Below are 107,328 nucleotides of genomic sequence, written 5' to 3' on the forward strand. Positions count from 1 at the left end.
GGTGCCGCTCGTCGGCTGTGCCGGCGAGGACGGCGGGCCGGACCTGGTGACCGCGGCGGGCGTCGACCGGGTCGACCCGCCGGCCGACGCCCCGGTCGCCACTTCGGTGGACGGCCTCGCCGACTTCGGTCACCGCCTGCTTGCCGCGGCGGCCGGACCCGGGGCGAACTTCGTCGCCTCGCCGTTGAGCATGGCGCTCGCGTTCTCGATGGTGCGGGCCGGTGCGGGCGGCACGACCGCGAAGGAACTGGACGCCGTCTTCGGCTTCCCGGCGAGCGGACGCGACCAGGCGTACAACGCCATCAGCGGGCAGCTCGCCACCGTCGACGTCCCGCCGAAGCCGAAGGGCGGTCCGCGCGACGGGAGCGCGAAGCGCAACCCGCCGGTGGTGAGCATCGGCAACGCCCTGTTCCCGCAGCACGGCCTCACGATCGGCGAGAGCTTCCTGCGTACGCTGGCCGAGCAGTACGCGGCAGGGGTCCGCCCGGTCGACTTCGCCGGCGACGCGCTGGACCAGATCAACGCGTGGGTGGACCGCCAGACCGCGGGCCGGATCAAGAAGGTGTTCGACAGTCTCGACCCGGGCACGAGCCTGGTGCTGGCCAACACCGTCTACTTCAAGGCGGACTGGCGCAGTTACTTCCTCGACGTCGCCGACGCCGCCTTCACCAAGGCCGACGGCACGGTCATCCGCACGCCGACGATGCGCAACGGCCTGCGCCTCCGGTATGCCGAGACCGCCGGCATCACCGCGATCGAACTCCCCTACGCCGAGGGTCCGTACGCGATGTGGCTGATGCTCCCGCCGCCCGGCGGAAAGCCCGAGGAGGCGCTCGCGCACCAGGTGCTGGCCCGGCTGCGCGACTCGTTCACCGAACTCCAGGTCGAGGTCGCCGTCCCCAAGTGGGACTTCGACTCCTCGATCGACCTCAAGGCGGTGCTCGCCAAGCTGGGCGTCACCGCCGCCTTCCACGCCGGCGCCGACTTCAGCGGCATCGCTCCCGGGCTGTTCATCTCGGCGGCGGTGCACAAGGCGAACATCACCGTGGACGAGTGGGGCTCCGAGGCCGCCGCCGTCACGGGCATCGCCATGGCGCTCAGCGGCCCGCCGCCCACCCAGGCGAGGTTCACCGCCGACCGTCCTTTCGCGTTCGCCATCGTCGGCGGCAAGGACCGCATCCCGCTGTTCATCGGCCGGGTCAGCGACCCGTCGGCGGCCCGATCGAGCTGACGGCCGAACGCGGCCTTTCTAGAGCGTTCGGACCTCGTCGAGGGCGACCCGACCGCCGACCTCGATCCAGCCGTCAGGCCGTGGGCGCGACAGGATCTGCGAACCGACGCCCTGCCTGATGTCCACGGACCTGCCCAGGGTGTGCGCGAGCAGCAGCGCGGCGGCACCGGTGGCCTCGTCTTCGACGACGGCGTCACCGCGCCGGGGAAACGCGCGGGCCCGGATCACGCCCTCGGCCTCGTCCTGCCAGGCCCAGGCGTAGAGGAAACCGGTCCCCTGCGGCGGCGTAGGCAGGGCGTCGACCTCGGCGGCGGATCCGTGCTGTCGCAGCTGCCGGCCCGCGGCCCAGTCGGCTCGGCCGGCGATCCAGGTGAAGTCGCCGTCCGGCCAGGTCGCGACGTCACCGGCGGGCGGGCGCAGCACGTCCACGCCGTGCCCCAGGTGTCGCAGCAGCCAGGACGTGCCGACCAGCGGATGCCCGGCGAAGGGCAGGCGCACGCTGGGCGTGTAGATGTCGACCACGCCGTGCGCCGGGTCGTCGACGAAGACCGTCTCGCTGAACCCGAGCTTCGCGGCGACAGCCAGCCGCTGCCGGTCTCCGATCACCATGGCGCCGTGGCTCACCACACCGAGCCGGTTGCCGCCGCGCCCGCCCGGTCCGCAGAACACCCGCAACACATGAAGGTCGACCACAGCTGCCATCCCAGCACAGGTATCCCGCCCAGATCCCGCACCGTCGCCACAACACCCCCGTTCGGGCACGTCAGGCACCCTAGGATCGACACCGTGACGCATGGCGAACGGCTGACCGGATGAGGTTCAGCGACGAGGTGCGCGCGGCCTTCCGGCGCGGTGAGACCGAGGCCGTGGTGCGGATGAGCCGGGCCGAGATCGACCGGGCGCAGGCGGTCGGGGACCTGGCCGGCGAGGTGGAGGCCAGGTATGCCCTGGCCCGGGTGGCCATCCGCGGCGGTGACCTGCCGGGTGGAGAGGTCCGGGCACAGGAGGCGCTCGCGGTCGCGCTGCGTTCCGGCGACCGCGCGCTGGAGGAGCGGCCCAGGCATGTGCTGGCGGCCGTGGCGCGGATGTCGGGCGACCTGGGCCGGGCCCGGGAGCTGTACCGGGAGAACATCGCGCTCAACGAGGCGCTCGACCGGCCCGAGACCGTCAACTCGGAGTATCACAACCTCGCGTGCTGCGAGCTGGGGCTCGGCAATCTGGATACGGCGAGAGAGCTGTTCAAGGCAGGTCGAGAGCGCGTGTTCGAGCACGGCTGGACCGATTTCGTGCCGTACGTCTGCGTGGCAGGCGTCGCGCTCGCCTCGGCCGAGGGTGATCATGCGCGGGCGGCGCGCATGGTCGGCGTCACGGATGCGGCGTTCGCCGCGCTCGGGCAGGTGCCCGACCCTGACGACGCGGCCGATCTGGCCATCGCGCGGACGGCCGCGATCGAGGCGCTGGGCCTGGCCGCGTTCGCCGAGCAGTACGCGCAGGGGCAGGCGCTCGATCCGCGCGAGGCGTTCGACGACGATCACGGCTGAGGCGGGACCGCCCAGGTCGAGAACATCGCGAGGCAGCCGCGCGGTCGGCACACGCCTCGTGTACCGGCCGGACCGCACTCGACGACCGGCGTCATGCCCAGGCCGGCCGTATCGGATCGCCTCGACCCGCACAGATGTGGGCGCCGCTGCGCATGTTGGCAATCCGTGGATTGAGTACTTCGACGCGGCATTGCCGCGTAAGTCCATTGTCGTCGCGGCGAAACACCGTGGTTCCACGGTGCCTCGACACCAGACCCGGGCGACACTGCGCATCCTGCGAGGACTCCGTCGTGCCAGCTGGATGCCATTTGTGTTCATCGATATATGAGCGGTATGCGCTCCTGTGGAATCGTATCGACGTCACTCGACGACGAGTGGCGGTGCGACATCCGAACCGACGCCGCACCCTTTCCCTTGCACGAACATCGGAGGTCATCGTGACGACTACGAAACGTGTAGCCCGCCGTGCCGCCGCGCTGGCGGCCGGCGTGATCGCCGTCGCCGGCGTGAGCCTGGTCAATGCCCAGCCCGCAGCCGCCCTGCCGAACCTCACCATCAACCTCAGCGGCAGTGGGATCGTGGTCGGCACGGAGTGGGCGAACCAGAACTACGGCGGTGCCTACCTCCAGTACGAGGCGAACCGCAACTGCACCCTGATGGTGACCGACTCGGACTTCGCGGACCACATCCTGCCGAACGGCTTCGACGGCCTCCCTTACGACTGGGACAACGACATCTCGTCGTTCAAGAACTGGGCCAATTGCCTGACGAACCACTTCGACGCCGACGGCCTGACCGGAGGTCAGACCGGCCTCCTGAACGACGGCAACGTGCCCGCCGGATACAACGATCGCACCGAGTCGATCCGCTGGAGCTGACCGCCGGATAGCCGGTATGCGCTCCCGAGACATCGCATCGATGTCGCCCGACGAGGGGTGGCGGTGCAACGACATCCGAACCTGCGCCGCACTCCTGCCCTTACATCAACATCGGAGGTCATCGTGACGACTACGAAACGAGTAGCCCGCCGTGCCGCCGCACTGGCGGCCGGCGTGATCGCCGTCGCCGGCGTGAGCCTGGTCAATGCTCAGCCCGCGGCCGCCCTGCCGAACCTCACCACCTACCTCAGCGGTAGCGGGACCTTGGTCGGCACCGAGTTCGAGCACCGGAACTACAGCGGCGCCTACCTCTCCTACGAGGCGAACCGCAACTGCACCCTGACGCTGGCCGACTCCGACTTCGAGGACGACAGCCTGCCGTCAGGCCTCGGCTACGACTGGGACAACGACATCTCGTCGGTCAAGAACTGGGCGGGCTGCGTGACGAACCACTTCGAGAACGACAACCAGTCCGGGGCTTCGACCGGCTACCTGCTCGACGGCGCCCTCCCCAGCTCGATGGACGATCGCACCGAGTCGATCCGCTGGACCTGACCGCCAGGCTGCGCCCCGAGCCCTGCTCGGGGCGCAGCCCTGTCATGAATGGAGAAACGTATGAACGGACGGCGCTCGCTGTCGGCGTTGGCCGTGGCTGCCGCGCTGACGTTGCCCTTGACGTTGATCGGATGCTCCGGCGCGGGGGAGGAACAGCGTGAACCCGCGATTGGTGAGATCAAACAGGTCAACAGCTACAAGGACATCGTCATGCCGTTGGACGTGTACATACTCACCCGGGAGCAGCGGATCTCGATCAACAACGCCCGGGAGTTGCTGATCCGTGATTGCGTGAACAAGCACGGCCTGCAGGTGACCGGCCGGGTCGCCAGCGGTGACCAGCCCTCACGTCAGGTGATGGTCGGCCGCAGGTACGGGATCATCGATGCCGACGCGGCGGCCCGTACGGGATACCGTGCGGACGCCGAGGTCGCAGCCGACGCGGGCAAGGCCGGCGGCGGGTGGAACCCCACCCCCGAGGAGTTCCGGGTGGTGAGTGGCAAGGACCAGGTCACCGGCGAGAACACCGTCGGGCAGCTCGTCGGTGGCACGGCGATCGCTGAGGGAGGCTGCGCCAGCGAAGCAGGTCGTCAGCTCAGTGCGGACGGCGGCGAGCTGGCGTCGAACTACGGCGACACCCTCCAGGTGGAGACGTACGCCATGGCGGAGAGGGACAGCCGCGTGGTGGCCGCCGTGGCCGAGTGGAGCAAATGCATGGCCGAGGCGGGCTACAAATACAGCAGCCCCTGGGAACCGAACAACCGCGACTGGGGACCCAAGCCGACCAACGAGGAGATCGCGACCGCGGTGGCGGACGTGGCGTGCCGGCGGAAGGTGGATCTCGTCGGTATCTGGCTGGCCGTCGAATCGGCTTATCAGCAGCGCGTGATCGACGAAAATCACCAGCGCCTGGAGCAGTCCCGGCAGGCCTACGAGGTGCAGTTGCGCAACGCTTCGAAAATCGTCGCGGGTTAGGTGGCCACAGCTGTGTCGATCATGAAACGGCCGCGCGCGCAGGGCTCGATGTCACGTCGCCGCGTGCTCGTCTGGGGTCTGGCAGGCGCGGGTGCGATCTCCATCGGCGGCATCGGTGCGGGCGGTTTCATCAAGTCCCCCCAGCAGGCGGCCGCCGATGCCGCTCCGCCCGCGCCGGCGACTCTCACTGCGGAGGTCGAGCGAAGGGTGCTGGTGGACACGGTCGTGCTGAGGGGGACGGTCGCGGCCGGTGGCACATTCGAAGTGACGCCGACCTCACGCGAGGGCCGTGAGGCGGTGGTGACCAGGGTCCAGGTGACAGTGGGCTCGACCGTCAAGGCGGCATCCACTCTGCTCGAGGTGGGTGGCAGACCGCTCTTCGCGCTCCCCGGCAGCATTCCCGTCTACCGGGATCTCCGGCCCGGCATGTCGGGCAAGGACGTCAAGCAGCTGCAGTCGGCGCTGAGGTCGGTCGGCGTCGATCCCGGAGAGTCGAACGGCGTCTTCGGGCCCGGGACCAAGCGCGCGGTGACCAAGCTCTATCAGAGGCTCAGCTACGAACCGATGGTCGAGGGCGACCCGCAGACACTGGTTGCCTCGGCAGAGCAGGTGCGGCAGGCCAAGCGGGCGCTGGTGGCCGCCCAGGAGCAGCTTGGCCGGCTGCTCTCGGCGCAACCAGCGCCGGCGAACGACGCCGCCGACGTGGTCCAGGCCCGACGGACCGTCACCTACGCCGAGGAGGACCTGGCAACAGCGAAAAAGGCCGACGCCGAGGTGCAGGCGCGGAGCGGGCCGATGCTGCCTGCCGCGGAAGTGGTGTTCCTGCCGAAGTTCCCTGCTCGGGTCGACGCGCTCAAGGCGCGGGTCGGGTCGGCTGTCGTGGCTCCGCTGATCACGATGTCCAGCGGGGCCCTCGTCGTGCGCGCCAAAATCAACCCTGCTCAGCGCGCCCTCCTCCGGGAGGGGATGCCCGTGGAGATCACGGCCGAGCTCCTCGGCGTCACCGGCGACGGACGGATCGAAAGCATTGGCGACCTGGAAGCCGACGAGACCGGGACGCGGGCCCACGAGCTGGTCGTCGTTTCGGCGGGCGATCCACTCGATCCCCGGCTCGCGGCCCAGGACGTGCGGTTGACCGTCCGTGCCGCGTCGACCGACGGTGAGGTGCTGGTAGTGCCGCTGTCCGGGGTCTTCTCCGGCGCGGACGGCAAGCTGTCGGTGCAGTTGCTGGAACAGGGCGGCCGGCTCAGCCGCGTGACCGTGACGACAGGGGTGAGCGGCGATGGCTATGTGGCGGTGACACCGGTTGACGGGTCCATCGACCCCGGTGATCGGGTGGTGGTCGGTGTCACCGGTCGTTGAACTGCGGGCCGCGGGAGTCACCTTTCCCGGTTCGCCGCCGGTCACCGCCTTGTGTCCGACGGATCTGGTCGTTCGCGGCGGTGAGTACGTGACGATCGTCGGACCGTCCGGATCCGGCAAGTCCACGCTGATGAATCTGCTGGGCCTGCTGGATCGGCCCAGCGAGGGAACCTACCTTCTCGACGGCATGGACACGTCCGCCCTCGACGAGATCGAGCGCACGGCCCTGCGTGCGCGCCGCATCGGCTTCGTGTTCCAGACATTTCACCTCCTGGCACACCGCACCGCTGTGGAGAACGTGGCCATGGGCATGCTCTACACCGGGATGAGACGAGCCGAGCGCGCGGAGCGCGCCGCAGCCGCGGTGGCGCAGGTCGGCCTGTCCCACCGGCAGGATGCCCTGCCCGGCACCCTCTCCGGCGGTGAGCGGCAGCGGGTCGCCATCGCCCGGGCGCTGGTTGCCCGCCCGAGCCTGTTGCTCTGCGACGAGCCGACCGGCAACCTCGATTCCGTCGCCACTCGTGCGGTCCTGGAACTCGTCGATGAACTCCGAGTCGACGGGCTCACCGTCGTGCTCATCACGCATGATCCCGCCGTCGCGGCTCGCGGCGACCGGACGCTCACCATGAACGACGGGAAGCTGAGGTAGCCGTGCGCCGTACGCGGCAGGTGGAACCATCGCATCTGGGCCTGTCGGACCTGATCGGCGAGGCGACCGCATCGCTCGCTGCGGGACCGGGAAGGGCAATGCTGACAGCGCTGGGCACCGTTCTCGGCCTGGGCGCCTTCGTCGCCGTCCTCGGCATCACCGCCACTGCCAGCGGTCAGATCAGTACCCGGTTCACCGCCCTCGCGGCGACGGAAGTGACCGTCGCGGACGTGGGCGTCAGCGACGGCGGCGGTGACCCCGCACTCACCGGTCTCTCCTTCCCCCCGGACGCGGACGAGCGAGTCGTCGCGCTACCGGGGGTCAACGCCGCCGGGGTCTGGTGGCCGATCCGGCCCGGCCGAGACCTCTCCGTCAGCACGACCTTCCTGCCCGAGCGGGATGAAGCGATCGCGACCCCGGTGGCAGCGGCCTCGCCGGGCCTGCTGAAGGCGCTGCGGCCCACGATCGCCGCGGGCAGACTCTACGACGCCGGGCATGAAGCCCGAGCCGACCACGTGGTGGTGGTGGGCGCCGCGGTCGCGCGCCGCATCGGGCTCGCGGATGTCGCACTGCAACCAGCGATCTTCATCGATAATGTGCCCTTCACCGTGATCGGCGTCATCGGCGATGTGGAGCGCCAGGCTGATGTGCTCTTCTCCGTCCTCGTGCCACGACAGACCGCCGTGTCCCTCTGGGGCGGGCCTGTCGGTGGCGGGGCCCGGGCGGCGATGGTAATCGACACCAGCCTCGGTGCGGCGCAGGTCGTCTCGTCGCAGGTGGCGCTCGCCCTGCGGCCAGACGCTCCGGATGCCTTCAAAGTGACCGCACCGCCCGACCCGCAAGCACTGCGTGAGGCGGTCTCCACGGACCTCGATGTGGTCTTCCTCGCCCTGGCGAGCGTCAGTCTGGTGATCGGCGCCGTCGGCATCGCCAACACCACCATGGTCTCGGTGCTCGAACGTGTGGGGGAGATCGGTCTGCGCCGAGCGCTCGGGGCACGCCCGCGCCACATCGCGGCTCAGTTCCTGACCGAGTCGGCCTTTCTGGGCATCATCGGCGGCGTCATCGGGACAAGCCTCGGGGTCATCACCGTCGTCGCCGTCGCACTGGTTCAGCGCTGGACACCGATCTTGGAACCGTTGGCGGTTCTGCCGGCACCGCTCGCCGGGATGCTCATCGGAGCCTGCGCCGGGGCCTATCCCGCCATGCGCGCCGCACGCATCGAGCCGGTCGAGGCGCTGCGCCGTTGATGGAGCACCAGCCACCGCCGAGGCACAGAGATCACCTGGTAGCCCCACAGCATCCGACCAAGCGTGCGGCAGAACGCCGCCCGATCCGTTTGATCAAGGCGGCGCCGCCCGCTCGCCGGCCAGTGTCGCGTAGGCCCGCTGGTCACCAGGTAATTACAGCCGGTTCGTCGTGTCGCAATATGGCCCGATACAGCCGATGCAGGTTGGGCGATAGCTCCACGCCCAGATCGCGATCGAAGCAGTGCCGGGCAGAATGGAAGGTGTCCAGCGCCGCCGCCGGATCTCTGTCCAGGTAGAGGCCCTGCATCAGCTGGCCCCATGCGCGTTCGCGATGAGGATACGCGGCGACGTGGCCGCGCAACTCCCACATGAGCAAGGGGGCATCCCCGAGCATCAGCCGAGCCGCTCGCAAGTTCTCCGCCGCCTGCAACCGGGCCTCGTCGAGGTCGGCCAGCCGTATGCCCAGCCAGCTGTCAGCCGGCGCGGTCACGGACAGCTGTGCGGACTGCGGCCAGATCTCCATCGCCTGGTGCAGCACGTTCGCAGCGCTCCTGACATCGTTGGCCCGCAACGCCGCACCGCCTTCCTCTGCGGCGAGTCGGAAGGCCAGGACGTCGCACCGGGCCGTCTCGACGGGCAACCGGTACCCGCCACCGCCGCCGCCGTCCCGCCGCCTGGTCTGCAACCGGTCACCAAGACCGCTCAGAGCCAGCCAGCATCGCAGTCGATTGACGTAGGTGCGCATGTTCGCCACCGCCGATGCGGGTGGACGTTCCCACATCGCCCTGATGAGCTTGTCATGACTAACGAAACGGCTCTCCTCGAGCAAGAGCGCCGTCAACAGAGCACGTGTGAGCGCGGACTGCGCGCCGGGCTCCGGCACCGCGCCCAATTCAACGACTCCAAGTAGTCGATAGTCGAATACCGTCCCTCTTGTACGAACCCCCGTGTGAGACATGAAAAGATCCTAAAGCCAGCCGCACCCGCCGTGCATGGGTCCAAATCGGACGCCGAAGTTGAATTGAAGATCAAAGTCCCTGGTGCTTGTGGATTATGCTGCGCACCGCGGTGTGGGACCGTGCCGGCCGGCCGGAATTCGCGGGCCGCCTCCGGTCACACGGTTTTGACGGGTTGCCTGAGGATCGTCTTGAGCTTGGCCGCCTCTGTGCGCCGCACATCGCTGAGGTAGATCTCGTGATGGTCGCCGTTGAAGGTCAGCCCGTGGTCGGGCAGGTAGCGGTGGTGCAGGCGGTCCAGGGTCGGCGCTTCGTCGTCGTAGGAGCCGATGTGCAGGATCTGCACGCACCTGCCTTCGGCGAGCCTGATCAGCCGGACGGCGGCCAGCGCGGGGTTGTCCTTCTTCTTGGCGGCCTCGGCGACGGCGGCCCGGACCATGTCCTCGGTGATCCAGTCCGGCTGGCTGATCATCATGGTCCACGCCCAGGCCTGCTTGTCGCGTGTCACGAACGCCTGGGGATCGTCCGCGCGCCACAGCCCTTCCAGCGGCCCGACCACGAAGTCCCGGTCGAGGGCCTTCTTGCTGGCGAACTTCAGGGTGTATGCCGTCGTGAAGAGGGCCTCGACGGCCGCGGCGTACGCCGCGGACGTGTTGGGATCGCCGCGGCCGTCGACGACGATGTATCGCATCTCGGGGACATCGACCACGACGAAGTCCTTCGCTGAGGGCGCATACAGCTCGCGACGTGCCTTCTTGATGTCGTACTTGTCCACCGCGGCCTCCTTGGTCAGTGTTCCCAGCGTGGCTTCGGTCCAGCCGGCGTCGGCCCGGAGCATCGCCTCGCTGTAGTCGAAGATCGCCGAAGCGGCGGCGGGCAGCGGCTCCTGCCGCATCCTGGCCGCCCGGACCTCGGCCAGCTGCTCGCGCAGCGCCCCCAGGCGCCGGGTCAGCCCGGCGACCACGTCCCCCTCCGGCAGGCCGGGGCTGTTCGCCATCCCGATCAGGACCCGGGAGCGCACCGGCGTCAGTGCCGTCAGCGCGTCCCTGGTGGCGGCGGCGCACTGGTCGCGGCCCGCCGCCGTCACCTGGTACGTGGCGCGCGACTTCGCCGACCGCTTCTCGGCTGACGGCGTGGCGGTCGCCTCGATCAGGCCCCGGGCGGCGAGCTTGTCGAGCAGGTAGTAGATCGACGAGAACCCCAGCGCCGTCCAGGCGCGCACGCCCCGTTCCTCGATGACCCGTTCCAGCTCGTACCCATGGCGCGGCTGCTCGCCGAGCAGCCCGAGCACGGTCAGCTCGGCATCGGTCAGCGTCGGCTCCATCCAACTATTCTAGCGCTAGAATAGGTGGGCGCGACGGCGGCCCCGGCGCCGCGCGGCGGCTAGCATTGCCGGGGTGTCCGATCTCGATGCACGGCCTGCCCTGCCCCATGACCACCTGGCCGGCTCCGCACCGGACGGCTGGGTCGACGGCGCGTTCGCCAACCCGGTGCTCGCCGGATTCCACCCCGATCCGAGCGTCTGCCGGGTGGGCGATGACTACTACCTGGCCTGCTCCAGCTTCGAGTACTTCCCCGGGGTGCCGATCTTCCACAGCCGGGACCTGGTGCACTGGGAACAGCTCGGCAACGCGCTGGACCGGCCTAGCCAGCTGGCCCTGCCGCCCGAAATGCCGTCGTCGGCGGGCGTCTACGCCCCCACGCTGCGCCACCACGACGGCCGCTTCTGGCTGATCACCACCAACGTCGCCCCCGGCGGCGGCAACATGCTGCTCACCGCCACGGACCCAGCGGGGCCGTGGTCCGATCCCGTCCGGCTGCCCGGCGTCGGCGGCATCGACCCGGATCTCGCCTGGGACGAGCAGGGCCGCTGCTGGTGCACGGTCGCCGGGATCCAGCAGGTGCAGATCGACCCCGACACCGGCCAGACCATCGGCGAACCGCGGCGGCTGTGGTCCGGCAAACCCGGCGCGCAGGCCCCGGAGGCCCCGCACCTGTACCGGATCGGCCCGTTCTGGTACCTGATGATCGCCGACGGCGGGACCGAACGCGGACACGCGGTGTCCATCGCCCGCGGGCCGGCCCCCGACGGGCCGTTCGAGCCGTGCCCGGACAACCCGATCCTGACCCACCGTGGCACCAGCCGTCCGATCCAGAACACCGGGCACGCCGACCTCGTGCAGGCGCCCGACGGATCGTGGTGGATGGTGCTGCTGGCCGTCCGGCCGCAGGGCGGCACCCCCGGCTGGCACGTGCTCGGGCGGGAGACCTTCCTGGCACCGGTGAGCTGGGTCGACGGCTGGCCCGTCGTCGGCGGGCTCGCCCCGGTCATGGCCGCCCCACCGTGGCCCGCGCACCCGGTGGCCGCCCCGCCGGTCCGGGACGACTTCGACGGCGACCGGCTGCACCCTCGGTGGATCTGGGTGCGGTCCCGACCGGACGACCTCCGGTCGGCCGAGCGCCCCGGCTGGCTCACCCTGCGAGCGCGCGGCGCCGGTCTCGACGCGCCCGACGTGACATTCGTGGGCCGCCGCCAGCAGCACCAGTCCTGCCGGGCGCGGACGCTGGTCGACGCCGCCGGCGGGCGCGGCGGGCTCGCGGTGCGGGTCGACGAGGCACACCACTACGAGATCGAGGCGGGCGACGGCCAGGTGCGGGTGCTGGCACGCACGTCGACGCTGCGGTCGACGGTCGCGACCCGGGCCGTGCCGGACGGTCCGGTCCGGCTCCGGATCGACATCGTCGCCTGCTCACCCGAGCACTGGCATCCCCGCCAGGAGCCGGACACGCTGCGCCTCGGGATCGAGGACGCCGACGGCACGTTCGACGTGCTCGCCGACCTCGACGGCCGCTACCTGTCCACCGAGGTGGCGGGCGGCTTCACCGGCCGGGTCCTCGGCATGTACGCCGCCTCCGGCGAGGTCGCGTTCGACTGGTTCGACTACGAACCCATCTGACCAGGCGCGGGGTCACGGCCGCGGGGCGCGGCGATCGCGCCGGCGCTCCAGCTCTTCATCGTCGACGTAGCTCAGCATCGGCTGGCCGGGCACGCAGTGCATGACGACGACGAAGCGGCTGGTCGCGTCGGGCAGGTTGTTGCCGTCCTGGTAGTGGATGACGTCACCGCCCGGCTCGAAGAACGCCTCACCCGCCCGGATGACCCGCTCGGGCTCGCCTTCGAGTTCGAAGAGCATCTCGCCTTCGATCATGTATCCGAAGATCGGGCCGGAGTGCTTGTGCGGCGGCAGGCCCTTGCCGCCGGGCGGGATCTCGACCAGCAGGGTCATCACGTCGACGGGCTGTGGCACTGCCGACAGCTGCCGCTCGTTGAGCATGGTGAGCACGGAGGTGCTCCGGTTGTCTGCGACGTCCACGTCGGTACGCCTCCTCGCGCGGTGCGGCGATGGCCGCCGGTCCGGCCCGTTGCCTGTCCCAGCCGGAAACACGGCCAGACCCATCGTCGCAAAGGGCGGCGCGTCCCGTGCCCGAACCGGTCACTCGGCCGTGGCGGCAGCCGGCCCGCCGTGGCGCGGCCCGGGATGACGCTTCATCCTGATGGGATGACCACGCAGACGCTCCCCCGCCCGCGCCTGCTCGTGCTGCGCGCGCGGCACCTGTTCGACGGCGGGGGTGGTCCCCTGCTCGACGACCCGGCGGTGGTCGTCGACGGTGGCCGGATCGTGTCGGTCGCGCAGGGCCCGGCGGGCGTGCCCGACGGCGCGGACGTCGTCGACCTGCCCGGGGCGACGCTGCTGCCCGGGCTCGTCGACTCCCACGTGCACCTGGCGTTCGACGCCTCCGCCAGGCCGGTCACCCGGCTCGGCGAGCGTGACGACGCGGCGGCGTACGAGGCGATGTGCGCAGCGGCCCGCGCGGCCGCGGCCGGCGGCGTCACCACCGTGCGCGACCTCGGCGACCGTGGCTACCTGGCCCTGCGGGTGCGCGCGGCGGCCCGCGCCGGCGACCATACGCTGCCGGACGTCGTCGCCGCGGGCGTCCCGATCACGACGCCGGGCGGGCACTGCCACTTCCTCGGCGAGACCGCCGCCGGAGCCGCCGAGCTGCGCGCCGCGGTGCGGGCGCGCGCCGAGCGCGGGGTCGACGTCATCAAGGTCATGGCCAGCGGCGGCCACCTGACCGCGGGCAGCCGCCCGGAGCTGGCGCAGTACACCGTGGAGGAGTTGCGGGCGGTGGTCGAGCATGCGCACGGGCTCGGGCTGCGGGTCACCGCGCACGCCCACGGCACGTCGGCGATCGTCGCGGCGGCGGAGGCGGGCGTCGACAGCCTCGAACACGCCACCTTCATGACCGCGGAGTCCGTCGACGACATCCCCGACGGCCTGCTGGACACGATCGTGTCGCGCGGCATCGCGCTGAGCCTGACCTTCGGCACCCTGCCGGTGGACGGGCACGCGGTGCCGCCGAGCATCGCCACCCGGATGCCGCGGTTCATCGCCAACGCGGCACGGATGCGCGCCGCGGGCGCGCGGATCGTGATCGGCACCGACGCGGGCATCGCCCCCGTGAAGCCGCACTTCGTGCTGCGCCACGCGGTGCCGCAGCTCGCACCGCTGGGCATGGGCGGCGCGGAGGCGCTGCATGCCGTGACGGCCCGCGCTGCCGAGGTGATCGGGCTGGGCCACCGCAAAGGGCGGATCGCGGCGGGCTACGACGCCGACATCCTGGCCGTCGCGGGAGACCCGGTCGCCGAACCGGCCGCGATCCACCGCCTGCTCGCCGTGTACGTCCGGGGAGTCCGGCTCGCCGCCCGCACCGGAACAGTCGGCCAAGCATAATCTTGGAGGGGACTTCGTTCCGATAGATCTGGTTTATGATGCTTTGCTAGGCTTAGCCGGACTAGGCTGGTCGAAGACTGCTCAGACCTGATTACGCGCTATTCCAGAGGTGCGCCCGGACATGAGCATGCATCGATCGATCGTGAAGGCGCTCCAACGACTGACCGGGACAGCCGCGACGCCGACGGGACCGGCTCGCCCGGAGCCTGCACGGACGGGCACACCGGAGCACACCGGCCGGCCGCTCGGCCCGCCCGCCGCCGCCGAGATCACGTCCGGCAGTGACCTCAGCGAACTCGCCGCGTCGCTCAACGCCGTGACGCAACACGTGCGGGCCAGGGCACAGGAGCAGCGACGCGTCCGCGACATGATCGCCGCCGAGCGCGATCTGGTGGACTCGGTCCTGGAGATCGCCGGCAGCCACATCCTCGTCGTCATCCTCGACCAGGAGGGACGCGTCATCCAGTTCAACCAGGCCTGCGAATCGACGACCGGCTTCAGCCGCGCCGAGGTCGCGGGTCGGCGGATCTCGGAGCTGTTCCTGCTCCCGGCGGAGACAGGTTCGGTGGCTGCGGCATTCGGCGAACCCGGGGTGTCCCCGCCGGAATCCGTCCTGCCGAGAAGCTTCGTGTGCACGTGGCTCGACCGTGCCGGCAGGCATCACCACATCGCGTGGTCGAATGCCACCGTCATCGACCGGCCGACGGGAAACACCTACGTCATCGCCACCGGGCAGGACATCACCGACCGCCTGATCGCGGAGGCCGAATTGCACGAGGCGCGAGAGCGGTTCCGGCTCGCCTTCGACAACGCGCCGATCGGCATGTGCCTGCTCGGCCTGGAGGGCCGGTTCCTTCAGGTGAACCGGGCGCTGGAAGGGTCCCTGGGCCGGCCGGAGGCGCAGCTGCTGAACCTGAACGTCGCGGACGTCGCCCACCCCAGCGACGTCCAGGCGATCCGCCACACGATCTCCACCATGCGCGGGGGTCAGCGTTACGCCAGCCATGACGAGGTCCGCTTCCTGGGAGCGGACGATCGCGTCGCATGGGCGCAGATGTCCGTTTCCGCGGTCCTCCGGGACAACGGCGATCTACTCTACTACCTGGCCCAGGTCCACGACATCACCGCGCGCCGGGCGGCCGAGGAGCGGCTCGCCCAGCAGGCACTTCACGACCCGCTCACGGGCTTGCCGAATCGGGCTGCGCTGATGGCCCGCCTGCAGCAGGAACTGGGCCGCGAACACCGCCCGGGCAGCCAGACCGGGTTGCTGTACGCCGACCTCGACGGCTTCACGATGGTCAACGACAGTCTGGGCCAGACCGTCGGTGACGAGGTGCTTCGCGAGGTCGCCCGCCGCCTCCAGGCGAGCATCGGCCCGTCGGACACGGTGGCTCGCGTGGGAAGCGACGAGTTCGTGGTTCTCTGCCGGGAGGTGCCCGGCCAGTCTCATCTGCTCGACCTGGCCAGACGAGTCGCGGACACCGTGTCGGCGCCGATCATCGCCGGCGGGCAGCGCGAGTCGGTGACCTCCATCAGTATCGGGATCGCCTTCGGCCCGTCCGACGACCTGGACGCGGACCGCCTGGTCCGGAACGCCAACATCGCCCTGTGCCAGGCCAAAGCGGGCGGAAGAGGCGGATGCCGGCTCTACGACGAGTCGCTGGGCCAGTACGTCATCGACCGCGCGCGCATCGAACAGGCGCTTCGACAGGGGCTGCGCGACGGCCATTTCGTGCTCCGGTTCGAGCCCATCGTCGACGTGACGACCCACCAGGTCGTGGCCGTGGAGGCGCTGGTGCGCCTGAACCACCCGCAGCTGGGCCTGCTGATGCCCGGCGCGTTCATCGAGATCGCCGAGGACAGCGGCCTGATCGCCCCCATCGGCGCCTGGGTGCTGCAGGAGGCGTGCCGCCTGCTCGCCGACTGGCGGGGCGCCGACGTGGGCTGCGGACGGCTCGGCATCACCGTCAACGTGTCGGCTCGGCAGGTGGCCCGGCCGGACCTGGCCGACACCGTGGCACAGGCCCTGGCGCAGTCCGGCATCCCGCCCCAGTGCCTGTCGCTGGAGCTGACGGAGAGCGCGCTGATGGAGGCCGACGTGAGCGCGCTGCGCATGTTGGAGCGCATTCGCGACATGGGGGTCAGGCTCGGGATCGACGACTTCGGCACGGGCTACTCGTCGTTGCTGTACCTCAAGCGCCTTCCGGTGAGCTTCATCAAGATCGATCGCTCCTTCGTGTCCGGATTGGTGCCCGATCCCACCGACCGCGAGATCGTCACCGCGGTGATCAGGTTGGGCCGGGCACTGGGCCTGGTCACCATCGCCGAAGGGGTCGAAACTCCCGAACAGCTCGACATCCTGAAGGATCTTGATTGCGAACTGGCCCAGGGCTACCTGTTCGGACCGTCGACCAGTGGCGCGCCGAATGTCGCGCAGCCGTGGAAGATCCTGCTCGACCATGGTCGGCGCGCACCCGGCGCGGACTCGGCCGTCGCGCCCGGCGGCGGCCTCGGCGGCCAGCCCGGCCGCTGATCCGGAACACGCCGGCGGGTCAATCGAGTTCGGTCGCCACGTCGGACAGCTGCCGGGTCGCCCGCTCCAGGAGCCGAAAGGCCTGATTGCGTTCCGTGGTGAGCGCTGCGAGCAGCAGCCCGGTCAACGCCGCCGAGCCGTTGAACGCCTGCAAAGTGATCATTTTGACGAGCAGGTCCTGACCGGCGAACGGTCCCGCCCCGACCGCCGCCGCGTGAATCGCCAGCCCCGTCACGCCCAGCACGCACCACGCGGCCCCGCCCAGCTGGAAGCGCACCGCGGCCCAGATCACGAACGGGAACACCAGGAACAGCAGGTTGATCGGAATGCGGGTGACCGTCACCGTCACGGCCAGCGCGCTGATCAGCAGCGCTCCGGCCTCGACGTGGCGCCGCACCGGGACGGCGCGTGGCCGCCGAGCCGTACGCAGGACGAGCAGCAGCGGCGCGATGACGAGCACGCCCATCGCGTCCCCGGTCCACCACACCGACCACACCGTCCAGAAGCCGCCCGGCTCGATCGCGCCGGCCGCCCACAGCGCGGCACTGCCGACGGTCGCGCTGACCAGCATCCCCGCCAGGGCGCCGAGCAGCACCAGCGCCAGCCCGTCGCGCAGCCGGTCCAGCTCGACCCGGAAACCCACGCGGCGCAGCATCCAGTAAGCGCAGAGCGGGGCCAGCGTGTTGCCCGTCGCGATCGCGACGATGGCGACCGCCGACGGGCCGATCGGCGCGTTGACGAGGAACGCCCCCAGCGCGATGCCCGGCCACACCCGGCCGCCCCACAGGAGCAGGCAGACCAGTGCGACGCCGGTCGGCGGCCACAGCGGCGTGACCTGTCCGCGGACCAGTTCCTGCAGCAGGCCGATCCGGGCGGCGACGTAGTAGGCGGCCGCGACGCCCAGGATCTGCAGACCCGCCGCCACGCTCCGCGGCAGACCTCGGCGTCTGCCCTGGTCACGTGCCATCGCCGTCATCGGATCCCCATGGCTGATTGTAAGCGCGCGGAAAGTCTCCACGGCCCGGGTGACCGGCTAATGAGGCGATGTCAGCAGCCGGTAGCCCACGTCGGCCGTGCCGCCCGCGCCCGGCCGGCCGTGGCGCGCCTGCCAGCCGCCGCCGGCCAGGTCGGCCCGCAGCCGCTGGACCGCCTGCTCGACCCGGGCCGGGTCGAGCCTGGCCAGCGAGGAGACCGAGGCCCGCACCGCCGGGTCGAGGTAGGCGTGGGGCCTGTCCCAGTACGCGGCCAGGAAACCGTCGCTGCAGTCGTGCGGCACCGGCACCTCCATCACCTGCGCCGGGGCCAGGTGCCGTGCGATGACGTCACAGTCGGGCAGCTCCCGCTCCGCCTCGGCGATCTCCGGCAGGTAATCGGCGATCAGCCAGAACCGGGACATCACCGCGTGATCCCAGGTCAGCACCACCTGGCGGCGCGCGACGCGGCGCAGCTCGGCGAGTCCGCGGGCGGGATCGGTCCAGTGGTGCACAGTGAGCACGGCCAGCCCGACGTCGAAGCTCTGGTCGGCGAAGGGCAGCCGCTCGGCGACGGCCCGCACCACGGGCGCGCTGCCCGGCGGCCGTTGCGCGATCATCACCGGGGACGGCTCCACGGCCAGCACGCTCCGGTCGGCCGGCTCGTAGGAACCTGCCCCCGCCCCGACGTTGACGACCGTGCGGGCCTCGCCGAGCGCGCCTTCGATGATCGCGGCCAGGCGTGGATCCGGGCGTCGACGCTCGGCGTAGCCGGCGCCCAGCGTCTGGTATGGATCTTTCATGCCTGCCTGTTTACCAGCATCGCCGGGGCTGCCGGAAGTGCCCGGCGCCGATCCACGGCGGTGTTCTGTTCAGCGCGGCGGGTCGGACGGGTTCGCTCACGCGGACCGGCGCGAACAGGGTCTCACTGCGGTAGCGGTGCGCCGGACGCCTCGGCCACCATGTACGCGGCGTACCAGTCGGGCCAGTCGGGGTCGGCCGCACCGATGCGCTTCTCGTGCTCCCCGTGGGCCAGCGAAGCCCGGCGCATCGCGGTCGCCAGGTCGGTCGCTGAGTTGAACGCCGTCGCGCCGGGGTCGACGCGGCCGGGCAGCCGATCGGTGATCTCCTGCAGCACCCAGGTGTTGCCGTCGGGGTCGGCGAATTCGGCCCGCGACCGGTACGTGCCCCGGTCGGGGTCCGGGCCCTTGACCGGGCCGTCCGGGCCGAGGTGGAAGACGTCGCTGACCTGGACACCGGCGGCGACCAGCGCGTCGTGGACCTGCTCGATGTCGGAGACGATCAGGAACGACCTGGCCGAGCCGGGCGCGGCGGTGGTGAGGTTCGTGCCGAAGTGAACCGAGCATGCCGAGCCGTGCGGCGTCAGCTGGACGACGCCCGAGCCGGGTGGCGTCTGATCCGAGCGCCAGCCCAGCCGGCCGTAGAACTCCTCGGCCCGGGCGACGTCCGAGACCGGGATCACCACGACTTCGAGCTTCATGTCGATGTCGGCGACACCAGGCGTCGTGCCCATCGCTTCCTCCCAAAACCGGTTCGATTTCTCGTTCTCGACGATACCGATGAATCGCCTTCGCCATTCCTTATAGTGTCAATTCCACCTCAAGGAGGCTGTGCCATGACCACCTACAAGGTCGGATACTTCATCGGGAGCTTGTCGTCGACGTCGGTCAACCGGGAACTGTCCCGGGTGCTGATCCGGCTCGCGCCCGAGGAGCTGGAGTTCACCGAGATCCCGATCGGCAACCTGCCGCTGTACAGTCCGGACCACGACGCGAACTACCCGCCCGAGGCGGTCGCGCTCAAGGACGCCATCCATCGCTCACAGGCGATCCTGTTCGTCACGCCCGAGTACAACCGGTCGATCCCGGGCGCGCTGAAGAACGCCATCGACTGGGCGTCGCGGCCGTGGGGCAAGAACGCCTTCGACCACATCCCCGCGGCGGTCATCGGGGCTTCCGTCGGCCAGATCGGCACCGCGCTGGCCCAGCAGGCGCTGCGGGGCGTGCTCAGCTTCTGCAACGCCCGGCAGATGACCGCGCCCGAGGCGTACATCCAGTTCAACAAGACGCTCTTCCCGGGCGACGGCGAGGTCGTCGACGACGCCGTGCGGACGTTCCTGGCGGACTTCATGGACGAGTTCCGCGACCACATCGTGCGCGTCCTGTCGGTCCTGCCCCGCCAGGGCCACGGCGCGCAGTGACGTGCCTCAGAGCCAGTCGTTGCGTTTGAACACGGTGTAAAGCAGGACGGACAGCACCGCGATGAGGCCTGTCGACACGAACATGCCCGAGGTGCTGCCGTATCCGGGATACGGCAGGTTCTGCCCGTAGAAGCCGGTGATCGCCGTCGGCACCGCGATGATGGCCGCCCAGCTGGTCACCTTCTTCATGATCGTGTTAAGGCGGTTCGCCTGGGTGATCAGATTGGTCTGCACGGTCGTGGCAGCGAGGTCGTGCAGGGCGTCGGTCCAGTCGGCCGCTCGCATCGCATGGTCGTAGAGCTTCTGGTAGTACGGCGCCATGGCACCGCCCACGGCAAGCACGTCCTGGCTCAGCAGTGACTCCACGACCTCCTCCATCGGCTTCACCACCCGCCGCAACGCGATCAGGTCGCGGCGCAGCTGGAACAGCCGCTGCTGCACGGGCTGGGCGTTGGACCTGCGGGCGTCGAACAGCTGCTCCTCCAGGTCGTCGACGGCCTCGTCGAGCTGCCGGACCGCCTGGAACTGGCCGTTGACGATGTGGTCGAGCAGCCCGTAGAGCAGGAAGGCGACGCCGTTGCGGGTCTGCTCGGGTGAGGCGTCCCAACCGGCGACGACCGGCTCCAGATCGAGGCCGCAGTCCTTGCGGACCGTGATCAGCACCCGGTCGTTGCAGAAGACGGCGATCTCGAACAGCATCAGCGCCGAGGTCTCCGGGTCGAGGGCGGCCCCGTACGCATCGAGGGACAGGTGCTCGGGGTAGCGGTTGAGGCTCGGGCGCTGCCCCTTGTCCAGGCACTCCCCGATCGCCAGCTCGTGCAGGCCGACATCGGTGGCGAGCATGCCCATGTCCCCGGCGCTCGGCCGGTACAGGTCCAGCCAGATCACCGTCGCCGGGTCGGCCAGATGCCCGGCGACGTCGTCGACCGGGAAGTCTTCGAGCTCGCACACGCCGTCGCGGTACAGCCGGGTCCTGGCCCGCCGGAGCGACTCCGGTGGATCACGATCGCCGTCGCGGCCCTCGACGACCCCGCCGTCCCCGCCCACGCTTCCAGCGTAGGCGGGCGCGGGCCGTCAGATGACGGCCAGGGCGATGATGAGCCCGGCGAGGGCGAGCAGGAAGAGCTGGACGATCAGCGTCACGCGGGTGTCGACCGGGTCGGCGGGTCGGGGGTCGGCGTCCATCGCCCGGCTGAACACGTAGGAGTCGGAGTAGCGGGTGCTCATGCCGACCACGCTGCTACGTGCGCGGGCGCACCGCAACGATCTTGATGCGTTCGCTACGGCCCCGGCCGTGATCCTGACGCCGAACCGACGCCCGCGGCCGGCCTCACTTCTGGTAGCCGAGGTTGTCGCAGGTCCGGCGCTGCTGGACGCAGTTCTTGGTGCGCTTGTTCATGGCGTCGACGTCCCACATCACGAACGCGTCGCCGTGCATCGACGAGGCGCTCTTGCCGTCCTTGTCGGAGGCGAGGTAGAAACCCGCCGCGCTGCCCTGGGATCCGTACGCGATGTCGAAGGTGATCGCCGGGATCTTCACGGGATGGGTGCGCGGGCAGGCGTTGCCGCGGCCGAACGAGACGTGCGCCTTGTGGTCGGGGCTGTCCAGGTTCTTGCCGTCCCAGCAGTCCGGGAACTGCATGATGTAGTGCAGCGTCGCCTTGCCGTCGCAGATCGGCCAGTTGCCGTTGCCGCTGCGGGCCACGCCGTCGACGTCGCCGGGGCCGTAGTAGGCGCAGAAGAACTGGCCGCCCGCACCGCGCGGGGTCGGTTTGCTCTTCTTGGCGTCGCCGACGATCATGCGCAGGCCGTTGGGCATCGGCAGCTGGTTCGCCGAGGTGCTCATCAGCGAGCGGTAGTAGACCCGGAAGCCCGTGGTCTCGACCGGCTTGCCGGTCGCGTTGTCGTAGAGCGTCGGCACCCAGTACGACGAGTGGTCCTCGACCGGCTTGCAGGTGGTGGCCGTGAACTTCATCAGGTCCGCGGCCTTGGTCTGCGCGTCTACGGCCTTGTTGCCGACGAACGAGTGCATGTGCGAGGCGCCCGGCAGTCCCGGGGCGACGATCGGGTCGTCGGGCAGCGAGTGGCTGTACTGGCAGTCGGCGCGGAACTCCGGCAGGTTGCCCACTCCGGCCGGGACCGGATCGATCTTCCTGGCCTGGTACGCGTCGACCTGCGCCCGCCATGCGGCCTGGTCGACGGGCACCCAGCCGGGCTTCGGCGCCTTCGCCGCCACAGCACTCGATGACGGCGACGCCGCCGCCGATGCCGATGCTGCCGGCGCGACCGCCGGCGCGGTGCGTTCGGGGCCGCCCGCGGCGTTCGACGGTTCCGGTGCGCCGGCCGCGAACACCGCTCCTGCCGCCACCGCCGTCACGACGGCCAGGCCCAGCCCGATGACGAGCACGTTGCGCCGGTTGCGGGCCAGCCGGCCCGCCGACCCGGGACGCGGCTGCGGGTCCGTGCCGGACCCGTCGATCATCTGGTACGACACGGCTGACTCCCGGAAGATGCGGCGACACGGCCGGACTCGCACGGCCGCCAGCATGTTATCCGCTCGCGCTGCGGTGCTTGCACCGCGCAGCACAAAGGACGGTCGGCCAGGGTGTTCTCGGCAGACCCTTCCCCGCCCTTCCCGGCCGCGCGGCGGCAGTGCAAGATGACCTCCGTGAACGCCCTGACGCCCAGCCACCCGGCGACCGGCGAGCAGCCGGCGGTCCGCGGCCGCCACCGGCCCGGCCTGCGAGCCAGGCTGACCGGCTCGGCCGCGCCGTCGCCGGGCCTGGTCGCCGTCGTGATCATCGTGACGTGGCTGGCGGTGCTCGCGGAGTCGACCCTCGTGCCGGCGAACCCGGCGCTGCACCGGGTGGCGCTGTTCGTGCACCTGGCGTGCCTGGTCGTCGGCTTCGGCGCGGTGGTCGCCGTCGACTGGTTCGCCCTGAAGTGGCTGCTGCGGCGCTGCCAGCTGCGGCAGGTCCTGGCTGTCGCCGACCAGGTGCACCTGCTGATCTGGCTGGGCCTGGCCGGCATGGCGGCCAGCGGCGGCCTGCTGCGGCCCGACCTGGGCGCCACACTCACCCAGATCAAACTGCTGCTGGTGCTGCTCGTGGCGCTCAACGGAGTTCAGGCCACCGCACTGCACCGCAGGATCGCCGCGTTCACCGGGCCCGTTCCCCGGTTGCTGCTGCTGCGCTCGGTGCTGGCGGCCCTGGTGTCCCAGGGCGGCTGGTGGGGCGCGATGACGATCGGATTCCTCAGCAGCCATCCGGCATGAGCCCGGTGGCCCACACGACGCGGGAGAAGCCTTGCGCACCGAACACTCGGCACTGACCCCCCGTGACCGCGGCTGGGCGGCCCGGCTCGGCCGCCTCGGCCCGGTCCTGATCGCGGCACCGGTCGTGCTGGCGATCGCGGTGGTCTCGTTCATCGTCACCGACGCCGGTGAGGCGTCCACACCCGAAGCGGCGGCCACCGGGTCGGCCGCGGCGGCGACACCCTCCGCGCCGCCGCCCGCGGCCTCCCCCGCGGCGAAACCGTCACCGGTCCCGGCCAAGCCGGGCTGGGTCGCCGTCGACCCCGGCGAGCAGCAGGCCCGTGCCGCGGCGTTCTTCGCCCGCACGCCGCGCAAGGTGACCGGCAAGCCGGTGCAGGTCCCCGAGTTCCACGCGACCTGCACCGTCAGCCACCACGGCGACGACGACCCGATCGTGTTCCCCGGCCTGCCCGGCGCGTCGCACAACCACACCTTCTGGGGCAACAAGAGCACCGACAGCCGCACCACCGCCGTTTCGCTGCGCGCCGGCGCGACCAGCTGCAACCCGCAGCAGGACAGGTCCGGGTACTGGATCCCGACGCTGTACCAGAACGGCCGCGTGATCGACCCCGACGAGATCACCGTCTACTACGGTTCGCGGCTCAAGGACCCTGCCAAGACCCAGCCGTTCCCGTACGGGCTGCGCATGATCGAAGGCGACGCGAAGAAGAAGTCGGACCCGAACGGCAACCGGTTCTGGTGCGCCGGGATCGGCGGCGAGGTGGGGCGGTCCGCCGACGGCGTCTTCCCCGTCTGCGCGTCCACCGCGCACATCGTCCGGCAGATCACGTTCCCGGACTGCTGGGACGGCAAGCACCTGGACAGCCCTGACCACAAGGCGCACATGTCCGGCGCGCTGCACACGGGGGTCTGCCCGCGCAGCCACCCGATCCCGATCCCGTCGGTGTCGTTCGTCATCTCGTACCAGGACCTCAGCGCGAAGACCGACGGCATCACGCTGTCGTCGGGCAACTCGTTCTCCATGCACGCCGACTTCTTCAACGGCTGGGACGAGGAGGCACTCGCCGCCCGGGTCCGCAACTGCCTCAACCAGGGCGTCAAGTGCAACGCCGCCGGCGGTTTCTGATCCGCCTCGCGAAATCGCGTGCCCGGCCGCCCTCGCCGGCGGCCGGGCACGAAACGTCCGGCTACACGGGCGCCTTGTCGGGCTGGGCACCGGTGACCTCGGCGGCCGGCTTGCCGGTGAGGCGGTAGAACTGGCGGTCGTCGTTCTGCCGGACGATCACGCCGAGCTTGGCCAGGTCGGCGCGCAGCTCGGCCGCGTCCTCGGCGGCGTTGTCCGCCAGCGCCTTCTGGCGCGCCTTGAGCAGGGCGTTGGCCGTGGCGGACAGTTCGGGCAGGTCCTCGACCCAGCGCAGGTACTGCTCCAGGTGCGGATCGGCGTCGAAGAACGGGTAGCCGTGGCGCAGGAACGCCTCCTTGACCGCGTCCTCGTTCAGGTTGTTGTTCGCCCTGGCCAGCTCCCCGGTGTCGATGCCGAGGAACACCAGGTCGTCGAAGCCGTCGAGGTAGACGGCCGAGATCTCGGCACGGGCGATCCGCCGGGTCTTCCGGCCGGCCCGCCAGATCACCCGGTCCTGCTGCACGGACACCGCGACCGAGTCCTTCAGCGTGCGCCGGGCCACCTCCGCGCCGAAGCCCACGCCGAGCAGCAGGCAGAGCACTGTCCCGTACGGGTCGGGCACCTTGGCGAGCACCGAGATCCAGTCACGCAGCGGCATGCCGTCGACGGACGCCGCCCATTCCGACACGGCGCGCAGCGCCCAGCCGAGCCCGGCTCCGATGACGACACACATGGCCCACATGGCCGCGACTCTCCTGGTCGACACCCTGAGCCGTGACGGCTTACCCGCTTCGGTCTTGTTCGGACCCATACGCCAACTCCCTGAAGGTCATCAAAGCCAGCATTGTCGCGGACCCGTCTGCCACCTCCGCGCCGGGGCCCCGGTCGGCACCGCAGTTAATGCGAATGGCTTTCAGATCTGTCGGACAAGGCGCTTGCCAATGCGACGCACGTCACCCGATCATGATGCATTGATATTCGCCCGCCGGCGCCGATCAGGCTATTCATGAAGCTCGTTGTAGCAGGTAGCAACCATGCGGAAACCATTTACCCGCCGTTAATCCGCGCACCGGACAGCCCCTATAGGGACAGCGGACGCATTTCTCACCGCGTGTATCCTTCCGCAGTGCACGACTCATCCAAGAAGTTACTGGCCTATCGATATCAGCTTCTCGACGTCATCGGCCAGGGCGGGCAGGGCCGCGTCTGGCGGGCCCGGGACGAGTACCTCCAGCGGTTCGTGGCGATCAAGGAACTGCTCGCGCCGGCCCACCTGACCGAGGAGGAGCGCAAGGCCACCCGCGATCGCAGCCTGCGCGAAGCCCGGGCCGTGGCGCAACTGAGCCACCCCAACGTGATCCAGGTGTACGACGTGATCCCGCACCAGGGCGAGCCGTGGATCGTGATGGAACTGGTCCGCGCGAGATCACTGCACCAGGTGCTCGCGGCCGACGGGCCGATCTCCGTCCAGCGGGCCGCCGACATCGGACTCGCCCTGCTCGGCGCGCTCAGCGCGGCACACCGGGCGGGCATCCTGCACCGCGACGTCAAGCCCGCCAACGTGCTGCTGGCCGACGACGGACGGGTGCTGCTGACCGACTTCGGCCTGGCCACGCACCAGTCGGCGGACTCCAGCGTGACCCGCACCGGCATGGTCGTGGGATCGCCCGCCTATCTCGCCCCCGAGCGCGTCGGCGGCGACCGCGGCGGACCCGCCGCCGACCTGTGGGCGTTGGGCGCGACCCTGTTCACCGCCGTCGAAGGAAGGCTGGTCTTCGACCGGCCGTCGCCCGCGGCGACGATCGCCGCACTGGTGACCGAACAACCGCCGCGCCCCGCGCGAGCCGGAGCCCTGGCACCAGTGCTGGAAGGCCTGCTGCAGAAGGATCCCGACCGGCGCATCGACGCCGAGCAGGCCGAGGCGCTGCTGCGCACCGCGCTCGACGAGATCCGCCACGACTCCCCACCTGCCGCACAGCCCCGCAGCGGTGAAACGACCGACGCGAACCCGGCGCCCCCGCCCACACCGCCGGACTCCCGCACGCCCGACCGCGTCAACTCCGAAGCCGCCGTGCCCGACGTGCCGTCGTGGGCCGCGCCCACCCCACCACCCGCACCGCGCCCTTCCCTTGCCGGCGAACCGCCCACCGCAGACAGCACCGGCGAGGTCACGCCGATGCCGGCCGGCAACGGCACCGGGCCCGCCCGTCGCCGTCTGCCGCGAGTGGCACTGCCTGCGGCCGCCGCGCTGATCCTGCTGCTCGGCGTGGGCGTCGGCGCGATGACCTGGCGCAGCCCCGACCGGCCGGACACCCGGTTCGCCGACGCCACCGGCTTCTCACCGGCCGCCGCCCCGCCGGCCGGTTCCCAGCAGTCCTCGCCGAAGGCCCGCCCGGCCCCGTCCACGTCCCCGTCACCAGCCGCGACCACGACACCCGGCACGTCGGGGCAGCCCTCGGGCGCGCCCTCGCGCTCGCCGCTACCGAGCCCTTCGCCCACCACGAACACCAGCCCGCCGGCCCCACCTCCAGTGGTGAGCCACGTCGGTGAGATCACCGGCATCGGCGGCAAGTGCGTCGACGTCTCCGGTGCGCGCCGCGCCGACGGCACGCCGATCGTGATCTTCACCTGCAACGGCTCCGCCGCCCAGACCTGGACGATGAAGGCCGACGGCACCGTGCGGGCGCTCGGGAAGTGCCTCGACGTGCAGGACGACGGCGACTACGACGGCGCGGCGGTGCAACTCTGGACCTGCGGCTCCGGCCAGGCGAACCAGCGCTGGGTGTACGACAGCGCGACCCGCCACCTGGTCAATCCTGGCTCCGGCACGTGCCTGGACGCCAGGGACCAGTCCAGCGCCGACGGCACCCCGCTGCAGATCTGGACCTGCAACCCGAACTACCAGGCGAACCAGCGCTGGAGCCCGCCCTGAGCCGCGGACTCCCGCCGGCTCGCTCCGGCGAACCGGCTGCCACGGACGCCTCGGTCTGCCGGCTTCGTCCCCGGTAGCGGGCCACCACCGTGAGCAGGCCGTACGCGAGGAGGCCGCCCAGCAGCAGCGGACCGAGCACGGAGAGTCCCCCGTCGCGGTGGTCTCCGGACGGGGTCGGGCCGACGACGGCAGCCGCCAGGATCGCCGCCGCGACCGTGCTCACCGTCAGCAGTCCCGCGACGACCAGCGTCGCTGTCGGCTCCCGGCGGACGAACAGGCAGACCAGCGCCGCGCCCGCGACGGCACCCGATGCCGGCACCCGGGCAGCTGCGGCGAGCCTGCTGACGACAAGGCTGCCGACCACGCCGATCGCCACACCCACGACCGCCGCCGCGGCGATCGAAGCCGACGCGGAGTCGACCAGGTAGAGGTGCTGTGCCCGGCCGGCCTGTGCCATGAGATAGGGCACGGCGGTGCCTACGCCCAGCGCCGCCGCCACGACGGCCGCCGACACCGGGCTGTCGAGCAACGCCCGCGTCAGCAGCACGGCGACGACGACCGCGGTAGCGCAGAACCACACCGTGCCGCGATAGTTCAGCAGCCAGTCGTTGTCGCTGCCCGCGTCGAACCGGCGGTCGAAGTTCAGCGCCCCGACGGCGATGGAGGAGACTCCCCTGGCCCTCGCCGCGGTGCTCGAGAAGTTCCTCAGGTCGTGACCGCCTCACCCGGTGAACATGTCGCCGACGCCGTAGTTGTCCCACCACGACGCCCGGTGCCGGACGAGCGTGCCGCCAGCGCGGTGCAGTAGCAGCCAGTCGCCGTTCACGACCAGCGTCGCGTCCTCGGGGCCGGTGTGCAGCACCCGGTGCACGATCGTGAGCATCCCGCCGACCGCCCAGACCGGGTCGGCCTGCTTGTCCATATGGAAGGCCAGCGAGACGTACTGCTTCGGCTTCCACAGCCACTCACCGTGGTCGGCCGTGACCTCGACGTAGCCGTCGCGGCCGGCGCGGACGCTCACCGCGAACCCGCGTCCGGCATCCAGGTCGACGCCGAGCAGCGGCGGCGTGCCGGCCGGGCGTTCGGCCGGGTCCGGCAGCGCCCGCTGCGCGACCTGCTCGACGGGCAGGTCACCCGCGAGCGTCAGCCTGTAGTCGATACCCATGGCGAACCTCCCGGAGTCGTCACGTGCAGAGTCTGTCCCACCGCGGTTCGGCCGGCTGTCCCCGGCACGGGCCGCCTCGCAGATCTCGGCGGTCGAGCTCCGGGTTCGACCTGGAGGGGTCCGCCCGCTGTCCGGTAGGGTCGTCCGCGTGGATCTGGACCGCACCGCCGCCCTGCTCGGGGTGCCCGTCACGGAGGTCGAACGCGTGCACCGGCTCGCCGGCGACCTGCCGTCGGCCCCGCTGCCCGCCAAGACCGATGCGCCCGAGATCCTCGATCGGCTCGCGGTGCGGCCGGACGACGCCGCCGAGATCATGGCGGGCTGGCCCGACCCCGACTCGCCACTGTGGACTCCTGAGCTGCGCTGGCTGCTCGACCGCTCGATCGCCCTGGTCCGCGCCGATCTCGGCGGCCACGACTGGCTGCCGCCCGGTCCGGAGCTGCCGCGCGACCGGGGCCTCGCCTGGCGGCATCTCTATGTGTACGCGTACCTGGCGCTGGTCGACGTCGTCCTGGGCTACCACCGCGACCATGGCATCGCCGAGGCCGTCACGTGGGCGTCTCTCGCGGACCTGGGCCGCAACCTCGCGATCGACCGGCGGATGCACCGTGAGGGCTGGCCGGTCATGCAGAGCTGGCTGTCGCTGCACGCGCGCGGCAGCATCTACGAGCTCGGCCGGCTGCAGTACCACCCTGGCGACACCACCATCGGCCTGCACATCGCCGAGTCGGGGCCACTGACCCCGCAGGCGGTCTCGGCGTCGCTCGACGAGGCCCGCGCGTTCTTCCCGCGTCACTTTCCCGACCAGCACTACACGGCGTTCACCTGCGGCTCGTGGCTGCTCGACCCGCAGTTGCTGGACTACCTGCCCGAGGACTCCAACATCATCCGGTTCCAGCAGAGGTTCGAGCTGGAGCCCTACGAGGAGCCGGAGGGGCTGGACGCCGACGTGGAGGTGCTGCGGTTCGTGTTCCGGTCCCTGACCACGCCGCTCGACCAGCTGCCGCGCGACACCGTGCTCCAGCGCGCGGCCGCCGACCACCTGCGGGCAGGCCGCCACTGGCGCTGGCGCCGCGGCAGCTTCCCGATCTGATCAGGAGGTCGGCATGTCGATGCACGACATCGAGGATCTGGTGTCCGCATCGGTCGTGGTGCTCGACGCCCGGCACGCCGAGCACGACGACCGGCTGCGGGACTGGTTCACCGCGCTGTACGCGTTCCAGGCCGGGTTCGACTGCTCGTACACCCACGGGCGGGTGCTGGAGATCCTGCTGCGCCGACGGCACACCTACCGGTTCCCGCTGCCCGAGCACCCGGACTACGCGCAGCGCCGCGAGTTCTTCGACGGGCTGACCGCGTTCCAGGCGCTGCGCGAGTTCGACGAGGACGCCGACGACTTCGCCGGTTACGACGACTGGCTGCAGGACGGTTACGTCGACCCGCCGTGGCTGTACTGCGAGGCGGGCACGGCCCTGTGGCGCCGGCTGGTCGACGCGGGACGGCTGCACGGCCGGGACGCGGTCGCGCCCGCCCACGTCGCGCTGCTCGACGTCGTCACGGCGGTCGCCGAGGCGGCCGAACAACACGGCGACCCGGGGCTCGTCGCGGCGTGGTACGCCCTCGGCCCCGGACCGCTCGTCGACGGCGCGCTGCTGGATGTCGAGGACCTGCGCGCCGATCCCGGCGTCACCCGGCTGCGGGAGATCGTGCAGCGCTGCGGTGCCGCGTCGGCGGAGCTGCCGGACGGCTACCGCCCCACCGACGAGCAGCTCGACATGCTGGGCGACGAGCGCGAGACCTGGTGGTACGGCATTCTCGCGCAGGCGGGGACGCGCTGACGGACCGGCGGGTCAGCCCGCGGACGCGTCGGGCAGCTGGGGCGGGCAGGGGCGGCCGGCCTCGGTCGTCAGCTCGAAGTGCCAGATCTCGTTGGCGTACACCTGGCAGAGGCCGTAGGCGGCGCCGTTTCGCTGCAGCCAGCGGTCGGCCTCGGGTGGTCCGGCGTCGATCGCGTCACCCGTCACGTGGGTGGACCGGTCGGGTGTGTTGACGCGCCTCCTCGCCTTCTCCAGCCCGTCGGTCGCCACGGCCTCGTCGAGCAGGTGCTGCTGGTGGCGGCGACTGCGCCAGCCTGAGTTGATCAGCACCTCGACGCCGTCGCGGCGGGCGTCGGCGGCAGCCTGCCGAATGGCGGTACGCAGCTCGGGGCGGAGGTTGTCGACGGCGGGGTGGCCGTCGGCGAACGGCGACACCGGCTCGTCCAGCGCGCCGTCGGCCGAGGTGACGCCGCTGTCAGCCGAGGCGATCTCGGCGTATGTGGGGACCGCGATCAGCAGCGCGGCGGCGATGCCGACGCCGGCCTTCAGGCCCAGCGAGCGGCGCGGGGGTGGGCACGACATGTGAACTCCTTCTGGCACCGAAGTAGGGGTCCGGTGACTTACGGAAGATCACTTCAACACGCTGCGTGTTATGGCAACGTGAACCGATCACCACACATGCTCTTAACATCGTCGATAAGCACGCACGGACAGTTCATGCCGCCTTTAAGGTGTGAATCGGTCATCAGGCATGCGGCCGTAGACCGTGTTCCAGGCCGTCGACAGGAGCGCGCCCGCCGCACTGTCCAGCAGGTCCGGGGCGCCGCAGGCCAGCGCCGCCTCGCGCAGCGCGCTGTGGGCCGACGCCCACGGCTCGGTGGCGTCCTCCTCGCCGTCGCCGTCGACGGTCCAGGCCCCCGGTCCCCCACGGGCGTGGGCACTGTCCTTCGCCAGCCGGTGCAGTAGCCCGAACCCGGACCCGATCGGCGACCCCACGCCGGACGGCCGAGGTTCGGCGAGCCAGCGCTGCCATGCGGCTCGGCAGGCGTCCTCCGCGTCGCGGTGCCTGGCCCGGGCGAGCCGGTGCGCCGTCGGCTCGTCCAGGGCCCGCGCGGCATCGAGGACCCGCGTCACCGCCGCGCCGTGTCTCCCGAACGGCAGCGCCGGGCTCAGCTCCGCGACGACGTCGACGGCCATCGCGTTGGTGTAGCCGGCGCCGGGCAGGATCCGGACGCCGACCTCGGCCAGGGTCGCCCGCTCCGCCGCCGTCGCCGGGGGCAGCGCCCGCACCGAGAACAGCCGTCCCGGCCACCGGTTCACCACGATCCGGTCCGGCGACTCGTACACCACCAGCCACGGCGGCCGCGGCGCGGGCAGCCGCACCCGGCCGCCGACCTCGGCGGCACGCTCGTGTTCGGGGGCCGCGTGGTCGACCCACAGGTATCCCGGTGCCATCGATCCCTCCCGAGCCTCTCGCTGCCCGCCGAGCCTAGACGCGACGGACGACGCGTCCGGGGCGGGCGTGTCGCGCCGGAGGACGTACCTTTGCGGCATGGGTTTGGCTGATCGGTTGAAGCAGAAGCTGCGCACGTTCATGGAGCGCCCCGGAACGACGGTCAGTCTGGACCGTTATGAGGCGATGCTGCCGAAGATCCGGGACCTGGAGGACGAGCTCACCGCGTTGACCGACGCGCAATTCACCGAGCGTGCGGTGGCGCTGCGCGACCTCGTCAGCGAGGCCGAGGACGGGCAGCCGTTCGTCACGCTGGCCGAGCCGCTGCCCATCGACGAGCATGATCTGGCCGAGATCTGCGCGCTGGGCCGCGAGGCCGGCCGCCGCGCGCTCGGCGAGCGCGCGTTCGACGTGCAGCTGCTCGGGGCGATGGCGATGCTGCAGGGCAACGTCGTGGAGATGGCCACCGGTGAGGGCAAGACGCTGGCCGCGGTCATCGCCGCCTTCGGCTACGTCGCGCGCGGCTCCCGGGTGCAGGTGCTGACCGTCAACGACTACCTCGCCGACCGGGACGCCCGCTGGATGGGTCCCGCGTACCGGCTGCTCGGTCTGACCGTCGGCGCCGTCGGCGAGGGCGCCGCCCACGACGAGCGCGCCGCCGCGTACCGCTGCGACGTCACCTACGTGTCGGTGAGCGAGGCGGGCTTCGACTTCCTGCGCGACCAGATGGTGCTGCGCGCCGAGGACGCGGTCATGCCCGGCCTCTACACGGTGATCGTCGACGAGGCGGACTCGATCCTGATCGACGAGGCCCGGGTGCCGCTGGTGGTGGCCGGCAGCCTCACCGACGCCGCATCGGACGCGAAGGCGGCGGCGACGCTGGTGGCGGCGATGCGGCCGGGCCGCGACTACGAGGTCGTCGACGACGGCCGCAACGTGCAGCTCACCGACACCGGGGTGGCGCTGGTCGAGCGCGCCTCCGGCGGCATCCACCTCTACGCCCAGGAGAACCTGCCCAAGCTCACCGCCGTCAACCAGGCCCTGCACGCGCGGGCGCTGCTGGCCGTGGACGTGGACTACATCGTCAAGGACGGCCGGATCGCGCTGGTCGACGAGTTCCGGGGCCGGGTCGCCCGACGCCGCCGCTGGCCCGACGGGCTGCAGGCGGCGGTCGAGGCCAAGGAGGGACTCACCGCGACCGACGAGGGCGAGATCCTGGCCACGATCACCGTGCAGGGCTTCATCGCGCTCTACCCCACGGTCGCCGGGATGACCGGCACCGCCTCCACCATCGGCGACGAGCTGCGCGAGTTCTACCGGCTCGAAGTCGCGGTCATCCCGCCGAACACGGCCAACATCCGGGTCGACGAACCGGACCGGGTCTACGCGACGATCGAGGAGAAGGAAGAGGCGCTGATGGCCGAGGTGGCCGCGGCGCACGAGACGGGCCGGCCGGTGCTGGTCGGCACGCTGGACGTGGCCGAGTCGGAGCGGCTCGCCACGGCCCTGCAGGCCCACGGCATCGCATGCACGGTGCTCAACGCCAAGAACGACGCGCACGAGGCCGCGGTCATCGCCGAGGCGGGCGGGCGCGGCGCGGTCACGGTGTCCACGCAGATGGCCGGCCGGGGCACCGACATCCGGCTGGGCGGCAGCGACGGGCAGGACCGGGCGGCGGTGGCCGAGCTCGGCGGCCTCTACGTCCTCGGGGCGGGCCGCCACAACAGCCGCCGGGTCGACGACCAGTTGCGCGGCCGGGCGGGACGGCAGGGCGACCCGGGCGGCTCGATGTTCTTCGTCAGCCGCGAGGACGAGCTGATCGTGCGGCACGGCGACGGGATCGGCGGCACGACCGCCGGCGACGGGCGGGTGACCGGCCCGGCCGTGCACTGGGCGGTGGGGCACGCCCAGCGCGTCGCCGAGGGGGTCGACTTCGAGATCCACCGCAACACGTGGCGCTACGGCGTGCTGGTCGAGAAGCAGCGCCAGGTGCTCGCACAGCGCCGCAAGGCACTGCTGACCACCGACGCCGCCGCGGAACTGCTGCGCGAGGGCAGCACGCGGTTCCCGGCCGACCCCGACGTGGTCGCGGCCGGGCTGTGGGAAGTCGACACCGACGACCTGGCCGACGGCGAGCTGGACATGGTCGCGGTCGCGGAGCGGTACGCCGAGGTCGTGGCCGCCATCGGCGAGCAGGCGGCCGAGGAGGTCGCGCGGCAGATCGCGCTGTACCACCTGGACCGCGGCTGGGCCGACCACCTCGGCATGCTGGCCGACGTGCGCGACGGCGTGCACCTGCGCGCGCTGGGCCGGCAGGACCCGCTGGACGAGTTCCACCGGGTGGCGGTGCCCGCGTTCAGCCGGCTGCTGACCGGCATCGACGCCGACACGGCGGAGACGTTCATGGCGGCGCGGATCGAGAGCCCCGACTGGACGCCCGCCGAGGCGGGTCTCGAACGTCCGAGCGCCACGTGGACCTACATGGTGCACGACAACCCGTTCGGCTCGGAGATCGAACGGCTGATCTCCGGCATGGCCAAGGCACTCCTGGGCCGCTGACAGGTCCGTCCCGGCCGGATCGCGCCGCCGCTCGGTGGCGACGCGATCCGGCCGGGTGACCGTCACCCGCTCACGGCGAGGTCGGCGGTCGGCTGTTGAGGATGCGCTCGAAGAGGAAGCTGTCCTGCCATTCGCCGTTGATGTAGATGTAGTCGCGGGCCGTCCCGTACTGCTCGAACCCGTTCTTCGTCAGCACCCGCTGCGAGGCGACGTTCGCCCGGCTCGTGGTGGCCTGGACCCGGTGCAGGCCCAGGTCCCGGTCGGCGATGCCGCAGAGCACGTCGACCGCGGCACTGGCGAGTCCCCGCCCGGCCTCGGCGACATCGACCCAGTAGCCCAGATTGGCGCTGCACAGCGGGCCGAACGCGATCGTGTTGAGCGAAGCGCCGCCCACCACCAGGTCGTCCCGCTGCATCGCATAGGCCAGCAGCGTGCCCTCCTCCTGCTGCCGCAACAGCGAGTCCAGCCGGGTGCGCTGGCCGTCGAGGGTCCAGAAGGACTCGGGTCGTTCCGGATCGAAGGGACGGAAGTGCTCGCGATTGCGCACGTACGCGTCCAGTAACGCGGATGCGTCGCCGCTGTCGAGTGGACGCAGTCGGACACCGCCGGGAAGCACCGCGCTGGTGATCATCCCGGCAGCGTAGAGGAGGCGGGCGCCGGCGGGCGAGCCGTCACCAGGGCCGGTGCCGGTCGCCGGCGCGAGCGGCGGATGAACCATTCGGCCACCGCCAGGTTGATGAGCCATCCCGCGGCCATCGCGACGAAGCGGCCCCGCTCGTCGGGCACGTTCCCGGACACGAGCCAGGGCAGGTGGGTGAAAGCCTGGGTGCCCGCGCCCAGCCCGATCGCGTAGGCGCGCATCATCCAGGCCCGGTGCGCGGTGAAGTCCCGCCGTCGTACACAGGCGAAGCCCCACACGATGGCCAGTGCCATCGTGCCGCCGAACACCAGCCGCAGCACCATCACCCCGAGGCCGTCGACGGGCGGCAGGTCGTAGAAGACCGCCATCCAGATCCCGGTCAGCGCGACGGCCAGCCCGCACGGGATCAGCACCCGGCCCGCAAGGCGATGCCGGCGCGGCCGCCGCCGGCGCAGCACGGCATCGAACTGAAACGCGCCCAGCAGGCAGTACACGGTGGCGCCGATGATGTGCAGCACCACCGGCAGCGGCTGCGCGAAGAACCTGGCGTTGGCGTCGTCGACCGGTGCACCGGAGGCCAGTTCGGTCACCCGGAAGGCGCCGGCCACGACCGGCACGAAACTCAATGCGATCAGTCCGTACGGGACGAGGCGAGAACGATTCATCACGTGATTGATGGTGCGACCGAGCCCGGCGGCGTTCATCGGTCTTCAGGCTCGCAGCGGCACCACCGGCTCATCCTTTGGTACTACGACCTGCCCGGCCTGTTTCGTATGCCCAGATCGCGGCCTCGACCCGGTTGCGGACCCCCAGCTTCGCCATCAGGCTGCCCACGTGGGTCTTCACCGTGCTCAGGCTGATGAACAGGTCGGCGGCGATCTCGGTGTTGGTGCGCCCCGCGGCCAGCGCGCCCAGCACCTGCTCCTCCCGCTCGGTCAGCGGCTCGACCGGCTGTCGGGGTGTCACCTGCTGATCCTGCCGGGCGAAGGCGTGCAGCAGCCGCGTCGTGACGCTGGGCGCGATCAACGCGTCCCCCTTGGCGGCGGCGTGGATCGCCTGGCTGAGCAGCGCCGGACCGGCATCCTTGAGCAGGAACCCGCGGGCGCCGGCGCGCAGCGCACCGTAGACGTACTCGTCCAGGTCGAACGTGGTGATGACGACGACGGCGAGCGGCCGGTCGACGCCCGGGCCGGCCAGCCGCCGGGTCGCGGCGATCCCGTCCAGCACCGGCATCCGCACGTCGAGCAGGCACACGTCGGGTCGCAGCCGTTCGGCCAGCCGCACCGCCTCCAGGCCGTCGGCGGCGGTGGCGACCACCTCCAGGTCGGGCTGCGCGTCGAGGATCATCGCGAGCCCGGTGCGCACGATCTCCTGGTCGTCGGCGACCAGCACTCGGATGCTCACCGGGCCGGCCCGGCAAGCGGCAGCTCCACCGCCACGCTCCAGCCGCCGGCCGGGGCGGGACCGGCCCGGAACACCCCGTCCAGTAGCCGTGCGCGCTCACCCATCCCGGTCAACCCGAACCCCCCGCCCGTGTCCTTCGCCGGCGTGCCGTCGTCGTCGACCCGCAGCCGCACCACGTCGTCACCCACACTGACCCGCACCTCCACTCGTGTCGCCTGCCGCGCGTGCCGCAGCGCGTTGGTCACCGACTCCTGTGCCATCCGGAACAGCGCGCCGACCAGCGGCGCGGGCAGCGATGCCAGGTCTCCGTCGACGTGCACGTCGACCGGCAGGCCCGGGCCCGTGGGGCGGGCCAGCCCGCGCAGGTCGGCGACGGTCGGGCTCGGGGCGTACGCGGCGGGTTCGTCCTGCCGCAGCACCCGCACCATGGCCCGCATCTCGGCCAGCGCCCGCGACGCTTCGGCCTCGATCACCCGCAGCGCCTCCGTCGCCGCCTCCGGCCTGGCCGGTGCCGCCGCCAGGCCGGCCTGGGCCCGGACGGCGATCGCCGACACGTGGTGGGCGACGGTGTCGTGCAGGTCCCGGGCCAGCCGCTCGCGTTCCATCAGGCGCACCTGCTCCAGCTCTCGCGTTCGGGCTCGCACGCGGTAGCGCCGCGCCAGGCCGGTCGCGGCGACCGCCGACACCACCGCGACGGCCCCCACCGAGTCCGCGGCGCCGGTGGTGCCGGTCAGCGCCGACAGCGCCATGCACCCGAGCATCACGGCTGCGGCGATCGTGATCTCGCGGCCCGAACCCCACCGCGTCAGCGCGTACGGCAGCAGCAGCAGGTAGACCATCGTGTAGGTGTCGGGCACCGTGTCCTGGGTGAGCAGCGGGATCAGCGCGCCGGTCCCGAAGGACAGCGCCACCATCAGCAGCGGGCGCTCGCGCCGCCACCGCAGGGTCGCCGCGAAACCGGCACTGAGCAGCAGCGAAGCCGCCGGCAGCGCGGGGCGGATCAGGCCCTCCACCACGGTCAGCGCGAGGACCGCGCCGACGAGCAGGTAGTCACGCCGGCCCCGGCGCGGGATCGGCGCCGGAGGCGGCTCACGCCAGAAGGACGGTCCACGCACGACCCGATGGTACGAGCCCGCGCGACTCGGCAGATCAACCCAAAGTACCGTCCCCGAGTCGGCCGCCGTAGCGCTCGCCGGGGCACGCTCACGCTGCTCTAGGCGACGCCTCTCGGGCAACTTGATCGCAGGTGAGCAGCACGTGAACCCGTGACGACAGCCTATAACGAATCTAAATCAATCACTAGAGATTAGTTGCACGATACTTCGCTCGCCCGGAAACTTCCTTCATCAGTGCGATGTGGACGGATCCCGTTGCCTCGCCGTGCCGCGGTCCTGCTCCACAGACCGAGGAAGGAAGGAATGAATGAGGATCATCAAGACCAGCCGCGTTCTCGGCACGGTCCTCGCCGTGCTCATGGCGACGGTCTTACCGGGCCCTGCCGCACCGGCGCAGGAACTGGCCGCGGAGACCTTCACCATCGTGATGCTGCCCGACACCCAGTACGCCTCCGAGTACTGGCCCGAGGTGTTCCGGGCGCAGATGCAGTGGGTGGACGACCAGCGGACCGCCCGGAACATCAAGTACGTGCTGCACGTCGGTGACGTCGTCGACAACTCCGACCAGCTCGCCCAGTGGAACAACAGCAAGAGCGCGATGGGCCTGCCCACCGACGACGTGCCCTACATCATCGGACCGGGCAACCACGACCTCGACTCGACCACCACCCGCGCGGCGACGAGGTACAACACCCACTACCCGCGGTCCACCTTCACCGGTCTGCCGTCGTTCGGCGGGACCTACCCCGCCAACCAGAACGACAACACCTACCACACCTTCACCGCGGGCGGCGTGGACTGGCTGGTGGTGGCGATGAAGTACGCGCCCAGCGCCGCGGAGATCACGTGGGCGAACTCGGTGGTGTCCGCGCACCCCCACCACAACGCCATCCTGGTCACCCACGCCTACCAGAACGGCGTCACCAAGGACACCAACGGCACCAACCTGTGGACCAACCTGGTCAGCAAGCAGGCCAACTTCCGGTTCACGTTCTCCGGCCACTACGTCAACGCCGGGGTGATCACCCAGCAGGGCACGAACGGCAACACCGTCCACCAGATCCAGGCCGACTACCAGAACGCCTCCCAGCGCGACCCCAACAGCTTCCTGCGCATCATGACGGTCGACCCGAACAACAAGACCCTGGACGTCAAGACCTACTCCCCCTTCCTCAACACGTACAAGACCGACGCGGCGAACCAGTTCGTGCTCAGCAACATCGACCTGATCCCGCCGGCGTGGAGCACCATCGTCGACAACACGACGGCGGACCGGTTCACCGCGAGCGCGAACTGGGGCACCTCTACCTACTCGACCCAGCGCTACGGCGCGGACTACCGCTTCGCCGACCCGCTGTCCGTCAGCGATCCGGCCTGGTACAAGGTGAACATCCCGGCGACGGGCACCTATCAGGTCGCCGTGTGGTACTCGGCCAACGCCGGATACAACGACGCGACGCCTTACATCGTCGTGACGCCGAGCGGCAACCAGGTGGTGAACGTCAATCAGCGGGCCAACGGCGGCAAGTGGGTCTCCCTCGGCAACTTCACGCTGGCCGCCGGTGACGACAACAAGGTGGGCGTCAGTCGCTGGACCGCCGGCACCGGATACGTCATCGCCGACGCCGTGAAGGTCACCCGTATCAGCTGACCCGGCACCATCCGTACGTGCAAGTGCACCGCCCGGGTGTGGGGGTGCGGCGGGACCGACGCGCCTCCACACCTGGCCGCAGCATCCGCCGGAACGCGCGACGGCAGATCCGCCCGCCGCCGACCGCGTGAGCCAACAACCGCCACGGAGTGTGTCCCGTGATCCTCACGATCCTGCTCGGTGCGGCCATCGCCGCCCACCCGCTGACCCCGTTCTCGGTCGACCAGCTGGTCGAGGTGACGCTGCACCCCGACCGCGTCGACGTGGTCGCCGTGCTCGACGTCGGCGAGGTGGCCGCCAAGCAGCTCACGCCCGACTGCGCCGCCTTCGCCGGCAAGCTGGACGCCCGCATCGGGCAGACACCGCTGCAGTGGACCGTCCAGTCACAGGAGTTGAAACGGCAGGGCAACCCGGGCCTGGAGACCAGCCGGCTCACCTGCAGGCTGTCCGCCCCGGCCGAGCCGGACGCGGCGGCGACCGTCTCGGTGGCGAACGGATACCTGACGGATCGGGTCGGCGCCAACCAGATCGTGCTGGCCGGCGTCGGCGTCCCGCCCCCGGCGGACCTGCCGCCGTACGAGCGGTCGGCGCAGCTGACCCTCCACTCCGGAGCCGACGCCGCCGCCGACCCCACCCCTGCCCCGCCGCAACGAAGCTGGCTGGAGCGCGGTGAGGCTTGGCTCACCGGCGCCATCGGAGATCCGTCACCGCGGGTCCTGCTGCTCGCCGTGCTGTTCGCGGCCTTGCTGGGCGCGGCGCACGCGGCACTGCCGGGCCATGGCAAGACCGTGATGGCCCTGTACCTGGCCGGACGGCAGGGGCGGCGGCGCGACGCGGTCATCGTCGGCGGCACCGTCACGCTCACCCACACCGCCGGCGTGCTGATCCTCGGCCTCGCCACCACCGCGTTCGCGGGCCTGGCCGCCGAATCCGTGCTCAGATGGCTCGGCGTGGCCAGCGGCGTCCTGATCACCGTCGTGGGAGTCGGCATCCTCGTCAGCGGCCTGCGCCACCGGCACGCCCACCACCACGCCCACGCCCACGGCACGCCGCACGACCACCACCATCACCACCACCATCACGACGGCCGCCGGGGCAGCCTGGCCGCCCTCGGCGTCGCCGGTGGCCTGGTGCCCAGCCCCACGGCACTGGTCGTGCTGCTCGGCGCGGCAGCGCTGGGCCGCCTCTGGTTCGGCATCGTCCTGATCATCGTGTACGGCCTGGGCATGGCGGCCATGCTCACCGCCGCCGGACTGCTGCTGCTGCGGGCACGCGACCGCTGGGCGTGGCTCGGCCGGCTCACCGTGCCGGCGGAGGCGACCGCGTCGGTCATCATCGTGGTCGGCTTCGGCCTGGCCGCCCGCGCCGCGTTCGCCAGCTGACCCGAGCCGTCCCCACCATGTCCCGCCCGGTCAGCGGAGCGGGCAGAAGGGAAGTTCCGTGCGACCTGACCTACGCCGTCTTCTCGGCACTGTTCTTGCCGGTCTCACGCTTGCGGGAGCGGCCGCGTGCGGCGAGGGCACGCCGGCCGCCTCCCCCGGCCTGACCATGCCTGCCGGACCGGCCACCACCGCCGGCCCCACCGCGACCACCGGGGCGGGCGTGCTCTCCGCCTCAGCCGTGCCCGCGGGCACGCCCGGTCAGCAGACCGTCCCCGCGTGCGATGCGGTGGCGGGTGCTCGCAGGAGCGCCATGGACGCGCTCGCGCCCGTGGCGACGGCACTCGGCCGCAGCGGGCTGTCACGGGAGGACCTGGCCAAGGCCACCAACGACCTGAACACGGCCTTCACCGCCATGCACACGGGCGTGGCCGCCGCCGCCGAACTCACCGCCGACCCGCGGCTCAAGGCGAAGCTCTCCGCGTACCAGTTGGCGGTCGAGCAGGCGATCGTCGCGGTCGAAGGGTCCGACGGCGAGCAGGCGAAGCTCAAGGCCGTGATCGACTCGCCCGCGATGCGGTCCGCCGGGAATGCCGTCACGGCCGCCTGTGCCTGACGGTTCGCGACCTGTCGACGGCGAACCGGCCCACCGGCACGCCGCGTGCGGCGATGATGGTGCTCAAGGAGGTTTCCGTGTCGATCGGCCAGGGGATGCTGCGGGTGACGCTGGCGCACCCGTCGTTGACCCGGCTGTACCGGACGAGCACGCCCCAGCTGACCGTCGACGGGGTGGACCAGCTGGTCCGGACCTGGGGCACGCACTCCGTGGCCGTCGCCGCCGGGCCGCACCGGGTCGCGGTGCGGGTCGTCCCGAACAGAGGCGAGCCCTTCGGCCAAGCCGAGGCGAGCGCCGTCGTCGAGCTGGGCGCGCAGACGGTCGTGGAGTACCGCGCACCGCGCTTCCACCGCCGCGGAAAGCTCACCATCGCCAGAACGTTGTAGCTCAGGTCTGCGAGAGGCGGACGAACTCGTCCATCACGTGGGGCCTGGCCACGTCGATCCGGGTGCGGGCACCGGTGGTCAGCCCGCCGGTGTCACACGTGGAAACCAGGGCCACGGGCGGCCGGTCCGCGTATCGCAGCAGGTAGGTGAAGTCGTACTCGTAGCCGATCGCCGGGCACACGGTCACCCGGGAGGATGCCGAATCCGGCCACAGTCCACTGTGGCGTCGCTGCCAGTCGCGCCAGGCGGCGTTGCGGTCGGGCAGCCGGTTCAGGATCGCCGCGAATTCGGCCGCTCCGGCAGTGAGCACCCGCTTCAGCGGGACGCTCGGCACTGCGCTCGGCGGGAGGAGCTCCGTCGGCAGGGAGCAGAGCACCACCTCCACCGGATCCGGCGGCACCAGCTCACCCGGCGCGTCCACGAAACGCGGGCGCTCCGGAATCATCGGGCAGCCGTTCGCGTCCAACGCGATGGTGTACGGCTCACCGGTCACGGTCTCGTAAGGCGGAGCGATCCGCCGCCGGTACGCGACCACCAACCCCGCCGCGACAAGGGCCACCGCCACCAGGCCGACCCACCAGCGCCTTCTCATCCACCCTCCCCAGCCGTGCGGCGCGACCATACCTGACGGGACAGCTCGCCGCGGCCCCTCGAAGAGCACGGCCGCGTCGGGGCTAAGGTCGAGCCTCCGGGCCCGGCCGCGGATGGATCACCGAATACGGCATCGGCTGCGACGGCATGGTGATCACGTTCCAGTGCTCGGCGATCATGGCGTGTTCGAGGCGGTACAGGTCGTAGAAGGCGGTCGGTGTGTCGTTGACGGAGCCGGTGCAGGCGGTCAGTGCGAACTCTCCGTCGGCGACGGTCACCGTATGGCGCGTGTAGCGGACGTCCGCCTCGGTCAGGGCCGCCCACATGGGACCTATGCCGTTGCCGAGGGCCGGGTCGTGCTGGACGAGGTCGGTGACGACGAACCGGCACAGCAGGTCGTGGTCGCGGGCGAGCAGGACGCGGTCGACGTAGTAGTCGACGACCTTGCGGGTCGTCGCGACCTGACCCGGATACAGCACCTGCGCCGGTCCGTCGAACTGGCTGTGGCCGTTGGCGCTGTGGGCCGCGAGGGGCTGTGCCGCGCGCCAGTGCTCGGCCGGGGAGCCGTCCTGCATACGGAAGATGTCGAAGCCCACGAAGCCGTCCGGCCCGAGCGAGGGATAGACGGTGTGCGCGGCCACCATGTCAGCACCGGCCAGCACCCGCACGATGTCACCCTGGACGTGGCTGCCGTCGGCGCCGACGCTCCCGTCCGGGCTCGCGCCGGACCGGACCGCTTCGGTGTCCTTACCGTTCATGAACCCCTCCTGGCGCAGACGGCAGAGCACGCCCAGCCAGACGTATGGGCGCCCTCACGTTCCCCGGCGAAGCCTTCCTCAAACGTGAACGTCGGCGGCGGTGGTGACGACGCCGAGGCCCGGCGCCGTCCGCGTCGCGGTCCGCCCACATTCACCTGGCCATCGTCGGTGGGTAGCCGAAGCGTTGCGATCAGCAACGCCGCGCGGCGCGGCATTTGGGTTGATATTCCAACCTTTCGTCCACAATTCGCCGCTTTTCGGACCAGCTCGTGCCGACCCTGCCCAGCACATCCAGGCGGGGAAGGTGCGGCGATCCACCGGCTCCGATACCCGCCCGTCCCGGCAGGTGTACGCGCGAGGATGGAGCCATGGCGTTCGAGGGCACCCGCGTCCTGCTGGTCGGTGGCACTTCGGGCCTGGGCCTGGCGGTCGCGCGGGCCGTCGCCGAGCGGGGCGCCACCCCGATCGTCGCGTCCCGGACCCGGGCGAGCGTCGACCGGGCACTCGCCCTGCTGCCCGCGAGCGCCGAGGGCGGCACCGTCGACCTCGCCGACCCCGACTCGATCGACCAGCTCGTCGAGCGGGCCGGCACGATCGACCACCTGGTCTACACGGCAGGCGAGCCGCTGCGGCTCACCATGCTGGCCGACCTGACCCCGGAGATCGCCCACGACTTCTGGCGGACCCGCTACTTCGGCGCCCTCGCCGTCCTCCGCGCGGTGACCGCCGCCCACGCCCTGCGGCCGTCCGGCTCGGTCGTGCTGACCGGAGGCAACGCCGGTCAGCGTCCGGGGCCGGGCTGGTCACTCGGGGCGAGCATCTGCGGCGCCATGGAGGCACTGACCCGCGAGCTGGCCCTGGAACTCGCCCCGATCCGGGTCAACCTGGTCGCGCCCGGAGTCACCCGCAGCCCGTTGTGGACGAGCATGTCGGCCGAGGAGCAGCAGGCCATGTACGACGGCATCGCCGCGACGCTGCCCGTGGGCCGGGTCGGCGAGCCGTCCGAGGTGGCCCTGGCCTACCTTTACGCGATGGAGCAGCCGATGGCGACCGGCACGTCGATCCTCGTCGACGGCGGCGCGGTTCTCGTCTAGGGCCTGACCGGCCCGAACGTCGCCGGACCCGGCACAGGTTCAGAGGTCCAGGACGCCGACGGTCTGGCCACCGCTCTGCTCGCCGGTCGGCCGGAAGCCCAGCTTCAGGTAGAACTCCTCGGGACCTCCGGCGCGGGGCGCCCAGCTGACGTAGGTGCGGGTGCCGCCACGGGCGCGAATCTCGCCGGACACGGCTTCGACAGCGAAACGGCCGTAGCCGTTGCCCTGGGCGTCGGCCGCGATGTTCAGCCGCCAGAGGCCCGAGCGCAGGTCGTCGGGATTGCCGGCCCAGGCGTAGTCGAGGAAGGCCATCACGAAGCCGACCAAGCGGTCGCCGTCGTAGATCAGCCTCGGCCAGGCCATGCCGGCGAAGACATAGGCCTCGGCCAGCGACTTGACCACCGGCGCGACCAGATCCTGCTGATCGGGGCGAACGGCCAGCTCAAGGGCCGCCGCATAGTTGTCCGGGGTGATCTGTTCCAGTCGCATGCGGCGGACGATAGCGGCCGCATGCGGGCCCGGCGACCTGATTTCCGGCGTCAGACTTCGGTGAGGGCTTTCAGCGCGCCCGGTGACAACGGCTGGTCGCTGTAGAGCAGCCGGATCGCCGCCGCGTCGGGATTGCCCGCGTCCGGTCCTCGCCAGACACGGCTCAGGCCGGTCCGCTCGACCGCTCGCAGCGACTGATCGTTGCCTTCGAGCAGGTACGCGGTGATGGGAAGCTCGGCGCGTCGCCGGTGTGCGGCAGAGATCGCCGCCGCGCTGACCTCCTGCGCGTAGCCGCGACCCCAGTATGCCGGGCGCAGGCGGAAGCCGAGATTCCAGGCGACGCCGCAGCGTACGAAGCAGCCGCCGATCCCCACGAACTCGTCACCGGCCCAGGCGGTCCACATGCCCAGACCATCGCGCTCCCATGCCGCCCGCCAGTTCCCGATCATCCGTTCGGTCTGGCCCGGGTCGTCGTGGCGGCTCAGCGGGTCCGGACCCCAGACTCGCGGATCCGCGTAGAGGTCGAACAACCGCTCCAGATCGGCGGGCACAGGCACCCGCAGCGCCAGTCGGCTCGTACTCGTCATGTGCGCCTCGGCATCAACCACGAGACGATGATGAACGATGCCGTCCGCGCGAGCACGTCGTTTCCGTCGAAGCCGCCGTGTACGCCTCGTCGGCACGACGGGTCAGTCCGGACGGCCCGGGGCCGGTGGGACGGCCGACCTGTCGGCCAGGACGGCGCCGAACGCGGTGCGCCAGTAGAGCACCTCACGTCCGGACCGCTGCTTGGTCACCGCCCCAGCGTCGAGCAGCACCCGGAGGTGGTCGCTGACCGACCCGAGGGACAGCCCGGTGAGCGCGGCAAGGTGCGAGGTGCTCACCGGTGTGCCCAGCCGCCGGAGGATGGCCGCCCGGTTCGGGCCGATGAGCCGATCCAGCCCGTCCGGCGCGGGCGGGACGGTGTCGGCGAGAACGCCACGGACCGGGTAGACCATGCCGAAGCGCGTGGGCTGGTCCCACAGCACCCAGCCGTGGCCGCAGTGCGCCGGGACGAAGCTCAACTGCTCGGCCTGGTCGAGCGGGAGCGGCGGGTCGGGCAGGTCGTTGACGCGCAGCCGGCCGTCGCCGAGCCACTGCATGGTGTCCGCCAGGTCGGGGAAGACGCCTGCCCAGCCCTCGGTGCTGAGCCGGGCGGTACGTGCCACGACATCGGCCCGCAGCCGCTGCTCGCGCACCGCCCACTCCGGACGGACGGTGTGCGTCCAGACCCAGTCCAGCACGAACGCCGCCTCCCGCGTCAGCCCGTCGACCGACAGCACGCCGTCGAGCGGCCCCGGCCGGGTCGCCCGCAGGTCGGCACGAATCTGCTCGTCAGGGCGTGCCATGACGGCCGCGAGTTCCTCGGCGAACGTCGGGGTCGCCGACGCGGGCGCCAGGGTGAGGAAGTCGGCCATGTACCGGCGCCCGAACGCCGCCACCACCAGCGCCCGCACCACCGGCCGCCGGGCCAGCATCTGCTCGTAGGCGGCTGCGTACGGCCGCCGCCAGGCGTGCTGCCACGGACGGCGCGGCCGGTGCAGCGACAGCAGCGCCGCGACGGTGTCGGTCATCGGCGAGATGGTGAAGCGGCTGCGTGCGAGCAGATCCACCGGTACTTGCCAGACACCCACGTTTCGCCTCCAGCCGTAACTCTAACGGACCCGTTCCGGGGCACCCGAGCATCAGGAAGGTGAGAACATATTCGGAGCTGTTCGCCATCCGCGAGTTCCGCAGCCTCTTCCTGGCCAACTGCGCCGGCATCGCCGCGCACACCAGCTCCGCGCTGGCCCTCGGCTCGCTGACCTACGCCGTGACCGGTTCGGCGGCGCTGACCGCGCTGAGCATGTTCGGGGCGCCGCTGGCCGGCGTGCTCGGCAGCCTGACCCTGCTCTCGGCGGCGGACAGCCTGCCGCCGCGCCGGGCGTTGACCCTCGCCGCGCTGGTCGCGCTCGCCGGCACCGCGGTCCAGGCCGTCCCGGAACTGCCGATCGGGCTGCGGCTCGCCGTCATCCTGCTCGTCGCGTACCTCGGGTCGATCACCGGTGGCGCGCGCTGGTCGCTGCTCAACGACATCATGCCGCCCGGCGGGTACGTGCTGGCCCGCTCGACGATGAACGCCAGCGTCGGCGTGATGCAGATCGCCGGCTTCGGGGCGGGCGGGCTGCTGCTGGTCTGGCTCACCCCGTACCAGGTGTTCCTGATAGCGACCGCGCTGCGGGCGCTGGCGGCGGCGATGACGTGGTTCGGCCTGCGGGAACGGCCGGCCAGGGCCGGCGAGCGGGCCTCGCTCGGCCGGACCATGCGGATCAACCGGGAACTGTGGGCCGACCGGGGACGCCGGGCGCTCTACCTCAACCTGTGGCTGCCCGGCGGCCTGGTCGTCGGCTGCGAGGCCCTGTTCCTGCCGTACGCCGGTGACCGGGCCGGTTTCCTGTTCGCCGCCGGTGCGCTCGGCATGCTCACCGGCGACATCGTGGTGGGCCGGTTCCTGTCCCCGGCCGCCCGCCGCCGCTGTGTCCAGCCGCTGCGGTTCCTGCTTCCCCTGCCCTACCTCGCGTTCCTGCTGCACCCGGACCTGCCGCCGGCGATGCTGCTCGCGCTGGTCGCCTCGGTCGGCTTCGCGGCCTCGCTGCCGATGCAGGAGTGGCTGATCGACCGCTCCCCGCCGGAGGCCCGCGGACAGACGCTCGGCCTGCAGCAGAACGGGATGATGACCGGGCAGGCGGTCTTCGCGGCCATGGCGGGAGCGCTCGCCGACGTGATGCCGACGCACCGGGCGGTGGCACTGCTGGCCGGCCTGTCGCTGGCCGTGACGCTGCTGCTCACGCGGAGCCTGCGGCACGCCCGGCCGGTCACGGTGCCGGCGGTCGCGGCCGGGCAGGCGGCGCCGGTCGGCACGTGACCTGCCGCCGGCACCCTCGCCGGGGGGCGTGCTGTGCCGGACGGATGCCCCCGTCCGGCACAGCATGCGGGGTCGCGCCGCGGGTCAGGGGTGACCGGCGAGGTTGAACCGCTGGTTGGTCCCGCTGCCGCAGGTGTACTGGATCAGGGTGGCGCCGTCGGCGGTGGACGCGCTCGTCACGTCGACGCACTTGCCGCTGCTGACGGAGACGAGCCGGTAGACCTTGGCGGAGACCAGGCTCAGCTGGAACGTCTGGTTGGCGGCTCCGTTGCAGGTCCACTGGATGATCTTCGCGTTGTTGGCGGTGGAGCCGCCGTCCACGTCGACGCACAGGCCGCTGCCCGCGTTGATGATCGTGTAGGTGTCCACGCCCACGGGCTCGAACCGCCACGACTGCGGCGACGCGCCGGTGCAGGTGTTCTGCCGCAGCTGGTTGGCGGCGGTCGTGTCGACCGCGTCGACACACTTGCCGCTGTGCTGCGCCACCGCGGTGGAGGTGAAGGCCGGTCCGGTCGACAGCGACTCGGTCCGCACCACGGTGCCGTGCCGGCAGCCGGCGCACGCGACCGCGCTCAGACCGGTCCAGCTGTTGAGGTTCGAGCTGGTCGCGGTCCAGATCCCGCCGTTGGTGTACTTGTCGACGTAGATGCGCCAGGTGCCGTCGGTCATCTGCGCCAGGGACGGCCCCTCGTATCCCGAAGTCCACAGCGTGCCCTGGTTGGTCCAGCCGCTGGTGACGCTGGTCGTGCTGGTCCAGTGCTCGATGAACTTGGACGTCTCGTTCTTGACGAACGCGTGGTAGGTGCTGCCGGACTTCGCCACGAACGTGTCGATGTGGTTGAAGCCCAGCCCGTCCATCTGCACCGGCCCGCCCCACGAGGTGAGGGCGGCGTTCTGCGCCGTGTAGACGTAGGGCCGGAAGCACGCGGAGCAGGTCGTCTGCGCCACGCTCGCGATGATGCGGACGGTGCTGCCCTCCACGTAGAACTCGGGTGCCCAGACGAACTTCGTGCTGGTGATGCCCGAGTTGACGGTGGCCACGTGCGTCCATGTCAGCAGATCGGTGCTGGAGGCGATGTTGAACGACGTCGAGTTCGTGGTCCAGGACTGGACGGTGTAGGCCACGTAGTACTTGCCGTTGTAGTTGATGATGCTCGGGTCGCGCAGCACACCGGACGGGCCGCGGTAGTTCGTGTCGGCCAGGACGCCGAAGCTGGTGCCGTTCGTCGACGAGTACAGCCACAGCTCCTCGTCGGCGACGGCGTCGCCCTTGAACGTGGCGTACACGAACGACGTCGCGGCGGACGCCGGGGCCGCTGTCACGACGGTGCCGGCGACGATGCCGAGCAGCGCTGCGGCCAGCACCCGCGCAAGCCGGTGCGGTGCGGTGATTCTCACGTGTACTCCGATCTCGTCAGGTCAGCCCGCGGCTCGGCTGACCTGCGGTCCTAAATGTTTACGTAAACATTGGTGCTCGACGTGCGGCCCGACGGAAGAAACATGGGTTTCGAGGATGTTACGGCGAGTCGAGTGTGACCGATAACATCCAAGACCGTCAAGGACTCGCACCATGCGCACGGTGTCGCGACATTCCCAGTTCGCATCGTCCATATTCGACCTGCCGGTCGCACCTTGCCGCGAGGGAGCGCTCACAGGTCGCGATCGTTCGACGAACCCTTGACGCGACTGGACCCCGATGGCATCATCTGTCCACGCCAATGTTTGCGTAAACATTGCCGACATGTGACGGCCGGGCACGTCGCTCCCCCACGCATCGCTGTTCCGCGCCCGTCGACGACTTTCCCATCACCCGGACGGCACGCCGGCGGAAGGAAGGCACACCCGAATCCGCCTGCTGAAACGATTCACCACACGTGATTCGGGCAGGCCACAGCTCTCCCCCACATGGAAGGGTGAAGCAGAGTGCACCCCTCGATCCGTCCCCGAAGCCGACGGCGCGCCATTGTCCGGGCCGTCACCATCCTGCTGGCGCCCGCGCTGGCCGGGCTCGTCGCCCTCGCCGGCCCGGCCGACGCCGCGCCGGTGACCATCACCAACGGCGTCCAGTTCACCGCCACCAACGGCAACATCGTGCACGCCCACGGCGGCGGCATCCTCAAGGACGGCGGCTACTACTACTGGTTCGGCGAGAACCGGACCGCCGACAACCACTTCTACGCCGTCTCCGTGTACCGCTCGACGGACCTGAAGAACTGGGAGTTCCGCAACAACGTGCTGACCCAGTCCTCGGCGTCCGAGCTCGCCTCGGCCAACATCGAGCGGCCGAAGGTCATGTACAACGCCGCCACCGGCAAGTACGTGATGTGGATGCACAAGGAGAACGGCGCCGACTACGGCGAGGCCCGCGCGGCGGTCGCGGTCTCCAGCACCGTCGACGGCAACTACACCTACCAGGGCAGTTTCCGCCCACAGGGCACGTACATGTCGCGCGACATCACGATCTACAACGACAACGGCGTCGGCTACATGATCTCCGCCGCCGACGAGAACTACGACCTCATGATCTACCGCCTCACCCCGGACTTCCTGGGCATCGCGTCGGTGGTCGGCAACTTCTGGAACGACGCCCACCGCGAGGCGCCGGCGCTGTTCAAGCGCGGCAGCACCTACTTCATGCTGACCTCGGCCGCGACGGGCTGGAGCCCCAACCAGGCGAAGTACGCCACCGCGTCGAGCATCTCCGGCCCGTGGTCGGGCTGGACCAACGTCGGCAACTCCACCACCTACAGCTCCCAGCCGACATTCGTGCTGCCGATCACGGGCACCGCGGGCACCAGCTATCTCTATCTGGGCGACCGGTGGGCCGGCGCGTGGGGCGGGCCGGTCAACGACTCGCAGTACGTCTGGCTGCCGCTCACGTTCCCCAGCAGCACCACCATGAGCATGAACTGGCATCCGCAGATCACCGTCGACGCCGCCGCGGGCACCGTCACCGGGCTCTCGCCCACCTACTACCGCGTGACCAACCGCAACAGCGGCAAGGTCATGGACGTCGTCAGCAACTCGACCGCGAACAACGCCGAGGTGAAGCAGTACACCTGGAACGGCGGCGGCAACCAGCGGTGGCAGTTCGAGGACGCCGGCGGCGGCTACTTCCGGATCGTCAACCAGAACAGCGGCAAGTGCCTCGACGTGGCGGGCGCCTCGTCCGCCGACGGCGCGAACGTCATCCAGTACACCTGCGGCGCCGGCACCAACCAGCAGTGGCAGTGGGCCGCGCTCGGCAGCTACTTCCAGATCAAGGCGCGGCACAGCGGCAAGTGCCTCGACGTCGTGAACTCCGGAACCGGCGACGGCGCCGACATCCAGCAGTACACCTGCGGCAGCGGTAACAACCAGCAGTGGTCGCGGACCACGGCCTGACCCGTGCCGTCGGCACACCATGTGGAGGACTCCTTGAACACCAAACGCATGCTCGCGGCCGGCAGCGCCGTACTGCTGGCCGCCGTCACCGCGGTCCTGGCCGTCGCCGTCGCCGCTTCCCCGGCCTCGGCCGCCACCAACGACTTCCGCGGCTTCAACTGGGCCGACCAACGGGACAACTTCGTCGACGACACGTTGGTGCTGGGCGGACTGTCCACCGCCGACAGCTACGCCACAACGGTGGCCAAGGCGACCAGCGTGCTCAACAGCGCCACCGCCAACTTCAACACCAACACGGTGCGCATCCCCGTGAACTACGCGACCGTCTCGGGAAGCTACTGGAACTCCTACCGCGGCATCATCGACGCCGCCGGCCAGGTCGGCTACAAGATCATCCTCAGCTACTGGGAGGCCGCCAGCGACCGCGACGGGACCGTGGACAACGACACCCAGTTCTGGTCGATGTGGCAGACCATCGTCAACGCCTACGGCAGCGCCGGGCACGTCTACTTCGAGCCCTTCAACGAGCCGTACGGCTACAGCGCCGACGCCTGGAAGAACCTCGCGGCGCAGTGGCTGTCGACGTACGCCGCCGTGCCGAAGGGCCGCATCATCATCAGCGGGTCCGGCTACAACACGGGCCTCATCACGATCGGCAGCGACAGCCGCTTCAACGGCACCTACATCTCGCGCCACACGTACAAGTTCTTCAACAACGACTACACCACCGAGGCGCAGTTCTACAACGGCCTGGTGTCCAGCGTCGGCAGTTACGCCGACCGGGTCATCATCACCGAGTGGGGCGCTGAGATGACCAACGGCAAGAACTACGAATCCCCCAGCAGCGACCTGTTCATCTCGTTCATCCGCGGCACGTCGGCAGCGGCGCGCCAGCTCGGCCTGGGCAGCGTGTACTGGCCGGGCGTACGCATCAACGACACCTACAGCATGTTCGGCCTGGGCGGCAGCGGCACCAACCTGTCGGTGAGCATCACCAACCAGTCCGGCAAGAAGTTGGTCCAGCACTCGTGGGGCATGAACGTCAGCATCGCCACGCCTCCGGCCGTCCCCGCTCCGGCGACCTACTACCGGGTCACCAACGTCAACAGCGGCAAGGTGATGGACGTCATCGGCCAGTCGACGGCCGACAGCGCCGAGGTGAAGCAGTACACCTGGAACAGCGGCGCGAACCAGAAGTGGGCGTTCGAGGACGCCGGCGGCGGCTACTACCGGCTCCGGAACATGCACAGCGGCAAGTGCCTCGACGTGGCCAGCGGCTCGACCGCCAACGGCGCCAACATCATCCAGTACGCCTGCGGGACCGGAACCAACCAGCAGTGGCAGTGGGTCGCCAGTGGCAGCGGCTTCCAGCTCAGGGCACGGCACAGTGGCAAGTGCCTCGACGTGGTGAGCTCGGGGACCGGTGACGGCGCCGACATCCAGCAGTACACCTGCGCGAGCGCGGCCAACCAGCAGTGGACGCGTACGCAGGTCTGACCCACTCGGGACGCAGGGCGGCGGCCGGTGCCACGGCCGCCGCCTTCGCGGTAAGGCGAGAAGCCATGTCGAGCACGCATGGCGTTCACCCTGACGTGTCCCGGAAGTCCAGGCGCATGCCTACGTTTCATTGTCGGCTGTCTAAATAAACAGCCATCACTCTCCCAGAAGGGACCACGTGATGGGCATCCGACGCATCCGCGCCGCCACGATCACGGGCACGGCGCTCGTGCTGGTCGCCGCCACGGCCGCGATCGCGCTGACCACCTCCGCGAGCACCGCCGCACCGGCCGCGGCCGCCGCCGACCCGGTGCTGGTCGGGGCCGGCGACATCGCGACCTCGGGCTCGGGCGACACCGCCACCGCGGCACTGCTCGACGGCATCTCGGGCACCGTGTTCACCACCGGCGACAACGTCTACAACAACGGCACGAGCTCGGAGTTCAACTCCTACTACAACCCGACGTGGGGCCGGCACAAGGCGCGCACCCGCCCGGCACCGGGCAACCACGACTACAACACCTCCGGCGCCAGCGGCTACTACGGCTACTTCGGCTCGGTCGCCGGCCCGTCCGGTCGCGGGTACTACTCCTACGACCTGGGCAACTGGCACATCGTGTCGCTGAACTCGAACATCAGCATGACGTCGGGTTCGGCTCAGGTGACCTGGCTGCGCAACGACCTCGCGGCCAGCACCAAGCCGTGCACCCTCGCCTACTGGCACCACCCGCTGTTCACCTCGGGCGCCAACCACGCGCCGTCCACCTCCACCCGGCCGCTGTACCAGGCGCTGTACGACTACAACGCCGACGTCGTGGTGTGGGGCCACAACCACCAGTACGAGCGCTTCGCGCCGATGAACCCCAGCGGCGCGGCGGACAGCGCCCGCGGGCTGCGCTCGTTCGTGGCGGGCATGGGCGGCGCGGGCGCGTACGGCTTCGGCACGATCCAGCCCAACAGCCAGGCCCGCAACACCGGCACCCTGGGCGTGCTCAAGTTCACCCTGCACGCCGACAGCTACGACTGGCAGTTCGTCCCCCAGGCCGGCAAGACCTACACCGACAGCGGCACCGGCACCTGCCACTGAGCCACTGTCGTACCTGCCTCGCGGGCCCGTGCTCGGCGCGGGCCCGCCCCCTGCGCGTCCTGACCGTCGACGCCCGAATCCTGGTCAGACCGCTGGAACCTGTGCCGTCAGGTCCTGGCGGCGAGCCAGGCGTCTTCAGGGGCGTAGTCGAACGCCTTCTCGCCGCAGGCGCGGAGGAAGACCGGGAAGGCGTCGCGCCAGTCGACCCGCCGCGTGGTTTCGGTGATCCACTCGACGAGAGCGGGCAGTGCGGCCAGGTAGTCGGTCACCGGCCGGTAGCCCAACAGCCGCTCGGCAGCGGTCATGTCCATGACATAGGGATACGGCACCGACCATGGTGTGTCGCCGATACCCGTGGTGTCGCGTCCCGGGATCAGGATCTCCTCGGGATGGTGGTCGAGCAGGCCGTTGATGGTCGAGGCGATCTCGCGGACGGTGACGGCCCGCGGGTCCGCGGCATTGAGGACCCGGCGGCCGGGTCGGTGCGCGGCCAGACGGATCAGTTCGGCGAGGTTGGCCGTGCTGGTCGTGTGAAACCGGCTCTGCCCGTCGTGGCTGAGCACCTGGACAGGACGGGAGTCCAGCGCGCGTTTGACGAACCACCACTCGCGGGGGAACACGCTGCCGGGTCCGGCGATCGCGCCCGGCCGCAGCACGGTCACCGGCAGGGCGCTGTCGAGCAGCACGTTCTCCAGCGCGACCTTGCTGGTCGAGTACGTCGACGGCCCTGCCGGCACCGTGGCCTGGTCCTCCGGGACCGGTAGGGGCAGCACCGGGAAGTCGTCAGGGCCGGTCGCCTCGTCGAGGGAGTGGCCACGGGCGTCGGCGTACACCGAGAAGCTCGACAGGACGACGGCCGTGCCGAGCCTGTCGGCGAGACCCGCCAGCTGCCGGCCATGGGCCTCGGTGTAGGCCACGCAGTCCACGAGCACGTCGAAGCCGCCGCCGACCGCCGCGGCGAGGGACTCGTCATCGTCGCGGTCCACCTGCACGCCGCGGACACCGTCGGGCCAGACGGCCGCCCGACGGGCGCCCGCGGACACCTGCCAGCCGTCGTTCGCCAACGCTGCCACGACCGCGGTCCCGACCTGTCCGGAAGCTCCAAGCACCAACGCTGTCCCTGTCACGGCCGGAACAGTAGCCCGGACCCCGCGCTGTGCTCGTATGCGTTCGCGCACGGCGTATGCGCGGTGACGGCCCGGCGAGGTGCGAGACGGATCGGCCTCAGCGCAGGGCCGGCGACGCCGTCTCCGCGGTGCCGGCGGCGTCCCGCGCGGATGAGGTGTTCCTTCGCGCGGCGGTGACCACCACCATGACTGCCACCAGAACGGCCACCGCCACCCCCGCGAAGGCCAGCACCGTTGCCGCGTCGGGGTGGATCACCGACTGGCCGCGCCTGGCCTGCCACGTGAGCACCGCGAACACACCGGTGTAGCCGCACGCGGCGACACCCACCAGCCGGGCACGGACCCGTTCGTCGCGCAGCAGGCCGCGCCTTGCCGCCAGGATGCTCAGGACGGCCGTGACGAGCAGTAACACCTGGATGCCGTTCGCCATGAGCCTCGCGCGGCGGGCCGCGCCGGACCATGCGGCCGACCCCCGGGTATGACCGGGGGCTACCCCCCGGCCGGCCGCTTCGCCGCCTCCGACGCACCGCGCGGGCGAGCTGGAGATCGCGTCGTTTCCCAAGGTCGACTTGCTCGTTCCTCCTGGCAGGCGCCGTCCGCGGGGTGGTGGCCAAGCGGGGTGGGGACTGCTCCGCAACAGGTTCGGGAGCGCCGCGGAAGCGGTGGAGGGTGTGCGACATGGTCGACCGCAGGCGGATTCTTCAGGCGACGGCGGCCATGGGCGCCGCCGCCGCGCTCTCCCAGCAGGCGGGCTGGGCCTGGGCGGCGGGTCAGGGCCGAAAAAGCACGTTGAACCCGAACAAGATCCGCAAGTACGTCACGCCGCTGGCGGTGCTGCCGGTGCTGGCGCCGGCGCGCCGCGAGGCGGGCGGGCCGGACCACTACCTGGTCGGCGTGCGCCAGTTCCGCCAGCAGATCCTGCCGCGGGGCATGCCGCGGACCACCGTGTGGGGCTACGGCGACGGGTCGAATCCGCGCAGCTTCCGCACGCCGTCGGCCACCATCGAGGCGAGGGTGGACCGTCCCGTGCGGGTCACCTGGGCCAATGAGCTCGTCGACGCCGACGGCGGCTACCGCCCGCACCTGCTGGCGGTGGACCCGACGCTGCACTGGGCCAACCCGCCGGGCGGCAGCACCGGCCGGGACACCCGGCCCGCGTTCACCGCGACGCCGGGTCCGTACCGGGGGCCGGTGCCGATCGTCACGCACCTGCACGGGGGGCGTTCGCTGCAGGACAGCTGCGGGTATCCGGAGGCGTGGTACCTGCCGGAGGCGCGCGACATCCCGCGCGGCCACGCCACCGCGGGCAGCTTCTACGACGAGTTCGGCGACGAGTTCGCGCAGCGCCACGGCGCGGCCTGGAAGCCGGGCACCGCGACGTTCCACTACGGCAACGACCAGCGCGCGGCGACGCTGTGGTATCACGACCACACCCTCGGCATGACCCGCGTCAACGTGTACGCCGGCCTGTCCGGGTTCTTCCTGCTGCGCGGCGGCTCCGGGGATCTCGCGCCCGGCGTGCTCCCGGGGCCCGCGCCGGGGCCGAACGACCGGCCCGGCACCCGCTACTACGAGATCCCCCTGATGGTGCAGGACCGCTCCTTCAACGCCGACGGCTCGCTGTTCTACCCCGCCAGCCGCGCCTTCACCGACGATGCGGGACCGTACGTCCCGAACGGCCCGTTCCCTCCGATCTGGAACCCGGCGTTCCTCGCGAACACCATGACGGTCAACGGCAGCACCTGGCCGGTGCTGGAGGTCGAACCGCGCCGCTACCGGCTGCGTCTGCTCAACGGCTGCAACAGCCGCGTGCTGATCATGAAGCTCGTGACGGAACGGCTGGCGCCGCGCCCGGCGCCCGCGGCCCTGCCGATCTGGCAGATCGGCAACGACGGCGGGTTCCTGCCCGAGCCGGTGTCACTACGGCAGCTGCTGCTCGGCCCGGCCGAGCGCGCCGACGTCATCGTGGACTTCACCGGCCTGCGTGAGGGCACTGAGCTGTACCTCGTCAACGAAGGCCCGGACGAGCTCTGCGGCGACAACTTCGACCCGTCGGATCCGGCCACCACCGGCCAGGTCATGAAGTTCACGGTCGGCCGACTGACCGGCAAAGACCGCAGCGTCCCGCCGGAGCATCTGGAACTGCCCCGGATCCGGCCGCTGGGCCGTGCGTCCCGGACCCGGAAGCTGGCCCTGGACGAGCAGCTGGGAGACGACCAGTCGATCAAGATGATGCTGTGCACGATCGACGCGGACGGGCACGCCAAGCCGCAGCACTGGCACGACCCGATCACCGAGCGGCCGGCGCTGCACGCCACCGAGATCTGGGAGCTGCACAACTGGAGCGCCCACGCCCACCCGATCCACCTCCACGTGGTGCAGTTCGAGGTGCTCGGCCGCGGCAAGGACGGCACGCAGCCGCCGCGGCCGGGCGACCGTGGCACGAAGGACACCGTCCTGACCTTCCCGGGCGAGATCACGCGGGTGAAGGCGACCTTCGACCTGGCCGGGCGCTACGTGTGGCACTGTCACCTGCTCGAGCACGAGGACAACGACATGATGCGGCCGTTCCGGGTGGGCTGACCGGGTGCGGTGGTCTTCGGGCGCACCCGGGCGGCTCGGGTTCCGAGCCGCCCGGGTGCGCCACGCCGAACGCGCTGCGCGCGTGTCCGGCCGGGTCCGGCTAGCGCAGCGAGCGCAGGCCGGTGCGGACCTCGTCGACGAGCGAGGCCGGCTGCTCCCAGGCGGCGAAATGGCCGCCCTTGGGGAGCTTGTTGTAGTGGATCAGGTTCGGGTAGGCCTTCTCCGCCCAGCTCCGGGGTGCCTGGTAGAGCTCGTCGGGGAAGACGCTCACCGCGACCGGCAGCTTGACTCCCTTGACGCCGAAGAACGAGAACGTGTTCTCCGCGTACAGCCGACCCGCCGAGACGCCCGTGTTCGTCAGCCAGAAGTGCGTGACGTTGTCGAGCACGTCGTCACGGGTCATGCCCTCGGGCACGCCCGCGAAGGACCGCGAGATCATCGCCATGCTCCGCGGGTCGTGGTCGAGCAGCCACGACGCCAGGAAGATCGGCGAGTCCGCCAGACCGGTCAGCGTCTGCGGTCGCGACGCCATCTGCAGCGCGTACGCCACGTGCTTCCAGGTGAAGTCGAGCTGCTCGCAGGTGGCCCGCTCCTCGTCGGACAGCCCGGCGGGCAGGTTGTCCAGGGCGTTGGCCGCACCGATGACGTTCTTCTGGAACAGGTTGTCGATCTCGGCGGGCACCACGCCGGCCATGTTGGTGTGCAGGCCGACCAGCCCCGGGACCTCCTGCGCCGCCATCAGGTCGACGACGATGGCGCCCCAGTCGCCGCCCTGGGCGACGTAGCGGTCGTAGCCCAGGCGCTTCATCAGCTCGCCGTAGGCACGGGCGATGCGGTCGGGTCCCCAGCCCTTCTCGGTCGGCTTGCCCGAGTACCCGTAACCGGGCATCGACGGGATGACGACGTGGAACGCGTCGTCGGCGGTGCCGCCGTGGGCGGTGGGGTCGGTCAGCGGCTCGATGAGCTTGAGCTGCTCGAGGACCGAGCCGGGCCAGCCGTGCGCGATGACGATCGGCAGGGCGTTCTCGTGCTTGGAGCGCACGTGGAGGAAGTGGATGTCCAGGCCGTCGATCTCGGTGAGGAAGTTCGGGTACGAGTTCAGCTTCGCCTGGCACCGGTACCAGTCGTAGTCGTGCGTCCAGTACTGGGCCAGCGCCTGCATCGTGGCGAGGGTCGGACCCTGCGAGTCGTCGGAGACGGTCTCCTTCTCGGGCCAGCGCGTGTGCATGATGCGCGCGTGCAGGTCCTTGAGATCGGCCTCGGAGACCTCGACCTTGAACGGCCGGATCGCGGCGGCGTCGGATGTGACAGACATGATGAGCTTCCTTGCTGTGCTGATGGGAGCTTCGGAAGGCGTCGGGCCTTCCGGCGGTGAGCGCCGGCGGTAGCCGGCTGCTTACGGCGAGCACCTGTCGGAAGGTGGTCGCCCGGACCTGCGCTAATCAGGCAAGTTGTGCCCCTATCTTGGGTGGATTCTAGTGGAATTCGGCGTTCCGAAGCCGCTGCGGCGGCAGTTCCGTCCCACCGCGGGCCGGGCATCACCGGCCCGTCCACGATCGCAGCCGGAATGGCAGACCGCCCCCGTGCCGACCCCCGGCCGACCCCCCGGTCCAGCCCCCGGGCCCCAGGGGAGAACCCACAAACAGGCATGAACTGCGCATCGTGCGCTTATCTTCCGGACGTGCCCGCGGCGCGGTCCTCCACGGTCGGCGACCCTGTGGGAGGTGGTCGCCGCCACCGTCCCGACCTGGGAGGATTCGAGCTATGGGGGCGTTGGCGGTAGGCACCCGGGCCGGACTTCGCGGGCGAGACCACGAGCTGGCCAGGCTCGACCAGGCGCTCGCCGACGCGCGAGCGGGGGTGAGCGCCGTGCTCGTGCTGCGGGGCGAGCCGGGTATCGGCAAGACCGCGCTGCTCGAATACGTGGCAGCACACGCGGCCGGCTTCCGCACGACCGGCGTCATGGGAGTCGAGTCGGAGATGGCGCTGCCCTATGCCAGCCTCCACCAGCTCTGCGCACCACTGCTCGGCAACCTGCCGCTGCTGCCCGAGCCGCAGCGCGATGCGCTCTCGGCCGCCCTGGGTCTGCGCCAGGGCCCGACGCCGAACCGCTTCCTGGTCGGCCTGGCCGCGCTCAGCCTGCTGACCCGGGCCGCCGAGGAACGGCCGCTCGCCTGCCTCGTCGACGACGTCCAATGCTTCGACGAGGAGTCACTGCAGGCGATCGCCTTCGTCGCCCGGCGGCTGACCGCCGAGCCCATCGCGATGATCTTCACGCTGCGCTCCCCCGGCGGTGACGAGCTGACTGATCTGCCCGGCATGACACTCGGCGGCCTGAACGACACCGACGCCCGCGCCCTGCTCGCCTCGGCCGTGCCCGTCGCCCTGGACCCCCGCATATCTGATCGCATCGTCGCCGAAGCACACGGCAATCCCATGGCGCTGCTCCTGCTGCCGCGCCTGTTCTCACCCGCCGACCTGGCAGGACTCTGGCCGCCCGGCCGACGCCCCGTGACCGACACCATCGAAGGCGCCTTCCATCTGCGCTTTCAACAACTCCCGCCGGACAGCAGACGCCTGTTGCTGACCGCCGCGGCCGACCCCACCGCCGACGCGGACCTGCTGTGGCGCGCTGCCGAACGGCAACACATCCCGGCCGGGGCGGCCGCGCCCGCCGAAGCCGCCGGGCTCGTCGAGTTCGACCACACCGTGCGGTTCCAGCACCCGCTGGCACGCTCGGCCATCTACCAGAAGGCGCCGGCACCGGACCGCCGCGCCGCGCACCAGGCGCTCGCCGAAGCCACCGACCAGCACACCGACCCCGACCGCAAGGCGTGGCACCGCGCCCAGGCCGCAGCCCGCCCCGACGAAAACCTGGCGGCGACGCTCGAAGACTGTGCCGTCCGGGCCCAGGGCAGAGGAGGAGCCGCCGCGGCCGCGGCGTTCCTGCGCCGATCCGCGCAGCTGACCCCCGACCCGGCCCGGCGTGCCGACAGGGCGCTGGCCGCAGCCCTGGCCGGCATCGACTCCGGCGGCCTCAGCCACGCCCACGACATGCTGGCCGCAGCCGCCGCCGGCCCCCCGGACGAGACACGACAGGCCCGGCTCGACCGATTGCGTGCCCGGCTGGCCTTCACGCAACGACGCGGCACCGACGCACCCCGGCTGCTGCTCGACGCCGCCCGCCGACTCGCCCCGGTCGACGCCCTGCTCGCCCGCGACACGCTGCTGGAGGCCTACGGCGCGGCGCTGTACGCCGGACGGCTGCACACCGGCCCCGACCGGCCGGAGATCGCCCGCGCCGTACGATCCGCGCCACAGGCCCCGGCGCCGCCGCGCTCGGTCGACGTCCTGCTCGGCGCCCTCACCGACCTGACCCTTGACGGCTATCCCGCCGCCGCCGACCGGCTGCGTCAGGCGCTGCACACCGTTCAGCGCGAGCAGCGATCCGCGACGCCCGGGGCCGACCAGCGATGGATGTGGCTGGCCTGCCCGGTCACGCCCGAGCCGCTGGCGCCGGAGCTGTGGGACGACGAGGCCTGGCACGAACTCGCCACCGGCGCGGTCACCCTCGCCCGCGACGCGGGTGCGCTCGGCGTCCTGCCGATGGCGCTGAGTTACGAGGCCTGCTACCGCATCCACGCCGGCGACCTCGCGACCGCGGCATCCCTGTCCGAGGAGGCGGCCGCGATCTCGACCGCCATCGGCAGCGCACCGATGGTGTACGCGTCGCTGCTGCTCGCCGCCTGGCAGGGCCGGGAATCCCAGGCCCTCCGGCTCATCGACGCCGCCCGCACCGAAGCCCTCACCCGCGGTGAGGGGCGCGCGCTGTCCATCGCCGACTACTCCACCGCCGTGCTCTACAACGGCCTCGGCCGATACGACGCGGCACTCGCCGCCGCGACCCAGGCCTGCCAGTACGAAGACCTGGGACTGCTCGGCTGGGCGCTGCTCGAACTGATCGAGGCCGCCACCCGCAGCGGGCAGCCCCGGGCGGCCGCTGCCGCGCTCGACAGGCTCACCGAACGGACCCAGGCCGCCGCGACCCCCTGGGCCCTCGGCGTCGAGGCCCGCTCACGGGCGCTGATGAGCACCGGGGACGAGGCCGACGGCCACTACCGACAATCGATCAAGCACCTGAGCCGGTGCCGGATCACCGTCGACCTCGCCCGCGCCCGCCTGCTGTACGGCGAGTGGCTGCGTCGCCGGCAACGCCGGGGACAGAGCCGCGAGCAGCTGCGCTCCGCCCACGAAGCGCTCAGCCGGATCGGCGCCGACGCCTTCGCCGAACGCGCGCGCAACGAGCTGCTGGCGACCGGCGAGACCGTACGCAAGCGCGACACCTCCGCCATCAGCGAACTCACCGGCCAGGAGGCACAGATCGCCCGGCTGGCCCGGGAAGGGCGCACCAACCTGGAGATAGCGGCACACCTGTTCATCAGCCCCCGGACCGTCGAGTGGCACCTGAGCAAGGTCTTCACCAAACTCGGCATCACCTCGCGCAGGCAACTGCGCGCGGCGTTCTCTTCGTCGGCACCGCCGCTGTCGACGATGTGATCCGCTTCGGCCCGATCTGGCCCATTTTCCGTGATGCGCTTGACCATGCGGCCTGGCCGCTCGCCGGTTCATGTCCCGACAGGCTCGCCCCGCTGTGCTGTACTCCACGCCATGGATCGCCGCCGGAAAGTCATCGCCACCGTGCTGGCCATAGCCGTCGCTGGTGCCGTGGGCGTCCTGCTCAAAGTCCAGCGCGATCGGGAGTGGGCGCACGGGGGCGATGATGTCGACGTCGTCGTCGACCTCCGCTTGGCCGGTAATGAAACCTTCGACGCGACCGTCGTCATGCTCGGTGGCCCGAGCCGGCACCAGACCGGTGCGCCGCTGGGCACGCAGGCGCTGGTGGTGCGGGCGAGCTGGAGCGAAGCTCCGAGCGACAACGGCCATCACTACGCCTTGATCGCGCTGGACAAGCGAGTGTCCCCGCCGCGGCTGCTGGGCGCCAATGGGGCATGGGTGGTAGGAGGCGCACCGGAGGGCACGGGCTCCCACTGGTCCAGCGCCTACACCGAGCTTGCCGAGCACTACGACTGGCTGGCCAGGACCGCAATGGTCACCGACGAGCGCGGCGTCAGCTTCCCCGGATCGGCGATAATCGCGCCGGCCCTGTCATCTGCAGCCCTTGTCGCAACCTGGTTCACGGACACGGCAGACGGGCGGCCGCCTCTGGCTGACCCGCAGGCCGAAGTCCTCATCGCGCTGGTGTATGTCGATGATGACGGCGAAGTTCGCTGGGCGAAGCGAATCTTCGGCTAAGGCCGGCCGACGGAACCCGCGGCGGCTCGACTCACGTCAACATTGATCGGGCTGTGCCGCCTACCGCATCCGGCCAAGGTCCAGCATTAGGGCGTCGTGGGTAGGCGCATCGTCGAAGGGCTTCAACTGGCCGATCCGATACCAGCCCCAAGTGGCGTATGCGGCGGACGCCGGGACGTTCTCGGGCTGCACCAGTAGTGTTGCGCGCGACTCGGTTCGGGACGCCATCAGCGCGTCATGCAGGGCTTTGGCGATGCCGCGCCTGCGCGTGGCCTGGCGGACCATGATGTAGTTCAGCGCGAAGGTACGACGACTGGGCGCTGCTGGCAGTCACCAGCGGACCGCACCTGGACGTCGTCCTCGACGTCATCGCGCACGCGATGTCGAGGAGCCCTGAAGCCTTGCGGGCCGCGTGCGAGCTTCGCGATGCGGCCTTCATCGTCGACGACATCCGGCCTGCGTTGCAACATCGCTCGGTCTCCGCCGCGACGGAGCAACGGGGCCGTGACCTCGAAGGCCTCGTCGACGGGCGCCGCTGGTGGCAGCAGCGCAGCTGACCTGGCCGGTCGGTGCTCACCAGCCGGCGGAGAACTCGTCGATGAGCCCGACACGATCCTCGAGCCCACGACGTCGGCTGGTCTGCCGTTGCAGCGACAACGGCGGCACCCGAAGCTCCCACTCCCGCCACTCGACCCACTCCAGGCGAGAGGCGGCGACCAGGCCGAAGTCCGTCGGCTCCGGCTCGTCGGCAGTGGGACCGACACCGCCGACCCACTCCACTCTGGCGCCCAGCACGGCCCGCCCCCACCAGGCGCAGAACCAGTTCGCAGGCGCCACCGGGTCCACCAGGCCGTCGAGCAGCAGTTCGCCGACGAGGAGCGCATGCGCGTCGGAGACGACGAGGTCCAGGTCACGCGGCTGGATCGGGACGCCCCGCACGGCGAGTGCGGCGCTGCCGGTCAGCCACCAGTCCACATCCGCGCCGCTCAGCCGCTGACCCTGGTCCCCAACAGCTCCGGAGCGGGCACGTTCGCGTTCGGCGCCAGCGTCCGGATCCATAGCGGCGTCGTGAACCCCGACGCCGGCATGAACGTCTTCCAGTACGGCTTCTTCGGCGCCGGCGCGTCCCAGTGGAAGGTGCAGGTCGACAAGCTCACGCCGAGCTGCCGCTGGGCCGACGGGACCAACGAGGTGCTGCTGAAGGCCACGGGGTACACGCTGCCCGACAACACCTGGGTGAAGATGAAGTGCTCGCGCCTGTCCGCGACCAGCTTCGAGCTCCGGGTGACCGACCCGGCGACCGGCTCGCTCCTGACGCCCGCGGTCACCACCACGGCCACCATGGGCGCGATCGTGCCGACCGGTGCCGCGACGATCGGCGCCAAGAGCATCAACGCCGCCAAGGACGACAGTGTCACCGACCAGTTCCGCGGCGACATGGACGACATCTTCTTCCACCGCGACTGAGCGATGAACCGATCGCTGCCCGCCGCACCGGCGGGCAGCGATCGGCCCCGGTGAAGTGGATATCGACGGGTGTCTTGACAACCGCGGAGCGGTTGCCTGATCATCGAGAGAGCGCTCCCTCGAAGATCACCAAGTATCCCCACGCCCGGGGCAGGACTCGTGACAACGACAGCTGGACACCTCGACCGTGTTGTCGCACGGGCCGCTGTCGCGCGGGCGGTGCTGCTCGGGCGAGCGGCGGCGACCCTCGCCATCGCGGGCGGTGGCCTGCGCCTTCGCGTACAGCCCGGACCGCTGGTCACCGTGCTGGTGCTCATCCTGCTGTCAGCGGCCGTCGCGCTGGTGGCGCTGTCCCGCGATCCCCACGTGGTCGCCCATCCCCTGCCGGTGCTGGCTCTGGACGCGACGATCGTCATGGTCGTCCTCGGGATCGACGGTGGTGACGTCGCCTTCTTCTGCTGCGCCGCGGGGGCGAGCGCGCTGGCCGGGGTGCTCGTCGGTTTCCGGGCGCTACTGCCGGCCGCGGGCTATGCCGGGCTCGGCTACCTGGTGGCGGCACACATGCTCGGCGCGGCACCGGGCGCGGCGAGCCTGGCCGGATTCGTCCTGGCCTTCCCCATCGTCAACGTACTGGCCGCCGTCGGCGCCGCCGTGGCGACCGCAGCGCTGGCCGCCCACGTCGAGCTTTCGGTCAGGCTGGTGGCGTCGGCGCAGCGTACGGCCGCTGCGGCAGAGCGGTCCCGGCTCGCTCGCGAGCTGCACGACTCGGTCGCCAAGACGTTGCGCGGGGTGTCGTTCGCGGCCCTGGCGCTGCCGACGTCGCTGCGGCGACAGCCCGCGCTGGCCGAGCAGCTGGCGGCGACGGTGTCGGCCGGGGCCACCGCGGCGGTACGCCAGGCGCAGGAGGTTCTCGAAGGGCTCCGCCTCGACGATCCGGATCACGAGTTCGCCGCGACGGTGGACAGGATCTGCCGCCGGTGGGCCGATCGCACCGGCGTCCCGGTGCGTTGTTCGGTGGCGACCGGGGATCTCCCGTTGGATCTGCGCTACGAGATGGCGCAGATCCTGCACGAGTCGCTGGAGAACATCGCCCGGCACGCCCGGGCGGGTTCGGTGGCGGTGGAACTCGCCTACACCGGTGACGGTGTCCGGCTGCGGGTCACCGACGACGGGGTCGGATTTCGCGTACCGGCCGAGTGGCGCGGCTGCTTCGGCCTGATCGGGATGGCTGAGCGGGCCGCCGCGATCCGCGGCACGCTGCGGGTGGTGTCCGCGCCGGGCGCGGGTACGACCGTCGTCGCGGACGCCGCGCTGCAGGCGGTCGCAGCCGCGGGAGCGCTGTCGTGATCTCGGTGATGGTCGTGGACGACAATCCCATCGTCCGCGCGGCGCTGTCCGGGTTCCTCGCACTCTGCCCCGAGGTACGCGTCTGCGCCCAGGCCGCGGACGGGCGCGAAGCCGTCGCGCTGGCCCGCCGGGACCGGCCCGCGGTGACCCTGCTCGACCACCGCATGCCGGTGGCGGACGGCCTGTCGGTGCTCGGGGAGCTGGTCGCGCACACCCGCGTGCTGGTGCTCACCAGTGACCCGAGCCCGCAGCTCATCGCGGGGATGCTGCGCGGCGGCGCACGCGGCTACCTGGTCCACGGCGCGTTCGATCCGGCGGAGCTGCACCGCGCGGTGCTGGCCGTGGTGGCCGGGCAGGGCTGGCTGTCGCCGGTGGCGGCCGCGGTCGCGGCAGCGGCTGTACGCGAACAGGCCGAACACGAGCGGACCCGGCGCGACCTCGCCGAGCGGCGGCGGCTGGCCAGGTCCCGGTTCGGGCTGACCCGGCGGGAGCAGGAGGTGCTGGCGCAGCTCGCGCAGGGCCTGTCGAACGCGGCCATCGCCCACCGGTTGATGCTGGCCGAGAAGACCGTCAAGAACCACCTGCAGCACATCTTCGCCAAGCTGGGCGTGGCCAGCCGCACCGAGGCGGTCGTCGTGTGGACCGGGCGGCGGTAGCGGCGTGCCCGTGATGTCCAGGCGGGTGCTGGGCTGGGCAGCCCTGGTGCTGGCCGTCGCCGCGACCATCGCCGTCGTACCGCCGCTGATCATGCCCGCGCCGCAGCCGGACCGCACGCCCGCGGCCGGCGGACCTCCTGGCTCGCCGACCGTGCCGCCGTCAAGCGTTCCGCTGCCGTCCGCCCCGTCGCCTCCCGCCCCGTCGCGAACGCCGGCGGCCCGCTCGCATGCGGCTGTGCCGCCGGCGAGGACGATCGCACCGGCGGCGTTCGGGCCGGTCACCGTGCATGCCGCCGACCCGGCCAACATCCGGGTGGGCGCCCGCGTCATCGAGTGCCCCACCTGCGTGGACGGCAGCCGGGTCGGCTACATCGGCGGTCCGAACACCCTCGCGGTACGCATCGCGGGGGTGCCGCGGGCCGGGGAGTGGACGCTGACCGTCGTCTACGAGACCGAGCAGCCGCGCACCCTCAAACTCGCCGTCGACGGCGGCCCGGTCCGTGAGCTGACCCTGGCCGGTGCCCGGAGCTGGCTGATCCCGGTGCGAGTGTCGGTGCGCCTGCGGCTGCCGAAGGGCGACTGCTGGATCAGGTTCTTCAACGACACCGGGTCGGCCCCCGACATCAACACGATCACGGTCAGCTGACCCGGCGCCGGGCAGCCGCCCCGGGCGGGCGCCTCGCACGCCGCCCGCCCGGGTAGCCGGTCAGAACTGCCCGGCGCTGTTGCACTTGGCGGACTGGACGATGCAGTTCTTCACCCGGTGTCCCTGCGCGTCGTTGTCCCAGACGTTGACGAAGTCGCCGTGCATGGACGAGGCCATGCCCGACGCCAGCGTGAACCCGTCGGCGCTGCCGACGGTCGGGTACGCGATGACGAACGAGACCGACGGGATCGCCACCGGGAACGCGCTCGGGCACGTTCCGTTCGGGGTGAACGCCACGTGCGACTTGTGGTCGGGGCTGTCCAGGTGCACGCCGTCCCAGCAGTCGGGGAAGACCAGCTGGAACATCAGCGTGCCGCCCGGCGAGCAGATCGGCCAGTTGCCGTCGGTGCTGCGGCCGATCTCGCCGCCGGTGGTCCCGCCGACGCAGTAGAACTGGTTGACCGCGCCGGCCGGCGTGGGCACCTGGCGGCTCGCGCTGCCCGCGATCATCTCGAAGCCCAGCGGGAAGGGCACGGTCTGGCTGGGGTCGGCCAGCCGCGAGCCGTAATACACCACGATGCCCTTCGGCTCGACCACCGCGCCGCGGTGGTACAGGGTCGGCACCCAGTACGCCGACAGGTCGGCCGGGGCCGGGGTGCACGTGGTCGTGGTGTTGGCGCGCAGGCTGTCCAGAGTGGAGTTGGCGTTGGTGCTGCGGTTGCCGAAGAAGCTGTGCATGTGGGACGCGCCCGGCAGCCCGGGGAACACGATCGGGTCGTCCTTGTAGGAGTGACTGTAGGTGCAGGTCGCGTTGAACTCCGGGACGCGTACGGCGTTGGGGGGTGCGGGCGCCACGGCCATCGCCCGGAAGGCGGCCAGTTGCGCGTTCCACTTCACCGGGTCGACGTCGACCCAGCCGGTGCCGGTTCCGGTGCCGCCCGAGCTGAACGAGAGCCAGTTGAGGTTGACGAAGTCGGCGCCGCTGCCGGTGTTGGCCATGACGGCGTACACCGACTGGACGCCGGCCGGGTGGCTGGTGAGGTTCACCGTCTGGGTGACCCAGGCCTGCCAGCCGCCCGTCGCCGTGACGGTGAACCGGGCCAGCACGGGCCCGGTCAGCGAGCCGGTACGCAGCTCGACGGTGCCCGGGCCGCCGACGGCCGAGGCGACGCGGACGGAGACGGCCATGGTGCCCGAGGCGCCCAGGTCGACACCGTCGTAGCGCAGCCAGTCCCCCCTGGCGAGGTAGCCCACGGCGGAGCCGCCGCCCGTGTCGACGGTCGGCTCGACGACGCCGCCGGACTGCGCCGAGTACGCCTCGGCCTGCACCACCAGCTCGGCCGCGGCACCTGCCGACGGCGTCAACGCGACCACGGCCGCCGCGAGCACCATGGCCGCGGCACCGGCACCGAGCGAGAGCACCCGCACCCGCCGCCTGATCCAGTCCCTTGTCATGCGCGACCTCCTACGTCGAAAGAGCGAGATCTTTTCAACGTAGTTACGGACGTGAGTCGCGTCCTGAGGCGAAAGCCTCAGGAGCCGCCGATTCCGGGGCCCACTTTCGACCTCCGCGCGGTGCTCTGGCGCACGATGAGTTCAGCCGGGAACAGTTCGCGGTGCCCGGGTGAGATGTCACCGGACACCAGCAGCCGCACCGCCGCGGCGGCCATCTCCTCCACCGGCAGCCGCATCGTGGTCAGCGGCGGGTTCGTGCAGATCGCGGCCACGCTGTCGTCGAATCCGATGACGCTGACGTCCTCGGGCACCCGCCGGCCGCCGGCCGTGAGCGCCTGGACCACGCCTGCCGCCATCAGATCGCAGGCCACGAAGACCGCGTCGAGGTCCGGGTGCTGCTCCAGCAGGCGCTGCGCGGCGTCGTAGCCGCCTTCGCGCGTGAACGCGGCGTCGGCGCTGATGTCGGCCAGCCCCAACCGCTGGATGGCACGCAGGTGCCCGATGCGCCGATCGGCGGCGCAGGTGCTGATCGCCGGGCCGTGAATCGCGGCGATCCGGCGGCGACCGAGGCGGTGCAGCTGCGTGACCGCCGCGCACGCCCCGCCGATGTTGTCGGCGACCATCGCCGGGACCGTGGCCGCGGTCGGCACCAGCGAGACCACGCGGCGGCACCGGCGGTGGAACCGCGCGGCCAACGCCGGGGTGATGTCGGACAGCACCGCGCCGAGCGTGACACCGGCAGCGATCTCGTCCAACGCCTCGGCTGCCGACTCGTGGCTCAGGGCGTGCACCCGCAGTTGCGCGCCCATGCCTTCCAGCAGCGGCATCATCCCGGCCAGGATGCGGCTGTAGTAAGGGTTCGAGCCCAGCCAGCCGCCGGGCAGGTTGCAGCTCACGGCGATCACGTCGACCACCCGCGGGCGGCCGGAGGCAAGCGCACGAGCCGCCTCGTTGGGCCGGTAGCCGAGTCTGGCCACCGCCTCGTGGACCCGCACCCGCAACGGCCCGGACGCACCGGGCGCATTGTTGATCACGCGCGACGCCGTGGCCCGGGACACGCCCGCCATCCGCGCGACGTCATCGATCGTCGGCTTGGACCTGTTCATGTGGCACCTGCACCCTCCGCCGCGTTCGGGGATAGCGGTATTCCGACGATACGGGCGAGAGCGCTCTCACAGGTAGCATCTGTCGGGCGCTGCGTACACTCTCGACGATGAGCGATGGCCCGCTGGCCGGTCTCGACGCGGTGCCGTGGCATCTGCTGCACCACGCCTACGGCCCGGCGACGGACGTGCCGGGCCAGCTTCGCGCGCTGCGCAGCCCCGACCCGGCGCGGCGTGCCGATGCGCTGTCGCAGCTGTCCGGCAACGTCTACCACCAGGGCACCAGGTGGCAGGCGAGCCGGGCGGTCGTGCCGTTCCTGGTCGCCCTGACCGACGACCCCGAGACCCCTGACCGGGCCGCTGTCGTCCAACTGCTGCGCCGGATAGCGGTCGGCGACCGACGCGACGACGGGCTGCCCTTCGACCCACAGCGCACCTTCGCGGCAGGCGACGCTTTCGACGGCGCAGACCACGACGACATCGTCCAGCGGTTCTACGCCGAGGAGGAACTGGCGGAGGACGAGATCGACGTGCTGGACGCGGCGGCGGTGCGCTGGGCAGCCGACTGCTACTTCAGCGCCGCCGCGTGCCTGTCCACGATCACCGTCTGGGTTTCTGACTCCGACGACCAGGTGGCAGCCCATGCCGCGGCCCTGGCGGCCTGGTTCGAACCCACGGCCGCAGTGGTGTCAGCTCTGCTCGCGGTGCCCGAGCACCGGCCACGACCCAGGGCCAGCGCGAACCTGGCCCTGGCGCACTCACCCACCACGGACGTGCGTGTCGACCGGAGACTACGCGAGTTGACCGGTTCGGGCCTCGCGACGGTCGCCCTCACCGCGGCCGTCGCCTCGGCGCACCGGGTCGGCGGCGCGCTTTCCGAGCAGGCGCTGTCGATCCTCGTCGAGGCCTCGGAGCGGGACGACCTCGAAGCAGTCGTCGGCTGGGACCGTCACCCGCGCGGCTTCGTGATGCTGGCCCTGCGACGCCTCGGCCTCGGCTGAACCACACCTACCCGGCGTACGGCCTGGGCGACTCGCACTCCAGCCGGGCTGCGTGAGCAGCACCGCCACCCACGGCGGTGCCCGGTGGTGGTAGAAACACGGTCTGTGCTCGTCTGGATTTCGTGCCCACTCAAGGAGTTCACGTGACGGCGGTGGCGGAGGACGCGACGACCGGCACGGCGGATGCACCGCGCGACAGAACGCTGCTGCTGTCGGCGCTCGGCGTGCCGTTGGGCACGCTCGCGTTCCTCGGTGACGAGCTGCCGGAAACGGCCGGCCGGATCGTGCTGACGCTGACCAGCAACGGATTCGCCTGGGGCACGGCCGCGCTGGTCGCCGGGTACCTGGTGCGCCGCGCACGCCGAGCCCCCCTGGTGGCGACTGCGCTGCTGCTCGTCGCCACCACGGTGTACTACGGACTCATCCTGGTCGTCTCCCGCCGGTGGAGCGGGGCGACGCTGGAAGACGGCTCGTCCGCGGACGTCCACGGGTTGCTGTCGATCGCTCGGGCGGCGGGTTTCTGGCTGCTGCTCTCCGTGGGCGCCGGGCTGATGTTCGGCAGCCTCGGCCACTTCATCAGAAACGGACCACGCCACCGCTCCTCGGCGGCCGCGGGCCTCGCCTTCGGCATGCTCGCTGCGGAAGGGCTGTACCAGCTCAGCCACGACTACTACTGGCCTGTCACCAACGACTTCGTCCGGGCGATCGTCGTGTCGAACGCGGTGACCGTGGTGCTGTCGCTGGTCGTCACCGTCGTGTTGGCAGCGTCCCGGAGGGCGCGCGGGTCGTGGTGGGCCTACCTGGGCTCTGCCGTGGCCGCAGGAGGACTCGGCACCGTGCTGTGGGGCCTGGTCGACGCCGTCAGAGGCACCGGCTTCGGCGGGTAGCACCGGATCCACGCGGGGATCCGACGGTGGAGCGCCCGCCGGTATGCCGTGTCACCAGCCGATTCCGGCCGCGACCGGCAGGTGGTCACTGCCGGTGGCGGGCAGCACCCACGATTTCACCGGCCGCACTCCTCTGACCAGGATGTGGTCGATGCGCACCAGCGGGAACGCGGCCGGCCAGCTGAAGCCGAAGCCGTCGCCGGCCGCGTCCTGGACCGAGACCAGCCGCGAGGTGGGGTCGGCCAGCGCGCGGTCGTCCGTGGCGCCGTTCAGGTCCTGCCCGGTCTCCGCCGTGCCCACCTGTGTCATCGTCTGTCCTCGCTCGCTGCCGGTCACAGCTGGCCACTCCACCACGCAGCGTGTTACCGGACCGTGAGCCGCTCACCGGACATGGTCTTCGCCACCGTCCCCGCACGCAGAGCGACACCGTTCCTGGCAAACCACATCGTCGTCCCGGCCGGGGGGCTCCGGTTGCCGCGGTGTGCTCCTAGCCACCGCAGTCGGCGGCAGCTGCCTGCCGGAACTCCTGCGCCCCGGCGAACGAGCTCTCATACCGGCCGCCGCCCGCGTACCGCTTCGTCAGGATGGGCCGCGCCGGATCCACCGTGCGCAGTTCGGCGATGGTGAACGGAAAGCTGGCGAGCCGCCGCTCACCCGTGCCATCCCACACCCGCACCTCGTAACTCTGCCCGTCCTCGAGGGCGGGCAGAGCGCGGTCGGACTGCCACGTCGGACCAGGTTCGGCGAGCGGAACCTCGGCATGGTTCGCGTCCGGCGCAGCGCCGGTCCGCGTGAGCCGCAGCAGCGGATCGCCGACGCTGCCGTCGGAGCGCGCCGGATACAGCACCAGCGTCGCGGGCGCACCGAAGCTCTCACACCAGGCGAGCACGGCTACCAGCCGGCCGGCATCGTCGAGGACGACACCACCGGTGCCGGCGACTTCCGGACCGCAGCCCGCCGCCGCCAGCATCGCGAGCACGGCCGGCGTGATCGACATCCATCGCCGCCTCATGGGCCGATCGTAAGCAGCCGGCACCACCGGCGTCGACGTGCGCACCAGGATCGCTGGTCGCGTCGCGCGCTGGCAGAATGACGCCCGTGTCGATCGCCTATGTTCTGCTGCACAGCCCGCTGGTGGGACCGTCGACCTGGGCCCCGGTGGCACAGCGCCTGCCGAACGCGGTGGTGCCGTCGTTCCTGCATCTCGCCGAGGCGGAGCCGCCGTTCTGGCCGCGGGTCGCCGAGACCGTGGCCGCCGCGGTCGCCCCGTTGCCGCCCGAGACCGAGGTGGTGCTGGTCGGGCACAGCAACGCGGGCCGCTTCATGCCGGTCGTCGTGGACGCGCTCGACCATACGGTGCGGAGTTGCATTTTCGTCGACGCATCGCTGCCCGCCCGCGCAGGTCTGACCGACGCCGTGGCGCCCGCACTGCTCGAGGTCGTCCGCCGCAAGGCGGAGGGTGGACTGCTGCCGCCCTGGTCGCAGTGGTGGGACGGGATCGACCTCGCCCCGCTCTTCCCGGACGCGGAGACCATGCGGGCGATCAGCGACGAAGAGCCACGGCTGCCGCTCTCCTTCTTCGAGCAGCCCATCCCGGTCGTGGCCGGGTGGGACGACCGGCCATGCCACTATCTGATGTTCGGACCGGACGGCGCGCAGGCGCAGGGCGACGACCACAAGGCGGCGGACGCGCGCGAGCGGGGCTGGCGGGTCGAACACATGCGAGGGCTGCACCTGCACCAACTCGTCGACCCGGACGGGGTCGCCGACATGATCCGAACAATGGGTTAGGCGGCCGCACCTGGGTGTGGCCGCCTAACCGCTCTCCCGGCGCCGGCAGCGCTGCTCGTGACAGCCGGGTCGAGCGACGACGTCGTGCCCGACGGTCAGGTGATGGGCTCGCCGGTCGGCGCGACCAGCCACCACAGCGCACCGAAACCGTTCACGCCCTGGCCGTTGGTCTGGCCCGGCGCCGTGTCCTTGACGAAGTAGTAAAGCGGGTGATCGTTGTAGAGGACCTGCATCGAACCGTCGTCGCGAGCGACCGTGCTCAGCTTGTCCGCGGTCACCCCGGCGCCGGCCTTCGGCGCACCCGTCGTCACCAGTGGCGGCCAGGCGACCGCGCACTCGCCGGTGCAGGTGGACTTGGCGCTGGTGTCCGCCACGAACAGATACAGCGCCCTGCCCTGGCCATCGGTGAGATACGTGCCCATCGGCCCGGTGCTCGTCTGCACCGTGACCTCTTCCGCCGTCGTCGCGCGGAGCGGGTTCTCGGCGACCGCGGTCGTCGCGGCCCCCAGCACGGCCGCCGCGGCGAACGCGAGCGCGACCGTCACCCTGCCCAGCCCGTGTGCTGCCTTCGGGCCCATGTCGGAGTCCTTCCGCAAGATCTTCCTGACGTGACAACCCTACGCCCGCAATGACCTGGATGAAGACGGTTCGCGCTCACCCGCAATGAGGCCGGGGCCCGCGTCCGGGCGAGCCGCATTCTCCACGCCTCCCGCTGGCAGGGTCACCTGATCCGCTGATCGCGTAACAACCGGGTTGCAGCCCATGCCCGGGGCGACATCGCGTCCAGGGCCGGCAGTGCCAGAATCGGTTCGTGCGCAACGAGCAACGCCTACCAACGAGGACGCCCGAATCGCGCGCATTCGCGGAACGCGTACAGACCGTCATGGGCCTGACCGCGCGCCTGAATGCGCTTCCTTTCGATCACCTGGACGCGCGCAGGGCGGTGCTCACCGAGATCTTCGGCAGGCCCGTTCCGGATTCTCTGTCCATCCTGCCCCCGTTCTATTGCGACTTCGGGCTCGGCGCGTCGTTCGGAGAGCGCGTGTTCATCAATCAGGGATGCTTCTTCCTGGACTACGGGGGCATCACCGTCGGCGACCGCGTCCTGATCGGTCCCGGAGTGACGCTGAGCACGGCGGGCCACCCGGTCGAGCTCGACGAACGCTACGACTTCATCACGCACGCACCCATCGTCATCGAGGACGACGTATGGATCGGCGCCGCGGCCACGGTCACTCCCGGCGTGACGATCGGCCGGGGCTCGGTCGTCGGCGCGGGTGCCGTTGTCGCGAAGGACGTGCCACCGCTCAGTGTGGTGACGGCGACGAGCGTCGTGGAGCGCAAGCGCCTGAAGCCGGCGCCCACCGCAACCTCCTGAGGCGCGTCTGCCCACCTGCGCTCATCGACAGGAGCGCGCCGATCGGGTCCGGCCCGAACCGGCGACCGCCGACCCAGCTGTCGCCGGGCCGAGCACGCGTCCGGTGTCCGGTACACCGGCGTTCAGGGACCCCCGGGACCAGCCTCGATGGCTGCCGTGTCCGGTGTTTGTCGGCGTCTGACACTCCACACCCGACCATCGGATCCACTGGGCGGCACCGGACGAGAGGAGCCGCGAATGACCGGACTCGATGCCGTCGAAGCCCACCTGGTGGCACGATGTCGATCAACGGTCTGATCCTGCTCATCGCACCACCGGTGCTGGGCGTCGTCATCGGCTATGCCTGCGGGGGTCGCCTCGCCGAACTGCGCGGCATCCGGCTGTCGGCCCTGTGGCTGCTGTGGCTGGCCGCCGCCGTCCAGGCGGCGCAGTACTACGTGACTCCCCTGCGGCATCCCGCCCTGCTGATCGTGGTGTTCGGCCTGGTCCTGTGGTGGCTGGCCAGGAACCTTCCGGCCTGGCCGCTCGCGATCCGCGTCGCCGGCGTCGCCATCACGGTGGGTGCGCTCGCCAACGGACTGACCATCGCCCTCAACGGCCGTATGCCGTACGAGCCGGCCGCGGCCGCGGCAGTCGGCCTGCGACCGGATCTCACCACGCCCAAGAACGAACCCGCCGACGAGGCGACCCGACTCGCCTTCCTCGGCGACACCATCCCGGTGTCGCCGCTGAACAAGGTCGTCAGTGCCGGTGACGTGCTCATCGGCACTGGGACCGTCGCACTGACGGCGCTCGCGATGCGCCGCCGCCGCGACCAACCCGATCCAATACCCCAGCTCATGACGGGAGGTGAAACATGACCCTGACCATCGTCCGGCACCGGGCCGTCTACGCGCTGCTCACGTTGGCATCGCTGGCCCTGCTGCTCTACACGATCGGCGCGCCGATGACCGAAGGAAGCTAGGAGCGCATGCGAATCCGCATCATCATCGCGCTCGCCTCGCTGGCGACGCTGCTCTACACGGTCGGCGCACCGCACGAACACGGAGGCTGATCCGGGCTTGCCCGACATGCGGTGCGGTCGGCGTCTCGCCGCCCGCACCGCCCCTGCCAGCCCCTCCGCGTCACCAGCTGCCCTGCCCAGCTGACGGGGCCACAGCTGGTGTGTCATCGGTCTCGGACGAGTCGGACGAGCATCTCAGTGTCCTGATTGTTGCCCACGAACTCCGAGAACTCGCCGGCCGCAAAGGTCCAGCCGCCCTCGGCGACGATCGCGCGGAGCCTGTCCAGGGGCACTCGAACGGCCGCCGCGGGCATCTTCCACTCTCCGACGACGACCTGCTCGGCCCGTTCGGCGAGGGCGTCGAGCGTGTCGAAGGTTTCCGGCTCGACGTCGTCGACCTCGAACCAGTCGCCCTCGGCGGCCACTCGCAGCAGGGTCGCCTCGGCCGCCTCCGGTCCGTCGATGTCCTCCTCGATCCAGTCGTGTTCGAAGTAGGAGAAGCGGAGTAGAAGGCTCTGCGCGGGCATCCGCGCATCGTACGACTGCCGGCGCCCCGGCGGCACGCTGCCGCCGGGGCGCCTTGCCTGTCGTTACGCGATGTCGCGGCGGCGGTTGAGCACGATGCCGATCGTGGCGGCGACCAGCGACCAGCCGGCCATGACCAGCACACCGACCCACCACTGCGCGGCCTGCGGATACAGCTTCTCCGGCGACACCATGACCTGCGATGCGATGGACGGCATGACGACCGCGGAGGTCAGCACCCAGTCGCCGTGGATGAGAAGGTTCCGGATGAGCGTGAACACGCCCATCCCGCCCACGAACCCGCCGAGATAGATGATCATCGCCGTGACGACCGCGCCGATCTGGCTGTTGATCAGCGTGCCGAGCCCGAAGCCGAGCAGCGCCCACAGCAGGTACGCGACCAGATTGAAGATGATCGCCCGCTGGACCGGCCACTCGCCCAGGGAGTTCGTCAGGCCGATGTTGTCGAAGAACACCAGCCCGGCCACCACCGACACGGTCCGCGACACGAGCCAGAACAGGAACCCGAGGCCGAGTACGGCAAGGAGCTTGCCGAACACCACGCGGGTGCGCTGCGGTGTGGTCAGGAACGTGGCCGTCGCCGTCTGGTACTGGAATTCGTTGGTGATGACGAGGGCGCCCAGCAGCATCACCAGCAGCAGGCCGAAGAACTGGCCGCTGGTGAAGATGTTGCCGGCCGCGTTGACCGCCTGCAGGTGCAGGTCGTGCAGCTGCGCGAACTCCGCCTTGGCCGCGGCGGCCTCCGCGGCGCTCATGCCGCGGCCCGGCCGGAACACCGCCGCGGTGTCTCGCGCACGTTCGATGTGCTGCGCCGCCTCGGACATGTTGATGAACAGGGCGAGCCCGGTGAAGACCAGCGACGCGATGCCGAACAGCCACCAGGCGTTGGTGGTGGTGATCTTCCGGATCTCGCTGCGGACGAGCCGGAGCCCCGGGATGCCGACGTGGGCGATCACCGGGCGGGGCGCGGCCGGGGGCGCCTGGAGTGTCGCGGTCATCGAATGTCTGCCTTTCCGGCCGTCAGCTGGAGGAACACGTTCTCGAGGTCGCGCCGCTCGACGGTCAGCTCATGGATCTCGGCGCCGACCCGCATCGCCGCCGCACCGATCGTCGGCCCGTCCGCGCCCACGATCCGCAGCGCTCCGTCCTCGACGGGAGTGGCGGTGACCCCGGCGCCCAGCTCGGCGACCAGCGCCTCCGGGCGGGGCGTGCGCACGAGCATCTGGGCGCCACCGGCGGAGTCGATGACCTCGGCCAGCGGACCCTGCTGGACCAGCTTGCCCGCCGCGATGATCACGACGTCGTCGGCGAGGAGCTCCATCTCCGACATCAGGTGGCTCGACACGAGGACCGTGCGGCCCTCGTCGGCGAGCGACTTGAGCAGGTCGCGCATCCACCGGATGCCCTCCGGGTCCAGCCCGTTGGCGGGCTCGTCCAGGATGAGCACGTCCGGGTCGCCCAGTAGCGCCGCGGCGATGCCCAGGCGCTGGCGCATGCCCAGCGAGTACCCCTTGAACTTGCGGTCCGCGGCCGGCGTCAGCCCGACCGTGTCCAGCACGTCGTCGGCCCGGCTGACGGGGATCCCGGCCGCGTCGCACAGCACGCGCAGGTGGTTGCGGCCGGTGCGGCCGCGGTGCGCGCCCGACGCCTCCAGGAGCGCGCCGACCTTGCGGATGGGATCGGTGAGGTCGGCGTAGCGCCGTCCGCCGATGGTCGTGGTTCCCGCCGTGGGACGGACCAGGTTCAGCACCATGCGCAGCGTGGTCGTCTTCCCCGCGCCGTTGGGCCCCAGGAAGCCGGTGACCCGGCCCGGGCTGACGGTGAACGACAGGTCATCGACCGCGCGCACGTTCTTGTACAGCTTGGTCAGCCCATTGACAGCGATGCCATCGTCGGCCATCGACCAGCTCCCTTCCGTCCGATACATAGAAGCGTGATGCATAGTAGTTCTAGGTATCGGGAGCACGCAAGAACCGGGCGGTACGGCCTCGCGTCAAGCGCGCCGGGCCAGGTCGGCCCATCGCACAGGCACACAAAGCAGGCGAAATGGATCCGGCCGAGCGCGTGTCCGGCGTCGTCCGGCACGGCGGAAGTTCCGCATGCACCGCACCAGCGTCGACCGCTTCCGTGTCCGGTGTCTGCCGGGATCCGATGACCCCATCTCGGTGATCGGGTTCCCTGAGGAGGAGAACCGACACCCCGGCTCATCACCCGAGGAGGTGAACCATGACCCTGACCATCATCCGCCACCGGGCCGTCTACGCACTGCTCACGCTCGCATCGCTGGCCCTGCTGCTCTACACCATCGGCGCACCGGCGACCGAAGGAAGCTAGGTGCAGGCATGCGGATCCGCGTCATCATGGCGCTCGCCTCGCTGGCGACGCTGCTCTACACCGTCGGCGCACCGTACGAACACGGAGGCTGAGGCATGCGATTCCGCATCGCCCTCACCCTCGTCTCACTGACCACGCTGCTCTACACCGTCGGCGCGCCATTCAACCACGGTGGCTGATCCCTGCCTCGCCCGGCATCTTGCCTGCATCGAGCCGCCGAAAGACGCCGTCGGGCCCAGAGCCGTCGACGCCGATCTGGTCCCCGAGCGGCAGCGCAGGCTGACGGTGGGTCGGCCACGGCGCAACCACGCCGTGGCCGACTCACCGCTCAACTCACAGCGCCGGAGACACGGTGGTGATGTCGCCCGGCACCTCGGCGGCGTTCGCCGCCGTGATGAGCTGGTCGATGTCCATCCGGTGGTGGGTGTCGTCCCAGGGGTCCCAGACGGTGAAGTTGCTCGTGTACTGGCCGGTCTCACCAGCGGTGCTGTCGCTGGAACCGTAGCCGTAGATGACGACCCAGTGGCGCAGCAGGCCGCTGCCCCCGGAGGCGCCCCACGGCAGCAGCTGCGGCTTGACCAGCAGGATGCTGGGCTGGCCGTTGTCGATGCCGCGGCGGACCCGGTCCAGTCCGTACTCCAGCGGCAGGTTGCCGTCGCCGAACGAGTACCAGCCGTAGGTCTTCAGCCCGGTCCCCACGATGGGCGTGAACGCGGACATGGTCGAGGCCATGCTGCCCGGCAGGGTGCCGGTCGAGGTGGAGCCGGAGTGGCTGGCCAGGCTGGACTGGCTGGGCAGCGGGCTGGCGTCCATCGCCTCCAGCGCCGCCTGCATCGCGGCCGGGCCGCACCAGGTGCCGTTCTCCTGCGCCGACCCGTACAGGCCCACGTTGCCCACATGCAGTTCAGGACGTTCGCTGCCGCCGACGGTGACCTCGGCGTCGGCCGTGGAGGGACGCCACTTGCTCGCCGTCTCGTAGCCGCTCTGGCATCTTCGCCAGACCCCTGCCCTCATGTAGTTGGTCTGGCAGGTCAGCACACCGCCGTTGTGGACGACCATCGCCCGCACCGGCATGTCGCTGGACGGCCGCACCGCGAGCACGGCTCGCGTGGACGCGCCCGTGCCCTCCAGGCACAGCAGGTAGGTCACGCCGAGGTGGGTCTTGCTCTCGGTGCAGGTCGCGTCCGCGGGGATGGCCGGGCTGTTCTGCCACACCTGTGAGCCGTCGTTGACCGGGGCGACCACGGCGTAGATGTTCTCGTGGGTCGGGCCGGGGCTGACCGGATCGTACGGACCGACGAGCCGGACCTCGTTGTTCCAGTTGCCCTCGATCGTGGTGATGCGGCCGTCGGGGTCGACGCCCACCACCACCCCGATGTGGTTGCTCGCTCCGGAGCTGGCGCCGAACATCACCACGTCACCGGGCCGGATGTTGTTCTTGGACCGCAGCAGGCCGCGAGCCTGGCCCCAGCCGTAGAAGCTGCCGCTGTACGGGAAGAAGACGTCGATGCCGCCCTGGCGCCAGGTCCAGCTGGCGAACATGGAGCACCACGCCCACCCGCACTTGACGCCGCTCTGGCCGTAGGGATTGCAGTTGTCTCCCCACTCGTGCGTGCCGAGCTGGCTCTTGGCCGCGTTGACGATCTTGTCGCGAACCTCCCAGTCGATGAAGCTGCCCGGCGCCGGGGTGCCCGGCACGGTGGGGTTGCCCGGCCCGCCGGTCGGCTTCGGGGTGCTGTCGCACCGGCTCATGACGATGTCGTCGCTGCCGGTGGAGATGTAGTAGTCGGCGACCCACAGTCCGTCGCTGGTCTTGTCCCACACCGCCGAGCCGCCGTAGTTGAACTCGCCGTAGGCCTGGCAGACGATGGTGACGTAGCTGCCGCCGGGGTACTTGTCCACGGTCGCGGTCGAGTTCAGGCTCTTGCCCGAGTAGCCGTTGAGGGTGGTCTTGGCGAGGTAGCGGTTGCCGCTGCCGGACGGTCCGTCGCTGTCGCACCTGCTCATCACGATCCCCGACGAGCCGGTGCGCACGTAGAAGTCCGCCACCCACAGCCCGTCGCTGGTCTTGTCCCAGATCGTCGAGCCGCCGTAGTTCGCCTCGCCGTACGCCTGGCACATCACCGTGATGAACGTGCCCTCGGCGTACCTGTCCACGACCTTGGTCGCGGACAGGCTCTTGGCGTGGTAACCGTTGAGCGTGGTGCGCACCTGGAACTGCCGGCCGCCGTTGGGATTGGTGGTGACCCCGGGCGAGATACCGAGCGAGGTGCAGGTCGGCACCCCGGGGATCCGGCCCGACGTGCCGGTCTGGACGTAGACGTCCGGCACCCAGTAGCCGTCGTAGGTGTAGTCCCAGAGTGTGCTGCCCTCCACCGCGATGCCGTAGTCCTGGCACTTGAGGTAGAGCAGGCTGCCGGCCAGGTAGGCGTCGACCCGCACCGTGTCGGTCGGGTTGGCACTGCCGCGCCCGTTGACGTCGACCTTGGCGGCGTATGGGCCGTGCGGCGAGCCGGCCGAGGCGTGGCCGTCGATGCCCAGCGAGAGGCAGCGCGGCACGCCGCTGACAAAGCCGCTGGTGCCGGTCTTGACGTAGGCGTCGGGAATCCAGTAGCCCTCGCGGGTGTAGTCCCAGATCCCGCTGCCGCCGACCGACGGGCCCGAGTCCTGGCACCTGAGGTAGATCTGGGTGCCCGTCAGATACGCGTCGATCCTGGTGCGGTCTTCGGGATTCATGCTGCCGCGGCCGTCGATGGCGGTGGCGGCCGGATAGGGCCCGTACAGCGGGAAGGTGGGGTCCGCGCTGGCCGGCGTGGGTGAGGCCAGGACGGTGATGCCGGTCAACAACAACATCAACGCGGCACCCCCCAGCATGCTCTTTTGCAGGCGCAAGTGAAGTGCTCCTTGCCGAAGGGGATGAGTGGGGATCACCGCAACGTCGCAAGATGATCACCGATGGGCCACCCTAGCAGTGTCCGATCGGCCGAGACGATGGGTTATCACCCCGCAGGCAGGCCGCGCACGGCTTCGATCAGGCAGCTGATCCACATTGGAACCAGTGACATCAATCTTGTGTGATATATCGCATTATCGGGAAAGATAGAGCGACGCCGGGAATTGACGGCTGCCGACTCGCGGCGGATCATCATCGCGCACGAGAGTGGGGAGCCGATGTGGACCGCTGGGAGCGTCTCCTGACGCCGGTGTTCGACAGATACGACCGGGGGCGCGACCGGGCCCAGCACTGGATCGACGAGACGGCGGGCAAACCGATCAGGGCGTGGGTCGCCCCGATCCTGCTCGCGTTCGCCGCCACCGCCGCTTTCGTCGGCCTGTTCCGGCTCCTGCTGGCCGCGGCGGGCGGGTTCGGCCCCGCCGGCCGCTGGACGGTCGCCGCGATCATCGGCACGGTGGCCGTGATCGTGCTGGTCATCGTCACCCGCAACGTGGTCGTCTCGCTGGCCGACCCGAGCCAGCGACGCCTGCTGCTGATCGCGCTCATCACCTCGGGAGCCGGCATCCTGTCCAGCGTCCAGGCCGTGGTCGCACTGACGATCGCACTGTCGGACGACCCGCCGTCGCTGTGGACCATCGAGCGGTTCTACCTGTGGCGGCTGGTCGGCTCCGTGCCGCTGCTCGACATCCCCGCCCGGCTGGAGTGGACCGAGCCGCCGGTCCTGCCGGGGGTCAGCGGCCACGTGCTCGAACTGGCGTTCGCCCTCGTGGTCATCCCGCCGTTGGTGCGCGTCGGCATCGCCTTGTACGGCCATGCCGAGGACCGGGCCCGGGAGCGCAACTACTCGGAGGCCCTGGCCCACCGGTTCCAGGCCCGCAGCTCGTGGTCCAGCCTGGCCGACCCGCGCCTGACCACCATCGCGGCCGCGGCCGGCGTCACGTGGACCCTGGTGGAGCTCTACCGTCACACGCCGACCCGAATCCTGTCCCTGACGACGCTGGCAGGTGTCGTGACGGCGGCGGCCCTGGCCGTAGCGGCCCGGGCGGCCGTGCGCCGGATGTACGACCACCTGAGCGAACAGGCCGTCCTCATCACCCTGGCCTGCGCCGGCTTGCTCGTCTGGTTCGACAGCCCGGTCCGGGAGCTGCTGCTGCCGTCGGCCGCCTCGCTCGGCCTGTGGGCGAAGCTCGGCGTGACCCTGGCCGCGTGGCTGGTGCTGCTGCTGGTCGTGCTGGTCTTCGTGTGGTCGGACCCGGAGTTCCTGGAGGCCCTGCTCGCGCTCACGCTGGTGATCGGCTTTCTGGGCGCCGACGCCCCGGCCGCCGGATGGCTGCGCGAGCACGTCACGTGGCGGCCGTGGGAGCTGCCGCTGGGCCAGGCGCTCGCCACCGCGGGCGGCTGGTTCACCGTCGCGTTCCTGGTGCACCTGGTCTGGGCGGTCGCCCGGCGGCAGCAGATCCTGGGCCGGGCCGATCACGGCGACACGGCCAGTGGGCTGCGTCAGGATCTGCGGGCGTACGCGCTGCGGGCGGTGCACCTCGTGATCGCGGCCGGTGCGGCGCTGACGCTGCTGCGTTCCGCGCACGCGGCCACCGTGTCCCGCCCGACGGCGGGCCCGTGGACGGAGGCCTCGCAGTCGCTGACCGCCGCGGTATGGCATGTCGTCGACTCGCTGCCCGGCCCGGACGTCACGGACATCCTCGACTGGCGGCTGACCGCCGACGTCACCGGCCGCTGGGCGGGCCTGGTCATCATCCTGGCCGTGGGCGCGACCGTGCTGCTGGTGGCGCTGCCACTGATCCGTACGGTCGCGTTGTGGGCCCGGCTGACGGCCGGCCGACCACGCAGCAGCGACGCGCTGGCCTCGGTTCCCGGCGCGATCGCCGACGACCTCACCGCCGTCGTCGCCTTCATGGAAGACGTCGCCGCCAACGGCCGGCCGGAAATGACGTTCGTCCCCCGCGACCGGCCGAGGCCGTTCGGCAGCCGGGTCCGGCTGGTCATCCCGACCGACGCGCCGGCGCGGCGGCTGGTGCAGGCCGAGCTGAACATGGCCGCGCTGGTCCGACTGTTCGGCCACGAGTCCGCCTGGTACCAGGCGGCGGACCGGGCGTTCACGGCCACCGCCCGCGCGTTCGGTGTCAACGGCCTGCCTGCGGCGCCGCATCCCGGCGCGGGTCGCCGGCAGGACACCGTCGCCGCCGCCCGAGCCGCCGTGGACGAGTACACCGCGCTGATCGCGGGATGGCGAGCCGCCTGGCAGGCAGGCGCGCCGGTCGGCGAACCCGCGGCCGCTCCCGCCGCCACCGAGTGAGGCCGGGTCGGAACGACTGGCGAACCGCGCGGCGGCTCGTTGCGCCGATCGTCTCAGACCCGGCCCCTATCCTCGGGACATGGCCGTTCAACGCATGGACAACGTCGGCATCGTGGTCGACGACCTCGACACCGCCGTCGCCTTCTTCACCGAACTCGGCATGGAGCTCGAAGGCCGGATGCCGATCGAAGGAAGCTGGGCGGGGAAGGTCGTCGGGATGGACGGCACACGCACCGAAATCGCCATGATGCGTGTCCCGAACGCCGCCGGCCGGCTGGAACTCGTGACATACCACCACCCGAAGGCGGTCACCCCCGAGCCGAAGGTCACCCCGGCGAACACCCTGGGCCTGCACCGCGTCATGTTCGCCGTCGACGACCTCGAGGACACCCTCGCCCGCCTCCGCCCGCACGGCGCCGAACTCGTCGGTGAGGTGACGCGCTACGAGGACAGCTACCTGCTCTGCTACCTGCGCGGGCCGAGCGGCGTCATCCTCGCGCTGGCCGAGCAGCTGAGCTGAGCCGAACGTTCCGGAGCTCTGCGGGCAACCCGATCGACGCCCGGGCAGCGATGTCCGACAATGCAGTGGTGCTCGGGACGTCAGCGACAGGGTTCGATCCCGTGGACGCAGCGGGACTCATGGTGCTGATCGGGGTCTGCCTGCTGTTCGCGGTCGGCGTGGGCTACGCCTACGCCAAGGTCTGGCTGCGGCGGCTGCGCGGCGTCAGCGGCTGGGCCACGGTCGTCCGCCGCTCCGACCGCCATGAGGACGACCTCGTCACCCATCACGCCGAGGTGCGCATCGACGGCGGGCCGACCGTGCACCTGCGGCTCGATGACCGGCCCGCGGTCCCCGTCGTCGGCGATCGCATCAGGGTCCGCTACGACCGGCACCGTCCGTCCAACATCGACGAGATCCGCCGTACGCCGGGCGCCTATCTCACTGCCGCCGTCGCAGAGGTGATCATGATCTTCTTCGCGGTGGGTTCGCTCGCCACCGTCGTGGTCCTGATCGCGGCGATGCTCGACCCCTGACCGACCACCCCGTGTCGTGGGCGTCGGGTGAGGACACCCCGGGTCGGCGTGTCACCGGAGTTCGCCGGGTTCGGCGGCGAGCTCCTCGTCGGGCGCGAGGTCCAACTGCAGCCAGGTGACGTCGTGCCAAGCGCCCAGCTTCCAGCCGACTCTGCGGTAGGTTCCGACGTCGGAGAAGCCGAAGGATCGGTGCAGCCCCATGCTGGCCTCGTTGGGCTGGGTCACGCCGCCCATCACCCGCCGGTATCCGCGGGCGGCGAGAATGGCCAGCAAGGCGGTGTAGAGCGCCCGCCCGCCACCGGTGCGCCGGCGGTCCATCTGCAGGTAGACGCTGGCGTCGCAGGCCCAGCGGTACGCGGCGCGGGTCCGGTGCTCCGTGCCGTACGCGTAGCCCACGACCGCGCCGTCGACCTCCAGCACGAGCCACGCGTGGCGCAGGTTGGCGGCCTCGATGCGCCGAGCCATCTCCTCCGCGGTGGGCGGCTCGGTCTCGAACGTGATCGCGGTGTCGGTGACGTACGGCGCGTAGATCGCGGCGCAGGCTGCGGCATCATCCGCGGTCGCGCGGCGGATGTTCCCATCCCATGTCATGTCCTTTATAGTAGTCACAGCGTTTACTATAGTGTCAATGGGAGTCCGATCGTGACCGATGACCTCACCGCAGCCCTCGCCGCGACCGTGCGCGCCACCAGGGAACAGCAAGGGCTCACGGTCGCGGCGGTGGCCGAGGTGTCCGGCGTGTCCCGCGCGATGATCTCGAAGGTCGAGCGCGGCGAGGCCCAGCCGACCGCGGCGCTGCTGGGCAGGTTGTCCGGTGCCCTCGGGCTCACCCTGTCGGAACTGATCGCGCGTGCCGAAGGCGACGCCGTGCGCCTGTCACGGCACGATGAGCAGCCCGTGTGGACCGACCCCGATACCGGCTACACGCGCCGCGCGGTCTCGCCACCGGGCAGCACCGCCCTGGAACTGGTCGAGGTGGAACTCCCGCCCGGCGCCGAGGTCGCCTATCCGGCACAGGCCTACCGCTTCATCGACCAGCAGATCTGGATGCTGTCCGGGCACCTGCGCTTCGTGGAGGGCGAGCAGGTGCACGAGCTCGACGCCGGGGACTGCCTGCAGCTCGGCGCACCGGCCGACTGCGTGTTCGTCAACACGACCGCGGCCCCGTGCCGCTACCTGATCGTGCTCGACAAACTCGCCGCTCCGAGGCGATCGCCGTAGCTGCGCCTACGCGACGTCGGGCCGTGTCATCAGCGGTGCCCGCAGATGCAACGCCAGACTGGGGCCGGTCAGGGGCACGGTGCTCCACGTCGCGACCGCCGTCCCCGAGCCGACGTCGACCAGCAGCCGAACCCGGTGCGGGGTGGTGATGACGCAGAGGTCGGCGACGAACGTGTCGCCCTGCCAGGCGCCGGCCGCGACGACCGGGCGGCCGAGCGGTGCGCTCTCCCGCCATTCGCCGTGGCCGACCTCGACGTCGAGAGACGGCCCGAGTCGCACGAGCCACCCCCGGTCCACGGGATCGACGATCACCGTGGTGCCGTCGGGCAGAGCCGAGTCCTCGGCGGAGGCGTCGAGTCTCGCCTTGATGGCACGCTCCGGGGCGGCCACGCCCGTGACGGGCGCGAGTGACAGCTGGCGCAGCCGCGCGGCGAGGATCTCGTCGTCCGAGGCGCTTCCCGTGTCGTCCAAGCCGGGCAACAGGCACTCCCAGAGTGCGTCGAGCACCATCTGGGCCTCTCCTTGGGCGGTCACGGCGACCACGAGATCGTGCGACGGCACCACCACGCACTGCTGACCGAAGGCGCCGTGACCGTGGTAGCCGTGCCGCGACATCCAGAACTGGTAGCCGTAACCGCAGCTGAAGTCGCTGTCGTCGGACCCGTCGTCCTTGAACGGCCCGCTGTCGATGTGCCGGCTGGTCGCGAGTTCCACCCATTCGCGCGGGACGAGCTGCCGGCCGTCCCAGAGGCCGCCACGCAGCAGCAGTTCACCGAAGGCGGCGACAGCCTCGGTCGTGAGGTGCAGTCCGTGGAATCCGAACGCGGCGCCGCTCGCCACCCGATCCCACTCGGCGTGGTCGACGCCCATCGGCTCGAAGAGGTGGTCGTCGAGCAGTTCCGGCAGGCCGCGGCCGGTGACCCGCTCCACCATCCGGGCCAGGACGTAGGTGGTCGCGTTGTCGTAGGCGTGCCGTGTCCCCTCGGCTTCGGCGAACGGCACCCGCAGGAAGCCCCTGACCAGGTCGTCCGGTTCCAGTCGCCAGGCCTCGGCGAGGCTGTCCGTGCCGTGTCCGGTCGTCATGGACAGCAGGTGGTGCACGGTGAGGCGGCGGCCCTGCGCCGAGACGTCGGACGGAACGTGGTCGGGCAACACGTCCACCACCCGGTCGTCCAGCGAGAGCAGCCCGTCGGCGATCGCGAGCCCCACGGCTATCGAGGTGAACGACTTGGTCAGCGAGTAGAGAAGGTGTGGGCGGTCGGCCGAGTAGGGCGCCCACCAGCCTTCGGCGACGACGTGACCGTGGCGCACGACCATGATGGAGTGGCACTCGACGGGCTGCGCTTCGAGCCGGTCCAGCAGCGCGGCGACCGCGCGGGAGGACACCCCCGCGGCAGCCGGTGCCGACCGCGGCAGCAGGAAGCGTGGAGAAGACATCCAGGCACGCTAACAAAACCGCCCCGATGAGGTACGACCATTACGGCGAGCGGTGCGGTCCCTGTTCTGCGGTGCGGCCTCGGGTCGGCCGCCCCCTGATACCGTACGCAGATGATCACGGGGCAGACGGTGCTGGGCGCCTACTTCCACGGGACCGACGAGAACACGGACGCGATCGATGCGCTGCCCGCCGGCCTGCTGACCCACATCTTCTACGCGTTCGCCACGATCGAGGACGGGCGCCTGACGCTGCCGCCGCAGGCGCCCGCGCACCTCGCGGCCCTCGCCGCGCGCAGGCGGGCCGAGCCCGGTCTGCGGATCGTGCTGTCGATCGGCGGCTGGGGGGCCGGCGGGTTCTCCGACGCGGCCCGCACACCCCGGTCGCGGGCCGTGTTCGTCGAGCAGAGCCTGGAGCTGGCCGCCGACTTCGACGGTCTGGACCTCGACTGGGAGTTCCCCGTCTCGGGCGGTCCCGTCGAGCTGGTCCACCGGCCCGAGGACCGGCACAACGCCACGCTGCTGGCCGAGCAGCTACGCCACGGGCTCGGGCCGTCCCGGCTGCTGGCGGCAGCGCTGCCGGCCGGCCGGTTGCAGTCGGCGGGCCCGTACGACCCGGCGGACAGTTACGAGCTGGCTGCCTTCACCGAGCTGCTGGACTTCGCCAACCTGATGACCTACGACTTCGGCACGGGTTTCTCGCCGATCGCCACGTTCAACGCGCCGCTGGCCGAGGTGGCCCAGGACCCGCTGGACGCCGGCCCGCGCCGGTGGAACAACGTCACCGGCGCCGTCGACTACTACGAGCGCCACGGCGTGCCGCGGGACAAGCTCGTGCTCGGCGTGCCCTTCTACGGCCGCGGCTTCCGCGTCGCCTCCGCCGGTGAGCAGGCGGGGCTGTACCAACCCCAGGTCGGCACCGTGGAAGTCGGCGACTGGCGGGACATCGCGCGTGACCTGCTGGCTGATCCGGCCTGGCAGCGCCACCGCCACCCGGTGGCCCGCTCGCCATGGCTGTACCACCCGAGCGACCGGACGTTCGTGAGCTACGAAGACGCCAAGTCCATCGAGGACCGGGCCGCGTTCGCGGCGCGGCACGGGCTGCGGGGTGCGTTCACCTGGCATCTCGGCGGAGACGACGACGAACACACGTTGCTGGCCGCGATGACCCGCCCGTTCCGCGCCGAGGCGGGGTGACGGCGCGGGAGTTCCGCGCCGTCACCCCGCCTCGACCGGCGGAGATCAGCCAGAGGTCACGGTGAATCCGTCGAGCACCGCGTAGCTGCCGGACAGTTTGGTGACCACGATCGTGTGCGTGCCCGCGCTGAGCCCGGTCCTGCTGAACACCGACACGTTCGCGTGGCGCACCCCGTCGGCCGGCAGCGTACTGACCACCTGCTGCGCGCCTCCGTCGATGCTGATCCCGACATTGCCCTGGTCGGTGTTCTGCTCGCCGTAGACCGCGACACCGGTGCCGGTGAACGTGAGCGTCGCGGTCGACCCGTTGGCGGTCGCGAAGTGCACGTCGCCGTTGAGGTCACCGAACGTCCGGCCCGACTGCAGGGTGAAGCCGCTGTAGCCGATCCGGCTGTCGGTGTCGTCGAGACGCGTCGTCGTCGGGCCGGTGTTCGTGACCGAGAACCCGTCGAGCACCGCGTAGGAGCCCGACAGTTTGGTGACCACGATCGTGTGCGTGCCCGCGCTGAGCCCGGTCCTGCTGAACACCGACACGTTCGCGTGGCGCACCCCGTCGGCCGGCAGCGTACTGACCACCTGCTGCGCGCCTCCGTCGATGCTGATCCCGACATTGCCCTGGTCGGTGTTCTGCTCGCCGTAGACCGCGACACCGGTGCCGGTGAACGTGAGCGTCGCGGTCGACCCGTTGGCGGTCGCGAAGTGCACGTCGCCGTTGAGGTCACCGAACGTCCGGCCCGACTGCAGGGTGAAGCCGCTGTAGCCGATCCGGCTGTCGGTGTCGTCGATGCGGCCCGAGGTCACCGGACCACCGCCGTCGCCGACGCGGATGTCGCCTGCCGTGGTGCCGGACGGGATGGGCACGATCAGGAATCCGCCGGAGACGAACTGGACGCCGGTGGCGCGCACGTTCTTGACGTAGACCGGTGTCGTCGCGGTGAAGCCGTGCCCGCCGATGAGCACCTGGGCGGTGTTCGTCGGGGAGATGTAGCGGACCTCCGGCGTGCCCGCGACGGGCTGGGCGACGTATGCGGAGGTGAGCCCGGCGGCGGCGAGGACGGCCGACGGTATGTGGCCGGGTCCGGGTGTCGCCGGGATCGACACGTTGCCGGAGGCGTTCGAGTCGATCGGCGGGTTGCAGGCGTACGACTGGTGCGGGGCCGAGAAGTAGTTGTTCCGGATCCAGAAGTGGCCGGTGGCACTGCACCCGCCCTGGGCGGCGCCGCCCGCGCTGAAGGCCACGTTGCCCTCCCAGTTGATCCATTCGGAGCCCGCGTCGTCGTAGTAGGTGAAGTTGGTGGACCGGCCGTTGAACGCGACGTTGCCCTTGACCTGCAGACCCTTCGCCAGCGTCGCGACGGGGTCGAGGGAGCCGTCGGTCCGGTAGACGTAGCCCGCCTGGTGGCCCTCGGCGTAGATCGCGCCGCCGTCGTGGCGTACCGACATGTAGTCGTGGAAGAGGTTGTTGCTGATGGTGTTGTTCTCGTTGATGTTGGTGGAGTTCTGCGGCGTGCTCGCCTGATCCACGTGGCCCTGGATGACGCCGGCGGTGATCGCGGTGTACGGCAGGTCGTAGAGCACGTTGTTCGTGATCTTCGTGCCACGGGAGAACAGCAGCGTGATGCCGCAGGCGGAGGAGTAGTCGGTGCCGATGTGGTGGATCACGTTGTCGGACACCGTGGTGTTGGTGAGGATCTCGTTCAGGCCGATGCTGTCGCCGCTGACCGCCGCGGGGTCGGGCGCGCAGTGGTCCTTGATGCCCTGCGCCTCGGACGCGTTCGCCGGCGTCGGGTCGTAGGTGCAGCCCAGCAGCAGCGCCGTCGAGGAGATGTCGGTGAACTCGTTGCCCCGGATGACGGTGTCGCGGGCGCCGTACATGACGCTCAGGCCCGCTCCGCCGAGGTTGACGAAGCGGTTGCCGGCCAGGGTCAGGTTGGTCGTGGCGGTGAACGCGACGTTGCCCAGCGGCTGGGTCAGCGCGCCCCACGGGCAGCTGCCAGCCGGGTTCGCGAATGTGCACATACCCTGGTTGCGGCCCTCGGTGATGCGCAGGTTGCTCTGCACGTCGGAGAAGCCGTGCGAGCGGGAGGGGTCGTTCCAGGTGGCGTAGGAGAACTGCAGCCCGGTGAACGTGATGTCGTGCAGCGGGTTGGCGAGCGTGCCTGCGCCCTGCAGCAGCGTCTCCAGGCGCGGCAGTTCCACGGCGAGGTTCAGCATCTGCTGCCAGGACTCCGGCTGGTAGTACAGCCTGGACGCGCCCGAGTCCAGGAACCACTCCCCCGGGCTGAGCAGCGCCCGGGCGTTGTCGACCCGGGTCGGCTTGGTGCTCACCGACATCGAGGGCAGCCCGCCGCTGCCCTGGCTGAACGCGGCCCGGTTGGTCACGTTCGTCCAGCACGGCTGCGCCATCGCCAAGGTCGCCGTCGCCGCCGAGTAGCTCGCGACCCGGCAGCGTGACTGCGTCCACGGGCCGTTGCCACCCGGGTAGTCGAACTCCACCTTCGCGACCTCGGCTGCCGAGCGCGCCCCGAACCATGCCTTCGCGGCGGCGTCGCCGTTGATGTTGTAGCCCGAGGACGACCCGGCCCAGCCTCCGTTCCAGCCGAGGTCCGCCAGCGCGGCGCCGGCCACCGGGACCTTCTCCCCGTCGACGTACACCTGCCGGGTGTCGCTGCCCGCGGGCACCGGCGCGGACCACAGGCCGCTCGTGCCCTCCTGCGCCCAGCCCGTCACCCGGGTCGCGCCGGAGATCACCGGAGCCGCGCCGGGCGCGGCGCGCCACACCACGGGATGTCCGGCGCTGCCCGAGTCGGCGGCGGTGAACTTCCACGTGCTCGACAACCGGTAGGTGCCGTCGGCGAGCTGCACCTGCACGTCGGCGCTGGGATCAGCGGCTCGTGCGGCGCGCACCGCGCCTTGCGCGCCCGTCAGGGAACACGGTGCTGCCGGTGTGCACGACGATCCGGAACCGGCCGGGGACGCGTAGAGGGTCACCGCTGCGGCGGCGGCGGCTGGTGCATCGGGCATGACCAGCAAGCCGGTCAGCGCAGCTCCGGCGGCGAGCGCCGTCATGCCGGCGAGTAGGTGTGTGGAGCGGGACGACACGACCGCCTCCTGTAAATCGTAGATCCCATAGGATATATGACCTTCGATAGTCCCCTCGTCTCCTTCGGGTGTCAAGACACCGCCACCGGTGGTGTTCCCGGCGCGAGATACCCGCGGCACCACCGGTCGGGCACGGCTGCGGCCCGCCTGCCGGGTGGAGCTGGGCAGGCGGGCGGCAGCGGAGGGCCGGGCTACGGGCGGGTGCCGGTGACCTCCATCTCGTAGATGGAGTAGCCCCACTGTCCGGACAGCTGGGTGCCCTGCATCCGCAGGTAGCGGGTGTCGACGTTCAGGGCGATGTCGTCCCGGCCGCCGTCGCCGGCGGTCTGGGTGTGCACATCGGTCCAGGCCTGGCCGTCCGGTGAGGTCTGGATCCGGTAGCCCCGGGCGTACGAGGCCTCCCACTGGATGCCGACGCCGGTCACGTGGCAGGTGCTACCGAGGTCGACCTGAAGCCAGTTGTTGGCGTTCTGATTGGCGGCCCAGCGGCTGGCCGGGTCGCCGTCGAACGCCATGGCCGCGCTCTGGGTGGCGCCGGAATCGGAGGATGCCGACGCCGGCCGGTTCAGCGCCAGGTTGCCGCTGGTGCCGCCGAAGACGAGGTCGACGGTGACCTGCTGGTTGGCGCGCAGCGGCAGGACCCGGGCGATGTTGCCCAGCGGCGAGCCCTGGATCGCGATGCTGCTACTGGAGATCGACTGGATGCCGCCGCGCTGGATCAGCGTGAGGTTCTGGTCGACGGCGGAGGTCAGCGTCACCCGCGCGGTGCGGTTGTCGGTGTTCCAGTCCAGCTTGTCGATGGTGAACCGGCTCTTGCCGCGGATGCCGGACACCGAGCCGCGGTTGAGCCCGTTCGGCACCGCGGGCAGCAGTTCCAGGGTGCCGGGGCTCGTCGTGGCCAGCATCTCCATCATGATCGTGGGTACCGAGTTGACGACGTCGGTGGCGAACACCCCGTGGTTGTTGTAGTGCGAGGTCGCCAGGCTGGTGTAGTAGTAGTCGTCCTTGGCGAAGCGCAGCAGCTTGGCCCCGACCGACGCCGCGTTGTTCAGGTTCGCCGCGATCAGCGCGCCGTGCAGCAGGCCGTGGCCCGCGTTCTCGTAGCTGCCGCCGTCCTTGCGCTGCAGGAACACCTTCGCCGCGTTGAACTGCGCGGCGTTCTTCTCCGGGGTGATCTCCCGGTACGGCCACACCGGCATCAGGCCGCTGGAGTGGCGGTGCTGGTACTGGCTCTTGTTGGCCAGGTCGGGCCACGCCCACTCGGCCAGCGCGCCGTCGCTGTTGATGAGGTACGGCGGCAGGTTGTCCAGCCGCTCCTGCCAGACGGGGATCTTGGCCTGGTCACGGCCGAGGGTCCGGCTCGTCTCGATCAGCGTCGACAGGGCGAACCGGGCGCCGGAGATGTCGTAGACGGAGTTGACCGACAGCGGCACTCCCCCGGCGGGGCGGTTCTCCGGCGAGATCGACCCGGCGAAGACGTACTTGCCGTTGCCGTCCTTGCGGACGAGGAAGTCCTCGTAGAAGTCGCCCATGTCGCGGATCAGCGGGTAGTACTGCTGCTCCAGGAAGGTCCGGTCGCCGGTGGTCTGGTAGTACTCCCAGAACGGGTAGAGCAGCCAGGACTCGCCACCGGTGACGTACTGGTAGGGGTAGTCGAAGTTGATGTTCGAGATGAGGCCCTCACCGTTGGGGGTGTTGCCGCCGGTCAGCATGCCCCGGGTGCCGAGCAGCTTCTGGGCGTTGGTGCGGAAGTCGTTCTGCCACTGCTTGTTCAGGGAGAAGTAGCCGGCCATCGCCTCGGGCATGTTGCCGATGTTGCCGCCGGAGATCTGCAGGTTGAGGTTGGCGTCGAGGTGGTAGTAGCCGTCCCAGCCGACGTTGCTGTCACCGGTCCAGTTGCCGAGCAGGTCGGGCGCGGCGGTCTCGTTGCTGGAGGCCAGCAGGTGGTAGCGGCCGGAGTAGAACAGCCGCTCGTACAGTGCCGCCGACGGCGTCGTCGCGTTCTTCTGCTCGGCGAGCAGCTGCTCGTTGGACTTGGCCCGGTCCGCGGCGCTGGCGCCGTAGTCGATCGAGACCCGGTCGAAGATGCCCCGGTGGACGTTGGCATGCCGGTTGAGCAGCGTGTTGTAGTCGGTGGTCAGACCCGACAGCCTGGTCTGCAGCGTCTGGCGGTTCCACTCGGTCTCGGCGGTGACGCCGCCGTTGAACGTGCCGTCGTAGCGCTGCGTCTGGGACAGCAGCAGCACGTAGGTGGCGTTGGTGACCGACACGTTGGTGCCGCTCATCGCCTTGGTGCCGTCGGTCACGATCCTGGCGACGCCCTCGTAGCCGGCGTTGTAGGTGCCGCTCGCGTACTTGGCGCGCAGGTTCAGGAAGGTGGTGTTGGAGTTGTTGGTGTAGGTCACGCCCTTGTTGAGCAGGTTCATACCCGCGTCGATGGACACGCCGAGGGTGACGTTCATCCGCTGGCCGGCGGGCGCCGGCAGGTACTGCACGGTCACGCCGTCGGGCCGGGACACGAACGTGTCGCGCTTCCAGGCGCCCTTGTCGTCGGTCCAGTTGACCGACACCACGCCGGAGGCGTAGTCGGTGGCACGGGAGTAGTCGCGGACCGTGCCGCTGTCGGGCAGCTGGATCGTCATCTTGAAGCCCGGGTGCTTGCTGCCCTCGCCGCCGCCGGAGTATCCCTGCACGTCCGCGGCGAGCTGGTTGGCGGCCTGGTAGTTGCCGGCCAGCAGCAGGTCCCGAATCCGGTTGAGGTTGTCCTGGCTGACGGTGTTGAAAGTGCGGTGCGGGCGGGCCTCGCTGCGGGCCATGAAGAAGTCGCGGTCGTTGAACACGACGGTGTCGTTGCGCGGGTTGCCGAAGACGATGACGCCCTGCTTGCCGTTGCCGGCCAGCAGGCCGTTCTCCCAGTCGTCGTAGACCTGCGGGTAGCTGGTCGACCGGGCCACGGTCGGCGCGCCGGTGCCGCCGCCGGTGCTGTTGGTGATGCGCAGCGCGGAGATGGCGTCATTGTTGCCGGTCCCGGCGAGGTTGGCGTTGTCGGCGGTGAAGGTCCACGCGGTGCCGGAGAAACCACCGTCGGCGTACGCGGTGACGGTGAACCCGGCCGGCACCCGGATCGACGAGACGCTGTCGTTGGTGATGCCCGCCGCCTGCAACTGCGCCAGGTCGTAGCTGCCGACGCCCAGGCCGACGCCGGTGCCGCCGTAGCTGGGGTCGGGGTAGAACGTGGGCGTGGTGACGCCGCCGGCGGTGTCACCGTAGACCTCGAACTCGTACAGCGAGTAGCCGTACTGCGTGTTGGGCGTGACGCCCTGCATCCGCACGTAGCGCGTGGTCCGGTTGACGGTGACGGTCTCCGTGCCGCCGACGCCCGTGGTGGTCGAGACGACGTCCTGCCACTGCGTCGCGTTGTCCGACACCTGGATCTTGTAGGCGCGCGCGTAGGCGGCCTCCCACCGCAGCACGACGCGGGTGACCGCGTACGTGCCGCCGAGGTCGACGTGGATCCAGGCGTTGTTGTCGTTGCTGTGGTCGCTGGACCAGCGCGACGTGGTGTTGCCGTCGATGGCCTTGTCGGCGGTCAGCGTGCCGTCCTGGTAGGAGGCGGCCGCTCGCGCGCCCGTGCCCCGCGACAGGTTCGTCTCGGCGGCCTGCGCGCCGGTGACGAACGTGGTCGAGGCGAGCACGAGGACCGCGCCCAGGGCTACGCCGAGCATCCGCCGGCCGGTGGCCGACCTTGATCTGATCAGGGTGCTGCGCATGGGGTTCCCTTTCTCGAAGCGAACCTTCGGGGCGCGGTCGGGCCGCGCCACGGCCCGACCGCGCGGTGGTCAGGCGGTGGCGAAGTCGAACTGCTCGGCGGTGCCGACGGTATCGCTGCTCGCGATCAGCGGCTGCGCGCCGCCGCCCGGCGCGGTCACGTACTTGTTGTTGATCGTGGCGCGCAGGCTCACCGTCCCGTTGGCGTTGGTGATCCGCTGGAACGTCTCCCACGGGCCGGCCGAGGCGCGGTTGGCGACCAGGGCGGCCGCGCCGGAGTTCTCGGCGCAGACGTACATGCCGTTGGCCTTGGCGCGCAGGGCGACGTTGCCCCCGCCGAGGTCGACGACGTCGAAGCGCTGCGCCGTGCCGGCGGTGCCCGCGTTCGCGGTCAGCGGTGCGGACCCGGCGGTGACGTAGAGGTTGTTCGCGCGCGAGCGCAGGGTGGTGCCGGTGCCGCCGCCCGTGGCGGTGACCCGCAGCGAGGAGATGGCGTCGTTGTTGCCGGTCGCGACGAGGTTGGGGTTGTCGGCGGTGAAGGTCCAGGCCGTGCCCGCGAAGCCCGCGTCGGCGTACCCCGTGACGGTGTACCCGGACGGCACGCGCAGCGACGAGATGGTGTCGTTGGCGATGCCCGCCGCCTGCAGCTGCGCCAGGTCGTAGTTGCCCACGGCGAGGGTCGCCGCGGTGCCCTGGTAGTCGGCGGCGGCGTAGACCGTCGGTCCGGTCACCCCTGAGGCGGACTGGCCGTACAGCTCGAACTCGTAGAGCGAGTAGCCCCACGCGGTGTTCGGGGTGACGCCCTGCATCCGCACGTAGCGGGCGGTCCGGTTGACCGTCACCGTCTCGGTGCCGCCGACGCCCGTGGTGGTCGAGTACGCGTCCTGCCACTGCGTCGCGTTGTCCGACACCTGCACCTTGTAGGCGCGTGCGTGGGCGGCCTCCCACTTCAGCACCGCCCGGCTCACGTTGAACGAGCTGCCGAGGTCGACCTGGATCCAGGCGCTGTTGTCGTTGCTGTGGTCGCTGGACCAGCGTGACGTCGCGTTGCCGTCGATGGCCTTGTCCGCGGTCAGCGTCCCGTCCTGGTACGACGCGAGCGCCCGCGCGCCGAGCGACAGGTTCGCCTCCCCGGCCGGCGGCGCGGGCGGGTTCGGCACGGTCTGACCGGCCGGCGGCCACAGGGTGAAGGAGTTCGCGCCGTTGCGTGCCCCGGCGAACGGCCCGGCCATCACGTTGCCGGTGTTGATCGCGCCGCCGAAGTAGTCGGTGGTGACGTCGGCGGCGATGCTCTCCCCGGCCAGCGGGATGGTCCCGACGCGGGCGCGGGTCACCGGGGTGAGGCCGCTGATGCCGGCCGTGTTGAGGTCGAAGGTGAGCTGCAGCTGCGTGTTCGTGGCCGTGTAGCGCACGTTGGACACGGCGTTGCTGACGTTGCCCTCTTTGACGTGGGTCTTGCCGGTCGCGTTGTTGGGCAGGGTCGAGCCCTGGACCAGGTTGTTGTACCAGTGGAAGCGCTGCGTGCTGGTGGTGGCCGTCGACTCGTTCATCGTGCCGGGCTGGAAGTAGTACGCCTCCCGGCCGCCGCCGTCGATGTTGACGTTGCCGTTGTCGACGAACAGGTTGTTGGCGAACACGATGCCGGTGGCGTCCAGCGTGCGGATGTCGTGGTTGCCGATGAAGACGTTGTTGTCGACCAGGATCGGCCCGAACACGGCCTCTGCGTAGTAGCCCCACGGGGCGTTGATGACGATGTTGCCGGTGACGCGGACGTTCTGGTTGCCCCAGTCGGTCCAGATGCCGGCCGAGTTGCCGCCCTGGGAGTTGCGGATGTAGTTGCCCTTGATCAGGCCCTCGTTCATGTAGTGGACCTTGATCGGGGCGGTCTCCGCGCCGCTGAACTCGTTGCGGTAGTTGGTGTCCTCGATCCGGTTGTAGAGCAGGTCGGAGTTCCACGAGAACACGCCCGCGATGCCGGACTGGCCGGACCGGGCGATGTAGTTGTTGCGCACGATGTGCGAGCCGTACAGGCCGGTGTTGTGGAAGTGGGTGCGGATGTTGCCGGGGCGGTTGCCGGCCCATTCGTCGTTGCCCAGGCCGATGTCGATGCCGATGGTGCGGGCGTTGACCACGATGTTGTTCTCGATGATCCAGCGCAGGCCGCCGTTCACACTGATCGCGCCCGCCTGGCTGCGGGTCGGGCTGCTGGGGAAGTCGGAGTAGATGTTGGCGGCGTGCTTGACGGTGAAGCCGCGCACCGTGACGTAGCCCAGGCCCCAGGCGTCGGGGGCGAACACCTGGCGGCGCACGTTGACCTCGGCGAGCCGCGCGTTGGGGTCGGCGCTGCCGAAGTTGGCCTGGATCGTCGTGTTGCCGCCCGACACCTCGGCATACCAGGTCTCGGGGCCGGACTGCACCTCGGCCAGGGTGCCCTTCTGCCGGTAGGCCAGCTCGTCGAGGTAGACGTCACCGGCGGTGTACACGGGGAAGAAGTCCCCGCCGCCGCCGTTGGGCTGGCGGGTGGCGAACGGGTTGTACGCGCCGAAGAAGTTGCTGGGCAGGGTCACCCGCCAGACGTTGCCGCCGGCGCGGGTCCAGCCGTCGACCTCCTCCGAGCCCTTGATGACGACCTCGCCGTCGCCGGCGTTGGTGTAGGTGATGCGGTTGGCCTCGTCGGAGCCGCCGCGGGCCGGTTTGACCGTCTCGCGGTAGAGGCCGGCGTGCACGATGACCGTGTCGGCGGGCAACGCCTCCTGCGCCGCGCGGTTGATCGTCAGGTACGGCTGAGCCGCGGTGCCCGGGCCGGAGTCGTTGCCGTTCTTGGCGACGTGGATGGCGCGTCCGGCCGCGGCGGCGGGCGTGGCGAGCTGGGGAACGGCCCCGATGGTGAGGGCCAGCGCCGCCACGGCCGCGCCGAGCAGGCGTCTGCCTGCGGCGCGGGTGAACGGGCGGGAGGATCGGTGGTGCATGGGCACTCCTCTTATGTGGATGCGGTTGGCCGGCCACAACGTCCGGTCGGACGGCGTCGCGGTCGGCCCCACTCGCCCGGGCGCGGACACGTTGGGGCGCAGGATGTGCGGACGCCGACCCGGCGGTGGAGGCGCCAGGTCGGCGTGTTTCGAAAGCGGCGGGTCCGGCCCCGGGCGCAAGGGTTTCTGCGGGGTTACATTATTAATCTATGATTCGTCGAAGCGTCAAGTACCACATCGGAGCAGCGGGAGGCGGGGTCCGGACACGGCGCAGCGGCGCTCGTGACCAGTACAGACAGGACGCCGGCCTACTCCGGTGCGGCGACCTTGGGGCCGTGGCCCGGCGCGACCGCGCCCTGCAGCACCAGGGCCGCACCGCCGATCGCCGCGGCGTCGCGCGGGTTGCTCGACAGGTCGACCTGCACGGCGTGGATCTGGCGGGAGTAGGCGCGCTCGGCGAGGTGGTGGCGGATCTGGGTGACGTAGATCGATCCGGCGACGGCGAACCCGGGTCCGGCGAGCACGAGCGTGTCGAGATCCCACAGGTTGGCCAGGGTCACCGCGCCCTCGGCCAGCAGCCGGGCCGAGGCGTCGAGCAGGGCATGCGCCTGGACGTCGCCGTAGATCGCGGCGCGGGCCAGGATGTCGAACGCCCGCGCGGCCGGATCCTCGGGGCGGATGTCGAGCCGAGCGGCCAGGCCCGGCGTGGACCGCGCCTGTTCGGCCAGGACCCGGGGCGCGGCGTACTCCTCCAGGCAGCCGCGGTTGCCGCAGTGGCACGGCCTGCCGTCGCGGACCACCGCGACGTGGCCGATCTTGCCCGCGTTGGAGCCGGCCCCGCGGTGCAGCGCGCCGTCGAGCACGACGCCCGAGCCGATCGCGGAGTTCATGTACAGGCAGCCGAAGGTCCGCTCGCGCGAGACCTGCCGCCCCCAGAACTCGCCGACCGTCGCCGCGGCGGCGTCGCTGTCGATGAGCACGGGCACGCCGAGCTGCTCGGCCAGCGCCGCGCCGAGGTCGATCCCGGCCCAGTCCTCCAGGCCGGGCAGCGCGAGGAACCTGCCCTGGGCGACGTCGACGGGTCCCGGGCCGACGACGGCGAGCCCGGCCACGCTCTGCGGGAGCAGGCCGAGGCCCCCGGTGACGTCGCGGTACAGGGCGGCCAGGCGGTCGACGGCGGCGTCGGGTTTCTCGCCGGCGGGCCGGGCCACGAGCTGGCGGCCGACCGTGCCGCCGCGGGTGTCGGTCACCACGCAGGTGAACGCGTCGGCCGCGACGTGGATGCCGACGCCGTACGCGGCGTGGGAGTTGATGACCAGCAGGATCCGCGGCTTGCCGCCGGTGGACACGGTGGCCCCGGTCTCGCGGACGACGCCGTCGTCGATGAGGCGGCGGACGATGATGGAGATCGTCGGCTGGGTCAGGCCGGTGGCCGTGACGAGCTCGGCGCGGCTGATCGGCCCGGCGGAGCGGATGAGGTCGACGATGAGCGCCCGGCTGCCGGGCCCCGCGGCCGCGGACTCCCTGCGCGCCACTCGCGACCACCTTCCGCCTGCATCGATGTCCGACCCCACTACGTTACGGGGAACGAGACTGGGTACGCGAACGAGACTAGTAGACACGAGAGGACCGCCATGGCACCGACCAAGACGATCACGCGCCCGCTGTCCGGCGTACCGGTGGGCCTGGCCCTGGTGCGTGACGCCGAGGTGCTGGGGGCCGAACCGTTCTTCCACGAGTTCATCGCCGGCATCGAGCGGGTGCTCGTGCCGCGGGGCGTGCCCGTGCTGCTGCAGGTGGTCGCCACGGTCGAGCAGGCCGGCGAGCGCATCCGCGCCTGGGCGGCCCAGGGCCAGGTGCAGGGCACGATCCTGATCGACCTGCTGCCCGGCGACGAGCGGGTGGCCCTGGTCAAGGAGCTGGGCATGCCCACGGTCGTGGTCGGCGACCCGGTCACCGCGGGCGGGCTGCCGACGGTGTGGACCCAGGACGAGGTCGCCATGCACGACGTGGTCGTCTCGCTGGTCGAGGCGGGGCACACCCACCTGGGCCACGTCGCCGGTCCGGCGCACATGGCGCACACGATCATCCGCAGCCGTACCTTCGACGCCGTGGCCGCCGAGCACGGCGCGCGCGCCACCACGTTCGAGGGCGACTACTCGGAGGCGGCGGGGGTGCGGGCGGTGGCGGCGCTGTCCGGTGACGACGACCGGCCGACCGCGCTGGTCTTCGACAACGACGTCATGGCGCTGGGCGCGCTGCACGAGGCCCGCCGCCTCGACCTGGCCGTGCCGGGCGATCTGTGCCTGGTGGCCTGGGACGACTCGGCACTGTGCCAGCTGGCCGACCCGCCGCTGAGCGCGGTCAGCCACGACGTGCAGGCGCTGGGCGAACTGGTGGGTGACGTATTGGCCGAAGTACTTCTCGGCCGAACGCCCGAGCCGGTGCTGGCCCCGCCCGCGACGCTCGTTCCACGGGGCTCCGGACTTTAATAGATTAAAAATATTACTCGTTGACTTTTGGAGTTTCGATGCTGCACGCTGTGGTCCGGCACCGCCCAGCGCAACATCCCGGCAACGCCTCAGCAACCCCCGGACCCACCGTCCGGGGCGACCGCGCGTCGATCGGCGGCGGTCTCAGGCGTGGCCTGGATTCCCTTACCGACAAGCAAAGGAAGCTCCATGGACCATCGCTCCACCTCCAGGGCGACCCGGGCCGCAGCCGCGGCCGCCCTGGGCGCGCTCCTCCTGACCCCGGCCCTGGTCGCCTGCGGCTCCGACGAACCCGAGGCCGCCGCCACCTCGATCGAGGTCGTCACCCGCTGGACGGCTGGCAACTCCGCGGCCGCCGCGCAGAAGCGCGTCCTGGACGCGTACGCCGCCGAGACCGGTGTCACCGTCAACCTCACCGAAGGCCTGGAGACCATCGACGACCAGGTCGAGAACGCCGTAGCAGCGGGCAAGTCGCCGGACCTGGTCATCGTCAACCTGTTCGACAAGACCCTGGGCTGGCTCGACGCGGGCGTCACCGTCCCCGTCGACGACTACCTCAAGGAATGGGGCCTGGCCGACAAGGTCAAGCCCACCGCGCTCAACGAGTGGCGGGTCGGCGGCACCGCCGACGGCAAGCTGCAGGGCCTGCCGTTCTCCGGCTTCAGCTGGCCGCTGTGGTACAACACCGACCTGCTCAAGAAGGCGGGTGTGGACCAGGTCCCCGCCACCACCGACGAGCTGATCGCCGCCGCGGGCAAGCTGCGCGCGGCCGGCATCGGGCCGGTCATCGTGGGCGGCAACGACTGGACCGGGCAGAAGCTGTTCTACCAGATCGCACAGTCCTACGCCGACGCCGCGACCATGAAGACCGTCATGCAGAAGGGCGGCTACTGCAGCACCGCGCCCGTCATGAGCGGCATCAAGCTGTTCACCCAGCTGCGCGACGCGGGCGTGTTCGTCGACAACGCCGCCGGCCTCAAGGCCGACGACATGTACGCCACGTACTACTCCGGCAAGGCCGCGATCATGCCGGCCGGCTCCTGGGCGTACACCGAGTCGGCCGCGTCCGGCACCGGCATCGAGAAGCGCACCACGCTGGGCGGCTTCCCCATCCCGAGCGGGGCTTCCTTCACCAAGCCCACGGCCTTCCAGGGCTTCACCGGCGTCGGCTTCATGATCACCAAGCGGGGCGCCGAGCCCGGCCGCATCGACAACGTCCGCAAGCTGATCACGAAGTTCTACCAGGACGCGGCCGTCGGCGACTTCGTCAAGGACGCCAGCATCCTGCCGCCGACCACCGGCGACTTCGCGTCGTACGCCACCGATCCGCTGCTGGCGCAGTCGGTCGGCCTCGACGCCAAGGCCGACTACGCGGTGCTGCCCGACGTCTGGATCGGGGCCGCCTCCGACCCGATCATCACGGTGCTGACCGGTGCCTACGGCAAGTCGACCCCGGAGCAGATCTGCGCCGACCTCGACAAGGCCACGAAGGGCTGACACCCGCCGACCGAGTGGGGGCCGCCCGAGGCGGCCCCCACTCCTGTCTTAAGGAACCGCACGACATGCCATCGACCAGCACGCTCGCCAGGCCCGCCGGGCCGGGCGACACCGCCGTCGCGCACCCGCCCCGCGTCAACCGGCGCCGGCGCGCCAACAGCCTGCAGTCCGCCCGCGTCCTCTGGCTGACCGTCCCGTCCCTGCTCTGGTTCGCCGCGTTCTCCATCGGCCCGCTCGCCGCGATGTTCGTCATCGCCACCATGCGCTGGAAAGGCCTGCTGTACGAGCCGGCCTACGTCGGCGCCGAGAACATCGGGCGCGTCCTCACCGACCCGACGTTCCACGCCGCCGTCCGCAACAGCCTGATCCAGGTGGCCGTCGCCGTCCCGGTCATGATCCCGCTGGCCTTCATGCTCGGATACCACCTCAACACCAAGCCCCGCGGCTACCGCCTGCTGTCGGTGCTCTACTTCTCCCCCGGCCTCATCTCGATCTCCATCACCGGAATGATCTTCTACGGCGTGCTGTCGCCCAACGGCGGCGTCAACGGCCTGCTGCGCAGCATCGGCGCGGAGTCCTGGGCCACCCCGTGGCTGGCCGACCCCGGCACCGCGCTGGCCGCCCTGATCGCCATCGACCTGTGGCGCGGCATCGGCTGGACCGCCGTCCTGTTCGCCGCCCGCCTGGCCAGCCTGCCCGCCGACGTCATCGAGGCCGCCCAGATCGACGGCGCCGGCCGCATGCGCACCATGTGGCAGATCGCCTTCCCGATGACCCTCGACTACGTCCGCACGCTCACGATGCTGCAGTTCCTGTGGACGCTGTTCACCTCGGCCGCCCTGATCCTCCTGCTCACCAAGGGCGGACCCGGCACGTCGTCGACCACGCTGTCCTACCTGGTCTACGCGAAGGCCTTCTCGCAACGCGACCTCGGCTACAGCCAGGTGGTCGGTGTCGCGCTGCTCATCCTCGGCATCGGCGGCATGATCCTCATCCGCGCGCTGCTGCGCAGCTCCAAGGAGAACACCCGATGACACCGCCGAACGCCGCCCGCCGCGGCCGCGCCACCGGCCGGCTGGCCGGCACCCTGTCCTGGGCGTACGCGCTGCTGCTCGCCGCACCGCTGTACTACCTGGTCGTCAGCGCCCTGAAGACCAACATCGAGATCTTCACCCAACCCTTCTCCCTGCCCGCCGACTGGCTCTGGGACAACTTCGGCACCGCCTGGCAGACCGCCGACCTCGGGGCCGCGCTGCTCAACTCCGCGCTGATCTCGGTCGTGGCCATCGCGGTGACACTGGGCCTGTCGGTGCCCGCCGCGTACGCGCTGGCGTACCAGGACAACCGGCTCTCCCGCCTGATCACCGGGGTGTTCTCGGCGGGCTTCCTCATCCCGCCGTTCGCCGCGCTGATCCCCACCGTGATCCTGGCGATCGAGCTGGGGCTGTTCTACACCCGCGAGTTCCAGATGCTGTTCCTGCCGGCCAGCGCCCTGCCACTGTCCGTGCTGCTGCTCACCCAGTTCATGCGCACCGTGCCGCCGGCCCTGGTGGAGTCCGCGGCGCTGGACGGCGCCGGGCACTGGCGGCTGCTGGTCAGCGTCTACATCCCGATCGCGATGCCCGGCATCGTCAGCGTGACGATCCTGCAGCTGCTGACCTTCTGGAACGAGTACCTGTTCTCGCTGACCATCACCGGCACCGCCGCCGACGTGCGCACCGCGCAGGTCGCGCTGCCCACGCTGCTGTCCGACGCGACCGACTTCGGCGTGCTGGCCGCCGGCACCGTCCTGACGCTGCTGCCGGTCTACGTCGCCTACACCATGTCCAGCCGACGCATGCAGGAAGCACTCACCGCGGGGGCGGTCAAGGGATGACACAGACCACGCAGGCCACGACCGTCACCGCGACCCGCCACGACCTCGGCGGCCAGTGGGAACTGACCTGGTCGTCCGGACCCGACGACACTCCGGCGAACATCCAGACCACCACAGTGGCGGCGACCGTGCCCGGCGAGGTGCACACCGCGCTGCTCGCCGCCGGGCTGCTCGCCGACCCCGACGTGGCCTGGGGCGAACTCGCCCAGACCTGGGTGGGCCACTCCCACTGGACCTACCGCCGCCACGTGTACTGGACGCCGACGCCCGGGGCACGCACCGACCTCGTCGCCGACGGCCTGGACACCTTCGCCGACGTGTACGTCAACGGCCACCCCATCGGCGCGGCCCGCGACCAGCACCTGCGCTACCGCTGGGCGGCCGACGACGCGCTGCGGCCCGGCGACAACGTCGTCGAGATCCGCTTCACCTCGGCCTGGGACGCCGCCCTGCGTCACGAACGCGCGCACGGGGCGCTGCCCAGCCCGTACGACGAGCCCTACTCCCACGTGCGCAAGACCGCCGCCAACTTCGGCTGGGACTGGGGCCCGCACCACGTCACCGCCGGGATCTGGCGCGACATCCGGCTGGAGACCTACACCGGCCGCATCGAGCACGTCCGTCCGCTGGTGCGGCTGAGCGACGACCACCGCGTCGCGCACCTGTCCTGCCATGTCCGCGTCGACGCGCCCGAAGGCTCGCTCGTCCAGGTCGACCTCACCGACCCGGCCGGCCTGCCCTGCGGCTCGGCCACCGGCACCGTGGTCGGCGACGAGGCGGTCGTCGCGCTGACCCTGACCGACCCCGCGCTGTGGTGGCCGACCGGCCTCGGCGCACAGCCGCGCTACCGGCTGCGCCTCGAACTCCAGCACGTCGGCGTCGTGCTGGACACCACCGACACCCGCTTCGGCGTACGCAGCGTCGCGGTCGACGAGACCCCCGACGCCCTGGGCACCCGCTGGACGCTGGTCGTCAACGGTCGCGAGGTCCGGGTCCGCGGCTACAACTGGATCCCCGACGACACCTTCCCCAGCCGCGCGACACCCGAACGCGTCACCGCGCGCATCGACCAGGCCGTCGCCGGCAACGCCAACATCCTGCGGGTATGGGGCGGCGGCCACTTCGCCACCGAGGAGTTCCTGGACGCCTGCGACGAGCGCGGCATGCTCGTCTGGCACGACTTCCTGTTCGCCTGCGCGGCGTACTGCGAGGACGACGACATGATCGAGCTCGTCACCGCCGAGGCCGAGCAGGCGGTCGCCCGCATGTCGGCCCACCCGAGCCTGGTGCTGTGGTGCGGCGGCAACGAGACGGTCCAGGGCTGGCACCACTGGCACTGGGCCGACCAGGTCGGTTCCCGCGGCTGGGGTGCGGCCTACTACCTGGACGTGCTGCCCCGCGTCCTGCACCGGCTCGACCCCACCCGCCCGTACCTGCCCAACTCCCCCTGGTCGGGCAGCATCGACCGCGACCCCACCGCCGACACCCACGGGCCCAGCCACCTCTGGGACGCCTGGAACGAGGCCGACTACACCCACTACCGCGACCACGACCCCGCCTTCGTCGCCGAGATGGGCTGGTGCGGGCCACCCGCCTGGACCACCCTCACCCGGGTCGTCGACGGCGAGACCCCCGGCCCCGGCTCCCCGCTGACCCGCCACCACCTGCGTGCCATCGACGGTGTGCACAAGCTGAGCCGCGGCCTCCAGCCGCACGTGCCCACCCCCGCCGACGGACCCGACTGGCACTACGCGACCCAGGTCGTGCAGGCCCGCGCCGTCGCCACCGGCGTCGAATGGCTGCGCACCCGCGAACGCTGCGGCGGCGTGGTCATCTGGCAGCTCAACGACTGCTGGCCGGTGGTCAGCTGGTCGGCCGTCGACCACGCCGGCATCGAGAAGCCCCTCTGGCATGCCCTGCGCCGCTCCTTCACCCCACGCCTGGCCACCATCCAGCCGGTCCGGCCCGGCCCCACCCACGACCCGGCCGGCGCACAGGGCCTGGAACTCGTGCTCGTCAACGACTCGCCCACCGACTGGCAGCCGGACATCGCCGTCCGCCGGGTCGGCCTCGACGGCCACGAACACCACCGCGCAGACCTGCGACCCGCCTGCCCCGCCGGCGGCATCGTCCGGGTGCCGCTGCCACCCGCACTCGCGCAGCCCACCGACCCCCGGGCCGAACTCCTGGTCGCCGACACCGACGGCACCAGGGCCACCTGGGCCTGGCGGCCCGAACGGGACCTGCTCGCCCCGCCGCCCGAACGCCGCGTCGACACCGCCGTCGTCGACGGCACCCTGCACGTCACCGTCAGCGCCCTGACGACGCTGCGCGAGGTGTGCGTGTTCGCCGACCGGCTCGCCGTGCCGCTGGGCGTCGAGCCGGACCAGCTCGTCGTCGACGACGCGCTGGTCACGCTCCTGCCGGGCGAGCACCACGTGTTCCGGGTGAGCCGCCGCGACGGTCTCCCGCTCACCGCCGCGCAGGCGTCGGCGCTGCCCGACGGCGCGTTCGGCCTGGCGGCCCGGTCGTTCGGGGAGGTCGCCCGATGAAGCGAGTGCTGGCCGTGGACGTCGGCGGCACCAAGTTCGCCGCCGCCGTCGTCGCGCAGGACGGGACCGTCGCCATCCGGTCCGAGCGGGTCCACCTCGACGCCGACCCCGACGCGGTGCTGGCCGCCGTCGTCGCCGACGTGCTCGCCGGGCCCGTCGACGCCGTCGGCATCGGCACCGCGGGGCCCCTGGACCCGGTCACCGGCACCGTCTCCCCGGTCAACATCCCGAACTGGCGGGACTTCCCCCTGGCCGACGCGGTCCGGCGGCTGACGCCGAACCGCCCTGCCGTCGCCATCGCCGGGGACGCGCAGTGCATGGCGATCGGCGAGTGCTGGCGCGGCGCGGCACCGGCCGGTCGGGCCGTGCTCGGCGTCGTGGTGTCGACCGGGGTGGGCGGCGGCCTCATCCTGGACGGCCGCCCCTACCTGGGTCCCACCGGCAATGCCGGCCAGCTCGGGCACATGACGATCGACCCGGGCGGGCCGCCGTGCCCGTGCGGCAACCTGGGCTGCCTCGAAGTCCTCGCCAGCGGCCCCGCCATGGTCCGCCACGCGCTGGCCCTGGGCTGGACTCCCCGGACCGCCGCCGACGCGGCGGAGCTGGCCGCCGACGCCGCACGCGGCAACGCCGCCGCACTAGCCGCGTTCGACCGGGCCGGTGAGGCACTGGCGGTGGCGTTCCAGACCACCGCGGCGATGTGCGACCTCGACGCGGTCGTCGTCGGCGGAGGGGTGGCCGCCGCCGGACCCGTCCTGCTCGACCCGATCCGGCGCGGGCTGGCCCGCCGCGGCGGGCTCGCCTTCGCGAGACGGTTCGACGTCCGGATCGGCGCGCTCGGCCGGGACGCGGGGCTGGTCGGAGCCGCCGCGCTCGCCTTCGCGCAGGTGTCCGCCGACCCGCCGCTGCGGACCGAAGCCGTGGTGTGAGGCAGGTCGTGGGGCCGCCCAGCACCCGCGTGCCGTTCTTGACCGCCCGGCGCAGGAAACCGATCATCCGGTC

Annotated in this window: 94 protein-coding genes and 1 pseudogene (1 of these 95 running past the window's edge); 51 read left to right on the forward strand and 44 right to left on the reverse strand. The window is 70.9% G+C overall.

Annotated features, from left to right (window positions below):
• Nucleotides 1-1,231: the 3' portion of a serpin family protein gene (locus HAV39_RS06520; RefSeq protein ID WP_191838266.1), read on the forward strand. The gene continues 74 nt to the left of window position 1, outside the view; only the last 1,231 of its 1,305 coding nucleotides appear in the window; its start codon lies beyond the left edge, outside the window; its stop codon occupies nucleotides 1,229-1,231.
• An 18-nt stretch (nucleotides 1,232-1,249) separates the two neighbouring features.
• Here HAV39_RS06520 and HAV39_RS06525 read toward each other — a convergent pair whose 3' ends face one another.
• Nucleotides 1,250-1,924: a PhzF family phenazine biosynthesis protein gene (locus tag HAV39_RS06525; protein ID WP_223124399.1), complete on the reverse strand. Its 675-nt coding sequence runs from the start codon at nucleotides 1,922-1,924 to the stop codon at nucleotides 1,250-1,252.
• Between the two features lie 119 nt (nucleotides 1,925-2,043).
• Between HAV39_RS06525 and HAV39_RS06530 the strand changes: the two genes are divergently transcribed.
• The 7 genes from HAV39_RS06530 to HAV39_RS06560 all read left to right on the forward strand — a co-directional run bounded on the left by HAV39_RS06530 (nucleotide 2,044) and on the right by HAV39_RS06560 (nucleotide 8,441).
• The gene (locus HAV39_RS06530) at nucleotides 2,044-2,772 is read left to right on the forward strand and encodes a tetratricopeptide repeat protein (RefSeq protein WP_191838268.1); all 729 of its coding nucleotides are present in this window, start codon (nucleotides 2,044-2,046) and stop codon (nucleotides 2,770-2,772) included.
• Between the two features lie 437 nt (nucleotides 2,773-3,209).
• Nucleotides 3,210-3,650, forward strand: a complete 441-nt coding sequence (locus tag HAV39_RS06535) for a hypothetical protein (RefSeq protein ID WP_191838269.1) — start codon at nucleotides 3,210-3,212, stop codon at nucleotides 3,648-3,650.
• Nucleotides 3,651-3,773: 123 nt separating this feature from the next.
• Nucleotides 3,774-4,205, forward strand: coding sequence for a hypothetical protein (locus HAV39_RS06540; protein ID WP_191838270.1), 432 nt, complete (start codon nucleotides 3,774-3,776; stop codon nucleotides 4,203-4,205).
• Nucleotides 4,206-4,265: 60 nt separating this feature from the next.
• Nucleotides 4,266-5,180, forward strand: a complete 915-nt coding sequence (locus HAV39_RS06545) for a hypothetical protein (RefSeq protein ID WP_191838271.1) — start codon at nucleotides 4,266-4,268, stop codon at nucleotides 5,178-5,180.
• Nucleotides 5,181-5,201: 21 nt separating this feature from the next.
• On the forward strand, nucleotides 5,202-6,542 hold the full coding sequence (locus HAV39_RS06550; RefSeq protein WP_239120829.1) for a peptidoglycan-binding protein: 1,341 nt from the start codon (nucleotides 5,202-5,204) through the stop codon (nucleotides 6,540-6,542).
• Complete coding sequence (locus HAV39_RS06555; protein ID WP_203736516.1) at nucleotides 6,526-7,191, forward strand: ABC transporter ATP-binding protein; 666 nt, start codon at nucleotides 6,526-6,528, stop codon at nucleotides 7,189-7,191. Before HAV39_RS06550 ends, HAV39_RS06555 begins: the two co-directional genes overlap by 17 nt.
• A 2-nt stretch (nucleotides 7,192-7,193) precedes the next feature.
• Nucleotides 7,194-8,441: an ABC transporter permease gene (locus HAV39_RS06560; protein WP_203736517.1), complete on the forward strand. Its 1,248-nt coding sequence runs from the start codon at nucleotides 7,194-7,196 to the stop codon at nucleotides 8,439-8,441.
• 142 nt (nucleotides 8,442-8,583) lie between these two features.
• Here the strand turns inward: HAV39_RS06560 and HAV39_RS06565 are convergent, their stop codons facing one another.
• A complete protein-coding gene (locus tag HAV39_RS06565) occupies nucleotides 8,584-9,399 on the reverse strand; it encodes an AfsR/SARP family transcriptional regulator (protein WP_239120822.1) in 816 nt (271 codons plus the stop codon).
• A gap of 155 nt (nucleotides 9,400-9,554) precedes the next feature.
• On the reverse strand, nucleotides 9,555-10,721 hold the full coding sequence (locus HAV39_RS06570; protein WP_191838275.1) for a GyrI-like domain-containing protein: 1,167 nt from the start codon (nucleotides 10,719-10,721) through the stop codon (nucleotides 9,555-9,557).
• Between the two features lie 73 nt (nucleotides 10,722-10,794).
• On the opposite strand from HAV39_RS06570, the gene HAV39_RS06575 reads away from it, so the two are divergent.
• On the forward strand, nucleotides 10,795-12,354 hold the full coding sequence (locus HAV39_RS06575; RefSeq protein ID WP_239120823.1) for a glycoside hydrolase family 43 protein: 1,560 nt from the start codon (nucleotides 10,795-10,797) through the stop codon (nucleotides 12,352-12,354).
• A gap of 12 nt (nucleotides 12,355-12,366) precedes the next feature.
• On the opposite strand, the gene HAV39_RS06580 is transcribed toward HAV39_RS06575, so the two are convergent.
• On the reverse strand, nucleotides 12,367-12,771 hold the full coding sequence (locus HAV39_RS06580) for a cupin domain-containing protein (protein WP_203736521.1): 405 nt from the start codon (nucleotides 12,769-12,771) through the stop codon (nucleotides 12,367-12,369).
• A gap of 186 nt (nucleotides 12,772-12,957) precedes the next feature.
• Between HAV39_RS06580 and HAV39_RS06585 the strand changes: the two genes are divergently transcribed.
• Together HAV39_RS06585 and HAV39_RS06590 are read left to right on the forward strand one after the other, a co-directional pair.
• Nucleotides 12,958-14,193: an amidohydrolase family protein gene (locus tag HAV39_RS06585; RefSeq protein ID WP_203736527.1), complete on the forward strand. Its 1,236-nt coding sequence runs from the start codon at nucleotides 12,958-12,960 to the stop codon at nucleotides 14,191-14,193.
• 121 nt (nucleotides 14,194-14,314) lie between these two features.
• Complete coding sequence (locus tag HAV39_RS06590) at nucleotides 14,315-16,726, forward strand: EAL domain-containing protein (protein WP_191838276.1); 2,412 nt, start codon at nucleotides 14,315-14,317, stop codon at nucleotides 16,724-16,726.
• 19 nt (nucleotides 16,727-16,745) lie between these two features.
• On the opposite strand, the gene HAV39_RS06595 is transcribed toward HAV39_RS06590, so the two are convergent.
• From HAV39_RS06595 to HAV39_RS06605, 3 genes are all read right to left on the reverse strand, one after another.
• Complete coding sequence (locus HAV39_RS06595) at nucleotides 16,746-17,693, reverse strand: MASE1 domain-containing protein (protein WP_191838277.1); 948 nt, start codon at nucleotides 17,691-17,693, stop codon at nucleotides 16,746-16,748.
• Nucleotides 17,694-17,759: 66 nt separating this feature from the next.
• Nucleotides 17,760-18,500: a class I SAM-dependent methyltransferase gene (locus HAV39_RS06600; protein WP_191838278.1), complete on the reverse strand. Its 741-nt coding sequence runs from the start codon at nucleotides 18,498-18,500 to the stop codon at nucleotides 17,760-17,762.
• 122 nt (nucleotides 18,501-18,622) lie between these two features.
• On the reverse strand, nucleotides 18,623-19,231 hold the full coding sequence (locus HAV39_RS06605; protein WP_191838279.1) for a VOC family protein: 609 nt from the start codon (nucleotides 19,229-19,231) through the stop codon (nucleotides 18,623-18,625).
• 102 nt (nucleotides 19,232-19,333) lie between these two features.
• Here HAV39_RS06605 and HAV39_RS06610 point away from each other — a divergent pair, with 102 nt between their 5' ends.
• Complete coding sequence (locus HAV39_RS06610) at nucleotides 19,334-19,918, forward strand: NADPH-dependent FMN reductase (protein WP_191838280.1); 585 nt, start codon at nucleotides 19,334-19,336, stop codon at nucleotides 19,916-19,918.
• 6 nt (nucleotides 19,919-19,924) lie between these two features.
• On the opposite strand, the gene HAV39_RS06615 is transcribed toward HAV39_RS06610, so the two are convergent.
• From HAV39_RS06615 to HAV39_RS06625, 3 genes are all read right to left on the reverse strand, one after another.
• Entirely contained in the window at nucleotides 19,925-20,965 is a 1,041-nt protein-coding gene (locus HAV39_RS06615; protein ID WP_203736529.1) for a magnesium transporter CorA family protein, read from the reverse strand.
• 27 nt (nucleotides 20,966-20,992) lie between these two features.
• Nucleotides 20,993-21,145 carry a hypothetical protein gene (locus tag HAV39_RS06620; RefSeq protein WP_191838281.1) on the reverse strand — a complete coding sequence of 51 codons (153 nt, stop codon included), beginning with the start codon at nucleotides 21,143-21,145 and terminating at the stop codon, nucleotides 20,993-20,995.
• A gap of 103 nt (nucleotides 21,146-21,248) precedes the next feature.
• Nucleotides 21,249-22,412: a DUF1996 domain-containing protein gene (locus HAV39_RS06625; protein WP_191838282.1), complete on the reverse strand. Its 1,164-nt coding sequence runs from the start codon at nucleotides 22,410-22,412 to the stop codon at nucleotides 21,249-21,251.
• Nucleotides 22,413-22,586: 174 nt separating this feature from the next.
• On the opposite strand from HAV39_RS06625, the gene HAV39_RS06630 reads away from it, so the two are divergent.
• Both HAV39_RS06630 and HAV39_RS06635 read left to right on the forward strand, forming a co-directional pair.
• Nucleotides 22,587-23,192, forward strand: coding sequence for a hypothetical protein (locus HAV39_RS06630; RefSeq protein ID WP_191838283.1), 606 nt, complete (start codon nucleotides 22,587-22,589; stop codon nucleotides 23,190-23,192).
• 31 nt (nucleotides 23,193-23,223) lie between these two features.
• The gene (locus tag HAV39_RS06635; RefSeq protein ID WP_191838284.1) at nucleotides 23,224-24,318 is read left to right on the forward strand and encodes a DUF1996 domain-containing protein; all 1,095 of its coding nucleotides are present in this window, start codon (nucleotides 23,224-23,226) and stop codon (nucleotides 24,316-24,318) included.
• A gap of 61 nt (nucleotides 24,319-24,379) precedes the next feature.
• Here HAV39_RS06635 and HAV39_RS06640 read toward each other — a convergent pair whose 3' ends face one another.
• Nucleotides 24,380-25,126 carry a YqeB family protein gene (locus HAV39_RS06640; protein WP_191838285.1) on the reverse strand — a complete coding sequence of 249 codons (747 nt, stop codon included), beginning with the start codon at nucleotides 25,124-25,126 and terminating at the stop codon, nucleotides 24,380-24,382.
• Nucleotides 25,127-25,441: 315 nt separating this feature from the next.
• Between HAV39_RS06640 and HAV39_RS43205 the strand changes: the two genes are divergently transcribed.
• A complete protein-coding gene (locus tag HAV39_RS43205) occupies nucleotides 25,442-27,247 on the forward strand; it encodes a serine/threonine protein kinase (RefSeq protein WP_275413956.1) in 1,806 nt (601 codons plus the stop codon).
• A 721-nt stretch (nucleotides 27,248-27,968) separates the two neighbouring features.
• On the opposite strand, the gene HAV39_RS06650 is transcribed toward HAV39_RS43205, so the two are convergent.
• Complete coding sequence (locus HAV39_RS06650) at nucleotides 27,969-28,412, reverse strand: SitI3 family protein (RefSeq protein ID WP_191838287.1); 444 nt, start codon at nucleotides 28,410-28,412, stop codon at nucleotides 27,969-27,971.
• Between the two features lie 148 nt (nucleotides 28,413-28,560).
• Here HAV39_RS06650 and HAV39_RS06655 point away from each other — a divergent pair, with 148 nt between their 5' ends.
• The gene (locus HAV39_RS06655) at nucleotides 28,561-29,505 is read left to right on the forward strand and encodes an acyltransferase domain-containing protein (protein ID WP_191838288.1); all 945 of its coding nucleotides are present in this window, start codon (nucleotides 28,561-28,563) and stop codon (nucleotides 29,503-29,505) included.
• A gap of 13 nt (nucleotides 29,506-29,518) precedes the next feature.
• Complete coding sequence (locus HAV39_RS06660; protein ID WP_203736531.1) at nucleotides 29,519-30,250, forward strand: hypothetical protein; 732 nt, start codon at nucleotides 29,519-29,521, stop codon at nucleotides 30,248-30,250.
• A 12-nt stretch (nucleotides 30,251-30,262) separates the two neighbouring features.
• Here HAV39_RS06660 and HAV39_RS06665 read toward each other — a convergent pair whose 3' ends face one another.
• Together HAV39_RS06665 and HAV39_RS06670 are read right to left on the reverse strand one after the other, a co-directional pair.
• Entirely contained in the window at nucleotides 30,263-30,811 is a 549-nt protein-coding gene (locus HAV39_RS06665; RefSeq protein ID WP_191838289.1) for a M15 family metallopeptidase, read from the reverse strand.
• 144 nt (nucleotides 30,812-30,955) lie between these two features.
• Nucleotides 30,956-31,684 carry a hypothetical protein gene (locus tag HAV39_RS06670; RefSeq protein ID WP_191838290.1) on the reverse strand — a complete coding sequence of 243 codons (729 nt, stop codon included), beginning with the start codon at nucleotides 31,682-31,684 and terminating at the stop codon, nucleotides 30,956-30,958.
• A gap of 97 nt (nucleotides 31,685-31,781) precedes the next feature.
• Here HAV39_RS06670 and secA2 point away from each other — a divergent pair, with 97 nt between their 5' ends.
• Nucleotides 31,782-34,241: an accessory Sec system translocase SecA2 gene (secA2, locus tag HAV39_RS06675; protein ID WP_191838291.1), complete on the forward strand. Its 2,460-nt coding sequence runs from the start codon at nucleotides 31,782-31,784 to the stop codon at nucleotides 34,239-34,241.
• A gap of 70 nt (nucleotides 34,242-34,311) precedes the next feature.
• Here the strand turns inward: secA2 and HAV39_RS06680 are convergent, their stop codons facing one another.
• From HAV39_RS06680 to HAV39_RS06695, 4 genes are all read right to left on the reverse strand, one after another.
• A complete protein-coding gene (locus HAV39_RS06680) occupies nucleotides 34,312-34,872 on the reverse strand; it encodes a GNAT family N-acetyltransferase (protein WP_191838292.1) in 561 nt (186 codons plus the stop codon).
• The gene (locus HAV39_RS06685; RefSeq protein ID WP_203736533.1) at nucleotides 34,869-35,546 is read right to left on the reverse strand and encodes a DUF2306 domain-containing protein; all 678 of its coding nucleotides are present in this window, start codon (nucleotides 35,544-35,546) and stop codon (nucleotides 34,869-34,871) included. Before HAV39_RS06685 ends, HAV39_RS06680 begins: the two co-directional genes overlap by 4 nt.
• 70 nt (nucleotides 35,547-35,616) lie before the next feature.
• Nucleotides 35,617-36,285: a response regulator gene (locus tag HAV39_RS06690; protein WP_191838294.1), complete on the reverse strand. Its 669-nt coding sequence runs from the start codon at nucleotides 36,283-36,285 to the stop codon at nucleotides 35,617-35,619.
• The gene (locus tag HAV39_RS06695) at nucleotides 36,282-37,400 is read right to left on the reverse strand and encodes a sensor histidine kinase (RefSeq protein ID WP_239120824.1); all 1,119 of its coding nucleotides are present in this window, start codon (nucleotides 37,398-37,400) and stop codon (nucleotides 36,282-36,284) included. The genes HAV39_RS06690 and HAV39_RS06695 overlap by 4 nt, the downstream gene beginning before the upstream one ends.
• Nucleotides 37,401-37,707: 307 nt before the next feature.
• Between HAV39_RS06695 and HAV39_RS06700 the strand changes: the two genes are divergently transcribed.
• The 4 genes from HAV39_RS06700 to HAV39_RS06715 all read left to right on the forward strand — a co-directional run bounded on the left by HAV39_RS06700 (nucleotide 37,708) and on the right by HAV39_RS06715 (nucleotide 41,432).
• Nucleotides 37,708-39,051 carry a golvesin C-terminal-like domain-containing protein gene (locus tag HAV39_RS06700; RefSeq protein ID WP_191838295.1) on the forward strand — a complete coding sequence of 448 codons (1,344 nt, stop codon included), beginning with the start codon at nucleotides 37,708-37,710 and terminating at the stop codon, nucleotides 39,049-39,051.
• Between the two features lie 158 nt (nucleotides 39,052-39,209).
• The gene (locus tag HAV39_RS06705; RefSeq protein WP_191838296.1) at nucleotides 39,210-40,433 is read left to right on the forward strand and encodes an urease accessory protein UreH domain-containing protein; all 1,224 of its coding nucleotides are present in this window, start codon (nucleotides 39,210-39,212) and stop codon (nucleotides 40,431-40,433) included.
• A gap of 58 nt (nucleotides 40,434-40,491) precedes the next feature.
• Nucleotides 40,492-41,046 carry a hypothetical protein gene (locus tag HAV39_RS06710; RefSeq protein WP_191838297.1) on the forward strand — a complete coding sequence of 185 codons (555 nt, stop codon included), beginning with the start codon at nucleotides 40,492-40,494 and terminating at the stop codon, nucleotides 41,044-41,046.
• Nucleotides 41,047-41,123: 77 nt separating this feature from the next.
• Nucleotides 41,124-41,432, forward strand: a complete 309-nt coding sequence (locus HAV39_RS06715; protein WP_191838298.1) for a hypothetical protein — start codon at nucleotides 41,124-41,126, stop codon at nucleotides 41,430-41,432.
• Between the two features lies 1 nt (nucleotide 41,433).
• On the opposite strand, the gene HAV39_RS06720 is transcribed toward HAV39_RS06715, so the two are convergent.
• Both HAV39_RS06720 and HAV39_RS06725 read right to left on the reverse strand, forming a co-directional pair.
• Nucleotides 41,434-42,024 (reverse strand): hypothetical protein, encoded by a 591-nt coding sequence (locus HAV39_RS06720; RefSeq protein ID WP_191838299.1) that lies wholly within the window; start codon nucleotides 42,022-42,024, stop codon nucleotides 41,434-41,436.
• An 82-nt stretch (nucleotides 42,025-42,106) separates the two neighbouring features.
• On the reverse strand, nucleotides 42,107-42,781 hold the full coding sequence (locus HAV39_RS06725; RefSeq protein WP_191838300.1) for a hypothetical protein: 675 nt from the start codon (nucleotides 42,779-42,781) through the stop codon (nucleotides 42,107-42,109).
• 368 nt (nucleotides 42,782-43,149) lie between these two features.
• On the opposite strand from HAV39_RS06725, the gene HAV39_RS06730 reads away from it, so the two are divergent.
• A complete protein-coding gene (locus HAV39_RS06730) occupies nucleotides 43,150-43,875 on the forward strand; it encodes an SDR family oxidoreductase (protein WP_191838301.1) in 726 nt (241 codons plus the stop codon).
• A 39-nt stretch (nucleotides 43,876-43,914) separates the two neighbouring features.
• Here the strand turns inward: HAV39_RS06730 and HAV39_RS06735 are convergent, their stop codons facing one another.
• The 3 genes from HAV39_RS06735 to HAV39_RS06745 form a co-directional block, all read right to left on the reverse strand.
• Complete coding sequence (locus tag HAV39_RS06735; protein ID WP_191838302.1) at nucleotides 43,915-44,364, reverse strand: GNAT family N-acetyltransferase; 450 nt, start codon at nucleotides 44,362-44,364, stop codon at nucleotides 43,915-43,917.
• Nucleotides 44,365-44,414: 50 nt separating this feature from the next.
• On the reverse strand, nucleotides 44,415-44,972 hold the full coding sequence (locus HAV39_RS06740) for a GNAT family N-acetyltransferase (RefSeq protein WP_191838303.1): 558 nt from the start codon (nucleotides 44,970-44,972) through the stop codon (nucleotides 44,415-44,417).
• A gap of 81 nt (nucleotides 44,973-45,053) precedes the next feature.
• Nucleotides 45,054-45,977, reverse strand: coding sequence for an ArsR/SmtB family transcription factor (locus tag HAV39_RS06745; RefSeq protein WP_239120825.1), 924 nt, complete (start codon nucleotides 45,975-45,977; stop codon nucleotides 45,054-45,056).
• A gap of 119 nt (nucleotides 45,978-46,096) precedes the next feature.
• Here HAV39_RS06745 and HAV39_RS06750 point away from each other — a divergent pair, with 119 nt between their 5' ends.
• Nucleotides 46,097-47,308: an MFS transporter gene (locus HAV39_RS06750; protein ID WP_191838305.1), complete on the forward strand. Its 1,212-nt coding sequence runs from the start codon at nucleotides 46,097-46,099 to the stop codon at nucleotides 47,306-47,308.
• Between the two features lie 84 nt (nucleotides 47,309-47,392).
• Here the strand turns inward: HAV39_RS06750 and HAV39_RS06755 are convergent, their stop codons facing one another.
• Nucleotides 47,393-48,706: an RICIN domain-containing protein gene (locus tag HAV39_RS06755; RefSeq protein WP_191838306.1), complete on the reverse strand. Its 1,314-nt coding sequence runs from the start codon at nucleotides 48,704-48,706 to the stop codon at nucleotides 47,393-47,395.
• Between the two features lie 582 nt (nucleotides 48,707-49,288).
• Here HAV39_RS06755 and HAV39_RS06760 point away from each other — a divergent pair.
• The 3 genes from HAV39_RS06760 (at nucleotide 49,289) to HAV39_RS06770 (ending at nucleotide 53,276) form a co-directional block, all read left to right on the forward strand.
• Nucleotides 49,289-50,692, forward strand: coding sequence for an RICIN domain-containing protein (locus HAV39_RS06760; protein WP_239120831.1), 1,404 nt, complete (start codon nucleotides 49,289-49,291; stop codon nucleotides 50,690-50,692).
• A gap of 33 nt (nucleotides 50,693-50,725) precedes the next feature.
• Nucleotides 50,726-52,189 (forward strand): RICIN domain-containing protein, encoded by a 1,464-nt coding sequence (locus HAV39_RS06765; RefSeq protein WP_191838307.1) that lies wholly within the window; start codon nucleotides 50,726-50,728, stop codon nucleotides 52,187-52,189.
• A gap of 181 nt (nucleotides 52,190-52,370) precedes the next feature.
• On the forward strand, nucleotides 52,371-53,276 hold the full coding sequence (locus HAV39_RS06770) for a metallophosphoesterase family protein (RefSeq protein WP_239120826.1): 906 nt from the start codon (nucleotides 52,371-52,373) through the stop codon (nucleotides 53,274-53,276).
• A 107-nt stretch (nucleotides 53,277-53,383) separates the two neighbouring features.
• Here the strand turns inward: HAV39_RS06770 and HAV39_RS06775 are convergent, their stop codons facing one another.
• Both HAV39_RS06775 and HAV39_RS06780 read right to left on the reverse strand, forming a co-directional pair.
• A complete protein-coding gene (locus tag HAV39_RS06775) occupies nucleotides 53,384-54,454 on the reverse strand; it encodes an NAD-dependent epimerase/dehydratase family protein (protein WP_308440909.1) in 1,071 nt (356 codons plus the stop codon).
• Between the two features lie 46 nt (nucleotides 54,455-54,500).
• Entirely contained in the window at nucleotides 54,501-54,833 is a 333-nt protein-coding gene (locus HAV39_RS06780) for a hypothetical protein (protein WP_191838308.1), read from the reverse strand.
• Nucleotides 54,834-55,081: 248 nt separating this feature from the next.
• Here HAV39_RS06780 and HAV39_RS06785 point away from each other — a divergent pair, with 248 nt between their 5' ends.
• A complete protein-coding gene (locus HAV39_RS06785; RefSeq protein ID WP_191838309.1) occupies nucleotides 55,082-56,986 on the forward strand; it encodes a multicopper oxidase family protein in 1,905 nt (634 codons plus the stop codon).
• Between the two features lie 100 nt (nucleotides 56,987-57,086).
• Here the strand turns inward: HAV39_RS06785 and HAV39_RS06790 are convergent, their stop codons facing one another.
• Nucleotides 57,087-58,301 carry an epoxide hydrolase family protein gene (locus tag HAV39_RS06790; RefSeq protein WP_191838310.1) on the reverse strand — a complete coding sequence of 405 codons (1,215 nt, stop codon included), beginning with the start codon at nucleotides 58,299-58,301 and terminating at the stop codon, nucleotides 57,087-57,089.
• Nucleotides 58,302-58,750: 449 nt separating this feature from the next.
• On the opposite strand from HAV39_RS06790, the gene HAV39_RS06795 reads away from it, so the two are divergent.
• Together HAV39_RS06795 and HAV39_RS06800 are read left to right on the forward strand one after the other, a co-directional pair.
• A complete protein-coding gene (locus tag HAV39_RS06795; protein ID WP_191838311.1) occupies nucleotides 58,751-61,543 on the forward strand; it encodes an AAA family ATPase in 2,793 nt (930 codons plus the stop codon).
• A 111-nt stretch (nucleotides 61,544-61,654) separates the two neighbouring features.
• Nucleotides 61,655-62,299, forward strand: coding sequence for a hypothetical protein (locus HAV39_RS06800; protein WP_191838312.1), 645 nt, complete (start codon nucleotides 61,655-61,657; stop codon nucleotides 62,297-62,299).
• Nucleotides 62,300-62,359: 60 nt separating this feature from the next.
• Here the strand turns inward: HAV39_RS06800 and HAV39_RS43500 are convergent, their stop codons facing one another.
• Nucleotides 62,360-62,629, reverse strand: a complete 270-nt coding sequence (locus HAV39_RS43500) for a GNAT family N-acetyltransferase (protein ID WP_342355566.1) — start codon at nucleotides 62,627-62,629, stop codon at nucleotides 62,360-62,362.
• Between the two features lie 71 nt (nucleotides 62,630-62,700).
• On the opposite strand from HAV39_RS43500, the gene HAV39_RS06805 reads away from it, so the two are divergent.
• A complete protein-coding gene (locus HAV39_RS06805; RefSeq protein ID WP_191838313.1) occupies nucleotides 62,701-62,856 on the forward strand; it encodes a hypothetical protein in 156 nt (51 codons plus the stop codon).
• Nucleotides 62,857-62,872: 16 nt separating this feature from the next.
• Here HAV39_RS06805 and HAV39_RS06810 read toward each other — a convergent pair whose 3' ends face one another.
• Nucleotides 62,873-63,358: a nucleotidyltransferase family protein gene (locus HAV39_RS06810; protein ID WP_191838314.1), complete on the reverse strand. Its 486-nt coding sequence runs from the start codon at nucleotides 63,356-63,358 to the stop codon at nucleotides 62,873-62,875.
• 9 nt (nucleotides 63,359-63,367) lie between these two features.
• Between HAV39_RS06810 and HAV39_RS06815 the strand changes: the two genes are divergently transcribed.
• From HAV39_RS06815 to HAV39_RS06830, 4 genes are all read left to right on the forward strand, one after another.
• Nucleotides 63,368-63,766: a hypothetical protein gene (locus HAV39_RS06815; protein WP_191838315.1), complete on the forward strand. Its 399-nt coding sequence runs from the start codon at nucleotides 63,368-63,370 to the stop codon at nucleotides 63,764-63,766.
• A gap of 159 nt (nucleotides 63,767-63,925) precedes the next feature.
• Complete coding sequence (locus tag HAV39_RS06820) at nucleotides 63,926-65,113, forward strand: sensor histidine kinase (protein ID WP_191838316.1); 1,188 nt, start codon at nucleotides 63,926-63,928, stop codon at nucleotides 65,111-65,113.
• Nucleotides 65,110-65,769, forward strand: a complete 660-nt coding sequence (locus HAV39_RS06825; RefSeq protein ID WP_203736711.1) for a LuxR C-terminal-related transcriptional regulator — start codon at nucleotides 65,110-65,112, stop codon at nucleotides 65,767-65,769. Before HAV39_RS06820 ends, HAV39_RS06825 begins: the two co-directional genes overlap by 4 nt.
• 13 nt (nucleotides 65,770-65,782) lie before the next feature.
• Complete coding sequence (locus HAV39_RS06830) at nucleotides 65,783-66,415, forward strand: carbohydrate-binding protein (RefSeq protein ID WP_191838317.1); 633 nt, start codon at nucleotides 65,783-65,785, stop codon at nucleotides 66,413-66,415.
• 60 nt (nucleotides 66,416-66,475) lie between these two features.
• Here the strand turns inward: HAV39_RS06830 and HAV39_RS06835 are convergent, their stop codons facing one another.
• Nucleotides 66,476-67,870, reverse strand: coding sequence for a DUF1996 domain-containing protein (locus HAV39_RS06835; protein ID WP_191838318.1), 1,395 nt, complete (start codon nucleotides 67,868-67,870; stop codon nucleotides 66,476-66,478).
• A gap of 77 nt (nucleotides 67,871-67,947) precedes the next feature.
• On the reverse strand, nucleotides 67,948-68,976 hold the full coding sequence (locus tag HAV39_RS06840; protein ID WP_191838319.1) for a LacI family DNA-binding transcriptional regulator: 1,029 nt from the start codon (nucleotides 68,974-68,976) through the stop codon (nucleotides 67,948-67,950).
• 107 nt (nucleotides 68,977-69,083) lie between these two features.
• Here HAV39_RS06840 and HAV39_RS06845 point away from each other — a divergent pair, with 107 nt between their 5' ends.
• Together HAV39_RS06845 and HAV39_RS06850 are read left to right on the forward strand one after the other, a co-directional pair.
• A complete protein-coding gene (locus HAV39_RS06845) occupies nucleotides 69,084-69,974 on the forward strand; it encodes a hypothetical protein (RefSeq protein ID WP_191838320.1) in 891 nt (296 codons plus the stop codon).
• 143 nt (nucleotides 69,975-70,117) lie between these two features.
• On the forward strand, nucleotides 70,118-70,861 hold the full coding sequence (locus HAV39_RS06850) for a hypothetical protein (protein WP_191838321.1): 744 nt from the start codon (nucleotides 70,118-70,120) through the stop codon (nucleotides 70,859-70,861).
• A gap of 51 nt (nucleotides 70,862-70,912) precedes the next feature.
• Here HAV39_RS06850 and HAV39_RS06855 read toward each other — a convergent pair.
• Nucleotides 70,913-71,137, reverse strand: a pseudogene (locus HAV39_RS06855) (endonuclease/exonuclease/phosphatase family protein); the annotation flags it as partial.
• Between the two features lie 211 nt (nucleotides 71,138-71,348).
• Entirely contained in the window at nucleotides 71,349-71,858 is a 510-nt protein-coding gene (locus HAV39_RS06860) for a hypothetical protein (RefSeq protein ID WP_191838322.1), read from the reverse strand.
• Between the two features lie 101 nt (nucleotides 71,859-71,959).
• Between HAV39_RS06860 and HAV39_RS06865 the strand changes: the two genes are divergently transcribed.
• A complete protein-coding gene (locus HAV39_RS06865; RefSeq protein WP_373311912.1) occupies nucleotides 71,960-72,652 on the forward strand; it encodes an alpha/beta hydrolase in 693 nt (230 codons plus the stop codon).
• A 95-nt stretch (nucleotides 72,653-72,747) separates the two neighbouring features.
• Here HAV39_RS06865 and HAV39_RS06870 read toward each other — a convergent pair whose 3' ends face one another.
• Complete coding sequence (locus HAV39_RS06870; protein ID WP_203736713.1) at nucleotides 72,748-73,230, reverse strand: COG4315 family predicted lipoprotein; 483 nt, start codon at nucleotides 73,228-73,230, stop codon at nucleotides 72,748-72,750.
• Between the two features lie 233 nt (nucleotides 73,231-73,463).
• On the opposite strand from HAV39_RS06870, the gene HAV39_RS06875 reads away from it, so the two are divergent.
• Both HAV39_RS06875 and HAV39_RS06880 read left to right on the forward strand, forming a co-directional pair.
• Nucleotides 73,464-74,030, forward strand: coding sequence for a sugar O-acetyltransferase (locus tag HAV39_RS06875; RefSeq protein ID WP_191838324.1), 567 nt, complete (start codon nucleotides 73,464-73,466; stop codon nucleotides 74,028-74,030).
• Between the two features lie 278 nt (nucleotides 74,031-74,308).
• Nucleotides 74,309-74,890, forward strand: a complete 582-nt coding sequence (locus HAV39_RS06880) for a DUF5317 family protein (RefSeq protein WP_191838325.1) — start codon at nucleotides 74,309-74,311, stop codon at nucleotides 74,888-74,890.
• Nucleotides 74,891-75,197: 307 nt separating this feature from the next.
• Here the strand turns inward: HAV39_RS06880 and HAV39_RS06885 are convergent, their stop codons facing one another.
• From HAV39_RS06885 to HAV39_RS06900, 4 genes are all read right to left on the reverse strand, one after another.
• On the reverse strand, nucleotides 75,198-75,560 hold the full coding sequence (locus tag HAV39_RS06885) for a hypothetical protein (protein ID WP_191838326.1): 363 nt from the start codon (nucleotides 75,558-75,560) through the stop codon (nucleotides 75,198-75,200).
• Between the two features lie 63 nt (nucleotides 75,561-75,623).
• Nucleotides 75,624-76,577, reverse strand: a complete 954-nt coding sequence (locus tag HAV39_RS06890) for an ABC transporter permease subunit (protein ID WP_191838327.1) — start codon at nucleotides 76,575-76,577, stop codon at nucleotides 75,624-75,626.
• Nucleotides 76,574-77,479, reverse strand: coding sequence for an ABC transporter ATP-binding protein (locus HAV39_RS06895; RefSeq protein WP_191838328.1), 906 nt, complete (start codon nucleotides 77,477-77,479; stop codon nucleotides 76,574-76,576). Before HAV39_RS06895 ends, HAV39_RS06890 begins: the two co-directional genes overlap by 4 nt.
• A gap of 767 nt (nucleotides 77,480-78,246) precedes the next feature.
• Nucleotides 78,247-80,766, reverse strand: coding sequence for a CHAP domain-containing protein (locus HAV39_RS06900; protein WP_191838329.1), 2,520 nt, complete (start codon nucleotides 80,764-80,766; stop codon nucleotides 78,247-78,249).
• A 350-nt stretch (nucleotides 80,767-81,116) separates the two neighbouring features.
• Between HAV39_RS06900 and HAV39_RS06905 the strand changes: the two genes are divergently transcribed.
• The 3 genes from HAV39_RS06905 (at nucleotide 81,117) to HAV39_RS06915 (ending at nucleotide 84,218) form a co-directional block, all read left to right on the forward strand.
• Nucleotides 81,117-83,183: a hypothetical protein gene (locus HAV39_RS06905; protein ID WP_191838330.1), complete on the forward strand. Its 2,067-nt coding sequence runs from the start codon at nucleotides 81,117-81,119 to the stop codon at nucleotides 83,181-83,183.
• Nucleotides 83,184-83,262: 79 nt separating this feature from the next.
• A complete protein-coding gene (locus HAV39_RS06910; RefSeq protein ID WP_191838331.1) occupies nucleotides 83,263-83,703 on the forward strand; it encodes a VOC family protein in 441 nt (146 codons plus the stop codon).
• Nucleotides 83,704-83,804: 101 nt separating this feature from the next.
• Nucleotides 83,805-84,218 carry a DUF3592 domain-containing protein gene (locus HAV39_RS06915; protein ID WP_191838332.1) on the forward strand — a complete coding sequence of 138 codons (414 nt, stop codon included), beginning with the start codon at nucleotides 83,805-83,807 and terminating at the stop codon, nucleotides 84,216-84,218.
• A gap of 51 nt (nucleotides 84,219-84,269) precedes the next feature.
• Here the strand turns inward: HAV39_RS06915 and HAV39_RS06920 are convergent, their stop codons facing one another.
• Nucleotides 84,270-84,809 carry an arsinothricin resistance N-acetyltransferase ArsN1 family B gene (locus HAV39_RS06920; protein ID WP_191838333.1) on the reverse strand — a complete coding sequence of 180 codons (540 nt, stop codon included), beginning with the start codon at nucleotides 84,807-84,809 and terminating at the stop codon, nucleotides 84,270-84,272.
• A 51-nt stretch (nucleotides 84,810-84,860) separates the two neighbouring features.
• Here HAV39_RS06920 and HAV39_RS06925 point away from each other — a divergent pair, with 51 nt between their 5' ends.
• Nucleotides 84,861-85,439 (forward strand): helix-turn-helix domain-containing protein, encoded by a 579-nt coding sequence (locus HAV39_RS06925; protein ID WP_191838334.1) that lies wholly within the window; start codon nucleotides 84,861-84,863, stop codon nucleotides 85,437-85,439.
• 6 nt (nucleotides 85,440-85,445) lie between these two features.
• Here the strand turns inward: HAV39_RS06925 and HAV39_RS06930 are convergent, their stop codons facing one another.
• A complete protein-coding gene (locus tag HAV39_RS06930) occupies nucleotides 85,446-86,876 on the reverse strand; it encodes a serine hydrolase domain-containing protein (RefSeq protein ID WP_191838335.1) in 1,431 nt (476 codons plus the stop codon).
• 111 nt (nucleotides 86,877-86,987) lie between these two features.
• Between HAV39_RS06930 and HAV39_RS06935 the strand changes: the two genes are divergently transcribed.
• Nucleotides 86,988-88,070 carry a glycoside hydrolase family 18 protein gene (locus HAV39_RS06935; RefSeq protein WP_191838336.1) on the forward strand — a complete coding sequence of 361 codons (1,083 nt, stop codon included), beginning with the start codon at nucleotides 86,988-86,990 and terminating at the stop codon, nucleotides 88,068-88,070.
• 45 nt (nucleotides 88,071-88,115) lie between these two features.
• On the opposite strand, the gene HAV39_RS06940 is transcribed toward HAV39_RS06935, so the two are convergent.
• The 4 genes from HAV39_RS06940 to HAV39_RS06955 form a co-directional block, all read right to left on the reverse strand.
• On the reverse strand, nucleotides 88,116-91,172 hold the full coding sequence (locus tag HAV39_RS06940) for a hypothetical protein (protein ID WP_191838337.1): 3,057 nt from the start codon (nucleotides 91,170-91,172) through the stop codon (nucleotides 88,116-88,118).
• Nucleotides 91,173-91,363: 191 nt separating this feature from the next.
• Nucleotides 91,364-94,942, reverse strand: a complete 3,579-nt coding sequence (locus HAV39_RS06945) for a glycosyl hydrolase family 95 catalytic domain-containing protein (protein ID WP_203736637.1) — start codon at nucleotides 94,940-94,942, stop codon at nucleotides 91,364-91,366.
• A 69-nt stretch (nucleotides 94,943-95,011) separates the two neighbouring features.
• Nucleotides 95,012-97,909 (reverse strand): galactose-binding domain-containing protein, encoded by a 2,898-nt coding sequence (locus tag HAV39_RS06950; protein WP_191838338.1) that lies wholly within the window; start codon nucleotides 97,907-97,909, stop codon nucleotides 95,012-95,014.
• Between the two features lie 308 nt (nucleotides 97,910-98,217).
• A complete protein-coding gene (locus HAV39_RS06955) occupies nucleotides 98,218-99,444 on the reverse strand; it encodes an ROK family transcriptional regulator (protein ID WP_203736636.1) in 1,227 nt (408 codons plus the stop codon).
• 99 nt (nucleotides 99,445-99,543) lie between these two features.
• Between HAV39_RS06955 and HAV39_RS06960 the strand changes: the two genes are divergently transcribed.
• The 6 genes from HAV39_RS06960 (at nucleotide 99,544) to HAV39_RS06985 (ending at nucleotide 107,255) form a co-directional block, all read left to right on the forward strand.
• Complete coding sequence (locus tag HAV39_RS06960; RefSeq protein WP_203736635.1) at nucleotides 99,544-100,401, forward strand: LacI family DNA-binding transcriptional regulator; 858 nt, start codon at nucleotides 99,544-99,546, stop codon at nucleotides 100,399-100,401.
• A gap of 189 nt (nucleotides 100,402-100,590) precedes the next feature.
• On the forward strand, nucleotides 100,591-101,898 hold the full coding sequence (locus tag HAV39_RS06965; RefSeq protein ID WP_191838339.1) for an ABC transporter substrate-binding protein: 1,308 nt from the start codon (nucleotides 100,591-100,593) through the stop codon (nucleotides 101,896-101,898).
• Nucleotides 101,899-101,963: 65 nt separating this feature from the next.
• Complete coding sequence (locus HAV39_RS06970; RefSeq protein ID WP_191838340.1) at nucleotides 101,964-102,932, forward strand: carbohydrate ABC transporter permease; 969 nt, start codon at nucleotides 101,964-101,966, stop codon at nucleotides 102,930-102,932.
• The gene (locus HAV39_RS06975) at nucleotides 102,929-103,774 is read left to right on the forward strand and encodes a carbohydrate ABC transporter permease (protein WP_191838341.1); all 846 of its coding nucleotides are present in this window, start codon (nucleotides 102,929-102,931) and stop codon (nucleotides 103,772-103,774) included. The genes HAV39_RS06970 and HAV39_RS06975 overlap by 4 nt, the downstream gene beginning before the upstream one ends.
• Nucleotides 103,771-106,326: a glycoside hydrolase family 2 protein gene (locus HAV39_RS06980; RefSeq protein ID WP_191838342.1), complete on the forward strand. Its 2,556-nt coding sequence runs from the start codon at nucleotides 103,771-103,773 to the stop codon at nucleotides 106,324-106,326. The genes HAV39_RS06975 and HAV39_RS06980 overlap by 4 nt, the downstream gene beginning before the upstream one ends.
• Nucleotides 106,323-107,255 carry an ROK family protein gene (locus tag HAV39_RS06985; RefSeq protein WP_191838343.1) on the forward strand — a complete coding sequence of 311 codons (933 nt, stop codon included), beginning with the start codon at nucleotides 106,323-106,325 and terminating at the stop codon, nucleotides 107,253-107,255. The genes HAV39_RS06980 and HAV39_RS06985 overlap by 4 nt, the downstream gene beginning before the upstream one ends.
• Nucleotides 107,256-107,328 lie beyond the last annotated feature (73 nt).

The organism is Catellatospora chokoriensis (genome assembly GCF_011297315.1).
GTDB classification, from domain to species: Bacteria; Actinomycetota; Actinomycetes; order Mycobacteriales; family Micromonosporaceae; genus Catellatospora; species Catellatospora citrea.

Excerpts from the sequence above, each read along its gene's own strand:
- HAV39_RS06530 (WP_191838268.1), top strand. The coding sequence starts at position 2,044 with ATGAGGTTCAGCGACGAGGTGCGCGCGGCCTTCCGGCGCGGTGAGACC.
- HAV39_RS06545 (WP_191838271.1), top strand. The coding sequence starts at position 4,266 with ATGAACGGACGGCGCTCGCTGTCGGCGTTGGCCGTGGCTGCCGCGCTG.
- HAV39_RS06550 (WP_239120829.1), top strand. The coding sequence starts at position 5,202 with ATGAAACGGCCGCGCGCGCAGGGCTCGATGTCACGTCGCCGCGTGCTC.
- HAV39_RS06565 (WP_239120822.1), bottom strand. The coding sequence starts at position 9,399 with ATGTCTCACACGGGGGTTCGTACAAGAGGGACGGTATTCGACTATCGA.
- HAV39_RS06570 (WP_191838275.1), bottom strand. The coding sequence starts at position 10,721 with ATGGAGCCGACGCTGACCGATGCCGAGCTGACCGTGCTCGGGCTGCTC.
- HAV39_RS06585 (WP_203736527.1), top strand. The coding sequence starts at position 12,958 with ATGACCACGCAGACGCTCCCCCGCCCGCGCCTGCTCGTGCTGCGCGCG.
- HAV39_RS06590 (WP_191838276.1), top strand. The coding sequence starts at position 14,315 with ATGAGCATGCATCGATCGATCGTGAAGGCGCTCCAACGACTGACCGGG.
- HAV39_RS06595 (WP_191838277.1), bottom strand. The coding sequence starts at position 17,693 with ATGGCACGTGACCAGGGCAGACGCCGAGGTCTGCCGCGGAGCGTGGCG.
- HAV39_RS06600 (WP_191838278.1), bottom strand. The coding sequence starts at position 18,500 with ATGAAAGATCCATACCAGACGCTGGGCGCCGGCTACGCCGAGCGTCGA.
- HAV39_RS06605 (WP_191838279.1), bottom strand. The coding sequence starts at position 19,231 with ATGGGCACGACGCCTGGTGTCGCCGACATCGACATGAAGCTCGAAGTC.
- HAV39_RS06610 (WP_191838280.1), top strand. The coding sequence starts at position 19,334 with ATGACCACCTACAAGGTCGGATACTTCATCGGGAGCTTGTCGTCGACG.
- HAV39_RS06620 (WP_191838281.1), bottom strand. The coding sequence starts at position 21,145 with ATGAGCACCCGCTACTCCGACTCCTACGTGTTCAGCCGGGCGATGGAC.
- HAV39_RS06640 (WP_191838285.1), bottom strand. The coding sequence starts at position 25,126 with ATGGGTCCGAACAAGACCGAAGCGGGTAAGCCGTCACGGCTCAGGGTG.
- HAV39_RS06650 (WP_191838287.1), bottom strand. The coding sequence starts at position 28,412 with ATGGGTATCGACTACAGGCTGACGCTCGCGGGTGACCTGCCCGTCGAG.
- HAV39_RS06660 (WP_203736531.1), top strand. The coding sequence starts at position 29,519 with ATGTCGATGCACGACATCGAGGATCTGGTGTCCGCATCGGTCGTGGTG.
- HAV39_RS06665 (WP_191838289.1), bottom strand. The coding sequence starts at position 30,811 with ATGTCGTGCCCACCCCCGCGCCGCTCGCTGGGCCTGAAGGCCGGCGTC.
- HAV39_RS06670 (WP_191838290.1), bottom strand. The coding sequence starts at position 31,684 with ATGGCACCGGGATACCTGTGGGTCGACCACGCGGCCCCCGAACACGAG.
- secA2 (WP_191838291.1), top strand. The coding sequence starts at position 31,782 with ATGGGTTTGGCTGATCGGTTGAAGCAGAAGCTGCGCACGTTCATGGAG.
- HAV39_RS06680 (WP_191838292.1), bottom strand. The coding sequence starts at position 34,872 with ATGATCACCAGCGCGGTGCTTCCCGGCGGTGTCCGACTGCGTCCACTC.
- HAV39_RS06685 (WP_203736533.1), bottom strand. The coding sequence starts at position 35,546 with ATGAATCGTTCTCGCCTCGTCCCGTACGGACTGATCGCATTGAGTTTC.
- HAV39_RS06700 (WP_191838295.1), top strand. The coding sequence starts at position 37,708 with ATGAGGATCATCAAGACCAGCCGCGTTCTCGGCACGGTCCTCGCCGTG.
- HAV39_RS06720 (WP_191838299.1), bottom strand. The coding sequence starts at position 42,024 with ATGAGAAGGCGCTGGTGGGTCGGCCTGGTGGCGGTGGCCCTTGTCGCG.
- HAV39_RS06725 (WP_191838300.1), bottom strand. The coding sequence starts at position 42,781 with ATGAACGGTAAGGACACCGAAGCGGTCCGGTCCGGCGCGAGCCCGGAC.
- HAV39_RS06730 (WP_191838301.1), top strand. The coding sequence starts at position 43,150 with ATGGCGTTCGAGGGCACCCGCGTCCTGCTGGTCGGTGGCACTTCGGGC.
- HAV39_RS06735 (WP_191838302.1), bottom strand. The coding sequence starts at position 44,364 with ATGCGACTGGAACAGATCACCCCGGACAACTATGCGGCGGCCCTTGAG.
- HAV39_RS06745 (WP_239120825.1), bottom strand. The coding sequence starts at position 45,977 with ATGACCGACACCGTCGCGGCGCTGCTGTCGCTGCACCGGCCGCGCCGT.
- HAV39_RS06770 (WP_239120826.1), top strand. The coding sequence starts at position 52,371 with ATGGGCATCCGACGCATCCGCGCCGCCACGATCACGGGCACGGCGCTC.
- HAV39_RS06780 (WP_191838308.1), bottom strand. The coding sequence starts at position 54,833 with ATGGCGAACGGCATCCAGGTGTTACTGCTCGTCACGGCCGTCCTGAGC.
- HAV39_RS06785 (WP_191838309.1), top strand. The coding sequence starts at position 55,082 with ATGGTCGACCGCAGGCGGATTCTTCAGGCGACGGCGGCCATGGGCGCC.
- HAV39_RS06790 (WP_191838310.1), bottom strand. The coding sequence starts at position 58,301 with ATGTCTGTCACATCCGACGCCGCCGCGATCCGGCCGTTCAAGGTCGAG.
- HAV39_RS06795 (WP_191838311.1), top strand. The coding sequence starts at position 58,751 with ATGGGGGCGTTGGCGGTAGGCACCCGGGCCGGACTTCGCGGGCGAGAC.
- HAV39_RS06800 (WP_191838312.1), top strand. The coding sequence starts at position 61,655 with ATGGATCGCCGCCGGAAAGTCATCGCCACCGTGCTGGCCATAGCCGTC.
- HAV39_RS06810 (WP_191838314.1), bottom strand. The coding sequence starts at position 63,358 with ATGGATCCGGACGCTGGCGCCGAACGCGAACGTGCCCGCTCCGGAGCT.
- HAV39_RS06830 (WP_191838317.1), top strand. The coding sequence starts at position 65,783 with ATGTCCAGGCGGGTGCTGGGCTGGGCAGCCCTGGTGCTGGCCGTCGCC.
- HAV39_RS06835 (WP_191838318.1), bottom strand. The coding sequence starts at position 67,870 with ATGACAAGGGACTGGATCAGGCGGCGGGTGCGGGTGCTCTCGCTCGGT.
- HAV39_RS06840 (WP_191838319.1), bottom strand. The coding sequence starts at position 68,976 with ATGAACAGGTCCAAGCCGACGATCGATGACGTCGCGCGGATGGCGGGC.
- HAV39_RS06845 (WP_191838320.1), top strand. The coding sequence starts at position 69,084 with ATGAGCGATGGCCCGCTGGCCGGTCTCGACGCGGTGCCGTGGCATCTG.
- HAV39_RS06860 (WP_191838322.1), bottom strand. The coding sequence starts at position 71,858 with ATGTCGATCACGCCGGCCGTGCTCGCGATGCTGGCGGCGGCGGGCTGC.
- HAV39_RS06870 (WP_203736713.1), bottom strand. The coding sequence starts at position 73,230 with ATGGGCCCGAAGGCAGCACACGGGCTGGGCAGGGTGACGGTCGCGCTC.
- HAV39_RS06880 (WP_191838325.1), top strand. The coding sequence starts at position 74,309 with ATGTCGATCAACGGTCTGATCCTGCTCATCGCACCACCGGTGCTGGGC.
- HAV39_RS06885 (WP_191838326.1), bottom strand. The coding sequence starts at position 75,560 with ATGCCCGCGCAGAGCCTTCTACTCCGCTTCTCCTACTTCGAACACGAC.
- HAV39_RS06890 (WP_191838327.1), bottom strand. The coding sequence starts at position 76,577 with ATGACCGCGACACTCCAGGCGCCCCCGGCCGCGCCCCGCCCGGTGATC.
- HAV39_RS06895 (WP_191838328.1), bottom strand. The coding sequence starts at position 77,479 with ATGGCCGACGATGGCATCGCTGTCAATGGGCTGACCAAGCTGTACAAG.
- HAV39_RS06900 (WP_191838329.1), bottom strand. The coding sequence starts at position 80,766 with ATGTTGTTGTTGACCGGCATCACCGTCCTGGCCTCACCCACGCCGGCC.
- HAV39_RS06910 (WP_191838331.1), top strand. The coding sequence starts at position 83,263 with ATGGCCGTTCAACGCATGGACAACGTCGGCATCGTGGTCGACGACCTC.
- HAV39_RS06920 (WP_191838333.1), bottom strand. The coding sequence starts at position 84,809 with ATGACATGGGATGGGAACATCCGCCGCGCGACCGCGGATGATGCCGCA.
- HAV39_RS06930 (WP_191838335.1), bottom strand. The coding sequence starts at position 86,876 with ATGTCTTCTCCACGCTTCCTGCTGCCGCGGTCGGCACCGGCTGCCGCG.
- HAV39_RS06935 (WP_191838336.1), top strand. The coding sequence starts at position 86,988 with ATGATCACGGGGCAGACGGTGCTGGGCGCCTACTTCCACGGGACCGAC.
- HAV39_RS06945 (WP_203736637.1), bottom strand. The coding sequence starts at position 94,942 with ATGCGCAGCACCCTGATCAGATCAAGGTCGGCCACCGGCCGGCGGATG.
- HAV39_RS06950 (WP_191838338.1), bottom strand. The coding sequence starts at position 97,909 with ATGCACCACCGATCCTCCCGCCCGTTCACCCGCGCCGCAGGCAGACGC.
- HAV39_RS06960 (WP_203736635.1), top strand. The coding sequence starts at position 99,544 with ATGGCACCGACCAAGACGATCACGCGCCCGCTGTCCGGCGTACCGGTG.
- HAV39_RS06965 (WP_191838339.1), top strand. The coding sequence starts at position 100,591 with ATGGACCATCGCTCCACCTCCAGGGCGACCCGGGCCGCAGCCGCGGCC.
- HAV39_RS06970 (WP_191838340.1), top strand. The coding sequence starts at position 101,964 with ATGCCATCGACCAGCACGCTCGCCAGGCCCGCCGGGCCGGGCGACACC.
- HAV39_RS06975 (WP_191838341.1), top strand. The coding sequence starts at position 102,929 with ATGACACCGCCGAACGCCGCCCGCCGCGGCCGCGCCACCGGCCGGCTG.
- HAV39_RS06980 (WP_191838342.1), top strand. The coding sequence starts at position 103,771 with ATGACACAGACCACGCAGGCCACGACCGTCACCGCGACCCGCCACGAC.
- HAV39_RS06985 (WP_191838343.1), top strand. The coding sequence starts at position 106,323 with ATGAAGCGAGTGCTGGCCGTGGACGTCGGCGGCACCAAGTTCGCCGCC.